Genomic DNA, 92,271 nt, shown 5'->3' with positions numbered 1-92,271 from the left:
TCCGCAACAGACGGTCAAGAGACTGTCTGGCGGAAAAGCGAGTGCAAAGGTACAACAAATATCAGTACAAACCAAACAATCAGGGATTTTTTTCTAATATTTTTTTACTTTCACACTCAAAAACGACTTTTGCAAAGTATTAAAAAAGGCCATACAAACACCAAAAATATTAAACAAAGGAAGTTCCCGACAACCTTTTTACGGTAATTCTAAGATTAATTCATACTTTTGCAACAAACAGAAAAAACAATCAAAAATGACACATCAGAAAACCATTTCCTTCATAGGCTCACACGAATGTACCGTTTTCCACCTCCCATCTGCCCCTAAGGAAGAGGCCGGGCAACCGTTTTCCGTACTCATTCAGCCCGTAGACAGTCACGATTTAGGAGAATTAGACAAAGAGATAGCTTTCATAGAGCAACATTATGGGAATAATTTCCTGTTCGCTGCCTTTAAGATACAGAAATGGAACGAGGAACTGACTCCATGGGAGGCCCCACCCGCCTTTGGGAAAATTCCTTTTGGGAACAAAGCACCTTCCACCTTATTATATATAGAGCACGAACTCATCCCTGCTATCCGTCGTCTGTACGGATTGGAACAAAGCCAAACACGGTACTATCTCGGCGGCTACTCGCTTGCCGGACTCTTCGCCCTTTGGGCATCCTACCAGTCCACATCATTTCACGGCATAGCATCAGCTTCTCCCTCCGTCTGGTTCAAAAACTGGCTCGACTACGCTGCCCAACGCTCTCCCACTCTCCAACTGGCCTACCTTAGCCTTGGCGACCGCGAGGAGCACACGAAAACGGAAATCATGTCGCACGTAGGAGAATGTATCAGGCGGCAATATGAGCTATACCGCAAAGCCGGACACACTGCACCCTTGAGTGGAACAAGGGCAACCACTTCCAAGACAACGGCGAACGGACAGCCAAAGGATTCGTCTGGCTATTGACCAACAGCCACGGAAGAAGCTGACAAATAAACGAAAAGGCCATTTCGCGTACAGCCGGCAAGCAGACCGACAAGCAACACATACAAAGAACATAAATAATATAAGAACTGTTGAAAATGAAAACCAAAAGCATCTTACTGGGACTATGCGCCTTGGCTGCAACATGCGTGCAGGCTGGCAATCCCCTAAAAATGGCAGTAGGAACCTATACCGACACCAACAGCCGGGGCATCTACTCCTTCGATTTCGACCAAAAGACGGGCAAGGCGACCAGCCTCGGTGTTCTCGACCTGAAGAATCCTTCCTATCTCACCTTTTCCAAGGACGGAAAATATATTTATGCCGTCAGCGAGACCAACGACAAGAAGGCGTCAATCAACTGCATCTCCTTCAATCAGAAGGACGGAAAAATGAAACTGCTCAACACGCAACCCACAAACGGGGAAGCCCCCTGCTATGTCGAGGCAGACGAAAGAATGGCCATAACAGCCAACTATAGCGGAGGCAGCATGAGCATCTTCCCCATCCTGCCCGACGGAACACTCGACAAATGCCAGAGACTATTCGGCGGACACACAGGCGGACCTGACCAGACACGGCAAAACCGCCCGCACATCCACTGCGTGAAGCTGACCCCTGACGGCTATATCTTCGCTACCGACTTCAGTGCAGACCAAATCCTGCGCTTCAAATATTCCAAAGAGTCTGGCTACATCTATATAGACGAGGCTCCGATAGCAGCCAAAATCGGCAAGGACTCAGGGCCGCGGCATCTCACCTTCTCCCCTGAGGGCAAGCATGCCTACCTGATGAACGAGCTTTCTGGACGGGTAACGGTATTCGACCATGCCGACGGAAGACTGACCGAGATTCAGTCTGTCCCGACAAACAATGCCAAGTCGCGCGGCGGTGCCGACATACACGTCAGTCCCGACGGAAAGTTCCTCTATGCCAGCAACTGCCTGAAAGCCGACGGAATCGCCATCTTCAAGATAGACAAAGAGACCGGCAAGCTGACAAAGACCGGCTACCAGACGACCGGCACCCACCCACGCAACTTTGCCATCACCCCTAACGGCAAGTTCCTTCTGGTAGCCTGCCGCGACTCCAACAAGATACAGGTATTCAGCCGCAATCCCGAGACAGGACTGCTCAGCGACACCCATCAGGACATCAAGCTGAGCAAGCCCGCCTGCATACAATTCGGATAAGCCCGAAGGCAGTCGCCGGAAAAGAGTCCTGCACGGTTTCCGTGCAGGACTCCTGCGTTTTGCACAAGAACCTGACCTCCCCCGACTATCTCCAAGAAATAGCCTGAACCGTCAGCTTGGGCCATAGAACAAGCCTCTTTACCATACACCCCTTGCCGGTATGGACGCAACGGAAGAACGGCAAAAGGATTTATCCGGCTGCTCTCTACGAATGTTCAGGCAACATAGGCAAAACATCAAAGGCATCACTATCCTTTCGTCCTCCCCACGCTCGCAACAGGAATGGGGCGACGCCCTGAAAGCACCGCCCCGATTGGTAGTAAAAAGGAACAAAATACCTGAAACTCTTAGTGGCAAATCAAAAGCCGGACTACAATATAATCTTTTGCGTGTAGGTGTGTCCGCCTGCCATAACCCTCACCAGATAGGTACCGCTTGGCAATGAAGAAGCATCTAACAGGCTGACACCGCCCGTCTTCTTGCAAAGAACACCTGCCACATCATATATTTCAACATTATCGGGAGACAAGCCGGACACTACGATATTCTTATTGTCGTCTACTCCGATTTGCACCTTGCCTGCGGCGAGACCAGAAATGCCCGTATTGGTTTTCTTTACAACCTTGAAACTGTCGAACACGCTTTCCTTTCCGTTCCCGTCCACGGTGTAGGTAACGATGTCTATGGCGTCGTTGGTTACAGCAACTGAACTGAAAGTAGGCTCGCCCGTCTGTCCGAACTTACCCGAGAACAGCCCCCAGTAGTCTTGCACGAGGTGGACAGGCTCCTCCGCCTTCATTTCCTCCTCATCGCGAGGTTCATACTTTTTCCTGCCGGCAGAGTTGTTCAGGAAATACAACGTTCCGTTTGCCACGTTGTACACTCCTCCCTGCTTGCCCGTCATGTTCTCGCGGACGCCGCCCGTCATGTCTATCTGCTCCTCAATAGCGTCGCCTACAAGCGTCTTGCTTGTGTTCACGACCGGGCCGATAACCTCATAGACATGGTCGTGCCCTTGCAGCGCGAGGTCTATCTTCAGCTCGTCGAACACAGGCAGCATCGCTTCTCTCAACGCCACTTGGTCTTTATCGCTCTGATGCGACCTGCTGCCCGTGAACATACATTTATGATAAGTGGCAATGCGCCATCTTGTACCGGGATGCTTTTCGACCTCCTTGCGCATCCATTCTGCCAAGGAGCTGAAATAGCCCTCCTTCTTCCAGTCTTCATAATTGACGACCAAGAACAGCGCATCGCCATAGACAAAGGAGTAAACCGTGCCGTCCATTGCCGTGGGCACAACTCCCGGCATGTCGTTATAGGTGGTGTCGGTATTGAAATGCAGGCTGAAATTGTTGTTCGGACTCGTATCGTGATTTCCCTGAACAGGCACAATAGGCATGGTAAGCCAGCAGTCCTGCATGGTGGAGAACCACTGTTCCCACTCCCATTCCGAGTTTTCCTTGCCTGAACTTTCCACGAAGTCGCCGTTGCAGAGAAGGAAACTCGCACCGGGTACGGTATTCAATGCCCTGTGCACCGTCTTCTGCGAGATATCGAACATCTCGGCTGTGTTTGCCTGCGTGTCGGTAATATAGACAAAGGAGAAATCGTTCTTGCCTTCTTTTGCAGTGGTAAAGGTACCTATCTCGCTCCATCCGCCGTCGCTGCCCACCCGGAAGCTGTAGGTAGTAGCAGGCTTCAGCCCCGTGGCAACAGCCTTATGGGCCGTATAGTCCTTCTTGTCGCCAATCTGAATCCCCGTTTTTCCGATTTCCTCACCGTTCTTCTTGCTGTAATAGTTCAACCGGGCATCCGTCACGTCTGCCTTGAACACCATCGTGCCGGCATTGCTGAAGTCTTCTGCGGCAGCGTCGGCCTTCTCGACGATTCGGACCTCTCCCCTTACGTCCGTGAGATTGGTGAACCAGCTGAATCCCATGCGGGTAGCCGGATCGCCGTTGTACACCATGTTGATGCTGTATGGCTGCCGGGCCGACTGCAACTTGTTGTAGGCCGCTTTCAGGCTGACCCACGACGGAATGGTGTAATCGCTCTCCCTGAGGGCAGTGATGTCCTGTGCACTCAAGCCGTTAGCCGATGCACCGATGATAAAGACAGACAGGACGAGCCTTTTGAATAGATTTTTACGATTCATTTTCTTAACATTAAATTTCATAACTTCTATACAGTCCTTGGCCTAAAGACACTGCAAAATTAATCTATCCATGTTGCATCTTCATTGCGAAAACATGAACAGAATACAAAATTATCGTTTCCTTATTCTTACAATCTCACGGAATGTAAGCTACCATATTATATGTAGACATCCGGCAAAGCGTCTGGCCCGACGACGTTCTTGCTGACAAAGAACGGAATAGGCATCAGGCATCTGCCGCCCATTCTCTCATACTTCGCAGCGTTCTGAAAAACAACAAGTTATATATAGGATACGCCAACAAGCCTATTTCGCTCCACGAAAACGGCACTTTCACGTCGTCAAAACGGCACTTTCGTTCCATGAAAGTGCCGTTTTCGTTCCACCGACCTGCCATCACTGCCTGCTTGCCCCAGACTTCCGCCCACGCTGCCCATGCCACACAGGGGGAATGACGGGCAGAGGGCGGCCTTCGCCGGCAAAGCGGACGACACCCCGGCAGGACAGACGCCCAGACCCATCAGGCGTGCAGGCAAGCCACAAGGAGGGGAAAAATGACGGAAAGAAAGAGAACCGGGAACAACACTCGGACAATGAAAGCTCCTTGAACCTTACCGCAGACAAGATGAAACCAAGTCTCGCCCTCACTCATAAAAAGGTCTTCAAAGCCACACAAAACCATTGTTTTGTGCACAAATTTCCACTATTTTCATGCTTTTCGGCAATAAATAGTAATTAAAATTAGGTTTTTTCAAAACAAATCTATATATTTGCGAAAGAGTAACATGCTTTGTAAACTATTCCTTAATTATTAATTAAAACAATCTAACATGACTAAAAGGCTCACTTACCTAATGGCAGGACTTGTCGCGGCTGCGACAGCATTGCCTGCATCGGCCCAGACGACGCCGATGAACAAAGTTCCTTTCAAGCTGACGAAGACTCTGCCCGGGCAGAAAAGTACGCAGCAACAGGTTGATCCCAAAAAGGCCTTCCCTACATTGAGGGGAATGTCGGCCATGAGCAACATCAGCCCACTCTTCAGCCGCCCAATCGTGACAGTGAGGCAGGCCCCAAGCAACAACATGCTGACGGTCAATCCAGACCTGACCATGTGGGGCAACATGACCTCCGAAAACGCGATGGGCATGTGTTCGTTCCATCCTACCCCGGCCGTCAACTTTGAACTGCTGGCCAACTACACCGACGGATTCTTCAATGGTGGCAGTGGCCTTATAGACGACCAACTTCACGGCATCTACTTCAACACACAGTATGCAAGTTTCGGTTTCATCCTCGTCTATCACTACGCCTTCGACACCAACACATGGGAACTGGCAGCCACTCCGCAGAGTACCAGCGACTACAGCCTCATCGCTACGGAGACAGCCATCGACCCCAAGACTGAGGAGGTGTTCGGACAATTCTATACGGCCGACCTGCAAAATCAGGAGTGGGGCGTAATTGATTACAGCACGCTCACCCGCACCGCCATCGCGCCATCCTCCCACTTCTACATTGCGCTGGGTATTGCGAACGACGGCTATGCCTACGGTGTTGACATCGAAGGCAGTCTCTATCAGATTGACCGCAAAACCGGCGTGGAGACCCTCAAAGGCTCAACGGGAGTCGAAGTAAAGAACTCCGAAGGAGGATACTACTACCAGAGCGGTGAGATTGACCCGGTTACCAATGACTTCTACTGGGCTTCAAAGGACAAGGACGGAAACTCCCAGCTCTACACCGTTGACCTTTCCGACGGCCACGTAACCCCGGTCGGGACGTTTGCACCAGACCAGACGCTGACGGCCTTCACCATTCCCGCACCCAAGACGGAGAGTGGCGCACCGGCAGCAGCCACCAACCTTGCAGCCAACTTTGCAGGCGCAGCCACCAGCGGCACGTTCCAGTTCACCGCCCCCAACAAGAAGTTTGACGGAAGCGACCTCACGGGCAGCCTCAAGTACTCCGTCCTGATTAACGGCGAAGAGGCAGCAAGCGGCAATGCAGAGGCCGGCAAGCAGGTAACGACCAACGTCAACGTAGACGAAGGCGTTGTCAAGTTCTCCGTTGTTACCACCAACGAGGCGGGAAGCAGCCCCAAGGCCAAACTGACCACATACGCCGGATACGACGTACCTGCAACGGTCAGCAACCTGAAGTTCAAGGTCGAAGGCGACAACAAGGTAACCCTGACATGGGATGCCCCGACGGCAGGCCTGCACAATGGCTATCTCGGCAACCTCACCTACGACGTTTACCGCAACACCGGCGGCAAGACCGAGCAGGTAGCTGACGGCATCTCGGGCACGACCTTCACAGAGACGCTCCCGAATGCAACACTGGCAAACTACTCCTACTCCGTATGCGCTGTCAATACGACCCGGAAGAGTGCACTGATAACAAGCGAGGGGCAGATTATCGGAAACGCCTTCGAGGTTCCGTTCTTCGACGACTTCGCCACCGAAGCCGATTCCAAGATTTACACCATCATCGACAAGAACACCGACGGCAGCACGTGGGAATGGATGAACCACAAGAGCAAGAACACCGTGTTCCGCTACAGGTACAATCAGGAAAAGGCTGCCGACGACTGGCTCATTTCTCCTCCTATCAACCTGAAGAAGGGCAAGGTCTATAACGTCTCCTTCAAGGCATGCGCAGGCTCGGCAAGCCAGACAGAGCGCATGGAAGTAAAGTGGGGCGCAGACAACACCGCCGAGGCAATGACGGGCAACGTTCTGCCTCCGACCGACCTCACCACGACCAAGTATCAGGTCTTCGAGCAGGAGATTACCCCGACGGCCGACGGCACCTACTACTTAGGTTTCCATGCCATTTCCGACCGCGACAAGCTGTACCTCTTCCTCGATTCCATCTCCATTGAGAGCACCATAGACGAAAATGCACCCGACGCGGTGCAGAACCTCAAGGTTACGCCCGCCCCGGCAGGCGAGCTGAAGGCTAACATCAGCTTCAAGGCACCGACCAGAACCATCAAGGGCGCAACTCTGGCAAACATCACCAAACTTGAGGTGAAGAACGGCACGCGCCTCGTGAAGAGCTTCGAGAACCCGGCTCCGGGCGCAGAGCTTAGCCTCACAGACGAAGAGCCGGCCAACGGCTTCAACACCTACACCGTCATCGCATACAACGAGTACAACAACGGCAGGAAGGCTACAGAGAAGGTCTACGTCGGAGTGGACGTCCCGGTAATGGGACCCGTCAATGCTGCCGACCTCGACACGTCGGCCAAGCTCTACTGGGACGAGGTGAAGGGAGCAAACAATGCCTTCATCGACCCGGCCAAGGTAACCTACAGCATCTACGATGTTACCGACGACGGCAACATAGGCGACCTGCTCGATGAGTTCACGGGCGTAAACGAATATACCGTTACCGGCCTGAACAACAGCGAAGGCGAACAGGCCTACAAGCAGTGGGTGCTCAACGCAAACAACACTGGCGGCTCAAGCGACTGGGCCATAGCCGCCCTCGTAGTGGGCAAGCCGTACACCCTGCCGTTCCACAACAGCTTCAAGGGCGGCTCACTCGAGAACCAGTTCATCGGCCTTGAGTACTCTTCCCGAAACGCCTCATGGAACATCAGCAAGGAAGTGGCTTCCGACGGAGACGGCGGCTCGCTCATCTTCCAGCCCAAAGAGGCAGGCAACTCCACCATCCTCACGGGCAAGATAAGCCTCAAGGGCGCGACGGCTCCCAAGCTCCTCTTCGACTATAGGGGCGACGGTGCAGACCAGAGCAAGATAGACTTGGCCTTCCAGAAGAAGGACGGTTCCTTCACCGCACCCGTATGGGCAAACAACACGGCCGAAGCAAGCTCCGAATGGACGAGCATCAGCGTGGACCTGCCGAAGGAACTGGCGAACGAAGACTACGTCATCCTGCGCATAAACGGAAGTGCCGAGACAGCGGCCATCAATCCTGTATTCGTAGACAACATCAAGATTGCAGACCCTGTCCAGAAGGATGCAGCCATCGAACTGACCGCTCCCGAAACCGCCAAGAAGGGACAGACCGTCAGCCTCAGCGTGAAGGTTACCAACCAAGGCATCGAGAAACTTGAGAACGCCAAGGTTACCGTAACCGTCAACGACAAGGTTGTTAAGGAAGAGACCATCGCCAAGAGTCTGGAAATGCTTCAGGAGGCCAAGATTCCCGTAACCTACAAGACGACCACACTCGACCCGGCAGACCAGCTCGACGTGAAGGCCACCGTTACCGTGGAGAACGACCTCGAGGCCGACAACAACGTCGCCAGCGCAACCGTCTCCCTCAGCAAGGCGGACGTGCCTGCACCGAAGAACCTCAAGGCTACCCCCGAGGGCCAAGCAGCGGTAGGACTGACATGGGAGGCACCGGCAACGACATTTGCCGAGACCACGGACGACTTTGAAAGCTACGAAGCATGGAGCCTCGACTTAGGCGACTGGACTACCGTCGACAACGACCACGGAAAGTCGGCCGGACTCAGCGAGAGCATAAGCTACGGGCACCAAGACGAGGAATATGCCTTCATGAACTGGCAGCCGGGCGACTTCTTCCAGCCGGGCGCACTTGACCCGCACTCCGGAACCAAGGCGGCCGTCGCCATCTATCAGCTCGACGAGACGGGACAGAACTTCGTCGCTGCCGACAACTGGCTCATCAGCCCGCACCTCTCCGGCCACGCACAGACCGTCAGCTTCTGGGTGAACAACGTCAACGCGAGCGACAACAGCTACGGCGCAGAGCAATTCGACGTGCTCGCATCCCAGACCGACAAGGAGACTGCCAGCTTTACCAAGATTGGCGAGACCCGCACGCAGAACTCCGGCGAATGGACGCAGGTCAGCATAGACCTCCCCGAAGGCACGCAGTACTTCGCCATCCACCACATCACCTCGGCCGACCAAGCCTTCATCTTCATGATCGACGATGCCAAGTTTGAGTCCGGCTCAGGACCTGTAGGATACAATATCTACCGCGACGGCGAACTGGTTGCCAACACCGGCAGCCTCAGCTACACCGACCAGCCAGCTGCTCCCGGCAAGTACGAGTACAGCGTAACGGCAGTCTACTCCGACGACTCGGAGTCTGAGCCTGCAAAGGCAGAGGTTGTTACCGCCATCCAGAGCCTCAACGCCGACGGCGAGACCGTCTACAACGTCTATACCACAGACGGCAAGCAGATACTCAAGGAAGCCAAGAGCCTCCGCAGCCTCGGCAAGGGCGTCTACATCGTCAACGGCAAGAAGGTCATCATCAAGTAGAATCCCCCCATGCCCCGGCCTGCACCGGCAGGCCAAGGCAGCAGACACGGCAGAGCCGCAATCCTCACCGAGGGTTGCGGCTCGTTCGTTTCCCGTCCGTCCCGGCTCCGCACGCCCCGGAGCCGCCCCTGCAAGGCATATCCCAAAAGCCGTACCGCCCAAGGAATGTCAGTCCGGGCACCCATCCGGCAATGCCCGTACCGGGATATTCACAACCGTCTCACAATAGTGAGACAATCGTCTCATAACAGTGAGACAACCGTCTCATAACAGTGAGACATATATCTTTCCTCTGCAACGACCTTACCGGATAAAGGCCTACGTCCATTCCGCTCCGGGCGGAACAGGGTTAAAGTACGCTAAAATATACTCCCCCAAGCTGCATATACAATAAAAAGTAGCTAACTTCGCTAACAGACATACATTCATAACCATCAAGACACCATGCACTCCATCAGACGATTGTCCACAAGTCTGCTATTCGCACTAAGCTTCGCCTTGTCCGTCTCAGCAGCACCGAGAACGAAAGCCGCCATCAAGGCCGCGGCAGCACAGGTGCTCGGCCAAGTGGCCGGCCAACGGAAAACACCTGCACCAAGGGGAACTCTCAAGCCCCTGCAGGCCAACAGAGCCTACACCATCGTAGGCTACGAGCAGGGAGGGTTCGCCATCATAGCCAACGACGACCTCGTCCCGGCCGTCGTCGGCTACTCCGGCTCGGCCTTCAGCAAGACCACGGAAAACGAAAACTTCAGGTGGTATCTCGCAGCTGCCGAGGCTGCCATCAACGACATAGTGGAAAAGGGCGTGCCGCACAAGACGCCGAAGCCCGACCCGGGCAAGTATGCCCCGCAGGTTCCGGCACTGATAACCTCGCACTGGGGGCAGGAGAAGCCCTACAACGACCTCTGCCCGGAGGGCACCGAGTCAGGCATCGGCGGCTGGCAGGGCTACGGCAGTACGGGCAAGACCGTAACGGGATGCGTCGCCACGGCCATGGCGCAGATTATGCGCTACAACGGCTACCCGCGGCAGGGAACGGGCACACACTCCGTCTACGTAAAGCAGGCCGACAGAAGCTACAAGACCGTAACGGTAGACTACGCCGAAAGCATATACGACTGGGACAACATGATAGACGACTACAACGGCGACTACACCCCCGAACAGGCCGCTGCCGTCGCGAGGCTGATGCTCGACTGCGGTGTGGCGGCCGACATGCAGTATGCCACCGACGGATCGGGAACCTATACCGAGAACGCCTGCGAGGGACTCAAGAGGAATCTGGGATACCCCGAGACCACGCGCATGCTCGAACGCGACGCATACGGAGAGGCCGAATGGATGGACATTATATACAACGAGCTGAACGAGCAACGGGCCATCTTCTATACGGGCGTAACGCCGGGAAACGAAGGGCACGCCTTCGTGCTCTGCGGATACGATGCCGAGGGGAAGGTCTGGATAAACTGGGGATGGGAAGGAGACTCCGACGGATTCTACGACATTGCCCTCCTGAACCCACGCTCCTATAGCTTTTCCAACTATCAGGACATGATTGTCGGGTTCGGCAGCGTCAATCAAGAGCTGCTCACAGATACCGTTGACATTGACGTGCCGGGCACGCTGGCAGACCTCATCCCCGACTCGGTCCGCAACAGAATATCGGAACTGAAGGTAAGCGGCAAAATCAACTCGACCGACCTGCGGCTTATCCGCCGGATAGCCGGCCGCGACGCCGAAGGCAAGAACCTGCCCAGCGCGCTGAGCCACCTCGACTTGGAGGATGCCGAAATAGTAGAAGGCGGAGAACCTTACCTCACCGACGGCACCAAAAGGCTGACCACGGCCTACCACGAGATACCTGAACGCGCCTTCTACGGCTGCCGCACCATCCGCACCCTCTGCCTCCCCAAGACCACGACCGCCATTGCCGACGGCTCATTCGGGCGGATGCCCAGACTCGACTCCCTCGCCATCCCAACGGGCGAAGACAAGAGCTACGTACTGGACGGCACGATGATTCTGACAAAAGACTCGTCCGAAATCATCGCCGTGCTCCCCTACGCCACCGGGACGCTCAGCATTAGGAACGGCATCCGAAAGATACACGACTACGGACTGGCAGGATGCAACCGACTGACCACGGTCGTGCTGCCCGGCACCATCACCCGGATAGGCGACGAGGCCTTTGCAGGAAACGGCATGCTGGCCGCGATACGCCTGCATGCCAAGCAGGTGCCCGGACTGGGACGCAGCGTATTCGCCGACCTCGACAAGGCAACCGTAAGGCTCTACGTCCCTGCCGGCACAAAAGACCTCTACAAGCGCAGCGGCCAGTGGAAGGACTTCGCCTCCAAGGCAGACAACATCATTGAGTTCGGAACCATACTCAAGGCGCGAAGTGCCATCAGGGCGTATGGGGAACAGAATCCCGACTTCGGATGGCAGCTGAAGGGCGACTATGTCAGCGGTACGCCGCAACTCAGCTGCGAAGCCACGCCCTCGTCGCCCGTCGGACAATACGCCATCCACATCGCACGCGGCTCCGTAACGGAAGAGCAGGTAGAGTTTGTCGACGGTGTTCTCCACGTAAAGAAGGCAACCGCCAACCTCCGTGCAGACAGCCAGACCATCGGGGCAGGAGAGACGCCGGCCTTCACCTACACCGTGGACAGCCTGCAGAACAACGAACAGACCGTCCTCCTGACCGAAGCTCCTGCGTTCACCGTCAAGGACGGAACGGGCGCAACGGTAACCTCGTTCGACACTCCGGGACAATACACGATATACGTCAGCGGAGGCCTTGCAGACAATTACCAGTTTGATTACTTCCCCGGCCGTCTCACCATCAAGCCTGCCGCCGACGGCATAGCGGACGTCCGCCAAGATGCGCCGGACGGCATCGCCTACGTCTACAGACCCGACGGCACCCGCGCAGGCAAGGGAAAGGCAAGCCTCAGCAGCCTGCCGAAGGGCGTCTACATCGTCAACGGGAAGAAGATTGTCGTCAGATAGCGACAGGACGGCCATACGACAAAACCGCCTCCGACCCGTCCCATCAGGACGCAGTCGGAGGCGGTTTCGCCTGCAGGTTTCGCAGCAGCATTATCTCTTCATCCTCATGTTCAATTGAAGAACCGACGGTATCAGTATGCACAAGGAGAAGAACAATCCCCCATACATCAGCCTGTCGCTGCCATGAAACAGGTCTATCAGCTTTCCGTCGTTCATGTCCGGCAGCAGATGGAACATAATGTAGGCAACGCTGTTGTTTATCCAGTGGAACAGGACACAGGGAACGATGCTCTCCGTGCGGTAATACATCCATCCGAGCAGCAGCCCGATGAAGAACGCATGCACTCCCTGCGCCAGATTCAGGTGGATAAGGCCAAATACGGCAGCCGACAGCACAATGGGAATCCAGTGCCATCGCCTGTCGGACATGTTGAGCAGACAACGGAGAACAGCCCCGCGAAAGACCATTTCCTCGCTGACGGGGACAAGCAGGCCCAAGGCCACATATCCCCATGGAGACTTCATGATGTTCTCAAAGAGCTGCTGATAGCCCTCGGGCATCATCAGCTGCGCCTTCTCTGACAGAAATTCCGAAGGTAATATCGAACCCAAGGCCAACAGGACGACCCATGCCAGTACCGTCCACGGCTTGGAACGGAGATAGGAACGGGAAACGGGCGTCCACCCGGTCTTCCAGAACACAGCTATGACGACAAGGCTGAAGAACACGGATATGACTGCGTACAGCCCGCCATTCTCCGCCCCTTGCAGGCTGCCCAACACCGCACTGAACGACTGGGATGTCGCCACTGCCACCAACCCGGCCGCCGTCAATGCCACAACGTTTTGCAATAAGACGAATACTGCAACAAACAGTACGACGAATAACAAATTTCTTACAACGCTACCTTTCATTTATAATTGCTTTGAGATTTAATTTCCACATTCATGCTTTCAGGCCATTGAGGCTCAGTATCTCTGCCTTGTCGGCCTCCAGCTGAGCCTTCAATGCGTCAAGGCTGGCGAACTTTCTCTCCCCTCTGATACGTTTCACGAAGCTGACGGAGACTTTCTGTCCATAGAGGTCGCCCGTGTAGTCGAAGATATGAACCTCAAGCGAAAGTTCATTGCCGCCAAGCGTCGGCCTTATGCCAATATTCATCATCCCCATACGAAGTCTATTGTCGCAGGGGAGCTTCACCTCTACTGCATAGACACCATTTCCGGGAATCAGCTTTCCTTCCGGGACAGCCGAGAGATTGGCCGTGGGAAAACCGAGCCTGTGCCCGTTCCTGTAGCCGGCAACAACGATTCCTTCCAGCGTATAGCGGTAGCCCAACCCCTCACAGGCAGCCTCTACATCACCTTCCCCGATATATTCCCTGACAACCGATGAACTGATGTAGCTTTCCCCCACCCTATAGGCAGCACTCTGCATGACTTCCATGCCCAGCTCTTTGCCAAACTCTACATAGTCGGCAAACGACTCCGCCCGGTTATGCCCGAAGCGGTTGTCATATCCTATCAGCAGCAGGCGGACATTCAGCCGTTCGGCAAGCACCTTCGACATAAAGTCCCGGGCAGAAAAGGAAGCCATGCGGGTATCGAAAGGAAGCACGACCATGACGTCAACGCCTGTACGCGACAACAAACCACGCTTCTCGTCAAGGGTAGACAACAGCCTTGGCTGATAGTCAGGATGAAGCACCTGCCGCGGATGACGGTCAAATGTAATTACCGCCGGCCTCATCCCCTTCTGCCGTGCAAGCGCAACCACCTGCTCTATCAGGAAAAGATGCCCACGGTGTACGCCGTCAAAGAAACCGATGGTAGCTACCATCGGCACCTGTTCTTTATATTCCTCCTTATCCAAATATATAGTTTTCATTTCCCTGCCATCTTCATAGCCAAGGGCAGACTAAGACTCTCTGCCCGGCTATATAGTTCCATAAAACGCCTGCAAAGGTACGCCAAATCAGTCGGATACATCGTCTACAACCATTCAAAATGTGTTAAAACCATAAAAAACTATTCGCTCATTTCTCCTTTTTCCACAGAAATGATTACCTTTGCAGCCGAATCGCAAAAGATTCCCGGACTTGTAGCTCAGTTGGTTAGAGCAACAGACTCATAATCTGGAGGTCCCAGGTTCAAGCCCTGGCTGGTCCACACTGAAAATCAAGGAGTTACATCAAAAATGTAGCTCCTTTTTCTTTGTTTTGCGAACAATTTGCGAACAAAATTGCATTTCGCGAACACCAATATAATCTTTCTGCAATAATTGATTCTCTCATTTTGTTCGCAAATCTCATTATTTTTGTTCGCAAACCATTTTCGGCATGTTATTCAGTAATATCAGTAATACGAGTAAGCTTTCTGATGAAACGCTCAATTATCCTTTTACAGCAACCCAGCGTCTACCCTTGTCAGGCCCATCGTGACGGATAAAGCCTTTGGTATGCAAAACGCTTAGCCGCGGCAGATAGTCCTTGCATCAACTTTGAAATGCCATGCAAGTGAAGCTGATGTTTCTAGGACATTTTCTAGGACACTATCTAGGACATTCATTTGTTCTGTCTCTATCAGCCGATTAAAATAATCTTCTGCCTTTCATTGAGTTGGGCTGCATTTCAACCTCCGACATAATCTCCGACATCACCTCCGACATTTGCCATCTGCCAAACTTCGTCCGCTCTATAGTCACCTGTATTGCTGCTTTCTTCAAATATACGTTGTAGTTCTTCCTTCGGAGTCAGCACCTTTGCCAAATCGCCAATTGCGATTGGCGATTTAGGTTCTATGACATTCCATGCCCCATAGAACAAGCGCGTATTTTTGAGATTTGTCTCGCTGAACCCCCTTAACCCAGGCAACTCTTGCCTTAACCGTTCACTTATACTCTTCAAAGCCCCAGACCCCCATTTTTGGTTACGGGTGTTCTCGGAGATATACCTTCCCACACCATAATACAGGGCCAGCTGTTCCTGATTGACCCCTTTGACAGCCCGTGCCTGACTCTGCAAGATAGCAGTTTTGATGGTTTGCACAGCGAATCTCAGCTCCGAGGATAATTGTATCTCTTTGTTACTCATATATATTATAACGTTTTGTTTTTGTCCTTATTGCCATATATCAAATATCATCTCTATTATAAACTTAGTGCTCCTTCCCAACTATTATATGATAGCATATTATCATGAGCCCATTGTACATTACACCAATTTTCAATTTGTGAAAAGGCAGAAACACTATATGTGTCCGTAGTAGGTCTTTCTTCTACACTCATATTGGCTGTTCGTAACCTATATCTACCATAAGTGTCTGGGGAGGACCACGAAAATATCGATTTCAATTTCTTACTCAGTCCATCATTGTCGTAAGGACCATATGCAGGGAATGCATAATTGAAATATCGTTTTAAATCTTTCTTTTCGTTCAATGGGAATAAAGGTCGCTGAACATAAGCCTTGTTTGACAAGTATCTAATACCCACATAAGACGTTTTAGTGTTTCTTTTGTTATGAATAAGAAGACACTGCATCAACATCTGTGGTATAACATATTCTTCCTTAAATGGGCCTTCAGGATGGTTCGTTCCCAAAGAGCAAACATACGCCAATGGGTATTTAAGTATTTTGTCTTTATCAAATGCCTTCATTATAGGAGCAACGTTGATGACAGAAACCATCTGCTCGTTCACAAACATTGATACGTTGCATGTGTCGAAGTTGGGATTTCCCAATTCTTCCCAACAGATATAAGTTGATTCACACAAATACAATGATGGTATCCCGTTAATACTATAGCGACCGTTAGTAATCAAATGTCTTTTATCAAATGGGATATGGAACATCTCTTCTTTACTGAACAGACCACTAACTTCAGTTTTCCTAATTCTATAGAGCCTACTTTGTGGTTCAAGTTCATATTTTTCTATATAATCTTCATTGCAGAAGATTTTTTCATAGAAAAAAAGTGTAGCTTCAGCCGAAAGTCCCTCTTGATGCAGATTGTAACAGTGTTTAATTACTGTCCAAAAGGACTCTAAACTCGCAAGGCTTTCCCTTGGAACATTTGGATATTCTATTGCAATAATATCGCGGTAGATTTTCTCTAAATTATCTACTCTGTCCAGAAAAGAAAGGCTACCAGTAGGTAAAATCGTTTCTTTCAACAGGGTCTTTGCTCTTTTAAGAGAGTTATTCCTTTTCATATTTTGATTGCCAAGTAACATTATTCATATCCATAATGCATTTCGCGATAATTGCTCAGACTGATGCTCTCTTCCTGCCTATCATAACAAGAGAAATGTTGGTCCGTCGCCAACTTTATCTTTTCACATGCCACGACAGGATCGGCACTACGTATCTCCATGTTATACAAGAAGATGCCGAAGCAGATATGCATATCTGCAGAAGTCAAGCTTTGTCTCGGACCAAGCACATAGCAAATCTGCTGGCAAGTCAGGAAAATATCGTATGCCACTTCCATCAATCCACCCCTGCAACAAGATAACATAAGGATGCTGTCTTCGTTCATGCACTTGCTTTTACATAGCAGCATGGCCAACTTCTGCCAACTCATGTTGACTTTTTCATCCTCGCTTGAAAAACCTTCAGAATTACCATGAGCACTCAAATAAATATAGTCGAAAAGTCCATGAGAATAGAGAAGGTCTTCTAAGTCCTCATTATTCTTAACGTACTTGCAGACAGACTCAATTCCGTATAATTGCGCCTGTTCACATATCCCGTTGCACTCATGTGGTTCATCGGAACCTCCGCATGCTTTTAAAATAAGGATTCTTTTTCTCATACTCAAGAATCATTTATAGTATTTGTTGACTATCTTTTGAAGATTATCAATTACAATGTCAACAGATGCTGGCCTTCTTTTTTTGGAATGATTCAACATCTGTTTTATTAAAGAGTAGAGAGAAGAGTTCCTGAGCAAGAAGTCAGATTCCTTAACGCATCCTATTGGGGCATTACCTTGTAATATATACCAAAAGACTTTTGCTAATTGGAACAAGTCTGACTGGTGATCGATATTACAATCAAAGTTTTTCCCCTCAACATTCTCTGATAAGTATTTATTCATAGCTTCTGGGGATAGCCAACCGCGTGGCCCGACTAATTCCCCTTTATTATCAAGACTTGGCTTGTTTCTCATTTGTATAAGCCCCAAATCTCCGACTTTCCAAGTACCATTAATCATAAATATATTATCGGGTTTTATGTCACGATGATAATATCCCAAATCATTAAGCTCTTTTATGCCCTGGGCAATTTGGAGGCATAACTCTACTCGTGATGCCTCGTCGTATTCCTCGTTTTCTTCTTCTAAATAGCTTTTCAAATCATATTCCGCATATTCCATAACATAGAAAGGAAAAGACACCTCGAATTCTCCATCTTCGGAAGTCCTACATATTAAATTACCGTCGAAAGCAATATCTATCACATTTCCTACATCCCGTTGTTTACAATCATATAACGCCTCAATCTCCTGTCTAAATCTTTTATTTATATTTTTTTGCCTTATTTTATTCCTTATATAGTTATAGGGCTCAGGATACTTTGATATCTTTATAACTCTTTCTGGCATCGCATCTTCATTATATGTTTGAGCGACATACAGCGCAAAGACAAAAGAATTTCCTCCTTTATTTGACTTGAACTCAGAATTTAGAAACGAAACAAAATATTCAACATCATCCAATCTCAAATAATTCTCTGTACGAATTTCTGAAATTTGAAGAAATGGCTTGTGAAAAAGAAAATCACATTTAATATCCATAGTACCTATTCAAATTGTTTCTTGTCAAGTACTTTATAACCTTCTATATCCAAGAATGAGACATCATCTAAATCATATTCTTCCTCCAAAAACTCGCAAACATCTGATAAACGAGGAGACCTCTCCTTCACATTCTTCACGATAAGTAATTCTTCCAGAATTGACAGCCTCGTTAATCTTGCCGTTTTGGAATTTGACTGCGTTACGCAATGATAAGCATACTCTTTGAAAGTCTCACAATCATCATTCGTAGGTCTGATGTATTCATGTTCATCAACAAATACCAAAAAACTATATTGTTCAGAAAGAACATGCACAGATAATTCTTTATGTTTAGCGATAAAACAGAACAATGTATAGAAATCATTTCTTTGCTTAAACCTTGTCTCTCTTATTGGTTTAATCACATTCAACTGGCAAAGGATCTCCAATGTTGACTTGAACTCCTCACGAACTTGTTCTACTTTAGCAGTTTCAAGTGCGGATTCCAACAACTCTTCAACAGCCTTTCTCTTATCTGTTACATTCCCTTTGAACAAATAAGCAACAAGTTCCTCTATCAAACTTCTGTCATTCATCCTTTGGACAGTCTTTGTAGAGAAAATGTCTAAATCTGAGAGTCCTTGTAAATCCATTAATTCATTAACTAATACCATAAAGGGAGCATCATGGTATTGTGCCTTATTGACCTCTGCAGGATTCAAATGGACACCACGTTTGTTTACAAGACTATAGAAATCTTCAAGAGATTCGCCATTTGATGTGTCAATGTCATATACCTCCGTTACATTGAGTATATATGACATGAATTTTTCCTGATCAACATCCCGATAATAGTGTTTATCAGAATCTGCGAAATCTCCTTTAACGTATTTACTAATAGTTGTAGCACGCTGTTGACCATCAACCATGTCATAGCTGCCATCTTTCCTCTTGTAAATAAAGAAATTGGGCAAAGGATACCCCTTCATGATAGAATCAATCAATAGTTTCTGGTCTTTAGACGACCAAATGAAATTTCTTTGATAAGGTGGATGAAGATTAATTTTATCTTTTTTTATCCAGTCTATCAACTGCAAAATGGTGATTTCTTTAATTGAATATTTCATATCAATCTATATTTTAATCTAACTATTCGTACACATCATCAAGATCTTCTGTCTCTTCCTTTTTGTTTGGGAATTCAAGGAATGCTCTCAAAAAAGCCGTCTCTTTGAAGAAGTAATTTAGATGATTTTCCAACATCTCTTGAAAATAATCAAAAACAAAGTTGGCACATTCCTCCTACATAAAAGTATGTCTCTAAGGTTATCGAAGTCGTTGATAAAAGAGCATATACTATGATATATGTCTGCTGGGGTCCTGCCTTTCTTGAACCCAATCTTGTACGCTTTGACCTTCCGCCTATTTTGCAAGTCTTCTATGTTAATTGGTTGCGCCATATACTTATTACGTTTTTGTTTTTTGACATTATTATCACTTTTTCTTGCCAAATCTCCGGGTATTATCAACTGCCTATCCAGCCTTTTCATTCCTTTCGTAAAATGTATTTGCCATCGATTCGTTCTATATCAGGTATCGTCTTGACAATTTCTTCCACATCATCTTCCTTGATAACCGACCTCCAAGCCGTTCTGCTGATGGCTCTGGCTATATCTCTGATACTGGCCGGCACTTTGAAATAATCCATTGCACGGAGAACGGCTTGCCTTCTTACGGCATATAGTGGGCTCTTCTTGATTTCAGATGTTTCTCGGTTCAATCTCGTACGATTGTCCGTCTCGGTGTCCTTCTTTGAAGTATCTGTGATCGAATTGCCATTATAGGTATACCAGACACCTCTGAATTTTAATTTACAATCCTCAAAAACAGGACTGTCCACAATATCCTCCACCGCATCACAATAATCGGTGGCATTTATAATTAACTGGTATAGTTCAGTTTGAGGATATGCAACGATTTTCTTTGTCCCTTTTATCCAAACGGAGCCATTGAAAGACATTCCCTTCAATGTGAAGCATTCACGTTTTAGATTCAGCCGATACAGTTTGTTACGCAAATACTTCAACTTGCCATCAGTTATAAACATTGGCTTACCGTCTTGGTCCAAAATAGTGGCTCTGTCAGATAAGTTCTTGATGACGAAATCACTTTCGTCTGTTTGTCTGTTTGCACCTTGGAATGCCTGAGCCGGAACATCATTCTCCTGCCCATAAGTATAATCTATGAGCCAAGCTTTGCAAGGCGTGATTTAATCGCGACCTCGGTACGGCCAATGAGAGACGCAATTGTGATGAAGTCCTTACCTTGTTGGTAATACAGTCTTATTAAGTTTTCTTCATCTTCTGTCCAAGTCTTACCCCTTCGGCTTTCCGTTCCATTATCTTGCTCAGGAGCGACCTCTGTTGCAGTCTCGATGCCCTTCTCACGCTCATCTAAATAGACATGCTCAACTTTCAAATCATCAAAAGAAGTATCCGCAATTTCGGCAGGAGCTATTTCTGGCAGATTCTCTTCTTTGTCCTGAGAATTGTTGCCGTGCAAGATTTCTATCGCTTCTCCTATCTTGTCAATAAGTTCTACAGAGCCATCTTCACTTAAAAGTGCCACTTTTACGTCTAAAAGGAAGTTCTCATAAACAAATGCAAATGATGGTGCTATTTCCCCCAGCTTTATAGGATTGTTGACAATTTTGTCGAACAAATCATATACAGTTGGGCACAATTCCTTGAACATCCCCCTCTCATTATGATGTTTCTTCAGAAATGTGAAATACACAATATTTAGTGCAAACTGAACATCCTCATTCAAATACTGGAATTGGCTTATGAGTTCATCATCTGTTCTTGTCGACACCACACTCTTTTCGACTTCCTTCTTTGATAGAATCTTTTCATATTCAGAGAGAGCTGAAACTGAGTAGTCAATCGCATTATCTTGACTTTCAGCCAACCTTTCAATCTGTTTATTAGTAAGAGTCGTATAGGTTTCCAGCAAAGCTCTTTTTAGAGAAGAACGTCCAGACGGTAAAGTCATCAGAAAATACAAATCTTCATCGAGTTCCGCATATTTCACGGAATCGATAAGTTTTGCCTCTGAAGGTTTGATGTTGGTGTCGCGCATTAAGGAAAGAATATCTTCCTTCCCTCTGATGGGGACTATATGCCAGAAATTGTCATTCTGCAAATACCAAAATGGCAAATAGGCATCTGGATGGAACAATGGTTCGTTTGGCAAAACCATGTTCCACATGTTCAAAAACGCAGACTTTAAAGTCTCGTCATAACGAATTTCGTTGTCCATCAAGACGTTCTTTTCATACAGTTCGATAACTGTAAGCATAAGAACAGCCTTATGGGGAGATTTTCTTCCCCATTTATTATTCGTTTTTAGATTTTTGACGGCTTCTATGTAGTCCATGTAATAATTGTGTTACAATTCTTCTAGTTCTTCGTCTTCTGTTGAAATTTTAGATTGCTTGTTAGTAAGTTGCAGGAAGATGTCAAGGAACGATCTGTGGAGAAAAAATAACTTGGATCCGCTTTCAATTTCTCTTCCATCACTGAGAATCCGTAATTTGCATATTCTTCCATTGTTTCAATCAGATTAGTCACGACTGTGCTGACCTTTATGTCACCCTTATCTAGGGCAATCCAATCAATTTCTGTCTTTGCCACCAAAGCGATGAAAATATAAGAACGAAGGCCAGAATAAGCGTGTCTGAATTTCTTTGAATCAAGATTTCCCCATTTGTCAATGGGCTGGCCCAGGACTTTTAAGTCTTCACTTGACTCGGAAAGTTGCAACTTCCTATTAGAGTACAGGCCAATGAAGAACGCCATGATGTAGGCTCATAGCCTGCGCCGAGAACTTTACCTTTGGCACCAGTATTCTCAGAAGCGCCTATACCATAGTCTGAAATGACTCGTAATACGCTTTGCTCGTACTTCTTCTCGAATCGGGGATTCCTGCGTCCCCAAATATCTATCAGCTTCTCGTCTTTACCAACGAGTTCTTCTATATTATTCAGTTCTGACATACCTACTTGATTTTTGAGATTACTGTTTGAATGGTACCAAGTTTCTTATCGTCGAAAGGCTTTTTCTTCTCGATGCGGAATACACTACCGTTCACTTCTTCTACTTTGGTTTGGTCAAGAACGGCATCACCATTCTTTTCCTTCAGGAAACTCTTTGTGACTATGATGACCTGTTTGTTCAGCTTACTTATTACATTGAAAAACTCACTCTCTTTGGCATCTGTAAATGATGACGTTGGTGCGTCAAACAACAATGGGAACTCTGTCTTGTCCTTCTCACTTGACAGCTTACCAATAGCGAAGAGTACGGACATCAGGTAAGTAGTGCGGAGTGCTGTGTTAGGTGTGAAGATTCTCGTGTTGTCATTATTCATCAGCACGGCCTCGCCCTGTCCGTTGGCTTTCTCTATAATCCGAATCGTACCCTTGAAGTCATTGGAGTTAAGCTTCTCTAAGAACTCGTTTGACTCATCCTCGATGGCATGGAGTAACCTTTTTTTATTGGTTTCCTTAGCAGACTTAAATGCTTCTGAAATTTGGCGAATAATCTGTGCTGTTTTGGCATAGATAGCAGCAGAAGTACCCTCTGCTAATTTACTGAGAGCATCCTGAGCCTCGTCTAAAGCTGCACGGTGCTGAGCCTCTGCCTCTTCAAGAAGTCAATCCGATTTTCGGCTTTGTTCTTTTGCTCAACCCAGTTAGAGATATTTTCATAATTGGCAAGCAACTGTTCTTCAGTAAGGCCGTCTGTCTGGGCAAGTATTCGTTTTTTCTGCTCAAATTCCACATTCAGGTTCGCGTCAATCTTCTTAACCTCATCATGCATTCGGTTGTTGAAGGCAATTGCTTCTTGAATTTTATGCCGGAGGCGGGTAATCTCTGAAAGATTGTCATTGAGTGTCGTGTCACGCTTTTGGAGTTCGACAATATAATTGTTCATATAGAATGGTGCTATCTCCTCGTCTTCCGGAACCTTTAAGGATTCCATGTATTCTTCAAGGCGATGAAGCATAAACTCCCATGCTTCAGAATGCTTTTTGGCAGGGCGACCACAGATTTTACATACTTCCTCATCCAACATTTCCTGCATGACCTTCTGACCAGGAATATGGACTGGTAGCGGAACAAAGTCCGTCTGCATCTTCTTAATTGCCTTTTCTTGCCCTGCCGTAAAGAGATAATTCTGCTCCAACTTCCTTCGCTTCTTATCTACCTCACTGACTTTACTGGAATACTCTTCTGCAATATCGGCAAACCCCATTAGGATCCACATATCATCTAGGAGGTTGATAGTATAGTTCTCGTCAATACGTCCCTGTATCTGAGAACGTTTCTGTGATAGAGTCTCTATCCTGCGATTAACAGCAACGAGCAGTTTTGATGCCTCTTTGCTTTGTTCAATGCTCTTCAAAAGACTGTCAAAGTTCACAGCTTCATTTTCCTTATTCTTTATCTCTCGTTCAATATCGGAAAGAGTACCTGTTTCAAATTCAATGGTTCTGTTAAGCTGCTTAATCCTGTCCGTATTCTTCTTATCTAATTTCTGGGCATTGTCACGAGCTTGGTCGGCCTTCTTTGTAGCATACTCCATGAAAGCAAAGTACGCTTCGAAATCTTTCACGTCACTAAAGGTTTCGACGAGCATCTTCAATGCATTGGAGTTTTGAAACACGTCAAGGTCACTCTCTCCTTTGAACATTGTGTATTTCCGGATCTCAGAAGGAAGGTCATAGTCGAAGCGTATACCGTCTTTTACGACACGCTCCACTCCGACATTTTCAATGAGAGAGAAAGAATAATTGGATGTGCTAACTTCCCCGTCAAACGATTTGGTGAAGTGAAACATCTTCTCAAGAATTTTTATCTTACCCTTGTGCTCATATGTCATGGCAACCCTCACGTCATCAGACTCATTGGCAAAAAGTTCCTCTATGCGCTTTTTGGAAATGAACTTGGTATCCATTTTGTTAGTACCATCAGTGCGGAATAGCCATTCAAGGGCCTCGTAGAACGTGGTCTTACCATCGCCATTAGATCCGATGATAAGATTGAGCCCGTTTGTCAGTTCGAAAGCATTCTGTTTATAATAGCTTCGAAAATTCTCTATTTCAATCTTTTGTATAATCATAGGATATAGTTCTCGTTGATGTAGTTAAACACAGTCATGTATACTTTCTTCTGATCGCTCTCGTCAGTCGAGCCATCTAGGTATTTGATGATTCTGGCGACAGCAGCCACAATGACATTTTCCGAGTTTAGAGCTTGGTACAAGTCCTCATACTCTGACTTGTCATAATCATAAAGTTCTTGTAACTTAGGGTCATCAAGAACCATGTGCAACATTCTTTCCTTATTACTCATAAATGATTGTTGTTATAAAGATTCAAACCGTAATGATTCATCACATCTCTCAGCTCCATCTCCGAGAACGATGGGTTCTCTGAAAGAAGTGCGAAATTATTTACTCGCATCAGCTCGCCACGAAGAAGAGACTGCTCCATCCTGAAACTGGTGCTATTCGGGTTAAGTTCAGGCACGACTACAAGGTCATGCAACTCTGCCATCTTCTTATCTGGATGTGCTCTTAACACTCGGCCACGACGTTGAATGAATTGGCGGGGATTACCTGTACTAGAACAGAAAATAGCCAGTTCACTGCGTGGTACATCGACACCCTCATCAAGACATTTCATAGATGTGAGCACTTGTAATTTCCCGTCAGCAAAATCAGACAGGATTTCTTCTCTGTCCTTCTGGCCAGAAACGAATTTTCTTACCGTCACATGGTCATCTACTTCCGTAACCACTTGGGTATATTGGTTAATCAGGTGCTCTGCATCGTTGTCATCACCAATGTCTTCCGACCTGTCAAAATCGTCATTGCTCCCAATATAGTCTGGCATATTGCCTTCTGGAACATAGACTAAGGTATATTTCAGATTTCCTTTTGTCTGATAGCGTTTTTCTATAATATTCTTGAAGACATCGAGTTTTCTCTCTGCCTTATGAACAATCCGCTTGCGAGCCAACAAAAGCATTTTCAATTTATCGTCGATATCATCAAAGCGTCCCTTGTCGAAATTGAAGTATTTGGCAATTCTATCGGTTAGTTCCACGTATGCATCCATCTCTTCCTGGGTTAGCTGAACCAAGTGAGGATAGTACATGTACTTACAAAGAATACCCTTATTGATGGCTTCCTCCATACTATACTCATAGGTATAACTCTCCTCGGAACCAAAGAACTTCCTTAATTTCTCGTTGCCTTCATCATCGAACTGACGTTCTGGGGTGGCAGACAGACCGATGCGCCTAAGATATGGAATATCTTTTAGTCGCTTGACCAGCGAACCGGAACCCATATTGTGGCACTCATCGGCTATCAACAGTAGACGTTTCTTGTCAAAGCCATTCAGGACGTTGAAAACCTTCTCCCTCGCATATGAGGCATAGGTGGAGATAATAATATATGAGACCTCTGGCTCTTTATCTGTCTTATATTTCCCGTTGAAGAGAATACGTTCTACTTCATCTCGCCATGTCAGGTTCTTAGAATAGACCTTAGTGATATTGGAGAAACGAAATTTTCTACATTCCTGCTCCCATTGATTGACAAGAGTGATAGTTGGAACGAGAATAATGGCCTTATAGTAGCCCTTACGCTGATAAATCTCGAAAAGGCAATTCAAAGAGGTAATAGTCTTACCTGTACCTGTAGCCATGGCAAACAACCCTTTTTGCTTGTTGTTCTTCCAATTCTCAAATGCAATCTTTTGGTATTCACGAGGACCTTGCGGGTATGGGAAAGAGGGGGCTATATCATGAACTTCACAGACAACATTTTTGCCCTGTTGTCTTTCACGGACAGCTCTCTCATGTTTAATCTTACGAAGTTTAGCCTCGACATCCAACAGTTCCTCAATGTCTTTATCACCATAGTTGGTCGTGATAGCAGAAACCAGTTTCTCTGGAGAGAGATATTCTACGTTTTTCTTCTTGCCATTCATTATGGTGTCAAATTCATCACGCTGGCTCATAATGCGTTTTTGCACCATCATGTCTATGGAATCACTACGGTCAATCTTTATTTCTTCGAGATTATTGAATAATCCGCTAATGGTAAAGTTGGCAGATCCAGTAAAGGAGGTTATGCTATCACCATCCCTGAATTGACCTGATTTTGTGTGACTGATTCCTTTCTTATTTCTTGGCTTGATGATACGTATGTCAATACGTTTGTTATAGATAAGGAAAGCCAAACACTCAAAGAACTGTTGTTGATATTCATCGAAGGTCTGGCGTAAACTCTCGAAATTAGTCAAATCAAAACAGTCAATAATACCTCCGTGCACTCCCTTACTGATGGCATCTTTATCCTCTTCTGATACTATATGGTTGATGACCAATCGCATTTTCCCGCCATTCGATATAAACGTGGCAAAGCCATCCGCAAGAACGCTGATGGTTGCGGAACTGAAATAACCAAGTTGCAGGTCAAACTCCTTGCTATTTTCCAAACAATCGTTGAAAAACTTTTCTGGAGAATTGAACTCTCCTGGTCTATATGTCCCATCTTCTGCCCAATCTACTTCGTATAGCATACACCTTAATTATATAAAACAGTTCGTACACATAATGTCATCGCCAAGGATTTCAGCAAGTGTTGTCCCCTTGTTATTGGCCTTACTTTCTTTTTGACGGCGAATTATATCGAGTTTAATTTGGCGAATGCGCTCTGGCTTGATGAGGTCTGCAAGACTCTCATTCTGATTCCACGTATAGCCGTCTTTCTCAAACTCCATCGCTTTCTTGAAGAGATCTGGATGCTGTTCATAGAGCCAAATCCATTCTATCTTCTGCTGGAAGAAACAGAAGTAGCAACCAGAACGGCTGCGGCAATAGGAACCTGTCTCGCCATCAACCTCGAAAGGAATCTCCTCATAGTAGGCTGGCACTCCAACTCCGCTTTCTCTCAGCAGGCGGAAAATGTCATCCTTCACTAATATATCCGTGTTGTCAAGTAGTGGGAAGTCATCAAGTTTACCCACTGGATAATCAGTCGTTTTCAGGAACTCGAACACGGCATGATTGAACAGTTTGATGTCGTAGTCCAGCAGGGCGTTCATCTTCTTCGAGTAGTAGAACTGCTTCGTGATAGGTTTCCTGACCGTTTCCAGAATCTCATCGCGAAGGAACCCCTCAGGACAAAGCCGTTCATAGATTTCCACTATCTGGTCCAAATTCTCATTATGCAAGAACTTGTTGATGACATCGATACTCCAGATGTTTTTGCGGAATGGGAAGATAGCTTGGATATTAGGCTTCGAAGATATATATCCATCTCTGTCCTCATCGCCGCGTATGCCAACGTATGATACAGCATAGTCATCGCCCACATATTCCTCGAACTTGTCAAGCTTCATCTTCTTGGTACACCAGCGAGCCTGTGGCGAAGGAAGGAAACCGCCCATCGCTTTCAGGAAGTGATGGAATGGTGTTGGCTCTGGACTGCCCTCAGCAGCCCTTAGTCGCTCTATCTTACCCAAATAGGCCTCCAAACGATTGATTAGCGTTTCCGTTTCAGCCAGTTCGCAACCTGTATCTGAATTATAGTACTCTATCTTTAGTGATGGGTACGTTTGCTTCAGATAGATGGCGAGTGCTGCGCTATCCTTTCCGCCTGATATGCCTAATATATGTCTTACTTTTATCATTTACTCATTTTCTTGTTAAGTATCGACAGCAGAGCGCAAACGTCGATATTGTTGTCACCAGAAAGCAGTTTGTTGATTTTCTGTTCCAGGTCATCCGCTTTAGATTTATCTTTCTCTGGCAGAACGTATGTCTGAGTTCTAACGCTGGTTCCCCTATTGGTTACCATATCGAATGAGTAGGCCTCATTCTTCTCGGAATCACCAATCTTCTGCGAGATGTCTGAATACTTCTCACACTCTCGGAACAGATAAACCAGGTCGTCAGCCAACTTGTCTTCCTGCTCATCTCTCAAAGCATCCAGTCGTTGCTCAAGAATTGTGTAGCAGATTGACTGGTACCACAGAGTACGATTGTCGTATTCTGTCATTACATGGTGATAGAACTCACGCTGTTTGTCTGTCAACAGATAGGTCTTTACATGGGCCAGTCGTTCGCGCACTTCAACGATATATTCAGAATAGTCATAGCTCTGCAATCCAAACTCTTCTACCAGACGTGCCTCAATGCGATCAATCAGCTGGGTGTAGCAAGAACGTAGTTCCTTGATGGCTCGCTGGATGATTCTGCCATACTCGTTGATAAACTCTTCCTGTTTCAATTTTTCTTGTGTGAAGCCAAGAGCCTCAGGTAAGTCCTCGAAGAATGCTTTCTCTGGGTCTTTTGCCTTCGCCAGCACGTCGCGGAACTTCATCGTTGACTCGTGATCGAACTTTCGGGTGTGCTTGGTGTATTCGTCCAGTCGCACATAGAAACTGAGGAAGGGTTTGATGGTCTCGATAAAACTAGCATTGGTGATGGTGAATTCATCGCCAAGGTTGATGAAGCGGCGATACTGGTTGAAGAAGCCCAACTTCACGCCATCAACAGCAAACTTCTTGATTTCAAAATCGCCAGGATGTTTCTGGAGCAAGTCGAAAAACTCCATATTCACGTTTGGCATGAATGCGCCTTTCGATGCATCATAGAGTGCAAAGTCCTGACGCTTGATGAAGAGATAAGTAGGAATCCAGAATTCCAGAAATCCTTGCTTAATCTTATAGGGTTGTGCAGACAGAATCTTTATCAGCTCTGAAATCTTCCTTGCTTTGTTCTCTGAGCTATTCAAGAACTCTTCACAGGCATCCCACAACGGCATAAATCCCTTGTTGGTTGGTGCATCTGCGAAATCTCCATTCTGATGTAGGCCTGTATTCAACAGCAGAGAGGAATAGATAGTTTTCTCTGGTGGGAACTTGTCTTCAGGGAAGCCCATTCCGCCTTCAGAGTAGTGCTCTGTCAAATAGGTGAGGTAACTCTTACGAGCAGCAGTTATCGTTCCGCTGAGTTTATGCTTGTTGAACAATTCATTATTCATCACAGGTGTCTTGCAATACACCTCATTGCATACTCTTGATAGCAACTGGTTGAAATCTCGATGCGATTGTACTTTTTGTTCTTTACCTGCAAATACCCAAACCACCCTGTTCTTGTATGAAAAGAGGTTGTCGCTGATTGCCTTGTTGAGCAAAGTTTCCTCATACTCCTTCAGCTTCTGGATTTCTGTCACAGCCACCCTGTCGTTCTTGTCAAGCACGCGCTCCAATAGGTACATGTACTTCTTGATGTTGTAGAGATGGTCAATGATGTCCTCCGTGTTGGTGAAATAGGCAAATATCAGGGCATGATCTCTCTCGGAACTGAATTTCTTAATCTCCTCCAAAGCTTTCTTGTGTGTAGAGAATATCAGTTCTATGTAGCCGTCCGTATCACCAGTAGGTACAATATCGATGGGCTCTTCACGAATCATGTAGTCAAAGAAGCGAGGTGTGCCTTTCTGATAGAAATGGGCTTTGACAGGAGAAATCCTACGATTGAAGAACATATTCAGCTCATCAACAAAGGTGACAGGACGTGAAACCATCATTCCAGCCTCACGTATTTCTGCTTCAAGGTCAACGTCAGTTCCCTCGAAAAGCATCAAGCGCTCTTTGTAGGCAGCAAAACGGATAATTTTCTTTGCCGACAGTTTTTGAATAATCTCTTTGGCATTGTCTATGGCCATCGCCTCACGCGCATAGTCCGTAAGGTTCCGTTCTGTTAGTTTAAAGCCGGCTGTTCCGAAAAGATTCAGCAGCCCAATGGCTTTTACGAGTTTTACGGCTTGCAGCATCTCCTCTTCGTTAGCCCAATCCTGGCCTTCAACGCGCTCTATAGAAACTTGGATGGTGCTCCAACTCATGGAGTCGGCATTGGCATCTTTCAGGTAAGAATAGAAGTTATAGAGAATGTAGTCGTAAACCTTTTGCAGATTGTATGTTTGATGATCTGTAGGTTCGAACTCGGAAATGGAATTAGTACCTTTTGCCGCCAAGAAGGTAAAGAGCGAACGCTCATTCTGACCGTATCGCTGAATAGCGGTAGTGATGGTATAAGCAGAGAAAACGTCTAACGGATATAGCTGTATTGCCGTTTCCAAGGGGAAATCTTTGGATACATATCTTGTCTCTTTCGCCAGCTCAAAAAGAGACTTGGCATTCTCTGCGTCAGATATCGTTCTTTCCTCTTGCAATTGTGCTGATGCCAAATAAAGCAACTGCTCCACAGGCTCCACAAAGGTGATTTCTTTGAAACGTCCTTTCACCTTGGTCCATTCGTTTGCTTGGGCTTCCGTCAAACCTTTGGCGTATGCACCAAAGTTCTGATGGAGCGTAGTCAGCAGCATCATATTTCGAGTAGGAACATTTACCAGTTCGGACAACTTCTGCAAGAAATACAGTTCCTTCTCTGGGTTGTTCTTGGCTGCGTGTTCCAGAACCTTTCCAAACTCATCTACCACGATTAGCAGGAACTTACCTTTCTTCTGGCATTGGGTATAGTAGTTTTTGAGACTGTCAAGGATGCTGGTAGTATTACCTTCCACATTCAAGGCTTTGCTCAGCAGAGTTGACATCTCAGCATAGTCGCCAACAATGTTCATAATCTCAAACGACTTGGCATCTGAGAGATTCTGGGCATCCAACAGATATTTCTGCTTACCAGTCTTTTGCAAATCCGATTCTAATGCTAACAGGAAACTTGACTTACCTGTTCCGTATGAGCCAATAATCGTAAAAGAATGGATGCCAGAACGGAAATCGTTCACAATGTTGTGAATGGCATTCTGCGCATTTGGCGTTACCAAGTATTGCATTCCTTCGGCAAAGCCGTTCTCTATGTTTGCTGATAAACTAAATGTCTTTGCCATAATAATTGTCTAATACTTGATATGCGTCCAAATCCTTTGTGAATTGAATCTGTTTGATGCCAGCAACATCGCTATAAGTGAAGTACTGGCTATACTCTCTTGACAACCGCTTCAACATCTCTATTGTCTCAAAGTCCTGCATACAGAACACGAGTCCAACATTCTCCTGTATGGTATCGAAGGCGATAGTGTTATCACCCTCCTGGGCTTTCAGTTTCAACAGGCCATAGAGGAAGATCTCTTTCGTAACCTTACGCTTGCCATCGACATTAAAGTAGTAGCCCTTTCCTTCTGAACTTTGGCGAATTAGATCAAGGTCAATCAGCAGCGAAGAGAAATCCTCATTGGATTGTGGCTTGCGAGGAAGGCAGTAATTCTGAAGCAGCACGCCAATGTCTTTCTTCACGGTATTGACATTGAATAAAGTCATCTTGCCTGCTTCCACCATCCTCAATTTCACGTAGGTTTGCACCTGCTCACGTTCAAAGTTTGTGCGTTCTTTCTGTACGCCACAAAAGAACATTTTATACAACGTCGCTTCCTCAGAGAATACCAAGTTGAAGTGAAGCAACCAAAGTGTTGCGATGTCTTCAAGATATTTATCCTTACCCTTACTTTCATCAAAAAGATAATCACCAAGTTCCGTTAAAACATCATTATCTGTTACGCCAAAAGCCCTGAGCCAATAACGGATTGATGCAACCATATTTTTGCCTACGCCAAGGGTTATTACAGCATCAGGACTATTGAAGTCGTTCTTATTGGCAACAAAGTCATAGCCCTTCTTAAGCCAAAGCGACTTACAAGGGAACGACTCATGTCCTGAGAAAGTGCATTTATTCTTCATCTTTGTCAAGTTCTTCAAATCTAACAAGGTCTTTAAGTTCCACGTCAAGAAGTCTCGTTATCTTCATCAGCGATTCCAACGGAGGTTGTGACGAGTTGGTACACCACTTAGACACAGTAGTTGGCGCACATCCCAACTGTTTGGACAGCCAGAGATTGGACTTCTTTTTTTCTGCCAGTATCACCTTCAGGCGATTGAGGTCTTTGTTACTTGCCATTGCAATATGTTTGTTATTCGCTCACAAAGGTACTCATTTTATCTCAGACCATAGGTCTGATAGCTATTAAAAGTTACTAAAACGAGTGCTTTTAGTGAATTTTGTTCACTTTATGGAGCGATTTGCATCGTTTTTTCTAGTCAAAAGCAGGATTAATTCAGTATTCTAACAACATGGTCGTATAACTCACGCAAGAGCGGCCTTTCACCTCCACCACTTTCTGGATACTCAGCTTAAGCGCCTCATCTGTATATTATTCACAGAAGGAAGAAAGTATTTTAAAGGTTTACGGTGCTCACGCTCCATGAACGCCAGCACTTCATTGTATCTTACTAGCCAACATTCTTCCTATTCCATGTTAGCTATGTTTAAAAGTCACATAATACTGGCCCTCTTTTTCTTCCACCTTACTGATATAATGTCCTTTCCCCTTCAGGTAGTCCAACAACGTGAAATTATGTTCATTTATATCAAAGCTAGCCCAGCCACGAGCATAGGTTAGTTTGTGATACTCACCTCCTAATCCATCTAAGAGTCTATTTTCACATTCAGTATTATACTCCCATGCGGCATTACATTTATTGATTAGAATTACCTTCTGTTCCCAGCTATCAGCTCCCTGGTAGATTGCCATTGCATCCACCACTAGCTCTTTATCTGCCCCATCAACTCCACATTGGTTATAATAGAAGCATACCAATTTAGCTAATTCCCATGCATCCTGGCCCTCTTTTGTTATAAACAAACATTCATTTAGGAATCTTTTCTTTTGCTCCAGAGTCAACTTGCTATTAAGGATACGAATACCCATACTATTCCTCATATAATTGTCCCACTCAATAGTTTCATCATCCATGAGTGTATCATAGTGAAGGATGAGATAATCGTCAGCAACTTGATAAGAGCAATTAAGGTTCAAATGCTTAAATATTTCGGGATCCGCATTTACTTTTTTCTGCCTTACAACTTCAGCGATTCTTTCATCATCATCTCCCCAAGTTCCTCCAGAGTGAAAGGCATGTCAAAACTACGCAACAACTTAACAAACTCATTCATCGATTGTTTATCTCCGGTAAATAATTGTTGATGCACCAACGCCACTAGGTTCTCATCTCCCACACACCTTTCTTTTGACAGAACAGCAGCATGTCTTGTCAGATATTCGTTCAGAGTATTATCCAGTGTCCCTAATACTTGATATGCGTCAAGAACGCTATGCCATTTAACTGCCAGTTTATCCGCAGACAGAATCAATTCCACGGACTTTTTGTCAAGGTTGCTCACATCGTCAAAATTATATAATTGCTGGCTAAGATATTGTGCTAACCATTCATCTTCGCCAACCGCCTCCTTTATCATATACAACAGTGCCGCTCTACTCTCTTCGTTACAACTCGTTTCAAACCATGTAGCGATGGTCTTTTGATTATTTATCAGGTATTTCTTCAACTTGTCATTTGACAGTTCAAGAATTGCTGTCATTGGTTTCTTTATCATGCTATCACCCAAAATAACACCCAGATTCTTCTTACTAATCACGAAACGTTTATTCGTTAAGCAATAATCATACAAATCCTGAGATTCCTTGTTGGGTTTTACAAGTGTTTCAAAACACAGATTGTACTTATTTATGAACTTCTTGAGTTTGGCTAGCTTATAGAATGTAATACTAGAATGCAAGAACTCATATTTGCCCTCAAGGTATTTTATCTCGTCATCACTCAGTTTTATAGTAATAGGCGCCTCTCTAAATAAGAGTTTCAACAACACATCACTATTCTCAGTCTTTTCTTGTCCTTTGATGACGTTAACACAAGAATCCCAACCATCAAATACACGTGTGAAGAACTGGTCGTTTACTTTTTCCGACATCTGGAAATAACTCACGATAAACTCTGGATTCTTTCGAGCGGTTTGAATGAAACTCGTCAGGAAATGTTCTTCCTTATTATCAAGCAAGTAGTTCAGAATATCATAGTTAAGGATACTATTATTCTTAAAATCCTCAACCCTAAACTTGCGAATTACACTTTTGACATTATTTAGTTTCTGATCAAACGGTCGCTCTGTACCTTGCAACACTGCATTGGTAAACTGATAATCGCTCTCAGAAGTTGCCCCTTCGTAGAACTTAGAAATATAGAGATAGTAATCTTCAGTGATATACCCGCCATAAATCATGGTTAATAGAGTATCTACCATTTCATCATTCACAGATTGAGGCTCATTTTCTTTGGCCGGATACTCTTTGACATATATCTTATTGAAAACCGCACGGGCCTTTTCTCCACCTATTTTTCTTAAGACTTCCCGCAAAGCAGTATTCTCAATTACTTTTATCTCCTTTTCGAGTTTTAGCCTTTCATCGTTGCTCCTATTATATGCTTGCGAAAGCTCATCAATGGCCTCATAATAGCCCATGTCCTCCGTAACCTTCTTCTCTATCTCATCAAACTCGAAATTATAGGTCATACTGCCTGTTTCCTCACGGTTATGGTCGGTATAAGTATATCTATCAAACTCATTGTTAATAAACAGACCGAAAAGATTATCCCTACTTGCCACCTGTCCCAAGGTATAATCATACCCATCTTTTATTAGACTCGTCACTTCAACCTCATCGTTTAGTTTTTCAAGGTATTGTTTTCTAATATTGATTATCTTCTCTCGTGCCTCATTCATACTATGAATTGAGGCATTCGCTTTCTCCCTTAATTCCTTTGTCTCGTCTTCACTGAATAATGATTTGTTCTTGAAAATCTTATAAAACAATCCCTTCTTTAAATATGCCCTAGCAAAATCTTGAGGGAATAGATTTTTATAAACAATAACCGCAAGCAGTTTTTGTTCATAGTTTTCGTCATCGCCACTCAAATGCGTCTTTAGGCTCTTCTGGAAAAGCGTATATTCATTAACTATGTTCTTCAACTCACGCAGTCCCGACACCCTGTTCAACAACTGTTCCAACACAGGCGTCTCTACTGTTTTGAACAGACCTTTACTCTTATATTGTTTAATCAGATAGTCGGTCACATTGTAATAATCCACAACAGGGACAACAGCTACAATATAGTCGAAACATTTTGTGCGCAACTCTCTCGTAAACACATCATCCCTGATGGCGTATATGAATCTGACAACTCTCTTCTGGGACTTGAATGTTTCCGACTCATTAATCAGCATGTTCAGTTCCCTGATTTTTAGGAAAAGCCTGTCTGAGTTGTCCAATCGATCCAAATCCTCAAATAGAATATAGTCATATTTGTTTGACTGGATGATATAGACTATCTCATCCAGATACCTGTTGAAGACAGAAACTTCAGCATCCTTAGATGCCTCTAGCTTGACACCTTTTGCTTCGACCTTAACACTCCTTATCTGATGTAGTTTAGAGGCCAGCATCTTCCCTACTTCCCACAGATATCGAATCAAATAAGCGACAGCCACCGCATCTGCTATCAGATTTATCCACCAACCAACTTCCTTACCAAACAATTTGTGATAAGCATCATAGAAACTGTCTATCTGGAAAATCGTTGGTTCAAAGGCTATGATATAACATACGAATGCAATGAGGGTATATGTAACGTATGAACTGAAATTGACTTCTTTTGGCAGGCGTATCCGTTTAAATCCGGAATGAGGTATCTTTGCCTTGTCACATTTATAGAGAAGATGCTGGACTATCTTGTATTCGATATCATCCGAATACAGATTATCTCCAACGGGTTTAGTATCAACTGGCAAAGAGAAGGTTGACATGGAGATACGAAGCACTTTATCGCCAATCCCCATCTCGTTGATGCAAGTATTGGCGACAGAGCTCTTTCCTGAACCATAGTGCCCCGTCACAGCAATGTTTCTGGAGTCGCTTTGCTCTAAAGCGAACTTCAGGTCATCCACGGCAAGGTGAGATGTGTCACCCGCAGGTATGTTACAAGGGGACAGAAGAGTTCGATATTCCTTAGGAATCTCTTCGACCTGAACCTTATCCACTTCTGTTTTTTTAGTTTCTTGTACCTTCATTCCTTAATCTATGACCTTTAATTAGGTATAAAGTATCGAAAAACAACATATTCTCAAAATTACAATTAGCAATAATAGAGATTCTTTACAAACTTTCGCCAATTAGTCACACCTTCATCAACCACTTCCACACTGGCACCACGGGTATTCCCTCTTCCGTGCCCTCCTCGTCGTAAGTAATCAGAAGACACTTCCAGTCATTATGCGCCTTGGCATACTTCGCCAGTGGTGGCACCTCCCTGTTGTAAGTGGTCTCATCCTTGATGCTGTAGGACACCTGTATGGCCAACTTCTCGTCAGGCACAATGAAGTCTATCTCCTTCTCCGCGTTCAGGAAAAACACATTCTTTTTGCCAAACCGCCTGCAGAGTTCCACAGCCACCATGTTCTCTAGCAGCGAAGTTTCTGAGTTCATCAGGAACAGATTCAGCAACCCGTTGTCTATGAAGTAGTATTTCTTCTGGGTTTCCTTCTCCGTCAGCTTACCCACCTCGTTCTCCATGGGTAGTATCAGCCAACTGTCAGCGGCATAACCCGCATAGTCTATCGTAGTAGGCACACTGATGGGCGACCCCGTTGACACAATCACATTCTTCAGCCTGTTATACGACAGCGGTTGCTTCACGCTCTCTGCCATCTTCTTGATTAGGATGTTCAGCACCCTGTCGTTCTTAATGTTGTTTCGCGCACAGATGTCACCCAGGTAGATCTTCTGGTAAAGACTTGAAAGCATAGCCCTTTTGTTTTTAAACGACTGAATTTCTGGCAGACCGCCGTAATAGAAGTATTCATTCAGATGTCGTTTCACCTCACTTCTCTGGATAGTGTCATACTCCCAATGTTCCTTTAACTCGACATGCTGCGCTGCCAGATACTCTTTGAATGAATATGGGTACGCATCATAGATAAAGAATCGTCCGCCCAGCGTGGTTGCCACCTCCTTGCTCAGCATCTTCGCATTGCTGCCCGTCACATAAACACGGTATTTCGCATCAGCTAGTCGGCGCACAAACTTATCCCAGTGCGGAATGTTTTGTACCTCGTCCAGAAACACCACCGGCTTCTTACCATACAGTTCCAGATGGGCCTCCAGCAGGCTGTTGAAGTCTTCTATCTGGAATTCCGCCAAACGTTCATCCTCAAAGTCCACAAACAGAATCTCGTCCCATCTCATTCCGGCAGCCTGCAACTGACGCACACGCTGATACAGCAGGTACGACTTGCCCGCATGTCTCACGCCAACTATCACATAGTTGCCGTTCTCTTCGAATTCAACGGGACGATTCACTATCACCGCCTCATCCACCTCACGTTGCTTACTGATTAGGCATTGTTTGATGACATCTTTACTGATACTCATATAAATTATATTTTATAAGAATTATGTGATTTTATTAAGTTTGGATTACAAAATTAAGCATTTTCTATAAAACAGAATTAATAAAGCTTGATTTTTTGCTATATTTTCACCTTTTTTATCACAAAACCATTATTTCCCCTGACTATTCTTGGACTAGGGAGTGTTTATTATATTTGGTGTTGCCCTAAACACTTCTATCAGATACGACACGATCCTTCTACCTCGTTGCCACTTTGAACTCTTGGATGTCATGAACTTCTTTTCCTCACGATAGATGAAGATGTCAACCCTTTGGACAAGAGCATACTTATAATCCTTTCCAACATAATCGTAGATAATACGGATGTAAACGACAAAGAGTCATATTGTGTCTTACTTGTCTTGTTATGACTCACGAATCTCCCAGATTCAAAATGTTGGTTCTAATTGCCCTCCTCGTTAGAACCAATTTTGAAATGTGAGGGCAAAAATGGCTGGTTTTTGATGCGTTTTTCTTCTTGGAGCTTGCAGCACTCTAATTTTGCATTCGATTTCGTGGCGGTGCCTCAGATTACAGGATTGTCGGACGCGACACTTCATTAAATCTGAAATGCAAAAGGATCCGTGCATAAGACATCGAGCGAATGAGAGATAACAAACAAAACTTTCACTTCAAAAAAAACGTGATTATGCAATCTGATAATAGGATCTTAGGCAACCAACTGGTTGTAATGTCGAGGGAAGACCTTGACGCTTTGGTGAACGAGATGGCCCAAAACATCGTGGCAGCTCAAACAAAGAATGCACAGAATGACTTGGAGACATGGATGAATGTCCCAGAAGGTGAGCGTTTCATCACTCGTGAAGAAGCAGCTCACATCTTGCATGTGAACTTCACCACCCTTTGGCGATGGGATAAGCAGGGGCATCTCCATTCCAGAAAGATTGGTGGCCGTCGTGTGATGTACAAATACAGCGATGTTCTGGCATTGCTAAATGGTGAAATAAACAAGTCCAAAGATGAGTGAGCAAGTCATGCCATTTGTGGGAGGACAGCCCGACTTCCTCTCTATGGTTAATGCCGAGGTGGAGAAGGTGGAGCCTACGAGTAAAGTTCTGCCTACTCCGCCATATGAGCAACCGCCATCCCTTGTGCCTCCTGAGTCATTGCCCATTCCTACCGAAAGGCCAAAAGAGGTACAACACCTAAAAGCTTCGAATTTCACAGAACCAACGCTACCAATTGACTGGCTGTCACAATCTGTGCAGGAATATATTCGGACGGTTGCCGAGTCATACGGTTGCCCACAGGACTTTGTCGTTGCCATCTGTCTGACAACGGCTGGTATTGCGGCAGGAAAGAAAGTGCTGCTTGCCACCAACCCATACACCAATTATCCTTGTGACTTCATCTGTATGGTTGGTAAGCCGAGTCGTAACAAGACAGGACCGTTGAAGGAAGTCACCAGTCCTCTACGGGAACATGACAAAGCTAACTTTGCCAAGTATTCGGAGGCGAAGACAGTTTATGACCAAAGCAAACGAGAGGATAGGAACTATAGCGGTGAACAACTGATATTCCACCAACGAGTGGCTGGCGATAGTTCCCCAGAGTCTCGTAATGCATTGCTGGCGCAAGGTGACATGATTGTCATTGTTGCCGATGAACTGAAGTCCTTCATTGATTCTTTCGGGCGATATTCCAAAGGTGGTAACGGTTCAGGAACAGAAGTGTCTCAACTGCTGTCCACTTGGTCGAATGTCAGCTTTACCATCAACCGAAAGTCGGAAGATACCAAGTTGGTTGATAATCCAGCCATGAGTATCATTGGTGGTATTCAACCAGGACCACTCGGCAAGACTTTTGGCACTGATGCCTTGATGGATTCGGGCTTCACCCAGCGTTTCCTTTTCGTCTATCCTGACAAAGCAGAGTTTATCAAAAGACAGGATCGCAGACGGATGACACAGGAAATGCGTGACAACTGGAGTGACATCATAGGAAGGCTGTTCTGTATGGAATCTTTACCGCTCTTGCTGTCCCATGAGGCTGAAAGATTCTACGCAGACTATGCAGATGCCAACGACATGAAGGCTGATGCGGAAGAGGATGACTACATCGGTGGTGTGAGGCAGAAGATGAACATTCATGTGCTGCGTCTGGCTATCATGGCACATCTGCTGTCTGAGCATTGGAATGAACCTGTTGTCACAGGTGAATGCATGGAATATGCCATTCGCATTGCCGATTACTTTACCCAGATTCATGTTGAACGCATATATCCTTTGTTGCGAGGCTCGGCAACCACACAGCGTCCGATGACCAACGGCGACCTGCTTCGGGCTGTCAGTCGGCAGTTCAAAATCAAGTCGCAGAACGCTCTTGCCGAAGTCCTCGGTGTGTCACAGCAGTATGTCAACAAAACCCTAAAGGAAGAATAATGGTTGTAGTTGTAGATGTCAGTAATAGCCTGTGGATAAAGGGCATAAGCATACAACCACCCTACAACCAAGGTGCTCTTATCTCCATCATGGAATCTCATCTATATGGTTGTACCCTTGTTGTAGCATTAAGCCCCGTATTTACAAGACTTTAAGCCAAGCTACAACTACAACAACAAACTTAAATTTTGAATAACGATGAAAAGTTTATTTGATACGAAGATTAGCTATTATAGAAACGTGGAAGACAATGTCGGCACGGAAATTTCCCTGCGCGACTTCCTCTTCAACGACCAGCACAAGGAACAGATTGAGTATATTCGTTCCATATCAGATGAAGATAAACAAAAGCGCTTGAAGTTGCAACTGCCCGTGGCAACCATCTCAGGCACATTTGCTCCTACATGTAAAGCGGAAAACCTCGTGGCCCACTCGACCCTACTCTGTATCGACATCGACAAGAAAGACAACATGGACGTTGACTGGTTCGATGACCTGAAGCATGAGTGGCATAACATCCCCCAAATACTCTATGCGGGTCGCAGCATCCGTGGCAAAGGTTGGTTTGCCATCTTCCGCATTGCCTATCCTGATAAGCACGAGGATCAGTTCGAAGCCCTGAAACATGACTTCGCCAACAGCGGACTAATCATTGACAAAGCATGCAAGAACGTGAACAGGATGCGCTTCATCTCCTACGACCCGGAGCCGTATGTGAATGAGGATGCTACATTATATACTAAGGTGTGGGTGGAACCCAAACCGGCATACCACAGTTCCAGTGCATATAGTGGTGACGACATGGAACAGGTCGAGAAGTGCTGCCATATAATTGAAGACCGTAGCATCGACATTACCGCCACCTACGATGAATGGTTCCATGTGGGTGCAGCCTTGGCATCACTTGGTGAATGTGGACGTAGTCTGTTCCATATAGTCAGTTCGCAAAATGCGAAGTACAAAGCATCTGAGACAGACAAGAAGTTCGACAATCTTCTGCGCAATGTCAGCAATATCAAGATCGGTACGTTCTTCCATATCTGTTCGCAGTATGGAATCAACTGGAAGGAGGATAGCCTATGAAAACGGAGATTACGAGTTTCAGCAGTTCATTCTTTGAATACCTCTGCGGTTTCGTCTGGTTTGACCAAGATAAGTTAGAGGCTCTGATGAAACGCTATCCAATTGGTGCTACAGAGGAAGGCGAATCAATATTCTGGCACATCAATGCAGAGAACAAGATTACTAATGGTCACATCATCACAATGGATAACGAAATAGGCAAGGTCTATGATGACAGTTGGTACTATCAAGATGGGCGACCGACTTGTATGTTTGGTGAGCACTTACTTGGTGCCTTCCCCAGCCAGACGGTTGCACTGGTGACGGATGAACTGACTGCTGCCGTTATGAGTTGTTTCCCAACGCCATACGTTTGGCTTGCAACTGGAAAAGAACAAACGACTCCTACCGATTTGTTCCCTCTTGTCGGAAAAACCGTGGTAGTATTCCCCAACAAAGGTGAGTATAACAAATGGCAAGAAATGCTGCAAGCAGTTCCCAATCTCCAGTTTCATCTCTCAGATGTGATGGAGAATGTACAAGGCGATTGCCACACCATTGCCCAGATGGTTCTCAGCCAGCAACACCTACGCCCAACCGAAGAGGAAGCAGCATTGATGAGAATGGAGGATGCCAATCCCAACATCGCATTGCTCGTCAAGGCACTTAATCTGGAGGTGGTAGGTGTTTCTTCCATTGACGAAGATGCGATGAAACCAATATCCAAATCTGAGGTAAAATCAGAACCACCTCCACAAATAGAGGATGACGAAGCCATGAAATCATTCCTGATGGCACAGGAAAAACGATGGCACGGCAGGAATCCAGAATGCCACAAATGCTCTCGTTCCCATGAGGGAATCAATGGGACATATTGTGATGAACTCCATCAATATGTCGAATATGGTAAGGGCGATTGTGGCAGATGAACTTGTTCATCAAAGGAGCCAAAATCGAATAGAGGGAAGAGAGTGATTCTACGAATCGCATAGCCTAATATGCGTTAACTTCCATTAACGCGAGTAGGTGAGAACATAATTGTTATCCCATTCGGGGAGCAAGCTCAGATAATAATACCAATAACAAACAATTTAAAGGAAAACATTATGAACAAAAAACAGGTAATGGACATACGTCCAAACTCTGATGGCATCAGCCAGGCAGAGAGTAACGAACAGCAACGAAACTGGAGTGAAGACTTCCTCCGGAAGAAATCAAATGACCCGATGGCGAACTATGACCCGACACGAACTCACTTGAATTTTGAGGTGGCTCGTAGTGGCATCGTCCAACCAATCGACAAGTCGAAGTCCATCATGCAGAAGATGGCAGACAATCTTGCAGCACGTGGAATAAAAGACCCTAATGCCCGAGAGAATGTCCGCCGTCGGCAGAACACTCTGGCCCAATTTATCTTTGGTGGGAGCCGAGAACGTATGAACGAACTCGCTTTCGGAAACCAGACATTGAGCCTTGACAAGGGTGCCGATAACTCCCACTTGACAAGGAACAATGACATCGAGGAATGGGCAAAAGATGTGTATGCCTTTGTTGCCCACCGCTTCGGCGAAGAGAACATCGTTAGCTTCTACGTCCATCTTGACGAGACCAATGTTCACGCACATTGTACGCTTATTCCATTAGACCGGGAGAAGAACCGCATTTCGTGGCGTTCTGTATTTGGGCAAAACAGGTATGAGATGGGGCAGCTGTTTTCCCAACTGCACGATGAGTTCTCAAAAGAGGTTAGTATGAAGTGGGGACTGGAACGAGGTGACAGTATCAGAGAAACTGGTGCCCGTCACCGATCCACCTACGAATACAAGCGGGAACTTGTGAATGACGTGAACCGGCTTGAAAGCCGGAAGATAGGTTTAGCTGCCGAAATCAAACAAAAGGAACGTAAACTGAAAAGCCTGACAACAATGATGGCCAATCTTCAGGAGCGTCGTGCATCCATCCAAAGAGGGATAGAGGAAATCGCCCGTAGTTTAGGTGAGGAAGGCACGGACAACATTGTTCTGACAGCTCGTATTAAGAGCCTTCGTCAAGAGATGGAAAACATTGACAGTAAGATTGCTGAGCGTTCCAAGATGCTAGAAGAAACGAGTGTCAGCCTTAAGAATATTCGAGAAAAACTCTTTGATTTGAAACGAGAGCATCAAAGAGCCTTGGAAAGAGAAGGTGATGATATTGATAGGGAGGCAGCACGCATCCGTATGGGAATCACCAGTACTTACAATATGATGCTGGCTAAGACTATGCAGAAAATCATTCCGACTCTAAACGATAGGCAACGTGACATCTTACGAGAAAAGGGTTATTATGACCTTACCGAAAACGTTCAAAATATAGCCAACTGTGCCATGTTGCTGGCTGTCAACTATGTCAAGCTGGCCACCTCTTACGCAGAATCATGTGGTGGCGGTGGCGTGTCGAACTTGTCTGGATGGGAACAGAAGAAGGATGAGGATGATGAGCGATGGTGGGTACGCTGTATCGCTACAGCTTCTGCAATGGTTAAACCAAGAGGGAAAAAACGCTCTGCTGGAGTAGGAAGATAAAAAGTTACGCCCAAATGGATCTCTTATTGTTGGAATCATTTGGTCACGCAGACTTTTTTATACACAAGTGTATAAGCAATAATGCCTCTTAAAATAATTCCCTGAAATTTTGGTCAGTTATACGAAAAAGTGTACCTTTGCAGCCAATTTTACGAAAATCCATAAAAATAGCAGTAATGCAGAGACAGAAATTTAACACATTAGGCGGATTGAACATTCAGAGCACATGGTGCCTTGAATGCGATTCCTATATGCATACGTCAAGCATTGCTGCACCACGCTATTCAGATAGGAAGACTTTCCATATTGCACGAGGAGGGGGTGGATTACTCCTGACATAATTGTACGTGCAAACACGAGATTAACGAAGTGGTTGGAAAGTCAGCAATGCTTTCCAACCATTTTTCGTTTGTGCCTATCACAACCATGAACACTGTCGACTTACCACCGACAAGACTTCTCCTCATCGGCCTGCCTACGGCACAATATGTAGTCAATCAATTATTAACCGCGCAGCGATGCGCAAAAACAAGAAGGAACAAAGAAATGTTAGAATTCAAAAAGTACAGCTCCATCGAGAATTCCTTCAACAGAGAGTTCATGGAGCGCATCGTGCAGAGATGCCAACCGATTTGGAATATGTGGTACAGGAAAAGGTACATGGTGCCAATACCAGTTTCCTCTGCGACGGAGAGAACGTAAGGTTTGCAAAGCGTACCTCCATGCTGGAAGCTGAGGAGATGTTCTACGACTATCCCGAACTGCTTGAGCGGTACAAGGATAAAGTCATGGCCCTTACCAAGGATGTCCTCAGCAGATATGAGGACGTGAGGAGCGTTAATGTCTTCGGTGAGATGTTTGGTGGAACCTATCCTCACAAGGATGTGCAGCCAAACCGCAAGTTGTCTCTCATCCAAAAGGGTGTATGCTACACTCCTGAGCATGAGTTCTATGGTTTTGACATCTATGTCATCAACGAGGATGGCGGTAGGTATCTGCCTGTAGATGAAGTAAACGAGTTTTTCGACAAACACGGATTCTTCTATGCCAGGACTCTGTTTAAGGGTACTCTCGGCGAATGCCTCAAATACCCTAATGCTTTCCAGAGCAAGATTGCCGAATGGCTTGGCTTCCCTGCTATCGAGGACAATATCTGCGAGGGTATCGTGATACGACCTGTTGTTCCCATGTACCTGAGAAATGGAAGTAGGGTGCTCATCAAGAGCAAGAACGAGCGTTTTGCCGAAAAGAAGAGCGTGAAGAAACGCAACAAGCTCTTTGCCGAACCTGTTCCTTACAGCGAAGCCTTGAAGGCACTCATCCCTGAGGTGGAGGCATACGTTACCGAGCAGCGTTTGGCAAATGTGGTGAGCCACATCGGTGAAGTACATGTGCCTAAAGACTTCGGAAAGATTATGGGTCTGTTCTCTAAGGATGTACTCGAGGATTTCCTGAAGGAACATGGCGGTGAGTATGGTTGTCTCGAAAAGAGCGAACAGAAATTGCTCAACAAAGAGATGAACAAGCTTTCCACCGAGTTGGTAAAGAAGGTCTATATGAGCCAGGCATACATACTCGATTAATTAACAAACTCTCTCCGTGCTCCAGATGGGGCATGGAGAGAATAATACAAAGAAGGAAATGAATTTCAAGTTTAATGCAGAACATACGTTCTTTACATCAGATACGCACTTCAATCATGCGAACATTATTAGGTTCTGCAATCGTCCGTTCAAGGACGTAGAGCAGATGAACGAAGTAATGATAGCAAATTGGAACAACGTGATAGGTAAAGATGATACCGTTTTCCACTTGGGCGATTTCTGCCTGGGCGGCGCAGCAGAATGGACAAAGATACTCGACCGTCTGAATGGCAAAATTTATCTAATCATGGGTAACCACGATTTGAAGAATATTCGACAAGGATTCATCAGTCGCTTTGAGCATGTAGCCATGCAGATGCACATCGAAGTCGGCAAGCAGAGAATATACCTCTGTCACTATCCTTTCCTTTGTTTTGAAGGCAGTTACAAGGATGTCTGGCAGTTGTTCGGTCATGTCCATACACGAAAGAACAACACAGGAATAGATGCCGGAAGGTTACAGTATCTCTATCCAACACAATACGACGTAGGAGTGGACAATAACAACTTTACCCCAGTATCGTTTGGGCAAGTAAAGAGAATCATTGACAAGCAAGTTGAACAAAGTAAAGAAAAGTAACAATGAAGATACAATACATGAGTGACCTGCATATGGAGTTCGCAGAGAACAGCAGGTATCTGAAACATAATGAGTTTCCTGTTACGGGTGATGTGCTGGTTCTGGCCGGTGACATCTTCTATCTGAGAAGCGATGCGGCCCCACTGGGCAAGTTCTGGAAATGGGCATCGACAAACTATCGCCAGGTACTTATTGTTCCAGGCAACCACGACTATTATGGTCATTATGACATAATGACTCGTGGTATGCAATGGGAATGGATGTTCAAGGAGAATGTCGGCTATTACCAGAATCAGGTAGTCAGAATCGATAATGTCGATTTCATCTTCAGCACCCTTTGGTCGCATATTCCGCCAGGTGATGAATATATCGTGTCCCATGGATTGAATGATTTCTACCAGACGCTGTATGAAGACCATCGCCTAACAGTAGATGATTACAACCGGATGCATCAGTTCTGTCTTGACTTTATCAAACGGGGCGTAGCCGAAAGCACGGCAGAAAAGATTGTTGTAGTGACCCACCACCTGCCTACGCAACAGGTGGTGGCACCGCAGCATCTTGGTTCAGACCTAAATTCAGCATTTGCTACGGAACTTGGAAACTTCATTGTTGACAGCCCGATCAATGTCTGGATTTACGGTCATTCACACACGAACATCGACACAACGATAGGACATACTAAAATTGTGTGTAATCAGATGGGATATGTGTTTGCGAATGAGTATCTGACAAACGGATTTGACTTCGGCAAAATGATAGAGATTTAATGAATGACAAAAATACAAAGAAAAAGTATACAATTATGAGTGGAGGTACATTTGATTATTCACAACGGACTATAGAACTTATAGCCGATGATATAGAACATACCATCTTGGAAGCAGGGAGAAAGATTCCAGATGTATTATTGGAAGAACAGCAACATCGTTACTCACGGGAGATACCATTAGAGGAACAATACTATAGTTCCTACAATCGGAAGACAATGGATATCATGAAACGGGCAGTTTATATCCTTAGAATGGCATACATATATGCTCAACGAATAGACTGGATGTTGTCTGGTGATGACGGTGAAGATGATCTCGTTAGACGCTTAGACAAAGAACTGCATGAGCTTAAAATGAAGTATCCTAATGGAAAGTTCACGTTTAAGAAGAAAAGCGTTCGATATGATGCTGACTACGGTGGCTTTCGTGAAATGTCAGATGAGTAAATGAATTATAAAAACAAATAAAGATGAATAGAAATAACAAACAAAGTGATAGAGAAATCTTAGAAGAAATACTTATGATTCTAAGAAATCTGAAAGCATCTCCTGTAGTTGTCCAGCCCTCTATGAAGGTTTACAATAACAAAGAGGTTATGGAATTACTGGGAGTGAAGGATAAATATCTCAAAAAACTAAGGGATAATGGATATCTTGGTTTTTCAAGAGAAGGCGATAAGTATTGGTATACGCAGAAAGATGTAGATTGTTTTCTGCACAGTTTTCATTATGAACCATTTAATAGCAATATAAACAAATTATGGACTCTTTAAATTATAAATACATTCATGCCAGTAAACAAAAACGCATTATTGCGTTACAAGATAATAGACAGATGCCTACGCAACAGATACAGAAGATGGACGATAGAGGACCTGGTTGATGAAATATCTGAAGCGCTGTATGATATGGAGGGTATCCGCAAAGGCATCTCTTTGAGAACTGTTCAGAACGATATTCAGATTATGCGTTCTGACAAGCTCGGATACAATGCGCCCATTGAGGTATATGATCAGAAGTACTACAAGTACGCTGATCCGAACTATTCTATTACAGAGTTGCCCCTGACAGCTGAGGACTTCAATCTTATTACTAAAGCTGTGAAAATGTTGGAAACGACAGAGGACAAACCAGAGTTTCAGCAAATGGGTAGAATACTCACACGGGTTAAGAAAAGACTGACAGCTATTCTTAACTATGGATGATGGAAAGACTCCAGTTCCTTTTGCCAGGAGCTGGAGTCTTAAGTTGTTGAGTGAGGAATCGGATTCGAACCGATGAATGACGGTTTTGCAGACCGCCCCCTTAACCTACTCGGGCATCCTCACGTAATAGGGAGTTTGACAGGTTTCGAACCTGCGACCACCAGAGCCACAACCTGGCGCTCTACCTACTGAGCTACAAACTCCATGTAGTTGCGGGAGCAGGATTCGAACCTGCGTCCGGTTTTTGACCGGCCCAGCTTATGAGACTGGTGAGTTGGGCCACTACTCTATCCCGCGATTTTGCAGAAGCAGAAGGGTTCGAACCTCCGACCTTCGGTTTTGGAGACCGATATTCTACCAACTGAACTATGCTCCCATCGTTGAGGTGGAGGGACTCGAACCCACGAAGCCGAATGGCGGCAGATTTACAGTCTGCTCTCGTTGCCGCTGGAGAACACCTCAATATATTTGTGGAACCTCGTGGAGTCGAACCACGTTCTCAGGATTTTCAGTCCTGCGCATACACCAAGTCTGCCAAAGTTCCATCAGAGGAGGCAGAAGGATTCGAACCTTCGGAGCCTTGCAGCTCGGCACGTTAGCAGTGTGTTGGTTTCGACCGCTCACCCATACTTCCATTGGATTTCGGGTGCAAAGGTACAATGCCACTCTACAGCCTTTCTGCGTAACAAGAAAAAAGTTACAAAAAAAGATTATTATTCGCTAATGATTATTGACAAATTAGCTTTTCCCATAAGTACAAAGCATAAATGCCCACATGAATTACTGATAACAAGTAATCATTCGGGCATTCTTATGTGAATCTTAGAAAAGTGTACAAAAAGAGGCAAAAACACCTTGGAAAAGTGTAATCGCATCATTTAAATCCCAACGTCGCACGTCGATAGTTGTACGAAAGCCAGTAGCTTCGTTTCAGGGATTCGGACAGGAAAGAATGGTCAATCATATCTTTTGCCAGAGGATGTTCTGCTGCAAAGAAATCCATTTCTCGTTTTATCAATCGCTCAGACAGACCTATACGGCGACCAAACTCCTCGAAGTCCTTACGGCCAACAGTTCTGGTATCGGATAGTTGCATGCCTTCTTTGAACAATCCTTTATCAAGAGCGAAGATGCGTGGCATGCTCAAATGTAGGCTGGTATTGATGAGGTCGTAGGCAGGGGTGAGGTGGTATTCTCCGTCACCTCGGTTGATTAGTGAGAAATTTTTCAGATGCGCATCATCATTGAGAGTGAGATAGTTGAAGACAACGATGCGGAAGTACTTCAGGATTTCGACGGGAGCAGCCTTGACGTATTTGCGGATGATGTCAGCACATTCCTCATAACTCAGATTACTATATTTGAAATCGCTGCCACCATTGGCATCGGTCAGTCCTGCAAGAGAGGCAAAGTCTTCTTGGCTATACTTTTGCCCATTAGGGCCGACATCGAAACGTCGACAAAGATAGGCAGCTTCACCATCTTGGAAGAAACAAATGCCATTTGCTGCCGTTTCTATATGATAGACCTGCGAAGCCAACTGCATGGTTAGATGTTCATTGGCAGGGCAATACTTACGGTCAAGCAAGGCGTATGATGTTGGAGCAGGTTTCAAAATGTATGTTCCACGTTCACCTTCAGCTGGTTTTACCAAATGTCCTTCACTCAACACCAAGCTCGCCTTAGGTTGAACGCCAGAGAGCGAGATGCGCCCCACATTCTTCAGATAAGCTTCATTGTCACCACTATCGTTATTGGGACTGTCAAAATTAAGAATATGGGAAACTTCTTTTTCATCAAACAGTTGTTTCCGAGCTACAGGGGAATAGGTGGTAAAGCCTTCCTGCAATGTAGAAGGGCATACGTTTATTTCTACCATATTCATAAGGGCTTAACGGTTACGGCTCCAATGGTATCGTGCTGAGCTGTTGCCAGCATAATGCCGAAGTCATCGTTTTCATCGATATGATGCAACATAGATTGTACTTGGCGGTTGGAACCTTCAGACAACATATTAAAGAAATAGGGAAAAAGGTGGATAGAGTGATATGCCTCTTTCCTGACAGGCATTGCCAAGCAAACTGGCTCGCCGTGGTAGTCCTCACCATAAGTGAACACATATTCCCTAGCATCCGTCTCTTGCAATATGCCTGCCTCCATATCGTGAACATAAACTTTACACTGTCTCATAATCAAGATGCTTGATGTTAATGTCTATTTGCAAACCCAAAGTATCGAGTATCGTGAGCAAGGTGGCGAGCTGAGGATTACCCTCGCCTCGTTCAATCGCTACAACGGTATTAACAGCTACACTTGCCAGGTCAGCCAATGTTTGTTGGTTGATACCCAATTTTTTCCTTCTTTCCTTGATGGCATTCCCTATTTCCTGTTGTATCATAATCTCAATATATTGCGATTTCGGTGCAAAGATAAGCAATTCTTTTCAAATAATGACACGAATTCTCAATAAAATGCGATTTTGGACATAATTTACTATGAATGGCCATAATAATACGTAAAAATCACAACGCATTGCGATTTTTATTGTTGTCCCATTATCTTCTTCAAAAGTTCTTTCATCTGTTCAGGAGTAAGGCTATCTATGTCGATAGGTCCTTCTCCCTTTTCGATGTTAAGCAACTTACTATTGTTACGGAATCGGATTTCAAGAGGATACATGTCCTGATAGCCGCTGGTGACATCGTTACCTTGCGAGTGACCCATACTTTCAGAAATGTATAGTTCCTCTACGCCCGCCAACTTCAGATTTGTAGCAAAAGAATGACGCGCCCATGTTCCAGACACCACCTTGTCCCACCCAAGTACTTCTTTGCATATACGGTTCATGCGGTCTTTGATGTTGGAGTTTTCCTGTACCGTCAACTTTCGACGCAGGGTCTCATCTGTGGCTCCATTGAAGATTTGTGGAAAAACGTAAGAGTCCTTCTCTGGCTTGGCTCCAATCTCATCAAGGATCACTTTGAGTGGTTCAATGATAGGAACGATAACCACCGACATGCTGTTGCTTCGTGCCGATGTTTTCTTTCGCATAAACTCAAAAGCACGACCACCTTCTGCAAAGTAAGTACGGTTGTAGGTCAAACGTCCGGCATCGGCAAGATTGAATCCATTGCACAAATATTGTGCTAGGAATAAGCCCAAAGAATCGTGTGCACGTTTCTTATAAGCAGGATCCCAACTTTCGGGATAGCGTTTCTCAACGAAGACTTTGTATAGTTCCGTCATTTCATCAACGCTAAGGTATGATTGCTGGCGACGTTTCCCTCGCGGAATAGAGATGAGTGTATTGTCCTTGTTTGAGAAGGGGTATTTGTCTTCGGTCAGAAAACCTTGGCGAATACATTCATTCCAAACAACACGGCAGGTCCGAAGATACATACCACGGGTGGCATCAGCAATCTTTCCGACGACCTTGCCGTTTTCAACCACGCCATTTTTCATTACATCATTCCATTTGTCAATTACGTTTTTGCCGACCATGAAGCCCTTCACATCACCAACGTATTTAAGGAAGGAGTTAAGTGCCCATTGATAGTTCTCTGCGGTTCCAACCCTGTCTTCTGCTTTCATCCTGGCAATTATGCTTTCCCAAACGCCAACAAACGAGGTGGCCTTATCGTACTCGATTTCAGCACCCGTCAAATATGTACGGATAAGGTCGAGTGTTAAAGTCTGCTTCTTGCTCAGTTTCTCCAGTTTTTCCCTGTAGCTTTCTAGCATCTTTTGCCATTCGACATGAATTGGCATGAGTGAACTTTTTGCCCCTTTCACGCTACATACGTCATTGAAGTACTTCTCGCTCTGATAGTCCATATCCTTCAGCTTGTAGTAATACCGTTTAGCTGCTATCTGAAAACAGATGGCCAAAGGGTATACATCCGTACTCTTATTGGTACGTTTGTCTAGAACTAAAGTAAGTGAACAGTTGTCCACTTTTCCGCACTTGATAGATGTCTTTTCAGCCTTCATAACTATAGTCTGTTGCTTCATTCATGGGAATCTTGCGAACAATTTGCGAACAAAAATGCGAACAAAAATCGCCCATTAATTGAGGTTTATTAAAATTTCACTTTTGCGCTGCAAAGTTACAAAATAATTGTGAGACAACAACTTACAAAGCTAAGAAAAATTTTATGAAACCCTAAAAAATTTTATTTTAACAGACTCATAATCTGGATGTCCCTGGTTCAAGCCCAGGCTGGTCCACACTGAAAATCAAGAGCTTTGCACATTGCTGCAAGGCTCTTTTTTATTAGTAATCAAGTAGTTACATCTGTAAATTATGATGATTGCAACGGTTCATTTGTGGTAAAATGCCTTTATCTTCTCCTTGATTAAGATTGCACATATTATGCTGTTTTGAGCAAAATTTCAGCTAATTTATCCATTTGTTGACCTCCTGTTGACAGATAGTTGACAGAAAAAAGAGTTATTATGCTGACAATTAAAGCAGAAATTCAGAAAGGTTGGGCACGCCAAGATGGTAGCTACAATGTCCGTATCAGGTTTACGAAAGACCGCAAGGTAAAGCGACTATCCACAAGTCTGTTTGTTACAAAAGCTGATTTAACCGACAAGTTTACTATCAAGGAAGGTTCTCTTATCAAGCAGGAAGCAGACAGACTTATCCTGCATTACCGCACGATGTTTAATGAAATGCACTTGGAAACAGAGACACTTGATGTAAATGAGATTGTAGCCCGACTGACCAGTAGAGAGGAAAGCAACAAACCAGTAGATTTTATCCAGTTCGCTAAGGAATGGATTGCCAACTCCACGTTAAAGGGAGCTACCAATTATACTTCTGCGCTTAACAGCCTCATCCGATTCAACAAGAGTGAGAAGCTGTACACGCATCAAATTACGAGTGATTTCCTGCAAGACTTTATGAACTTCTTACTAAATGAAAGCAAGGAACGAGCAGAAATGTTGAAGAAGAAAGGCAAGCGTGTACCCTCTACCCGCTGCACTTCCCTTTACCTGATGAGCATACGCAAGCTGTTTAATGAAGCTGTAAAACAGTACAATAAGCCTGACCAAGGGCTAATCCGCATCAAGAACACGCCATTTACTTACTTCCATATCCCTAAACAGGAAGCTACAAGGAAGCGAGCCATCACAGCAGAACAGATCCGAAAGATGGCGCAGCTACCCTATCAGACGGTTTATAAAGGCATACATCATACTAATCGTTTCAACCTTGCCAAAGATTGTTTTATTCTCTCATTCTGCATGATGGGGATAAATTCTGTTGACCTGTTTAACGCCACAGAATATGATGGTACTATACTTACCTACTATCGTACCAAGACAAAAGGCAGGAGAATGGATAAGGCAAAGATGGTGGTTGATGTTCCCAAAATTCTTTACCCCCTATTTGAGAAATACAAGGATAGGACAGGTAAACGGATATTCAACTTCTATCAGAGTTATGTCAATGAGAAAGCCTTTAATAAAGCCATCAACAAGGGATTGAAAGAAATTGGGGATATACTGAAAATTGACGATTTGGAATATTATGCCGCACGACATTCATGGGCTACCATTGCCCTTAATAAAGTTGGTATCAGCAAGTACGTGGTACACGAAGCCCTTAATCATATTGACGAATCCATGCGAGTTACTGACATTTACATCGAGCGTGATTTCTCGAATGAGAATAAGGCAAATGCGAAAGTCGTAAAATACGTGTTCGGAAAGCTGTAATGACAAAATCTTATAAAAAATAGTTTTATAGCCCCAATCAGAAAAATGTCACGTAACGAAAACTCCATCAGCAGAAATGCAGGTGGAGTTTTTTTATTACCTTTGTAGAAAAAAGATAAGGCTAATGACATTAGATTTCTCCATTGTAGATTTAAAATGGATATACTCTGGTTTGCAAGAGTGTTATGGTTTTGATTATAGTGAACTTAGCGAAGAGTTTTCTTCGATACTCCAACAACATTATCCCTTTAAGCACGAAGCAGATATACTTGCTAAAGCAACTACCGAAGATGGTAAAGTAGATATACAGAAATTTGCTTTAGAAACTAACGATTGCGTTGCCATTCCCATAACAACAGAATTTGCAAAGCAAGTGAAAGAATTTTATTCCATTTTCTCATCTATTTTCATTCCTGAGTTAGACGGTAGTGCTATTCATTGTGAAGCGCTGTGTCTAATGGCTGCAATCTATTATAGGGACAAACATCATCTGTTCTCTGAAATACACGAGGATATTATGAATGACGATTTTGTTTATTCACGTAAGATTCGCCCAGACCAATTAAAGCTATTTATTGAGCTGAGTAAAGGGCGTAAAAGGACGTGGGATAATATTAAAATATCTGTTGGCAATAATAGCCCTGTAATTTTGGGCAATTATGAATGGTGGCTCTCCCAAAAATTATTTGAATTATTGCGGAAAGATTTAGGAGATATTACCGTAGAGGAGGCAGAAAAAGAGTTAAAGGAGTTATACTCTGATGAACGTGGGCGAAAGAGTGCTGATCCTCACCTCAATTATTTCATGCTGGGTTCTTATCTATATATCCGCAAGTTCTTAATTCAAGATAACGGCAAAGTAACAACATCACAATGTGATTTTTTGCTGAGATACTTAACAGTCTTTGGGATTCTTGATAGACAAGACAAGAACTTCCAAGTTAACAACCTACAAGCAACTATCAAAAGTTTGCTAAGCAGCAAAGTTAATCCCATTCAAAAGCATATAAAGGAAAGAGAGTACAGGAGTAACTTTGGTGTTATAGAATAGCATACTCTTTTCAAAGGAAATGACGAATAAAAATGTCATTTCCTTTTTTTGTGTCAGCACTTTCTTCAAGGAATTTATCTGTTTGTTTTCCCAATTTCATCTTTATCTACAAGGGCAAAGAATATGACAGTAAAATTCTCTTATTCCTTTGATACTTGTTGGTTTTAATGTTGCAGATATATGGGCGAATTAAAACCTATCGCTGTAAAGGTTAAGTGATATTATAATTATGACAAAAAATACAGAAAACGCAGAAGTAATCAACGCAGAGACATCTGCAAGTACAGAAACAAAAACCAAAGAAAATATGAAAAAGGGAACATTTACGTTGCCGATTTTACAGGAGGCACAAGGCCAGTACGACAACATCGGAGCTTACAACCAGCTTCAAGCGATGATGAAAGCAGGGCAGAAGTTATCTGTCAAGTTCTATACAAGTAAAGACAATAAGCCTTGTGCTTGGATTGAGAGTAAACAAGTGAAAGGTTTTCGATATGAATTAAAAGATGTAAGCTTCACAGGTCTAATAAACTACCTGATGTCAGGTGAGATTGCAGACTTTGATGCATCACCAATGGAAACCCAGCCATTGGAGGAGGAAACAAATTATGCCCTCTTAGTGCTGATGCTGATGCTGGAAGAACACTGGAGCATCCAGTTCACGCCTCTTTTTAGAGAGAGGTCTAACTACATTACTGGGCAAAAAGTGTTGAGGAAAGGAACCATATATTTCCGAATCCCAAGAACTGATGAAAATATAGAGCTTCTAAGAGATTACAATGTAGCCATCTAAATAAGAACAGGAGGAGGGCTTAAACTCCCTCCTCCATAATAAATAAACTATGAAGAAGAAAATTGAAATCTCAGTGAGTAACGGTAAGGTACAACATCTGTCAGAAGTCCTGCCAGTGATTCCAACAAACACTATCCTATGTAAGACCCTTACAGGCATTGGGGCAACTTATGGGGAACTTCGGGCTGCGCGAAACTCTATCATCATTGAGCCGAACAGACCTGTTATATATGGAAAGTGTCGTGACCCAAAACATAAAAATGACAATCTGTTTGGAGTTTACGAGGGCATCTATACCCAAGATGTTGTTAACTACATCATCAAATCCCAAGACAGGAACAAGAAGATAAAGATACTGACCACTCCCGAGAGCTTCTACAAGGTGAGATCAGCATTTGAACAGATGGGGACAGATATTCGGACTGATGGCTATTTTCTATTGTTCGATGAGTGCCAGAAGATTGTCAAGGATTGTGGTTACCGCAAGAACATATCTCTGCCCATGGATTACTTTTTTGAGTGCAACGACAAGGCTATGGTCTCCGCCACACCTCCATCAGAGTTTGCAGACCCTCGATTTGAGAATTTTGATGTTATCACCATCTGCCCCAACTTCAACTACAAGAAATCCATAACGGTCTGTGTCACCAATAATGTACTGGAAAGGACACGACAGTTACTGCCACAGCTGGATGAGCGACCTGTTTTCTTTTTTGTGAACTCTACAGACATAATCTTTGCAATGATGGAACAGTTGAGAATTACGGAAGATTCGGCAGTGTTCTGTTCAGCTGACAGTGTGGATAAGTTAAAAAAGCAGAAGTTCTGCAACGCACATGAGAACTGGAATCAGAAGCACATGGCGAAATGCAACTGGATGACAAGCCGATTTTACAATGCACTGGATATAGAGTTGGAATGTAAGCCAAATGTTGTGATGATTACCGATTGCTTAACCGCTGATTATACAATGATTGACCCTTATATGGATGCCGTGCAGATAATAGGCAGATTCCGCAATGGGACAAGTAACATATACCACATAAGTAACCTTGATGAAAGAATCCCTGTACGAGGTAAAAGTGATATTATTACACGGTATCAGTGTGATAAAGAAATATATGAGAAGTTTGAGACTTTCAAGAACAGCGAAACAGGCATCAATCGTAGAGCGGCTTTCAGTGATGCCATGGAAGTTCTTCCTTACAACAGATTTCTTGACGATTACGGCAAAGAGGATGCTTTCAAGATAGACAACTATATCCATGAGGAACTGCTTAAAGTGATGTACCACGATTCTACTCGCTTATATGGAGGATATGAAGGATGTGGATATTATGATGTAGCCACCTCAAACATCACTTATAGATATGGTGATTTTGAACGGTTGAAAATCAGAAGTACCTCAATTCCTATTAAGGAGAAGCGAAAGCAGCTTGTAGAGCAGTTGGAAACTCTTAAAGGTGATGAGACGGAAATGGCTATGCAATTCCGAAATGACCTCCACAATGCCGATCCTCTGATTGTAGAAGCGTGGGAAGTGCTGGGAAAGCAGATAATAGAGAAACTGAATTACAACCCTAAATCCATTAGGGAGAAGATGATACTTGCCTGGCATGAAAAGAAAGCCAAATCTTCGGATGTCATAAGAATGGTCAATAATTCGTTTTCAGCAGGACGATGGTACACATCTCACTTTATAAAACAAGAATTAAAACGAATACATGAGTCGTTGGGAGTGCCTAAATGTAAGGCTACCACCGCCAAGGATATTCTCCAATACTTTGAAGCAGTAGAGAAACGGAAGAATGAGGCAAAAGGTTATTATCTTATCAGTCCAAAATATGTAACAGAGAGGCAATTCTCATAAATTATTATTAATCCCTCAATGGTAGATTGTCATATCATAAGGAACTTAAATCAAAAGAAAAATGTTGAATAAAGAAACAGGCAACATGTACAGGTTCGTCACCCACACATGGAATCCTATTAAGGGCGTTTGCTATCACGGATGTAAATACTGTTATATGCACCCAACTTGGGAAAAATACAGAATGGATAAGCCAACCCTCATCCAAAAAGAGTTCACAACCGATTTGAACGAGGGACAACGGATATTTGTTGGCAGTTCTACAGATATGTTTGCAGAGGACATAAAAGATAAATGGATTAAACGAGTGTTGGATTGTTGTGCAGCTTATAATGAGGACAAACCACAAGGCAAGCACATTATCTATTTCTTCCAATCGAAGAATCCTCAACGAATCCTACAATTCATTGATCACCCTGTTTTCAAACACGCAGTAGTCCTTACCACACTGGAGAGTAACCGCAATTATCCTGACATAATGTGTAATGCCCCACGCATAGAGGATAGAGTTAAGGCAATGGAGATAATTGCACAAAAAGGGATTGTAACGATGGTTACAGTAGAGCCTATTATGGATTTTGATACTGACGAGTTTGCGGAACTTATCAGACGATGCAAACCACGATGGGTGAATATTGGCAAAGACGAAAAAAAGTTCGTTCAACTCCCAGAGCCGACCATAGAAAAAACAAAAGAGCTGATAAAGTGTCTAGAAGCGTGCACGGAGATTGGTAAAGTCAATATCAAGGAAAATGCACAGAGGTGGTTCAATAAGGCGTAAGTAACCCACAAATGAGCGGACATAGGTCAAAGCCTAACAAGACACTTGTCATCTTGCAAGGCATGACCGTTTTAAAGGAATTATATAGCAACTACCGAAAAACCGCCTTTCCCCCTGCTTAAAAATACAGATGCAGCAACAAAACGAAAATACAGTAGTACACCCCTTTCTGAAATATGCCCCCTTTATCGTTATCCCCACCCCTGCCATTAAAACACAAGGCATTATCACCCAAACCACACTTAGGGGAAATATACGCACAAGGGTACACCTGCCTTGCATCCCCTCCCACACAGAGCAGGAGTAAATGAAAAATAGTAGAGGTCTTTACCTTGAAAAATAGGCTTATCATAACTCCTAAATGCTTTTAGGGATTTATATGTGTAACAGGCTGGAAGCTGGAGCAATCCGCTTTCGGTCTGTTTTCATTTATGCCCTGTTTTTCAATCAATATTCACTTAATTCATTTACAAGTTATGAACAACGTAGTTTTAATGCCTGCTGTTGTGGCACAGAACAACAGAGCCTATGATTTCAGCGATGCAGAGGAAGCCGTTATCATTGAGGACACCCCAACGGAGGGTAGCAGCGTTTCTTTCCTCGAAGCCAACACCAACGCTATCTCACTTGAAGAGCTTGCCAGTACGTGCGTAGTCCCTACTTGGGGCAATCAAGAGCTTACTATCTCACATCAGGATTTCATCAGTTGCGTTCACGATGCAGCCAAAGATTTCTATCATGGTGAACAGGTAAACAATCCTGCCATTCGTGTGTCGCATATCGTTAGAGGCAGGACACCCGATGCGCTGGGCAAGAAAGCATCAGAGCTGTTGGAATGTGAAAAGACACAGTTCTATCAGCGTATGGCATTTGCGTTCACCATCCCTACCATCTACGAAACCTTGAACGGTCAGCGATTGGAGCTTTGTGTGGGTGGCGTGCGTAATTACAACGACCTCAATCTGTACAGAGCCAGCCGTGGTGTGGAGAAGTTCTCCATATTCGTAGGCTGGAGAGTACAGATTTGCAGTAATCAAGTGCTTACTGGTGACGGTGTAAGGCTTTCGATGGAGGTAATGAATGTGCAGGACATCTACAAGGCTGTCATGGATTTGCTTTACAGCTTCAACCCTGCAAGGGAGATACACCTGATGCAGACACTCTCAAACACTTCTCTCACAGAAACGCAGTTTGCGCAGATTGTGGGAAGAATGAGAATGTACCAAGCCTTGCCGCAGAACTACACCAAGCAGATACCTAAGCTACTCATTACAGACAGTCAGGTAAACAATGTGTGCCGTGGCTATTATAGCAATCCTGATTTCGGTGCCAAGGACGACCAGCTTTCCCTGTGGGACTTCCACAACCTGCTTACGGAATCCAACAAGGGGAGTTACATAGATACCTACTTGCAGAGAGCGGTCAACGCTACGGAGGTTGCGGTGGGCATCAACAACGCCTTGCACGGTGATGAGAAATACAGATGGTTCATAGGATAAAGTGAACTGTTGATTGAGAGCGGGGAGACAGCCAAACATGGTGTGTCTCCCTTTTTATACTTTACCAACATTTTAATACATTACAACTATGGATATGGATTTCAAGGTAGCGGAGGTTACGCTGCAATACAAGCCCTTGCGTGAGAAACAGGGCAAAGTAATAAGCTCACAGGAAGCATACAACATCTTGCTTCCAACATTCAGGGAGGGAACAATAGAGTACAGGGAATATGCCAAGGTACTCTACCTTAACCAGCAATGCGAACTTGTAGCCTATAACACGGTTTCAGAGGGTGGAATATCGGAAACACCTGTTGATGTGAGAACGATTATGCAGGGAGCATTACTGACCAATGCCACACAGATAATCTTCGCACACAACCACCCCAGCGGAAACCTCAACCCAAGCATACAGGACGACCATCTGACAGAACGGTTAAGGAAAGCGTGTGAGATAATGAGGATAAACTTAGTTGACCATCTAATTATGACTAACAACGGTTATTACAGCTACAAGGACATGGGGAGGATATGACGATGGAAACGAATTACATTGCAATACTTGACTTCTGTACGGCAACGGTTATCAAGATACGCTTAACGGCAGAACAGATTGAGGAATCCTACAAATACGCTGATTTTGAGGATTTTCTTTCCACACTTGAAGAACAATACCACTTCCAAGTAAAAAACTGCTGCTGGATGGCGTGCGAGACACTGAATGAGGAAAGTTACCTCTGATTATATTCACTAATAGTGAAAGTGAATGTTGTGCTGATAATCAACCACTTAGTAAAATGGCTATCAGAACAATGTTCACTTTCCTTATAAACCCAACATAAACGAATGTTATTATGAGTTTGAAATACAGCAGCACAACGGCTGACTACCTCGAATGGTCAGAAGCCATGAACTTAATACGCAAACTGGCAAGAAACGGAAACTACAAGATGTCGCTTCTTGTGGCAATTGGCTGTTTTACAGGTTTCAGAATATCAGATATTCTTGCCTTACGGTGGAAGCAGATACTCGATGTTACGGAGTTTACCATAACGGAACGCAAGACAGGCAAACGTAGGACGGTGCGTATCAACCATGAGCTGCAACTCCACATATGGGACTGTTACGAGCATATCAAGCCTGTCAGTATGGAGAACCATATCTTGATAAGTCAGAAAGGAACGGTTTTCACTGTGCAACGGATAAACATCATTCTCAAAGAGATTAAAGTCAAATACCGTCTGCACATCAGACATTTTAGCTGCCATTCCCTGCGCAAGACATTTGGCAGACAGGTTTACAACATGAACAGCGACAACGCAGAACTGGCACTTGTCAAGCTCATGGAACTTTTCAACCACTCGTCAGTTGCCATTACGAAACGCTATCTTGGCTTACGTCAGGAGGAAATCTTGGAGACATACGACTGTCTTACTTTCTGAACAGTGACATTTTTCTGGGAATAATCATTTTATATACCCCTTTCAAAAAATGTCACTACTTCCTGATTTATAAAGAATAACGCTCTTTAAGATGGAAAAATCACCTTGCAAAATAAAGTTTTTGTAGGAATAAAACATTTAATAAGGAATTTTATCTATCTTTGCAGTTGAATCTCCAGTGCATCTGTGTGCAGGTGTGCGTTATAAAGAGTTCAACTTTAGAAAAAGAGCGTTTGACATATTGTCTTTTATCTGAAATCTGCAAAATTTCAACTACCAAAGACAATAGGCAGTACGCTCACGCTTGGGATTATTGTACCCTTACCAAAGGGCATGATATACCTCACGGCGTGGGCTATTGTTTGTTGTTTGGTAGTGGGTATTGCAGAACCTCAGATAAGACAGCATTCAATAGTTCCCACGCTTTTTCCATTTAATAACCGCTTACTTCTGGGAAACAGTTGGCTAAAAGATAAACAAAGTGAACTGGCTAATTGTTATTATTGTTGTTGCCATTATTGCAGGTATTATTGGTGCTTTGAGTTCTGAAAACGGAGAAAAGGGAGAAGGGTTCTTTTCTGGAGCACTGGCAGGAGGTATGGGCTGTGGCTATGTTATTTTCCAAATACTCTTAGTAGTTGGGGGCTTATTGCTTCTCTTTAAAATTTTCAGTTTCTTGTTTGGATAAGCAATTTCAGTAAAATTTAAATAATGGGAAAAAGATGTTTTCACTTACTATCTATGAGCATATTGTTATTTGCTAACCAAGGATATGCCCAATATATAAATTCCAATCTAATCGTAAATAAAGATTTACAAGATTGTGTCCATTCAGTTTTAGAGGAAAACATCAGACAGATAGACGCAATCAACGGACAAGTAATCATAATGGATTGCAAGTCTGGAGAGATTAAGGCGATGGTAAATTTGGTAAATGATAAGTCTGGAATAAAGCCAAAGACAAGCCAGTTATCACAGCCAACAGGCTTAATGCGCCCTATCTCATTGCTGGCAGTTTTGGAACAAGGCAAGGTAAACCTGAATGACAGTGTTGATACCAAAGAGGGAATGATTGATATAAGCGGCTATTTACTGGAAGATTACAACTGGCGTAATGGTGGTAATGGAAAAACTACCATACGTCAAGGTTTCCTGTCTTCTTCCAATATAGCTACATACTTAACAGCCAAACAAGCATTTGACAAGGATTATGGCAAGTTCTATAAGACTATCACCAATATGGGCTATAGCTTACCACAAGATAGCATCGAAGCTACTTTACCAATTCCCAACGATGATATTGCCCTTGCCAAGTTCGCAACTGGAAAGAACCAGCAGGTTCCCCCTTTACAGATACTCACATTTTATAATGCCATAACAAATAACGGCAAAATGGTAAAGCCTACATTCCATAAAAGCGATACTATTGTTATAAAAGAACAGATAGCAAGCAAGGAGAATATTTCCACAATCCAGCAATTACTTATACAGAAAGAACTTACTTCCAAAGCATTCTCTAATAAAGTACGCATTGCAAGAGAGCAAGGAGTAGCCGTTGTAAAGGGAGATGGAGACAATACCATTTATTGCATACAATTCTGTGGTTACTATCCTACGGAGAACCCACAATACAGCATTATCGTTTCTTTGAATAAAAGGCTTACCTGTTAGTGGAGGTAGGGCTGGAGAAATAGCTAAACAGATAATAGAAATTAAATATTAACTTAAACTTAAAATTATGGGATTTACAGAAGCAATTAAGACGTGCTACACCAAGTCATTTACCTGTACAGGGAGGGCTTCAAGGAGTGAGTTTTGGTATTTTTATCTATTTCAGATTTGCCTCATAATAGTATGGCTTGTATCTGCAGGCATTGCAAGTAGTATTGGTCCACAAAACTTAGCTGATAATGGCGCACCTGTATGGTTTATTATGGTATATACTATATACGGCATAGCTTTTTTGACAACGATACCTGCCTCGTTTTGTTCAACAATAAGAAGACTTCATGATGTGAACAAATCGGGATGGTTTTACTTACTGTCCTTTATACCATTTGGAGGATTTGTTCTCCTCTATTTTATTTGTTTACCAAGCACATGGAATAACAAATACGGTAATGCACCATTAGAAAGTGGATTTTATGGAAATAGAAATTTTTCAGGTGTTAGACAAGCAGCGAAACAGGTTCCTCAACAAGTTTCTCCAGCTATCCCAACATCAGTACCACCAACCATTCCTACTGCATCATATTTTGTGGTTATCAATGGACAACAAGTAGGACCACTACATCTTCAAAATATAAAAAAGATGCTACAAGATGGTCAAATCAATCACCAGACTTTGATATGGAAGCAAGGTATGAGCGATTGGGATTGTGTGGGAAATATAGAAGAACTATAACCGATATTCAATTACCAGCTATGGAAGATACTATCCTTTTTCTAATTTTTGCAGTAGCATTCCTGTCTTTCATGATATATAAGGCACAAAGTTACAGGAAAAAGAACTACACACGTACTTGCCCAAACTGTGGTTATCCAACTTGCAGGCCTCACACAACAGGTTATAAAGTAAATGGAGAGCCACAATATAATTATAAATGCCCAAAATGTGGACATAAATTTAGTAGATTTGAACATTTGTTTTAACTTACATTTCATGAAGACTTTTGCTTCTTTTATAATTGTGTTATGCTTGTTCTGTAGTTGTAATAATAGTAATTCTGGAACTTATAATACAACAGGCAACATACAAGCTGAATACACAAGTAATGACAGTATTGTTAATAATGATACTGTTTATGATATTTATGGCACTGCCCAAAGCGAAAACATTTCCTCAAATGCAAATGAAATTGTTGGTAACTGGACAGAATACAGAGCAGACGATGATGCCTATCTTTTAGGTCATTATTTATTCAATGCAGATGGTACCGGTTCATGGGTATTAACAGGAGGATTAGAAAACGACACAGACGTTCGTAATTCTTTCAATTTTCAATGGTATCTAAACGAAGTAGGCGACATTGTTACAGAGGATGAAAAAGGGGAAACTACAGTACTTTCTTATCAAAATGGACTTATCATAAGCACATCTACAACTGGTAATGAGATATACAAGAAAGATGATGTGAAATAAGTTACTCAATATGCTCTTTATAGAATAAAGTAAAGAACAATAATGAGTATATTACTAAATTTGAAACAATATGGCAATTACTATAACAAAAACATTTCATAATATTAGTCCACCAATAAATTTTACAATGCGACTACAACTAATAGGACATCTTGCTGCATATGCCAAAGCTCTTGGAGACGAAAATTTATTTAATCAAGCTAAAAACGCTTATATGGAATTAAGCAATGGTTGGGATTTGAAAATGGAAGCAGAGGCAAAGCAAAAAAGTCATATTGACTGGTTGGGGCGAGGAGATTACTATACTGTATCTAAGTCAAATCAGTGGGACAGGGACTTTAATGATGAGTATGAAGAGATTAAAAATGCAGATCCAAATCTTTTAAGGAAAGGCATTTTTAACACATTAGCCTTATTGAAAAATGGGTCCTTCTTGTAATTTTTCTATGCACCATTTGAGCAATCATGTGGTGCTTTTATCCTCTTGCAAATTATGAGAAGAAGCGAAAATTGTTTTCGTCCATAACTATAACACTATATTGCATATGAATAATGATAATATAATTGACGAGATAAATGCGTGGCTTAATGAAGGCAAACATAACAAGCCTATATGTGTCCAGGTAGATATATGGGGCAAGAATGTCTCTGGCATCGAGAAACATCTTCCTTTTTGCATCATAGATATTAAAGGAGATACGGATAGAATTCATGTAAGGTTTTATAAAGATGATTCATCTGCTCCAAGAGAATATGATGCAGACTTATACTACCTAAATCATTTCTACGAACTGCTAAACAAAGAGGGCATCTATATCATCAATGACAAATGGGTATCTACCCATACCGAATAACCTCTTTAAGCACCATTATGAGCAATCATTTGATACTTTTATTGTAATTACTTGCAATTATTAAAAAAATAGAATACATTTGCAATGTAAACGAATTGTTATATAACCGTACCTATGTCTATAAGTGCGGTTGGGGCAAATTATGGGACAAAAAATAAATTAGGACATGGCCAAGCAAAGAGTTTCTATAACAAATAATAGTATCAAAAGTGGAGTTACTAATGATGCAAAGAAAGCTATATGTGAATTCATATGGAATGGATTTGATGCGCAAGCTGTTCATGTTAATATAGAATATCAGGCGACTGAATTAGGATCAATAACACATCTTCAAATAAAGGATGATGGTGTAGGAATAAATCGCAGCCAATTGAATGAAACGTTTGGAAAGTATCAAGATTCTGTAAAAAACCAATCTTTCCAGTGGAGTTCACAGGTGAAGGGGCATAAAGGTAAAGGAAGATATGCTTTCAATTGTTTTGCAACTCGTGCTGATTGGACTAGCATCTATTCAGATGGGGAACATTTGTTAAAGCATTCAATATCAATCAATGCAGATAATAATAATTATTTTAATGACCATAGTGACTCTAATTGTAACCAGATTGTTCATGGTGAAAAAACAGGTACAACTGTATCTTTCATCAATGTTGTTTTAGACCAATCTTTCTTTGAGTCTAAAGAGTTTATTGACTATTTGAAAAGGGAGTATGCAGTATTCCTTGAATTAAATAAAAATAAGGGGAAATCCATATCCATAAATGGTAAAAAACTAGATTATAGTACGATTATTGCAGATACAGATAATAAGAGAATACAAATTAAGGATGAAACAGATAATAAAAGCTATAATTTTGAATTAACTTTTATACGATGGCAAGAAAAAATAAAAGAAAATTATAGTTATTATTTTCTAGACAATGCCCAAATTGAGCACTTTGAAAAAACGACTTCTTTTAATAGAAAAGACATAGGCTTTCATCATAGTGTTTATATTATCTCATCATATTTTGATGAATTTCTTCCGACTTCGAGAAAGAGCCAAAATATAAACGAGAAAGACTCACAACAGGAAATTATCTTTGATGAAACAAAATCATCTAAGTCAGAAAAAGATAAAGTGTTCAAGAAGCTAATCACGTTGGCAGCTGATTGGCTAATCGACAAACAGAAAAAATATATATCAGAAGTCGCAGGTGAAGAGCTATGGCAAAAATTTGAAAAAAATGGGATTGTTAGCTATCCCAAAAATGAATATGAACTTCCTCTTTATTTAGAATTGAAGAATACGGTAACAGGAATTTATTCTGTGCAACCAAAAATATTTGAAAATATTAGAGAGAAACCAGCTAAAACATTGGTAGGTTGTTTAAAACTATTATTACAGACTGATAAACGCGAAGATTTGATATCTATAATAGAGAGTGTTGTAAACATGTCCGATGATGAGCGACATAAGTTAGCTGGTATTCTCAAAGTAACAGAGTTATCACATATTACTAGTACAATTGGACTTCTAGAAAATCGATTAAAAACAGTGTCTGCATTAAAAGCTATGCTTTTTGACAAAACACTGAAGGCTTACGAAATTGAAGATATTCAAAAGATAGTTTCGAGTGCCTTCTGGTTATTCGGCGAACAATACAATATAGTTACTGAAGCAGAGCCTGATTTTCAGCAGGCTTTAGAGGCATACTTAAAAGCATTACACAATACTAAAACAGGAGTTGGAAAAAGTAAAGTTAGTGTAGACAAGATGCGTAGTCCAGATGTAAATAAAGAAATGGATATATTTGCTTTCCGCCAAACAAAAAACAGTAATACGGTAGAGAATATCATTATAGAATTGAAGAGACCATCTGTAAAACTAGGGGAGCTCGAATTGAGCCAAATAAAAACTTATATGAGGACTATATGTCAAGAGCCACAGTTCTGTTCTGCAAGTGCAAAATGGACTTTTATTCTCGTAGGAAATGAATTAGATAATAGCGGAAGCATTGAAACAGAATACGATTCTAACAAGACATGGGGGAAGAGGGATTTAGTTTTACATGTTGATAAAAACTCCCAAAGATATGAGATTTTTGTCAAAACATGGAGTACAATTTTCGATGACTTTGAAATAAGACATGATTTTCTATTAAGGAGGTTAAATTTTCGACGTCAGGAACTGTCTGCACAATATTCTAATAAAGAAGATTTGCACAACATCGTAGATTCTGCCAGGGAGAAATAAAAAGATAACATCATATGAGTAAAATCACATGGTGCTTTTTTCATCCCATGACATTTCTACTCTCAAAATTATTATATACCCCCAAATGTGAAAATGTCACTCCAACCAAGAAATTCAGACTTCAGATGCACTTTTACCAGATTTTTCAGAAAAGTGCGAAGTGACTTGGATTTGCGGAATAATGTGCCTATATTTGTTTCAGATATTCGGGAAATCCCACTGATATAAAGGAAATGCGGAGGTGCAGCAATGTGCCTCTTTATTTTTTGCTTGAGGTGTCGAATCGCTAATTTATGAGCCGTTATGAGTAAAAACAGACTATAGACACTCTTAAAGTGGGGAAAAGACATTGCCAGTAAGAGCCGTATGGGAATTGCCAGTGCGAGCAATAGATACTACTAATCAGAAAAAACTATTACCCATACAGCTCAAATCTTTCAGATTTTCGCTTGATTAAACTGATTTTATCACATTATACATGATTATAAGAATAACAACAGGTGAACGATTTAGAACCCGAAAAGAAGCCAAAGAGCATGTCGGAGGCAAATGGGCATTTGAGAGATTGGTAAAAAACGGAGAGATAATATTTGTAAAGGACAGTAATAGCATAGCAAGCGATGGATTACACAACCCTAAGCAAGGAAATCGGAACTTATCTTAATCCGCTGCAAGCATATATCTACTTGGGATTATGCCTACATACAGATTTTAAGAATGATATTTCAAATGTCAACCAAGATACACTGGCAGATTTTTTGAAATGTGATGTCAGTACGGTACAAAGAGCCTTACAGGTGTTCCGAGAAAAGCAGTTGCTTGCTATTCATCGAGACAAATATGGTTGGAGAGAGAAGAACAGATATAGGCTAAGCAGAAGCAACTGGTTTGGCGTTTACAGGAAGATATTAGAGGAAGATATAACAAGAGAGCAGATGGGCTTTCTGTTACTGTTGAAAAGCCTTTGCTACAGTCATTGCAACTATACCGATTATTATGGTCGAGATTTGCAGCGTAAGATGGTTCTCAAACAGAGCATGATTGACAATTATTTAAGGGCGTTGGAAACCAAGCATTATGTTAAGAGAGATAGGAAGAAGAAACGGATAACGATACTTCGGAATGACTTGTTTCTGAAAACGGAAGAATCCGATAAAGAAAAGATAATGAAAATATGCCCAGAAGCAATGGGTGATGATGATTATATTGATGAGAATGGACGATACAACTTTGTAGGCTAAAATCGAATATGCCCTGCACCACATTTACAAGGCAGGAGACAGGGTAACGAATAAGAATTTGAAAGCTACCTTGCAAAAGATTTACACGAGACTTGGCAGCAAGAGAAAGGCAAAAGGAACACAGATTACAGAATATGGATTTACAACGCAAAGATGCAAAATACCGACAGATAAAGGAAGAAAAGACGGAATGATATTGTTTACTATCTAACTCACATACCATGATTACAAAAGAATATTTATAGACACTCGTCAATGAAGCCAAAAGCCTTGTTGATATATTGAAGATACTGAATAAGAAACAGAGCAAAGCCAATATTGAAGAACTGACAGCTTTATTGGATAAATACGGCATAGACCATCACGCTCTCCCAATTAAGCTGATACGTGACAAAATGCCCTTAAAGGATATACTTGTAGAAAACAGCACTTATCAATCTGCCAAACTAAAGAAGCGGTTGGTTGATGAGGGTATCAAGCAAGACCGCTGCGAGATATGCAGACAGGGTAACACTTGGAATGGAAAATTACTTGTCCTGCAATTAGACCATATTAACGGCATACACACCGACAACCGTTTGGAAAACCTGCGTATAGTATGCCCTAACTGCCATACCCAAACAGATACGTTCTGCACACGAAAGCTGAAACATCACAACTACTGTAAAGACTGCGGAAAGGAGATTGCCCCCAAATCAACTTGGTGTCCTGAATGTGCGCTGAAGCATAACCGTGTACATAAGGTTTCGCCCTCTGACAAGCCCTCCAAGGATGAGTTGTTACAGTTGATAAGGGAGAAGCCTTTTACAGAAATCGGGAGAATGTACGGAGTAACAGATAATGCCATCCGTAAATGGTGTAAGCACATGGGATTACCCTCTACGAAAAGAGAGCTAAACGCATTATATCAGAAAAACACAGATACAGAATAACAGGCAATACCACACATACCTAAACGTGAGATTATTTTCAAGCAACAGACTATAATCTGTTAGTCAACTGTTGCTTGATCCGAGATGTTTTTGTAACTTTGTAGTGCGATGGAGTGTTGACCTATAGTTGACCTCCAATCCGCACAGAGTTCATTAACAAGCTGATAATTAAGCTCATATATAGCTTGTGTGGCGAGCCTCATAATCTGGAGGTCCCTGGTTCAAGCCCAGGCTGGTCCACAATGAAAATCAAGCACTTACAAAGATTTTGTAGGTGCTTTTTATTTTTAGCGTAACCTTCAAGTGCCCTTTTTGAAGGTTGTGTAATTTCAACTATATAAAGGATTAGAGCCTTGACACAATTGAAATGACACAACCACGATAGGAAGAATCCTCCTATTCGTTCTCCTTGAAATTCTCTACCTGCTCCATCACTTCACGGAATACTTCCGGAGTGTATTGTGGAGGATAGCCATCCTTGACAAGGCAAATCTTGATGTCCAGCTTCAACTGGTCGCGAACCCGCTGGTTGTTGAGCCAATCGGCAAACGACGATTTAGCATCGATGATATTCCTAATCTTGCACGCAAGACTCTTACACTTATTGTTCACAACAACACCATCCACCACCTTGTCCTCGCCATATTCAAAGTTATTCTTATCTCTCAGATGAATCAGAATATCATAAAAGGCCTTCTCTTCAAAGGTAAGTCCCAACTTGCGAAAACTCTCTCGGTCGACCTGCATACCTCTAAGAATGTTCAGTGCCTGCTCGGTGGCACTCTTGATGATGCTTTCTGCCGTTGCTTCCTGGGTTGCTCCCGCCTCTTGCTCGGACAGAAATTTACGCCTGTCGTGATACTCTTGAATGGTGGTTTCCAGCATTTCATGGAATTTCTTCGATGCCACCTGATTCACCTTGCCGTACTCGGTGATTTGCCTGCGAAGCAGCTTGACCAGCGTTTCCAGCTTCGAGGCAGGCATCTTAATGTCGTCCAGCCGTTCGGTAAACTCCGGCCCGAAGATGTCCATTTCTTCTCCCTCTTCAAGAATACTCTCCACATTATTATATTTCAATGCCTCTTCTACCATTTTTGCCACCCGCCTGTTCATGGTGTCGGCATCCGGCGCGTCGGTACCATTCATTTTATATATCATACCTGCTATGGCCATGAAACATTGTGCCAGTGCCGACTCTTCTTCACCCAGCTCTCCCGAAGGCTGGCAGAGGTCGTAAGCCTTGCGCATTCTCTTCACATTTTGCAGGAAATAGGTCTTGAAGGAAATCATCTTGGTTTTCTTCCCATCTTTTCCGACAGAGTTGAAACTCTCATTTGACGAGAAGACAAACTCCGCTGCTTTGGCCAGCAACGTATATCGTGCTGCAGGGTCAGTCCCGGTATTCAGGAATGGCGATAAATCATAGTTGCGGAACAAAGCCTTCAGTATCTCCATATACTCACGGAAAATAGTCGTAGCCTGCTCTATGTCGTCTTTGGTCAACGCCACCGAATTGTCGCCACCATACATCTTTCTGGCCTCCAACATCTGATCGCGAATGCCGATATAGTCAACTATCAGACCATATTCCTTACCCGGATATTTTCGGTTGGCACGGCTGATGGTCTGTATCAACGAATGTTTCTGCAACGGCTTGTCATTATACATATAGGTGAGACATCCCACATCAAAGCCCGTTATCCACATATCCACGACGATGACGACACGGAAATTGGAATGTTCCTGCTTGAAGGCGGCATCCAGCTCCTCCGACCTCTGGCTATTCTTCACTCCTCCCAGATAGTTATACATGTCGGCTGCGTCATTGCTTCCCACGCTGGCCACCATGGCCATAGTGGGCATGTCCTTCAGCTTTTTCAGCTCTTCGGGCGAGAGAGCAACTCCCTCGGGTGCCTTCCGCTCCTCAAACCATTCTGGATAACGAATCTTGAAGTTCATCAACAAGTCGTAGGCTATTTTTCTGTTGGAACACACTATCATAGCTTTCTGCACCTGTCGGGGTCGTTGGCTACGGACGCTACATAGTGGTCATGGATATCAACGGCCAGTTTTTCCAAACGGTCCTTTTCGCCCAAAATAATCTCTAGCGAACTCATGGCTTTCTTGCTCTTCATAATATCCTCGCTCGTAGAGCCTTCGTCGGCGCATCGGGCATAGTAAGCCTCTATCTCTTTGGCTTTCTCCTGATTCAGCAACACTTTAGCTATACGTGGATGATACCTGATAGGCACCGTTATATTGTCTGCCACAGCCTGATCCATCGTATAGCGGTCTATCTCGTCGCCAAAGGTCTGATAGGTTTCGGCAATGGGTGTTCCCGTAAAGCTACAAAAGTAGCATTTGGCAAAGCTTCACGCAGCACTTTAGCATAGGGCTTGGATATCATGGCTCGCATGTTCGCGTCGGCATCCTCACTGAACAGTATGCGCTTCGAGCCTTCAATCTGCGTGCGATGTGCTTCATCGCTGAAACAGATAATGTTGCCGCGCCCATTGATGAGCCCTATAGGGTCGTCCTTCCGGTCACAGAATTTCTGGATGGTGCAGATGAAGAAACCGCCACTGTTACGCACACCAAGCTCATCGCGCAGTTTCTTTCGGCTTGGCACAACCGAAACCTCACCCAATCCCAAAAACTCGGTGCTCTTAGTAAACAGCCTTGCGCCTTGTTTCTGCAGGTCTTCGCGGTCAACAATCATCAGGATAGTTGGTGAACCAATTTCAGCTGCGCAGCGCAGCGAGAGCTGGCGGGCAAGGAAAGCCATTGTATAGGTCTTTCCGCAACCAGTGGCCCCAAAGTAGGTTCCTCCCTTACCACTTTTTGTCTTTACCGATTTGATGACACTATCCTTTAGCAGCCGCGTGGCGAAAAACTGCGGATAACGACATATTATCTCCTTTTCGTCACTGTCGAAGTTATCATCCTGAAAATACACATAATCCCTGAATACCTCCAAAAACCTTTCCGGGCGATAAACGCCCTTCACCATAGTCTCCAATTCGTCGAAAGGCATGGTGCCCACCTTGTCGCCATTCTCCACTCTGCGCCATGCGTAGAAGTGTTCGTAGGGGGTACGTACAGTTCCCAAACGTGTCTTCACGCCATCGCTAATACACGCCATCGGGCAATAGTGCAGCAGTCCGGGAATATCCCGCCAATAGCGGCTGTAAATTTGCTCCCATGCATCTGCAATCGTGGCATTGGCATCTGCCGGGTTCTTCAGCTCCATCACACAGACGGGCAGTCCGTTCACATAGAGCAGAACATCAGGACGGCGGTCCTTTACAACGCCATTGTTGACATATTCCACCATAAACTGGTTAACTACTCTGAAGATATTTCTATTCTCCTTCTGTGAACCGTCCAAGCATCCGAAGTCTATCAAGCTGACTGTTGTCGGCAGTCCGTCTTTATCAACGGCAGGCACACCATTTATCATCCAATTATAGACTTTATGCAATGTAGCAAAATCTGTGTCTGCACCAACCAATCTCACGTTATCCGCAATTCTTTGTAACTCTTCGACCTTCACATTTTTGTGATTGTCTTTCAAGAACTGAAACAGGTCGTCCATATAGAGCACTTCTCTTCCACTGGCTCTTGACACAGCCTTACCAAACAGATACTGCCACCCTTCTCGTTCAAGGAAGGATATGAGTGCGTTCTCATAATCGCTTTCTACGAAGCGTCCGTTGATATTCTTTAGTTTTGCCATAGCTTTTTTGTTTTAATCTTGCAGAGAGCCCCGAATCAGCACAGGACATATATCTTTCAGTTGCGCTTTGAGTGCCTCGGCTATGCGCTGCCGCTCAATATAACACTTATGGATGTTTACTATCTCTCGCTGAACCGTGATGTCCGGAATGGGAATCTCCACATCGTTCATATCTTCCATGGTAAATACCTCCCGTGCACTGCCCCAAGAATTGAAACGGGCATAACGGTCGAACTCGGGACGGTCGAAAAACATAAATAGGTATTCAGGCAATAGTCTTGAAGTGTCTTTACTCTTGAATGTAGTATATATTGAAGATACCAACAAAGGCTCTTCGCCACGATTTAAGGCAATGGCCATCTTGTCTCCTCTTCTTGATGTGTCGGGAACATATACAAAAGTGTCTGTTTCTACAACTTTGTAAGATGTAAGACTTACCCCATTCATATTTGCCTTGGTATCTATAAAGGACTTCTCTGTCGATATTCCTTTAACGCTATTCAGTTGTAATTGATTATCCGTATTCCGTTTATCGTATTGTTCAATAAACTCTCCTATTTTTCTTTTTCCATTTTCAGCTTTCAGTTTATCCAAGTACCCATCGCACACCAGTTTCAACTCGTCCGCTTTGCTTTGATAGGCGACCAGATTGTTCTGTAGTGCCAAATAAACATTAACGTATTTGCGCTGCCGGGAAAGCGAGGGAAGAGTAATGTCTATGTCACAGAAGCGTTCCCAGTCCAAGTTGGAACGAATGCTTCCATCGCTACAGAAAGCTCCAAAACGGTCTTTCTCTTTTGATAAAAAGAGCATAAAGAAATATTCAGGGAGAACGATGTTTTCTTTTGATATTTCAAAAGTTGTATATGTAGGAGAAACAATTATAGGCTCTTCTCCATCATACATACTTATTCGAATACATTTGTCTCTCCCTGTCTGCATTCCACTAAATACAAAACGTTTCTTCCGAACCACTTTATATTTTGATTCATCAAGACCTTCTGTATCAGCCCATGTAGGCATAAATTCCTTAGTGATATTCAACCCATAAAAGTTGGTATAACCATAAGAATTACGCTCGTCGGTTAATTCAATCAGTTCTCCGAGTTTATATTTCTTCAATCCCATACCCAATACATTTAAACGCTTCTTCGAGCATGCGTTGTGAATCCTTCTCCCGCTGCATCAGCGTGCGCATTTCCTGCTGTATGCGAGTCATTTCCTTGGGATAGTCAATTGCTAAATCGTGGTCGATGAACTCTATGTATTTGCTGGGCACGAGCGTCCAATGGTTCTGCTCAATCTCGTCGATGCCCACACTGCGATAGAGTTCGGGCACGGCAAAGTGCTTGCCGTCGGTGCCCACCGTCTGCCACTGGTGGTAGATGTTGGCCACGCGCTGTATCTGCTCGGCAATGAGACGCTTCTTCTTTTTCTGCTCGCCCTTCACGGCGTTCTCCGTCCATTGGCGCAAGTCTATAAAGAGTATTTCGTGCTCGCGGTTGCGGAGCTTACGGTCATGGTACCGGCCGCCTCTCTTGTTCTGATTGAGAACCCATAGGGTAACGCTGATATCGGTCGTGATAAAGAGTTCTCTGGGCAGGATGATGATGGCTTCAACCTTGTCGTTCTCTATCAGCTTCTTGCGGATTTCAAAAGCATCGGCGTCGCCCAAGGCTCCATTGGCCAACAGGAATCCGGCTACTCCCGAAAGAGGCCTCAGGTGCGACAGCATGTGAAGAATCCAAGCATAGTTGGCATTGCTCTCGGGCGGGATGGCATAGTCGGCCCAACGAGCGTCGTTCTGCAGATTGTCATTATACCAGCCCTTCAGATTGAATGGCGGATTGGCCATGATATAGTCGAAGTAAAGCCCTTTGTGGAGGTCGTTGGTGAAGGTGGAGTCGCTCTCCGAACCCAGATTATGGCTGATGCCGCGCAAGGCAAGATTCATCTTGGCCAAGCGATAGGTGGCAGCCTCCTTCTCCTGTCCGTATACATTGATGCGGCTGATGTCGCCTTGCTTAGCCTTTACCAAGTCGGTGCTCTGAATGAACATGCCGCCCGAACCGCAGCAAGGGTCATAAAGCGTGCCGTCGAAAGGCTCAATGACCGTGGCAATGAGCTGTACCACGTCGTGCGGCGTGTAGAACTCGCCCTCTTCCTTGGTGGCATTGACGGCAAACTCTTTCAGAAAGTACTCATACACGCGGCCTATGAGGTCTTTTTCCTCGCCAAAGGTCTTGTGGCTTATCTTGTTTACTTCGTCCACAATCTTCTTCATGTCGTTGGCCCCCAGATTGCGCTGGGTGAACGTTCCCTCAACAAAGCATCCCTTCAGCGTGGGATTGCTCCCAGCAATTCGGTGCAGTGCCGTGTCGAGGGCTACATTCAGCTGTGGTGCCGAAGTGTTGATGATGGTAGTCCACCGGGCCTCTACAGGCAAGTCGAACGTGCCGTCGGTAAAGGTGGCATCGTCGAAGAAAGCCTTCACGATGGCTTCATCATCAGGGTCGAGTCCCTCGGCTATGAGCTGTTGGCGCAACCGCTCCACACCGTCTTCATACTTTTCGCCTATGAAGCGCAGGAACACGAGGGTGAGCATCATGTCGCGCTTCTCGAAGAACGACCCCGAGTTCTTGGCCTGCCTTAATATATCTCTGCACTTGAACAGTATCGCTTCAAGGTTGAGTGTATCTTCTTTTTTACTTGCTTTCTTTGCCATGCTGTTGCTTTGTCTTTGTTTTCCGCCTACAAAGATACAATTTTTCCGCTCACCGCGACCATGCGGCGCGACAAAAGAATACGCCACTGGTACGTCTCGCAGGTCATCAATCAGAAGTTTGGCAATAACTTCAAGGCCTTTCTCAACGGCTACCGCATCAAGGAGGCCTGCCGCCGTCTCAATAATGTCGAACTGAGCCGGAACTATACCATTGAGACGATTGCCGAAGGACTGGGCTTCAAGAGCCGCTCCTACTTCATAACGCTGTTCAAGAAATCTGTCGGCATTACCCCATCCAACTATCAGCGGATAGCCTTGGAGCGGGCCGGCAAGGGAAACGGAGCATGAGAAGCCGAGCCTGCCTCCCCATTTTGAAAGTGGCTTTTCCTGCCCGGCTTCGCCGAGGATGGGCTGATGGGTGTTTTTGTTTCTTCACCTCTTCAGCTTCGTTTCCTGCATCCTGTAGAAGCTCTTCTGGTCAGCATCGCTGACGGGCTGCACCTCGGCAAGGCTGGCGATGAGGTTCTGCATCTCCCACGTGATGGCATAGCTGCCTGCTTTCGTGCAGCGACACACTTGTCCAACTCGTACCGGGCACGCGCCTTGTCTGTTCCGAAGAGCAGCCCTGCGAGCGTGAACCGCATCCGCTGTCGGTACTTCTCCTCCCGTTGGGTGGTGATGGCACGGCAGAGCAGGGCAATCTTCGTGTCGCGGTCGTCGACGAGTTCAGCCAGTTCGTGGTAGAGATACGACTGGCGGTGGTGCTGTATCAGGTGCCAGTAGATGTTGACGGCCTTGTCGCGCTTGCCCATAATCCTGTAAATCATCGCCTTGTAGCGTTGGTTGTTCATGTTGTAGGGGCTGTGCTTCAGAGCCTCTGCAAGTATCGGGGCGGCCCGCAGGGCCATCTCGGTGGTGGGATGGGCCTCCACTTCCTTGAACACCTTGCCCACTATGCGCATGGCGGTCGACTGAACGGGATGGCCGTTGGCCTGCCCCATCGTCCAGTCTTCGTCGGTGAGGCGCGTGATGCCCCACTCCTCGATGAACTTGAGCATGGAGAACGAGGGGTTGTGGTCGAAGACGAGGAGAGCCGCGCGCATCATGGCCGACTGCCCCTTGCAGTCACCGTCGTCCATCGTCGGGTAGAGACGCATGAGGCTGAGGAATATCTTGTAGGCGTCTTCGAGCCTGCGCTGCTGATAGCGGAGCCTCATCATGTCTACCGCCACCCAGAACATGGCAAGCGTGGTATAGCGTCCCTTGTGCGCGGCGTACATGGGGCGGATGGCCTCATACGCCTCCTCGGTGCGTCCCTGCCTGCGCAGTGCGAATATGTCTTTTACTTCCATAGCATGCCGAATGATTGTCCTTTGCAAATCTACATAAAATTATCGGTAAATGCAAACAACTCGCCCGAAAGCACAGACAACATCCCCCTTGTGGCCGACGTGGTGTGTTAGCAACTCTTAAAAAGGTGCTGGATTCCGCTTTTTAGGCGTATCTTTGCACCTCCGGCAAAACCTTGGTGAAGCCATCTGCCTGCCCTCGGCACATGCCGGCCTTCCATTCACGATAAAAGAACCGCACCCCGTAGGTGCAAAACCGTCAGCAAATAATGAAATATCTATTGGTTTCCGACATTCATGGCAGCCTTCCGGCACTGGAGAAGGTGCTCGACTTCTACGACAGGGAGCGTTGCGGCATGCTCTGCATCCTTGGCGACATTCTCAATTACGGCCCGCGCAACTCCCTGCCCGGGGGACTTGACCCGAAAGCTATTGCAGAGCGGCTCAACCGCCGCGCGCAAGACATTGTCGCCATCCGCGGCAACTGCGATTCGGAGGTAGACCAGATGCTTCTCCGTTTTCCCATTCTCTCCGACTATCTCCTGCTCGTCGACGAGGGCAAACGGCTTTTCCTCACCCACGGACACATATATAACAAGGAGAAGATGCCGCAGGGACGATTCGATGCCATAGTCTACGGGCATACGCATCTTTGGGAAATGACACGGCAGGAGGGGACGCTTGTCTGCAACACAGGGTCTGTAACCTTCCCCAAGGGGGGCAACGTGCCGACGTTTATGACCTACGAGGCCGGGGTCTTTACGGCCTATAGTCTGGACGGTGAGGCGTTGAAGAGCGTGCGGCTGTAGATAATTCGTCAAACTCACGTTAAATTTTAAGAGAAGTTCCGGCCTGCCAAATGTCCATTACGCCAGATTATTGGGAAAAACATCATGCCGTCAAGGCATATTCTTCGTAGTGCCGAAGCATCCCTGATTTCCGGAAACCGTTCTGATTCCGTCCTGTAAGGCAGGGACAAATATCCTCCCTGCACTCCATCCTATTTCCATTTCGCTGCGCAGCAAAATTCCCGTCCATCCACCCACCAGTTGTCCCCGTCTATCGAAAACGGCGCTTTGACAACACGAAAACAGCACTTTGACCTTGTGAAAACGGCATGTTCGCATTGCGAAACGGGCTTGTTCGCACGATGAGCTTTTCCAGTTCTGCAAAGCATTGAAAGACAGGCAGATGTCAGGTCTTCCGTCATTTGAGATTCAGGTACCATTCTGCCGTCTCCTCACCATGACGCCGGTCTCTTCACCGATACCGAAGCCCTCGGGCATCGGCCACTCTGGAGAAATGTCAATGCCGGACATGGTATGCGCTTTGGGTTAAATATATTCAAGAGACTAAAAAAGGGAGAATAGACGATTCTATTCTCCCTTGTCATTATCTGTCGGGAAACATTCTGTTGTTTCCTTTACGTCTTGCTACTCAACAACAACTTTCTTTCCATTGACGATGTATATGCCCCTGCGCAAGCCATTGAAGTCGGTAGCATTGCTCTTCACCTTGACGCCTTGCAGGGAGTAGATGTCGAACTGCTTTCCTTCTTCCATCAGCTTCTCAATGCCGGTTCCGGCCTTGATGGTCATCTTTCCTTTGCGATAGACGAAAGAATAGTTATTGGAAGCTGCACCGGAAACCCTGAGTTCGTATTCGCCGGCCGGAGAGCCTGCTACTGCATCCGTCTCTACAACGGGCTTTTGGTCAAGAGAATTTTCATCTTCACCATTCTTGAAGCCTTCGTAGGATACCTTGAATACTGGATTTTCTTGATTCTCATAGCGTTCGCAGTCTTCGGCTGTTACCTTGAGCTTTGCCTTGCTAACGACAAGCGTGCCATTTTTCAGTTCCACTCCGTCTGGTTCGACTGTGCCATAATCAATCTTGATGGTATATTTTCCGGCAGGAGATTTTTCGTTGGCTTCACAGGTAATTACTGGAGTGCCAACAACTTCGTCGCCTTCAATGTCCCAGATGAAGGAAGGATTCTCGTCGCCATAGGAACGGGTAAGGTTGCGGGCCTTGATGGTGGTGCCGAACTCTATGATTCCCTTCTTGTTATAGTCGAGAAGGTCTTTCCACTGGTCAGCCTGACCGAATTTCTCGTACATGCCTTTGGGGACATAGAGCTTGAGCAGGGTGGAAGGAATGAATGAGAAACATTCTTGGCCGGCTGTAGGAACTTCCTTGGCAAAGGTCTTGATTTCTGCCACGCCCATTGAATGTGAAAATGCTTCCCTGCCGAGAGACATAACGGTGGACGGGAGGAATATCTTCCGTACTTCACTATTGCCTGCAAAGCTGTAGGGATGCAGTGCTTTCACGTTTTTGGCAACATGCAGCTCCTTGGCTACACCGGGCAATGCGAAGATGATTTCGCTCTTGTCGGCATTGTAGAGCAGGTGGTCCTCGATGGAGTAGTTCTCGGTCTTGTTGGAAGCGAAGGTAATGTCGCTCATGCGGCACTGCGAGAAAGCTCCGTCGCCTACGGCCTTCAAGGTCTTGGGCATCTTGATGGCTCTAAGGGTAGTGCACTTATGGAAAGCCAGCTCGGGGAAGGTGTTGTCCGCAGTAACGGTATAAGACTTTCCGCCTTTGGTCAGATAGGCTTCTCCGCCAGTGACAATCTCTGCGTCGGTGAGGTCAAGTGAAGCCAGATGTCCTTTGGTGCGTGCTTCGGAAACAGAGCGTCCTGCCATCTCGCGCAGCACCTTGAAATCGGAGGAGTTAATCTTTCCTGTAAGTTTAAGGGACTTGATGTTGAATCGTTCTGCCGTGGACAGCACTGTTCCCAACGTACCCGGAGCAGACAAGGTAATGGCCTTGTCGGTCAGTTCGATGTTTTCGCCAGACATACCGATGCACATATCCTGCAAACGTGCGAAAGCGAATCCTTTTACATTTAAAGTGGCAATGTCGTAGAACCCGTCTGAGTCGCCGTTCCATCCCCAGTTTACACGTACTTGGCCCTCGGCGTTGTAGCCGTCGAGAACAAAAGCGTGCCCGAAAGGTTGAAAGAGGTCAGCGGCAGTGTAGAGAATGGGGCGGTTTTCGCTCAACTCCTTATATATAAGATTCATCCATACGTCTTCTTGATGGATTTTGTCGCGGGATTCCATTCTCACCTTGTCGGAGGTGAAGTTCATGTTACGGATAAGACCTTTAACAACCTTTTCCGTCCAAGAGCCGGAGCCGTCGGTAGCGTAAGCCATGTCGCAGGCAACACCGCAGGCCACCATCAGGTTGGCCACTGCATAGGCCTGAGCTTCGGTGTACTGACCAGACTCGTAGTTGTCGCGCATATTATCATAGTCAAAAATGGCATTCTCGAAGTCATACATGAAGGAAGTCTTGAGTTTGCCGGGCTGATCGACATTGACCATCGAAGAACCGGAACCTGTCAAAGGATATTTGTGATAATACATTATCTGTGCCATAGCGGTGGCCACACAGCCTGTCAGCGTGCGCTCCGATTCGGTATAGCCCTGCCAGGCACCTGTTCCGCTGCTGGTTCCCAGCGGGCAAAGGTTGTTGAAAGGTTCCTGCTGTCCCCATTGGCAGCTTATCAGCCTGTCCACCTTGGAAGGATAAGGATCTTGGGGACGTGTTACCTTTGCAGGCTGGTTGGTTTGGATTCGTGCTTTCGTTACCTCTTCCACCATTTTGAGCCACCAGTTGAAGCCGGGGTTGTCGCTTGAAGTGTTGAATTGAGAGTCGCTGTAGCCCAACACGGCAGGCATTACATCGTCCGTGGAGACCACCACGAATCCGCCTTGGTCGTATCCATAGACGCGGATGGCCTCATTTTGCTTCATCATTTTGAGTGCTCCCTTGCGAGGGGCTTTCAGATAGGAGGAGTTTTTCTCCAGTATCTTTGAGATGGCAGCTTGAATCTGCGCTTCACTCCTCGGCTTAGCCTGTACGGAGATGTAGCAGACAGCCAACAGGATAAGAAGGAGTGTTTTTTTCCCGTAGTTCATATACTTGTTTTGTTTTATAATTCTAATAGGTTGTTTTGATTATCCCAATAGAGCGTTGTGATTGTTCTATTGAATGATTTTTTTACTAACAACACGTCCGTCTGCCATCTTTTCCTTGACAATGAGAAGGCCGTGGGCGTTTTCCGGGTTCAGCACCTTGACGCCATCGATGTTGTAGTATTCCTTAATGCCTGTGGAAACTCCAGAAGTATTGTCTACATGCTGTATGCCAGTGATGGCCGGGAATGTAATTCCTCCCACATTCTCAATGCGGCAGTTGGCAGGATCTTGTGGGTCATAGGCGTTGATGATGGCAATTACTTCCAAGTTGTCTTTTACCCATGACGGGTCTATAGTGAAGGAAACGTCATAATCAAAGTTCTTTTCTTTCCAATTGATGACGGCCCCCCATGTGCTGTTGTAGCCACGTACCACATGGTTGTGGATGAACTTGCCTTTGTAGATGTCGAAATAATCAGCTTGATCAGAGCCGTCAATACCGTTTTCAGTCAGATAGACGGTGAGCCTGACGGGATGTTCGCTGAACTCGCGGCTTTTCATGCCAGCAAGATGAATTGTCAGTTTGCGGCTGCCAGAGTTATATTGACCTTCCACCTTGGTGAAAGTAGCATAAGCGTCAGAAGCCATTTCTCCTTCGATGGCGTGTTTCACGTCATTTCCGTTCTGTGGCTGCCATACTGGCGACATTCCCCCTGTGTGCATGGTGAATGGTTGACGGTTGCACATCATCTTGGGTGCTCCATAGGTGCCGTTGTCGTTATAAAACCAGAGATATTCCTCATCGGCAGGAACAGTGAAACGGTCGGACGTGTAGCCTGAATGGTGGCAAACCACATAGGTATTCTGGCGGCACTTCTCGTCGCGCAGGGCGTCAGAGATGTTGTATACCAGTCCCGGACAATAACCGCAGCCTGTACCAGTGAACTCTTCGAGCAATACTTTCTTGGCGAAGGCGAAAGCTGCCTGACGCTTGTCGTTGGCTTTGTTCACGTCCTGACCATTTGCCACGGACACAAGGTTCAGGCTCAACGGTGTGTCAAGACCAGTTTTCAGGTCGGTGTAAGGCAGGTCGAAAGTAATCTCGGACAGCTTTCCCGAAGCAATCTCTTGGTCGAAATGTTTGGAGACTGTCTCCACGCCATCAGTACCATTTACTTCCAAGTCTAATCCCGTAATGTCTTTGGTGCCGGCATTGTAAATGGAAGTCTTCATGGACAGACCACTCTCGCTTCTCTTAACACTTGCATCAATGACAGCCGCATCGTAAGTGGGCAGCGAGTTGCCTGTTACCACTGCTTCAACACTTAATAATCCTTTTGTGTGCATGTCTTCCCACTCTGCATCTTTGCTGCGGCGGAAGAAAAAAGAGTTAGGCATGCCGTTACCAACAAAGGAAACAACCTCGGCATCTTTTCTCTGATAATAAGAGAAACCGATGTAGAGACCTTTCCCTTCTTCGATTTTGACAGGTGTGTTCAGGGTAATGTCGTTCCACTTCTTCTTTAATTGAGGAGTACTCTTGGTCGTAACTTCCCCACTTGCCATGTTATCGGCTTTCAGGTCGGTTCTTACCCATGCACGAAGCGTGTCTATCCCAATTCGATTTGTCAGCGCGGCACGGACCGCAGTAATCTCTGCTCCGGCATAGGCTTTCAGGTATTCGGCAGGCAGATAGATGGCTGCTTCTACCCACTGCTTGCCTTTCACGGTGATGGAAATATTTTCTGTGTTTTGTCCACCACAGTAACCCACATTCAGGCGATCCTGTCCGTATGAGAAAATGGAGCAGGATAACATGAGAATGGATAACAATTGTTTTTTCATAAAATGCGATTTTATCAAATGAAAATTATCGTTCTTTCAAAAGACCTCGCTGAAAATCTCATCGAGATCAGGTAGAGAAAAAGCACAAGAGTGCGCCTGTTATATCTTTTCAGGCACACTCTTGTTGGGTAAGAATTTACTTAATGATGATTCTTACGGTAGTTTCTTTGCCTTCAGAGGTAATGTGCAACAGATAGATGCCGTTGGCAATACCGCCTACATTCATCTCCGACGCGTTGGTTACCTGAGCAACCACAACGCCTGAAGTGGAAATGAGTTCAGCTCTGTCGCAAGTCTTTTGCAAATAGATGGTGCTACCCATCAGCTTGGCAGGAACGTCCAGAGTGCTGATAGTCTTGATGCCATCTGTTCCACCTTCCTTATATGCAAAGCGGATGAACGGCAAGAATTCGTAAGTACCTACGGCGTCCATGTCTATCTCGCCCTCGGTGGCACTTCTGTAGCACAATGTACGGTTAGGCTTTTCACCTCGGTTATCAGCGAACCACCATGAAGGATGATTGTCATCATTGGCTTTCACGTTACTTGGCAGCTTCTCGAACTTAACCATGAGGTTGTCTCCGGTATACTCAAACTCCTTCTCCTTGTTGAACATGAAATCAATGGTGTTTGCAGGTCCTACCTGATCCACATTGATGTCATCCTCAAAGACTTCAGTCCATCCAGTTGTTGCAAAGTCCTTGGTTGCCAGTTCGGTCAGTTTGCTGTTCATCAAGCCGATGCGGACAGGAATGTCAATCAGGTCTTCACCACCGGGCTTACCTACGTAGACAAGCTGTATACCAGTCAGTTTAATGTTCTTCTTGTTCTGGAGTTCTTTTGCCAGATAGAGAACCTGATTCTGGTTGTAGTTGAAATGCATAAAGAAAGGTACGGTCCAACCGTTGTTGTCTTTTCTGCTATAGAGAGAAATCCAGTCTGGAGAACCAGGCTTCTGCACGGTTACTTCGATGAATTTGTCCGTCTTGTTGTCGAGCGGATAAGCATCGCCTTCCAATACTACCTCAGCAGTGATATTGAACTTGCCTTGCTCGGTAGGAGTCCACAGGACGGGAATGAGTTCCGTCTGCTTGGGTTCGAGGGTGAGACCCGGCATTTCCTCAAGCACAGCCTGAGTTTCTTGGTTGATGATTTTCACGGTGTAGTCCTCCAATGTAGACTTTCCGCTGTTATATACGGTAACGTTTACAGTAGTCGGCTTGTCTTGGGTAACCAGTGTGTTGCCAGTTACGTCCTGTACCATTACATCCTTGTCGGTGTACTCGCGAATAGAGAAGTCGCGCATAGTAAGCCATCCCATTTCGGGGTCAGAAGTTACATGGAAGCCAACATATCCTTCACCGTCGAAGTCGGATGTGAAGAGACATTCGTCATCGCGGACGTACTGAATTGTATGGATGTCGTTTCTCTCTATTATCTTCTTGAAGTCCTTCGGATCCAAAGTCTTGCTTACGCCGACTTCCCAACGCTCCTTGGTGTCAATCCAAGAACAGGTTTGGTATTTGTATCTTACAAGGTAGGTCTTGCCCTTCTCAAGTATCAAAGGAGGAGACATCAAGTAGTCGTCGGCTTTGTAAGGACAGAAGCCACCATTGTAGACTGCCTTACCATCTTCTGGCTGCCAACGCCATGACCCACCTTCCTCGTCCTGATCTTTCTTAACATCAATAGAGGTCCAGAGGTTATAGTCGTCAACAGTACGAATATTATTGGTATAGGGGATTGCGAAGCCCTTTCCGAAAGGAACTACATTCGATACGGCAGGTTCGCTTTCGCCAGCATTGTTGAAAGCTGTAATTTCGTAAGAGTAGCTTTGACGCTCTTCGCGCTGCTCGGTAAAGGTAGTTTCGGTAGTTTCAGCAGCTACGGTAACATTGCCCGGCTGGCGTACTACACGGTATTTCAGGGAGGCCTTGTCTATCCATGCACCGTTCTTGCCCGTTTCAGGAGCTTTCCAAGTTACAGTGCCGGTTATGCCTCTGCCTTAAGCACAACGTCGGTTGGTTTTGCAGGAATATCAACACCGATGAAAGCCGTGATGCTGTCGGTCAAACCTTTCTCATTGTCTTTGCGATAGGTGGTTACATAATAGGTATTGTATCCGTTGGTCGGATTATTGTCTACCCAAGTCTGCGGTTTACCTACACCCGTAGCATCAAGGGTGGCAACGACATTGTCTCTTGTGCCGCGGCTAATCTTGATGGATTTCAGTTCGGTCAGGTTGTCACCTCTCCAGTTAAGAGTTGGGTTCATCCATTTTAAAGTAGCTTCCACCTTGCCATTCTCAGCAGGGGTGCAGGTCAGGTCGGTAACCTTGCTGGCAGCTTCACGGGAATCTGCCTTCTCGTATGGGATATTCAGGCCGACAACGATATCGTATGGGAAAGACCTTTTATCTTCACATGTCTTTGTCTTCACATTGATTTTCATCAATCTCTGTAAAGCGTTTTCTGCACTATAAAGATAGTATAGGTCGCCGCTTGTGTGGTCAAATTCCATAGAGTGGAATGCGACGGGCTTAATGTCAGCTCCCCAGTAATTCAAGGTCGTTACCGTGATTGGTTTGTATGCGTTGCCAGCATCCAATTTCACCAACTCCAGCTTGTAGTAATTGCCCTGTGCATCGGGTACACCCTTGGTGGCATAGAGATTGCTTCATAGTCGCTGGCCAAGGCCCATGCGTAGAAGTCAAGGTTAGCCACCTTGGTCAGATTACCCGTGGTGATGTCTACGGTGTAAAGAGCAGAGAAAGCCTTCTTGTCATCGGTTACATGACGTCCGATACCATAGGTCTTCTTGTGTGTGGGGTCGTAGGTCATGTCATAAATCCACTCCCAATCAGTAGATATTTCCGGATAAGTTTTTATCGTTTCTACCTTCTGAGTTTGGAAGTTCACTTTTACAAAAGCGTCTGGATGTTCCTCAAACGTGTAAATCCTTGTTTGGTAGCCATAATAATACCCGTCATCACACATAGCTCCGGCACGAATGCCGCGGATGTTGTAGTTTTCAGAATAGTTAGGGTCTACATTCCACAATCGGTTGAGGTCCCCATAAGTGTCCTCGCTGTAGAAACTGACATAGTTTCTTGCGTTGCTGAAGTCCACTAAGGTTACGCCATACATAAACACGCCTTTCGGATTCACAGTCTTCGGAACCGGCTGATGGGCCGGAACTCCTTCCCCTGCCGATTTCGATACTTGATTGGTACTTTTCGCTCCCGCTATTGCGACCATTCCGGAGAACAGTGAGAGCATGAAAAGTTTCAGGTAATTTTGTCTCATACTTGAATAATTTAAAAATAGATAGTTTTAAATGTGTTATTTAATTATATTTGCGGTGTCAAAGTTAAATATGTTTTTCTAATTGGCAAAATAAAAAAGACTTTTTTAGTAAAAAAAGCGCATAGACAACCCCAAAATGCAAGATTAATACGTTTTCGGAGAAGGATAGACCGGCGGGAGGAAACCTGCCTGCCGGTGCGTGTGGTGATTGCCTTCATGGTATGAGGGCAATCGTTTTCATGTCATGATTTAGAATTTTTGCGGGCCTAATCTGTAGAGACAGACTCTGTTTCTGTCCGCGTAAGAAAAAGGTTTTGCGGACAGACGCAGGGCTGTCCCTACATGGCAGGGGAAGGCTTAGGCGTCGTCCGTGCCCTTCAGCAGCTCCCGGCAGCTCTCCAGTATGGCAATCAGCTCCTCCACCTTGGTGGCTCTCAGCATGGCAATACGTGTCTGCCTGAAGTCGGGGACGCCCTTGAAGATGGGCGAGGCCGCCAGATGGCGGCGCGTATGGAGGATGCCCCGGTACTCGTCTATCCGCTCCACGTTGATGCGCAGCATCTCTTCCAGCACGTCTATCTTGTCGTCGAGGGTGAGCCGGACAGCATCGGAGGCTGTTGCATCCGTACCATCCGCGGAGGCTTTCTCCCCGAATATCCACGGGCGGCCGAAGGTGGCGCGGCCTATCATCACGGCATCCACTCCGTAGCGGTCGAACTTTTCGCGTGCCACCTCTGCACTCGTAACGTCTCCGTTACCGATAATCGGGATGTGGATGCGCGGATTCCGTTTCACCTCTCCTATCAGCGTCCAGTCCGCCTCGCCCGTGTACATCTGCGCGCGCGTCCGTCCGTGTATGGTCAGAGCCTGTATGCCGCAGTCTTGCAGCTGCTCCGCAAGCTCGCCGATAATCAGGTTTCCGCTGTCCCATCCGAGCCGCGTCTTCGCCGTTACGGGCGTATTGACAGCCTTCACCACCTCGCGCGTTATCTCCAGCATCAGCGGAATGTTCTTCAGCATGCCCGACCCGGCACCCTTTCCTGCCACTTTCTTGACAGGGCAGCCGAAGTTCAGGTCTATCACGTCGGGCCCGACCTGCTCTACAATCCGCGCTGCCTCTACCATCGACTCAACGTCGCGGCCGTATATCTGTATTCCTACGGGGCGTTCGTCGTCGTCGATGGCAATCTTGTTCAGCGTCGACTTGATGCTTCTGATGACCGCGTCGGCCGATACGAACTCCGTATAGACCATTGCTGCACCGAAACGCTTGCACATCTTCCTGAACCCTATGTCGGTAACATCCTCCATCGGTGCCAGAAACAACGGGCGTTCCCCAAAATCAGTTGTTCCTATCTTCATGGGTGCAAAGGTAAGAAAAAAGGTTCATCCGATGCGTGCGTTGACGGCTAAATGTTGCATTTTCGGATTGCCCGTCCTTCTGTTCACTCGTATAGTACCGGCTCTGCATGTTTGTCGGTTCGTCCGTCTTTCCCAGTCTGGGCTTCAGGACAGGAAAGCAGGCGTTGTCCTGTCTTTTCATTTGCCGGACGCTCCCGTTTTCCCACAAAGGCTTGTTCTCATGGCGAAAGTGCCGCTTTCGTGCATCGAAACCAATACTTTCAGCATGCGGAAACGGCACTTTCGCAATCCGATTCCGTCTTTCCGGCACATCCGTCTGTAAGATACTGACAGACAACCCTTTAACTCCAAGCGTACTACGGTGCCGATAAGGAAGGACGGCAACGGGCAATGTAGATATTTTTCTGATTTCTTTATAAGACTCTCATCATTATTTACGCGAATCCGGGATAAGAATACCACAACATCAGACGACATTTCAACAAGGTTTTCTCAGGCCTTGCCAAATACACAATTTCATCATGAACCTCTGTGCAGCACTTACGCCATGTTGTTTCTTCGACAATAAGCCGGAGGCACTGCCCCGTGCATGTGGAGAATGAGAGACAACTGGAGTTTTTGCCATGCTAAATCAATTGAACTTTCGGGGGGATTGCGCAAGCTGTTTGAGAAAAAACGGAAGAATTATTTTCCTTTATCATTTTCTTTTATTAATTTTACGCCCTGAACATAAACTCCTCTATTGACAATCAGGAAAATTTCATAATGGACAGGGTGAGATTCTACAATAAGAAAAAATTAGTCCATGCTACAACTGGAAATTAGAGAGAACTCAGAACAAATCATAAAATCATTTGAAAACTTATGAAGAAACTTTATCTTCTTTTAGTAGCTGCCTTGCTGACTACGCTCGGCATCAACGCTCAAAGCGAGCGTAACGTCAACGTGCCCACTGCCGGCACACTGGAGAATTATATTTCGGAAAATGACAAGTATTCCATCACGAAGCTCGCCATCACGGGAAACCTGAACGGAAAGGACATGGTGCTGCTGCGCGACATGGCAGGGGCGAAAGACATCAACACCCCTACAGGAGGAAAGCTCTCTGAGCTTGACCTTTCAGGAGCACATATTGTCGCAAGCGATGATGCCTACTATGCCTACGGCAGCCAGTCCTTTACGTCCAAGGATAATATTCTGGGAAGCTACATGTTCGTCTACTGCGGCCGTCTCGCCAAGCTCGCCCTCCCTGCCGACCTCAAAGAGATTGAGACGATGGCATTGAGCAGCACTTCCCTGCGTGAGATTGAGATTCCGCAGACTGTTACGACCATTGGCGACGGTGTGTTCGTCGGCTGCAACGACATGAGGAAAATTGTCGTCCCGAATACGGTGAAGACACTCGGAACCGGTACTTTTCAGCGGATGGAAGGACTTGAAGAGATTGTTCTCGGAAACGGGATTACCGGCCTTGAAGCCTCAACCTTTATGGGCGACACCCGTCTCAAGTCCATTTCCGTAGGAACGGGCATGATGAGCCTCGACATCATTCTCTTCAACGGCCTGACTGCTCTGGAGAACGTACACGTGGCAGAGGGCAGCCCATATCTTGCTTCCGCGGACGGAGTGCTGTTCTCTTCCGACAAGACGGAATTGCTGTATTATCCGTGCAATAAGCCGGCCGATACCTACGCTATCCCCGACGGGGTGAAGAAGGTAAAGACCAGTGCCTTCAGCGGAACAACCAACCTGACTGCCATAAGCATACCCCGGACCGTAACCGCCATTGAGGGCGGAGCTTTCGGAAGTGCCATGGCACTCACGAATATCGCCGTAGACAAGGAGAACACCAAATACACGGCAACAGACAACATACTCTACACCAAAGACCTCTCCACGCTGGTATGTATTCCCACGGCCTTAAAACTGGAAGACTATACGACTCCGGCAGAAGTGGAGACCATCGAAGAGCTTGCCATCGCCGGCAACGCCTTCGTGCGGAAAATATGCCTGACGGACAATGTAAAAAACATAGGAACGTATGCCTTCGGATTCTGCACAGGACTTGAAAAGCTACTCTTGGGCAAGAACATATCAAGCATAGGCGAAGGCGCGTGTGCCGGAGCGTCCGGCCTGACGGAAGTCTACTGCTATGCCGACGAACTGGGCGACGAGAGCGTGAACATGTTAGCCTTTGCCGACGAGAACATCATGGAAAAGTGCATATTATACGTGCCCAAGGGGAGAGTTGACTTCTACGACTCGCAGCTATGGGTACACTACAAGGAAGATGGAGAAGACATGAAGTTCTTTGCCGACATAAGGGAGATGAGCGACGAGGCGGCAGGAATAGGAAAAACCGAGACCCATGCAGCCCGGCCCGTTTCCGTATATTCCGTTGACGGCCGGCGGCTGAACGCACGGCAGAAGGGCCTGAACCTTGTAAGGATGAGCGACGGCTCTGTCAGAAAACTGATGGTGAGATAAGAACGGGGCACTGCCTCCTTCAGGGAAAAGGCCCTGTAGACTCAAACAGCCCTTCAGGGCACAGAAGCAAAGGCTTGCACCGCTTGTCAAGGGCGACTGCAAGCCTTTGTTTTTTCATTCTGTTTTTCTTTATTTCCACATTGCAGCCACGATACGGCCTATAGTCCGGCAGATAGTAAGATAACAGGTAGAGCACATCCTTGGAACGTCAGCTTTCCACAAGCATCTATTTCTCCAAGGCACGGCTCACCTCTTTCTCAAACGAGCTTCCCTTTATATATCCTTTCTTCACTCTGTTAAAGGAAACTTCGCCGACTAATCCACGCTCTATAAGCGGCAGCAAATCGCTCTTTGCCGTAGTCGGAGAAACCATAAACTTCCCTTGTAAATCCTTTACGGTAAGAACGAGTTCCGGATTCTCATAATACATCTGCAATATCCGCGCTTGGCGTTCATTCATGTTGCCCAGCCTCAAGAATATATTGGCATTGTTCCTCTGTGCCTGTTTGCGCTTGATATAGTCCTGAAGCTGCCTGAAAGATTTGTCAAGCACGTTCAGGTTATAATTAACGAAATATCCAATATCCAGCCTGTCGGCTTCCGCATAAAGGAAGGACTTCTCGTAAGCCTTCTTCGATTTTGCTATTACGCGCGAGATAGACATATATTCTGCAAGCCAATAGCCCTGCCTAAGCATATACCAATAGAATACGGCACGGGCGGTACGTCCATTTCCGTCAACGAACGGATGAACGTAGGCTATCATAAAATGGATGATGATACCCCTGATAATAGGATGGATGAAGACCTTGGAGTCTGTTTCGTTGAAGAATCTGCACAGGCTGTCCATGAAAGAGGGAATCTCCGTATAGGCAGGCGGCACGTGTACCGTCTCGTGCGTAATTCCATTCTCTACGACCACATCGTCATTGCTTCTTAACCTGCCGGCATCATCGGGATTGTCAAGAGTATTGCTCGTCATCAGCCGATGAACCTTCAGCAGCTGTTCCAAAGTAAGGGACTCTCTCTTGTGTTCGACTATATAATTGATGGTCTGATAGTTGTTGACTATCATCTGCTGCGACTTATCGCGTGGACTTATCTTCTTGCGCAACATGTCCTTTGCAACCTTTCTCGTCGTAGCAGCACCTTCCATCTGACTGGAATAAATAGCCTCCTCCATCAGCGAACTCACCAGATACTGTTGGCGGCTTTCCGACGGAATCAGGGAGTCGTCGCCCCAGCTTCCACCAAAGCTCATGTCAAACTCATGGCACAGGCGTTGCATCCGATTCGTCAGGCCGAGCGTCAGAGATGGCTCTTGCCAGACCTCCAATGTGTGTGGAGCACGCGATGCCTTCACATACGTCCAAAGTTCCGCGGCCGTCATCCTCTTGGGCAGTTTCTTATACTTCACCGTATCCCAATACTCATAGCCGTCGTTAATCTTGTCCAATAAGGTCTGCAATTCCCTGTCCGGCCATCTGCCTTCAGCGAAAAGCACCTCTGCCAGTTGCTGGCTGGATATATAAGGAGGAGTTTCTATCATTTCTGCCTTGGATATTATAGTAGATGCAAAATTAACAAATTCTTTCCAATTCTTAAAACATTGGAAAGAATTGGAACGCTGTTTTAAGTTCATTTAATCATTTCCGGCAGGCGGCAGGCGAAAAACCCGGAAGAATACGGACGAGGAGGTCTGCGAACGCCCGCAGGCCCCCTTGTCTGATAGTCTTCATGCCGGAATAGGCATGCCCGGAACACCGTTCGGACGGGCCGGAAATTTATATACGGTTAGCGGAAAATTTATA

General features: G+C 45.0%; 71 protein-coding genes, 8 tRNA genes and 4 pseudogenes. 37 read left to right on the top strand and 46 right to left on the bottom strand.

What is annotated here, in order from left to right:
* Positions 1–256 precede the first annotated feature (256 nt).
* Both JCM15908_RS12990 and JCM15908_RS07525 read left to right on the top strand, forming a co-directional pair.
* Positions 257–961, top strand: a complete 705-nt coding sequence (locus JCM15908_RS12990; protein ID WP_234396411.1) for an alpha/beta hydrolase-fold protein — start codon at positions 257–259, stop codon at positions 959–961.
* A gap of 116 nt (positions 962–1,077) precedes the next feature.
* Entirely contained in the window at positions 1,078–2,172 is a 1,095-nt protein-coding gene (locus JCM15908_RS07525; protein ID WP_025002881.1) for a lactonase family protein, read from the top strand.
* Positions 2,173–2,542: 370 nt separating this feature from the next.
* Here the strand turns inward: JCM15908_RS07525 and JCM15908_RS07520 are convergent, their stop codons facing one another.
* Positions 2,543–4,330, bottom strand: coding sequence for a fibronectin type III domain-containing protein (locus JCM15908_RS07520; protein ID WP_036892954.1), 1,788 nt, complete (start codon positions 4,328–4,330; stop codon positions 2,543–2,545).
* A gap of 830 nt (positions 4,331–5,160) precedes the next feature.
* Here JCM15908_RS07520 and JCM15908_RS07510 point away from each other — a divergent pair.
* A complete protein-coding gene (locus tag JCM15908_RS07510; protein WP_025002878.1) occupies positions 5,161–9,603 on the top strand; it encodes a choice-of-anchor J domain-containing protein in 4,443 nt (1,480 codons plus the stop codon).
* Here JCM15908_RS07510 and JCM15908_RS14615 read toward each other — a convergent pair.
* Entirely contained in the window at positions 9,567–9,788 is a 222-nt protein-coding gene (locus JCM15908_RS14615; protein WP_148295550.1) for a hypothetical protein, read from the bottom strand. The genes JCM15908_RS07510 and JCM15908_RS14615 overlap by 37 nt on opposite strands.
* 259 nt (positions 9,789–10,047) lie before the next feature.
* Between JCM15908_RS14615 and JCM15908_RS07505 the strand changes: the two genes are divergently transcribed.
* Positions 10,048–12,621, top strand: coding sequence for a C10 family peptidase (locus JCM15908_RS07505; RefSeq protein WP_025002877.1), 2,574 nt, complete (start codon positions 10,048–10,050; stop codon positions 12,619–12,621).
* Positions 12,622–12,711: 90 nt separating this feature from the next.
* Here JCM15908_RS07505 and JCM15908_RS07500 read toward each other — a convergent pair whose 3' ends face one another.
* Together JCM15908_RS07500 and JCM15908_RS07495 are read right to left on the bottom strand one after the other, a co-directional pair.
* Positions 12,712–13,536: a CPBP family intramembrane glutamic endopeptidase gene (locus JCM15908_RS07500; protein WP_025002876.1), complete on the bottom strand. Its 825-nt coding sequence runs from the start codon at positions 13,534–13,536 to the stop codon at positions 12,712–12,714.
* Positions 13,537–13,567: 31 nt separating this feature from the next.
* On the bottom strand, positions 13,568–14,509 hold the full coding sequence (locus tag JCM15908_RS07495) for a bifunctional riboflavin kinase/FAD synthetase (RefSeq protein ID WP_025002875.1): 942 nt from the start codon (positions 14,507–14,509) through the stop codon (positions 13,568–13,570).
* 207 nt (positions 14,510–14,716) lie between these two features.
* Here JCM15908_RS07495 and JCM15908_RS07490 point away from each other — a divergent pair.
* A tRNA-Ile gene (locus tag JCM15908_RS07490) sits at positions 14,717–14,790 on the top strand.
* A gap of 461 nt (positions 14,791–15,251) precedes the next feature.
* On the opposite strand, the gene JCM15908_RS12985 is transcribed toward JCM15908_RS07490, so the two are convergent.
* The 19 genes from JCM15908_RS12985 to JCM15908_RS07385 form a co-directional block, all read right to left on the bottom strand.
* On the bottom strand, positions 15,252–15,713 hold the full coding sequence (locus JCM15908_RS12985) for a DUF1016 N-terminal domain-containing protein (protein ID WP_025002874.1): 462 nt from the start codon (positions 15,711–15,713) through the stop codon (positions 15,252–15,254).
* Positions 15,714–15,769: 56 nt separating this feature from the next.
* A complete protein-coding gene (locus JCM15908_RS07480; protein ID WP_148295549.1) occupies positions 15,770–16,834 on the bottom strand; it encodes a hypothetical protein in 1,065 nt (354 codons plus the stop codon).
* 20 nt (positions 16,835–16,854) lie between these two features.
* Positions 16,855–17,436 carry a hypothetical protein gene (locus tag JCM15908_RS07475; RefSeq protein ID WP_025002872.1) on the bottom strand — a complete coding sequence of 194 codons (582 nt, stop codon included), beginning with the start codon at positions 17,434–17,436 and terminating at the stop codon, positions 16,855–16,857.
* A 9-nt stretch (positions 17,437–17,445) separates the two neighbouring features.
* A complete protein-coding gene (locus JCM15908_RS07470; protein ID WP_025002871.1) occupies positions 17,446–18,420 on the bottom strand; it encodes a protein kinase domain-containing protein in 975 nt (324 codons plus the stop codon).
* 5 nt (positions 18,421–18,425) lie between these two features.
* Entirely contained in the window at positions 18,426–19,529 is a 1,104-nt protein-coding gene (locus JCM15908_RS07465; RefSeq protein WP_025002870.1) for a DUF262 domain-containing protein, read from the bottom strand.
* 419 nt (positions 19,530–19,948) lie between these two features.
* Positions 19,949–20,422, bottom strand: coding sequence for a hypothetical protein (locus tag JCM15908_RS07450; protein ID WP_148295548.1), 474 nt, complete (start codon positions 20,420–20,422; stop codon positions 19,949–19,951).
* Positions 20,423–20,643: 221 nt separating this feature from the next.
* Positions 20,644–21,840, bottom strand: coding sequence for an SANT/Myb-like DNA-binding domain-containing protein (locus JCM15908_RS07445; protein ID WP_025002867.1), 1,197 nt, complete (start codon positions 21,838–21,840; stop codon positions 20,644–20,646).
* Positions 21,841–21,863: 23 nt separating this feature from the next.
* The gene (locus JCM15908_RS12980) at positions 21,864–22,262 is read right to left on the bottom strand and encodes a hypothetical protein (protein ID WP_234396410.1); all 399 of its coding nucleotides are present in this window, start codon (positions 22,260–22,262) and stop codon (positions 21,864–21,866) included.
* Between the two features lie 199 nt (positions 22,263–22,461).
* Positions 22,462–22,833 (bottom strand): hypothetical protein, encoded by a 372-nt coding sequence (locus JCM15908_RS07435; RefSeq protein ID WP_148295547.1) that lies wholly within the window; start codon positions 22,831–22,833, stop codon positions 22,462–22,464.
* A 245-nt stretch (positions 22,834–23,078) separates the two neighbouring features.
* The gene (locus tag JCM15908_RS14140) at positions 23,079–24,587 is read right to left on the bottom strand and encodes an AAA family ATPase (protein WP_025002865.1); all 1,509 of its coding nucleotides are present in this window, start codon (positions 24,585–24,587) and stop codon (positions 23,079–23,081) included.
* Positions 24,584–24,820: a hypothetical protein gene (locus JCM15908_RS07425; RefSeq protein WP_025002864.1), complete on the bottom strand. Its 237-nt coding sequence runs from the start codon at positions 24,818–24,820 to the stop codon at positions 24,584–24,586. The genes JCM15908_RS14140 and JCM15908_RS07425 overlap by 4 nt, the downstream gene beginning before the upstream one ends.
* Positions 24,817–27,060 carry a DEAD/DEAH box helicase family protein gene (locus JCM15908_RS07420; RefSeq protein ID WP_025002863.1) on the bottom strand — a complete coding sequence of 748 codons (2,244 nt, stop codon included), beginning with the start codon at positions 27,058–27,060 and terminating at the stop codon, positions 24,817–24,819. Before JCM15908_RS07420 ends, JCM15908_RS07425 begins: the two co-directional genes overlap by 4 nt.
* 9 nt (positions 27,061–27,069) lie before the next feature.
* Positions 27,070–28,173 carry an adenine nucleotide alpha hydrolase family protein gene (locus JCM15908_RS07415; RefSeq protein WP_025002862.1) on the bottom strand — a complete coding sequence of 368 codons (1,104 nt, stop codon included), beginning with the start codon at positions 28,171–28,173 and terminating at the stop codon, positions 27,070–27,072.
* Positions 28,170–31,397 carry a hypothetical protein gene (locus JCM15908_RS07410; protein ID WP_025002861.1) on the bottom strand — a complete coding sequence of 1,076 codons (3,228 nt, stop codon included), beginning with the start codon at positions 31,395–31,397 and terminating at the stop codon, positions 28,170–28,172. The genes JCM15908_RS07415 and JCM15908_RS07410 overlap by 4 nt, the downstream gene beginning before the upstream one ends.
* The gene (locus JCM15908_RS07405; RefSeq protein WP_025002860.1) at positions 31,381–32,244 is read right to left on the bottom strand and encodes a DUF4007 family protein; all 864 of its coding nucleotides are present in this window, start codon (positions 32,242–32,244) and stop codon (positions 31,381–31,383) included. Before JCM15908_RS07405 ends, JCM15908_RS07410 begins: the two co-directional genes overlap by 17 nt.
* Positions 32,234–32,461 (bottom strand): helix-turn-helix transcriptional regulator, encoded by a 228-nt coding sequence (locus JCM15908_RS07400; RefSeq protein WP_025002859.1) that lies wholly within the window; start codon positions 32,459–32,461, stop codon positions 32,234–32,236. The genes JCM15908_RS07405 and JCM15908_RS07400 overlap by 11 nt, the downstream gene beginning before the upstream one ends.
* A gap of 358 nt (positions 32,462–32,819) precedes the next feature.
* On the bottom strand, positions 32,820–33,317 hold the full coding sequence (locus tag JCM15908_RS07395; RefSeq protein ID WP_148295546.1) for a hypothetical protein: 498 nt from the start codon (positions 33,315–33,317) through the stop codon (positions 32,820–32,822).
* 104 nt (positions 33,318–33,421) lie between these two features.
* Complete coding sequence (locus JCM15908_RS07390; RefSeq protein ID WP_025002857.1) at positions 33,422–36,487, bottom strand: YobI family P-loop NTPase; 3,066 nt, start codon at positions 36,485–36,487, stop codon at positions 33,422–33,424.
* A gap of 106 nt (positions 36,488–36,593) precedes the next feature.
* Positions 36,594–37,847, bottom strand: coding sequence for an ATP-binding protein (locus tag JCM15908_RS07385; protein ID WP_025002856.1), 1,254 nt, complete (start codon positions 37,845–37,847; stop codon positions 36,594–36,596).
* Between the two features lie 623 nt (positions 37,848–38,470).
* Here JCM15908_RS07385 and JCM15908_RS07380 point away from each other — a divergent pair.
* The 11 genes and pseudogenes from JCM15908_RS07380 to JCM15908_RS15715 all read left to right on the top strand — a co-directional run.
* Positions 38,471–38,854: a helix-turn-helix transcriptional regulator gene (locus JCM15908_RS07380; protein ID WP_025002855.1), complete on the top strand. Its 384-nt coding sequence runs from the start codon at positions 38,471–38,473 to the stop codon at positions 38,852–38,854.
* Positions 38,847–40,268: a DUF3987 domain-containing protein gene (locus tag JCM15908_RS07375; RefSeq protein ID WP_025002854.1), complete on the top strand. Its 1,422-nt coding sequence runs from the start codon at positions 38,847–38,849 to the stop codon at positions 40,266–40,268. The genes JCM15908_RS07380 and JCM15908_RS07375 overlap by 8 nt, the downstream gene beginning before the upstream one ends.
* Positions 40,269–40,466: 198 nt before the next feature.
* A complete protein-coding gene (locus tag JCM15908_RS07370; RefSeq protein ID WP_025002853.1) occupies positions 40,467–41,351 on the top strand; it encodes a PriCT-2 domain-containing protein in 885 nt (294 codons plus the stop codon).
* Positions 41,348–42,259 (top strand): DUF6371 domain-containing protein, encoded by a 912-nt coding sequence (locus tag JCM15908_RS07365; protein WP_025002852.1) that lies wholly within the window; start codon positions 41,348–41,350, stop codon positions 42,257–42,259. Before JCM15908_RS07370 ends, JCM15908_RS07365 begins: the two co-directional genes overlap by 4 nt.
* Positions 42,260–42,436: 177 nt before the next feature.
* Positions 42,437–43,894, top strand: coding sequence for a MobV family relaxase (gene mobV / locus JCM15908_RS07360; RefSeq protein ID WP_036892937.1), 1,458 nt, complete (start codon positions 42,437–42,439; stop codon positions 43,892–43,894).
* 518 nt (positions 43,895–44,412) lie between these two features.
* Entirely contained in the window at positions 44,413–45,477 is a 1,065-nt protein-coding gene (locus JCM15908_RS07355; RefSeq protein ID WP_084607835.1) for an RNA ligase, Rnl2 family, read from the top strand.
* A gap of 58 nt (positions 45,478–45,535) precedes the next feature.
* Positions 45,536–46,117, top strand: coding sequence for a metallophosphoesterase (locus tag JCM15908_RS07350; protein WP_025002849.1), 582 nt, complete (start codon positions 45,536–45,538; stop codon positions 46,115–46,117).
* Between the two features lie 2 nt (positions 46,118–46,119).
* Positions 46,120–46,887 carry a metallophosphoesterase gene (locus tag JCM15908_RS07345; RefSeq protein ID WP_025002848.1) on the top strand — a complete coding sequence of 256 codons (768 nt, stop codon included), beginning with the start codon at positions 46,120–46,122 and terminating at the stop codon, positions 46,885–46,887.
* Positions 46,887–47,336, top strand: a complete 450-nt coding sequence (locus tag JCM15908_RS07340; RefSeq protein ID WP_025002847.1) for a hypothetical protein — start codon at positions 46,887–46,889, stop codon at positions 47,334–47,336. Before JCM15908_RS07345 ends, JCM15908_RS07340 begins: the two co-directional genes overlap by 1 nt.
* 23 nt (positions 47,337–47,359) lie before the next feature.
* Positions 47,360–47,662, top strand: a complete 303-nt coding sequence (locus JCM15908_RS07335) for a helix-turn-helix domain-containing protein (protein WP_025002846.1) — start codon at positions 47,360–47,362, stop codon at positions 47,660–47,662.
* Positions 47,663–47,677: 15 nt separating this feature from the next.
* A pseudogene (locus tag JCM15908_RS15715) lies at positions 47,678–47,957 on the top strand (hypothetical protein); the annotation flags it as partial.
* Positions 47,958–48,143: 186 nt separating this feature from the next.
* Here JCM15908_RS15715 and JCM15908_RS07325 read toward each other — a convergent pair.
* From JCM15908_RS07325 to JCM15908_RS07275, 11 genes are all read right to left on the bottom strand, one after another.
* Positions 48,144–48,217 (bottom strand) — tRNA-Cys (locus JCM15908_RS07325).
* Between the two features lie 7 nt (positions 48,218–48,224).
* Positions 48,225–48,297 (bottom strand) — tRNA-His (locus tag JCM15908_RS07320).
* Positions 48,298–48,304: 7 nt separating this feature from the next.
* Positions 48,305–48,391 (bottom strand) — tRNA-Met (locus JCM15908_RS07315).
* 6 nt (positions 48,392–48,397) lie between these two features.
* Positions 48,398–48,470, bottom strand: a tRNA-Trp gene (locus tag JCM15908_RS07310).
* 4 nt (positions 48,471–48,474) lie between these two features.
* Positions 48,475–48,556, bottom strand: a tRNA-Tyr gene (locus JCM15908_RS07305).
* A gap of 9 nt (positions 48,557–48,565) precedes the next feature.
* Positions 48,566–48,638, bottom strand: a tRNA-Phe gene (locus JCM15908_RS07300).
* 5 nt (positions 48,639–48,643) lie between these two features.
* Positions 48,644–48,728: transfer RNA gene (locus tag JCM15908_RS07295), tRNA-Ser, on the bottom strand.
* 240 nt (positions 48,729–48,968) lie between these two features.
* Positions 48,969–49,973, bottom strand: coding sequence for a type II toxin-antitoxin system HipA family toxin (locus tag JCM15908_RS07290; RefSeq protein WP_025002844.1), 1,005 nt, complete (start codon positions 49,971–49,973; stop codon positions 48,969–48,971).
* Positions 49,974–49,975: 2 nt separating this feature from the next.
* Positions 49,976–50,284, bottom strand: coding sequence for a HipA N-terminal domain-containing protein (locus JCM15908_RS07285; protein ID WP_025002843.1), 309 nt, complete (start codon positions 50,282–50,284; stop codon positions 49,976–49,978).
* Positions 50,271–50,492: a helix-turn-helix domain-containing protein gene (locus JCM15908_RS07280; RefSeq protein ID WP_025002842.1), complete on the bottom strand. Its 222-nt coding sequence runs from the start codon at positions 50,490–50,492 to the stop codon at positions 50,271–50,273. Before JCM15908_RS07280 ends, JCM15908_RS07285 begins: the two co-directional genes overlap by 14 nt.
* A gap of 143 nt (positions 50,493–50,635) precedes the next feature.
* The gene (locus JCM15908_RS07275; protein WP_159101319.1) at positions 50,636–51,928 is read right to left on the bottom strand and encodes a tyrosine-type recombinase/integrase; all 1,293 of its coding nucleotides are present in this window, start codon (positions 51,926–51,928) and stop codon (positions 50,636–50,638) included.
* A 621-nt stretch (positions 51,929–52,549) separates the two neighbouring features.
* Here JCM15908_RS07275 and JCM15908_RS07270 point away from each other — a divergent pair.
* From JCM15908_RS07270 to JCM15908_RS14135, 17 genes are all read left to right on the top strand, one after another.
* On the top strand, positions 52,550–53,821 hold the full coding sequence (locus JCM15908_RS07270) for a phage integrase SAM-like domain-containing protein (RefSeq protein WP_025002840.1): 1,272 nt from the start codon (positions 52,550–52,552) through the stop codon (positions 53,819–53,821).
* A gap of 124 nt (positions 53,822–53,945) precedes the next feature.
* Positions 53,946–54,872, top strand: a complete 927-nt coding sequence (locus JCM15908_RS07265) for a hypothetical protein (protein ID WP_025002839.1) — start codon at positions 53,946–53,948, stop codon at positions 54,870–54,872.
* Between the two features lie 229 nt (positions 54,873–55,101).
* Positions 55,102–55,665, top strand: a complete 564-nt coding sequence (locus JCM15908_RS07255) for a hypothetical protein (RefSeq protein ID WP_025002838.1) — start codon at positions 55,102–55,104, stop codon at positions 55,663–55,665.
* A 49-nt stretch (positions 55,666–55,714) separates the two neighbouring features.
* Complete coding sequence (locus tag JCM15908_RS07250; RefSeq protein ID WP_025002837.1) at positions 55,715–57,535, top strand: DEAD/DEAH box helicase family protein; 1,821 nt, start codon at positions 55,715–55,717, stop codon at positions 57,533–57,535.
* A gap of 61 nt (positions 57,536–57,596) precedes the next feature.
* The gene (locus tag JCM15908_RS07245) at positions 57,597–58,316 is read left to right on the top strand and encodes a DUF5131 family protein (protein ID WP_025002836.1); all 720 of its coding nucleotides are present in this window, start codon (positions 57,597–57,599) and stop codon (positions 58,314–58,316) included.
* Positions 58,317–58,792: 476 nt separating this feature from the next.
* Positions 58,793–59,815: a DUF3871 family protein gene (locus tag JCM15908_RS07240; protein WP_025002835.1), complete on the top strand. Its 1,023-nt coding sequence runs from the start codon at positions 58,793–58,795 to the stop codon at positions 59,813–59,815.
* Between the two features lie 88 nt (positions 59,816–59,903).
* A complete protein-coding gene (locus JCM15908_RS07235; protein ID WP_025002834.1) occupies positions 59,904–60,350 on the top strand; it encodes a JAB domain-containing protein in 447 nt (148 codons plus the stop codon).
* Between the two features lie 2 nt (positions 60,351–60,352).
* A complete protein-coding gene (locus JCM15908_RS07230) occupies positions 60,353–60,556 on the top strand; it encodes a hypothetical protein (RefSeq protein ID WP_025002833.1) in 204 nt (67 codons plus the stop codon).
* 113 nt (positions 60,557–60,669) lie between these two features.
* Entirely contained in the window at positions 60,670–61,257 is a 588-nt protein-coding gene (locus tag JCM15908_RS07225; protein ID WP_025002832.1) for a tyrosine-type recombinase/integrase, read from the top strand.
* A 481-nt stretch (positions 61,258–61,738) separates the two neighbouring features.
* The gene (locus JCM15908_RS07220; protein ID WP_025002831.1) at positions 61,739–61,945 is read left to right on the top strand and encodes a hypothetical protein; all 207 of its coding nucleotides are present in this window, start codon (positions 61,739–61,741) and stop codon (positions 61,943–61,945) included.
* Positions 61,946–61,968: 23 nt separating this feature from the next.
* Positions 61,969–62,928, top strand: a complete 960-nt coding sequence (locus JCM15908_RS12970; protein WP_234396408.1) for a penicillin-binding transpeptidase domain-containing protein — start codon at positions 61,969–61,971, stop codon at positions 62,926–62,928.
* 67 nt (positions 62,929–62,995) lie between these two features.
* Complete coding sequence (locus tag JCM15908_RS14390) at positions 62,996–63,661, top strand: DUF805 domain-containing protein (RefSeq protein ID WP_084607834.1); 666 nt, start codon at positions 62,996–62,998, stop codon at positions 63,659–63,661.
* Between the two features lie 210 nt (positions 63,662–63,871).
* Entirely contained in the window at positions 63,872–64,399 is a 528-nt protein-coding gene (locus JCM15908_RS07210) for a hypothetical protein (protein ID WP_148295544.1), read from the top strand.
* A 70-nt stretch (positions 64,400–64,469) separates the two neighbouring features.
* Positions 64,470–64,838, top strand: a complete 369-nt coding sequence (locus JCM15908_RS07205; RefSeq protein WP_148295543.1) for a hypothetical protein — start codon at positions 64,470–64,472, stop codon at positions 64,836–64,838.
* 581 nt (positions 64,839–65,419) lie between these two features.
* A complete protein-coding gene (locus JCM15908_RS07195) occupies positions 65,420–67,489 on the top strand; it encodes an ATP-binding protein (protein ID WP_025002827.1) in 2,070 nt (689 codons plus the stop codon).
* Positions 67,490–68,109: 620 nt separating this feature from the next.
* Entirely contained in the window at positions 68,110–68,730 is a 621-nt protein-coding gene (locus JCM15908_RS07185; RefSeq protein ID WP_025002825.1) for a helix-turn-helix domain-containing protein, read from the top strand.
* Between the two features lie 281 nt (positions 68,731–69,011).
* Positions 69,012–69,662, top strand: coding sequence for an HNH endonuclease (locus JCM15908_RS14135; RefSeq protein ID WP_025002824.1), 651 nt, complete (start codon positions 69,012–69,014; stop codon positions 69,660–69,662).
* A 396-nt stretch (positions 69,663–70,058) separates the two neighbouring features.
* Here JCM15908_RS14135 and JCM15908_RS15160 read toward each other — a convergent pair whose 3' ends face one another.
* The 4 genes and pseudogenes from JCM15908_RS15160 to JCM15908_RS07165 form a co-directional block, all read right to left on the bottom strand.
* The gene (locus JCM15908_RS15160) at positions 70,059–71,663 is read right to left on the bottom strand and encodes a type I restriction enzyme endonuclease domain-containing protein (RefSeq protein ID WP_234396407.1); all 1,605 of its coding nucleotides are present in this window, start codon (positions 71,661–71,663) and stop codon (positions 70,059–70,061) included.
* Positions 71,660–73,398 (bottom strand): annotated as a pseudogene (locus JCM15908_RS15155) (type I restriction endonuclease subunit R). The gene JCM15908_RS15160 and the pseudogene JCM15908_RS15155 overlap by 4 nt, the downstream one beginning before the upstream one ends.
* Positions 73,399–73,410: 12 nt before the next feature.
* On the bottom strand, positions 73,411–74,526 hold the full coding sequence (locus JCM15908_RS12950) for a restriction endonuclease subunit S (RefSeq protein ID WP_036892932.1): 1,116 nt from the start codon (positions 74,524–74,526) through the stop codon (positions 73,411–73,413).
* Positions 74,507–76,123 (bottom strand): N-6 DNA methylase, encoded by a 1,617-nt coding sequence (locus JCM15908_RS07165; protein WP_025002823.1) that lies wholly within the window; start codon positions 76,121–76,123, stop codon positions 74,507–74,509. Before JCM15908_RS07165 ends, JCM15908_RS12950 begins: the two co-directional genes overlap by 20 nt.
* 60 nt (positions 76,124–76,183) lie before the next feature.
* Here JCM15908_RS07165 and JCM15908_RS07160 point away from each other — a divergent pair, with 60 nt between their 5' ends.
* Positions 76,184–76,471, top strand: coding sequence for a helix-turn-helix domain-containing protein (locus tag JCM15908_RS07160; protein ID WP_025002822.1), 288 nt, complete (start codon positions 76,184–76,186; stop codon positions 76,469–76,471).
* A gap of 84 nt (positions 76,472–76,555) precedes the next feature.
* Here JCM15908_RS07160 and JCM15908_RS12945 read toward each other — a convergent pair.
* Positions 76,556–77,475 (bottom strand): annotated as a pseudogene (locus tag JCM15908_RS12945) (DUF7017 domain-containing protein).
* Between the two features lie 266 nt (positions 77,476–77,741).
* Between JCM15908_RS12945 and yfcE the strand changes: the two are divergent.
* Positions 77,742–78,281 (top strand): phosphodiesterase, encoded by a 540-nt coding sequence (yfcE, locus tag JCM15908_RS07150; RefSeq protein WP_025002821.1) that lies wholly within the window; start codon positions 77,742–77,744, stop codon positions 78,279–78,281.
* 624 nt (positions 78,282–78,905) lie between these two features.
* Here yfcE and JCM15908_RS07140 read toward each other — a convergent pair.
* The 6 genes from JCM15908_RS07140 to dusB form a co-directional block, all read right to left on the bottom strand.
* Positions 78,906–81,461 carry a C10 family peptidase gene (locus JCM15908_RS07140; RefSeq protein WP_025002820.1) on the bottom strand — a complete coding sequence of 852 codons (2,556 nt, stop codon included), beginning with the start codon at positions 81,459–81,461 and terminating at the stop codon, positions 78,906–78,908.
* Between the two features lie 66 nt (positions 81,462–81,527).
* Positions 81,528–83,306, bottom strand: a complete 1,779-nt coding sequence (locus tag JCM15908_RS07135; RefSeq protein ID WP_025002819.1) for an Omp28-related outer membrane protein — start codon at positions 83,304–83,306, stop codon at positions 81,528–81,530.
* Between the two features lie 136 nt (positions 83,307–83,442).
* Complete coding sequence (locus JCM15908_RS07130) at positions 83,443–84,870, bottom strand: T9SS type A sorting domain-containing protein (RefSeq protein WP_159101318.1); 1,428 nt, start codon at positions 84,868–84,870, stop codon at positions 83,443–83,445.
* Positions 84,871–85,298: 428 nt separating this feature from the next.
* Complete coding sequence (locus JCM15908_RS07125; protein ID WP_148295542.1) at positions 85,299–85,919, bottom strand: hypothetical protein; 621 nt, start codon at positions 85,917–85,919, stop codon at positions 85,299–85,301.
* The gene (locus JCM15908_RS07120) at positions 85,916–86,611 is read right to left on the bottom strand and encodes a hypothetical protein (RefSeq protein ID WP_025002816.1); all 696 of its coding nucleotides are present in this window, start codon (positions 86,609–86,611) and stop codon (positions 85,916–85,918) included. The genes JCM15908_RS07125 and JCM15908_RS07120 overlap by 4 nt, the downstream gene beginning before the upstream one ends.
* Before the next feature lie 357 nt (positions 86,612–86,968).
* Positions 86,969–87,973 (bottom strand): tRNA dihydrouridine synthase DusB, encoded by a 1,005-nt coding sequence (gene dusB / locus JCM15908_RS07115; RefSeq protein ID WP_025002815.1) that lies wholly within the window; start codon positions 87,971–87,973, stop codon positions 86,969–86,971.
* Positions 87,974–88,479: 506 nt separating this feature from the next.
* On the opposite strand from dusB, the pseudogene JCM15908_RS15150 reads away from it, so the two are divergent.
* Both JCM15908_RS15150 and JCM15908_RS07105 read left to right on the top strand, forming a co-directional pair.
* Positions 88,480–88,603, top strand: a pseudogene (locus JCM15908_RS15150) (IS982 family transposase); the annotation flags it as partial.
* A 234-nt stretch (positions 88,604–88,837) separates the two neighbouring features.
* Complete coding sequence (locus tag JCM15908_RS07105) at positions 88,838–90,460, top strand: leucine-rich repeat domain-containing protein (protein ID WP_025002813.1); 1,623 nt, start codon at positions 88,838–88,840, stop codon at positions 90,458–90,460.
* A gap of 226 nt (positions 90,461–90,686) precedes the next feature.
* On the opposite strand, the gene JCM15908_RS07100 is transcribed toward JCM15908_RS07105, so the two are convergent.
* Entirely contained in the window at positions 90,687–92,009 is a 1,323-nt protein-coding gene (locus tag JCM15908_RS07100; RefSeq protein WP_025002812.1) for a Fic family protein, read from the bottom strand.
* Positions 92,010–92,271 lie beyond the last annotated feature (262 nt).

Source organism: Prevotella dentasini JCM 15908 (assembly GCF_000614065.1).
Lineage (GTDB): Bacteria > Bacteroidota > Bacteroidia > Bacteroidales > Bacteroidaceae > Prevotella > Prevotella dentasini.
Note: the sequence above shows the minus strand (reverse complement) of the source record. Positions and strands in the feature narration are given on the sequence as shown.

What these genes read in the sequence shown, in the direction of transcription:
- JCM15908_RS12990 (WP_234396411.1), top strand. Translation starts at nt 257, where the DNA reads ATGACACATCAGAAAACCATTTCCTTCATAGGCTCACACGAATGTACC.
- JCM15908_RS07525 (WP_025002881.1), top strand. Translation starts at nt 1,078, where the DNA reads ATGAAAACCAAAAGCATCTTACTGGGACTATGCGCCTTGGCTGCAACA.
- JCM15908_RS07520 (WP_036892954.1), bottom strand. Translation starts at nt 4,330, where the DNA reads ATGAATCGTAAAAATCTATTCAAAAGGCTCGTCCTGTCTGTCTTTATC.
- JCM15908_RS07510 (WP_025002878.1), top strand. Translation starts at nt 5,161, where the DNA reads ATGACTAAAAGGCTCACTTACCTAATGGCAGGACTTGTCGCGGCTGCG.
- JCM15908_RS14615 (WP_148295550.1), bottom strand. Translation starts at nt 9,788, where the DNA reads ATGGGTGCCCGGACTGACATTCCTTGGGCGGTACGGCTTTTGGGATAT.
- JCM15908_RS07505 (WP_025002877.1), top strand. Translation starts at nt 10,048, where the DNA reads ATGCACTCCATCAGACGATTGTCCACAAGTCTGCTATTCGCACTAAGC.
- JCM15908_RS07500 (WP_025002876.1), bottom strand. Translation starts at nt 13,536, where the DNA reads ATGAAAGGTAGCGTTGTAAGAAATTTGTTATTCGTCGTACTGTTTGTT.
- JCM15908_RS07495 (WP_025002875.1), bottom strand. Translation starts at nt 14,509, where the DNA reads ATGAAAACTATATATTTGGATAAGGAGGAATATAAAGAACAGGTGCCG.
- JCM15908_RS12985 (WP_025002874.1), bottom strand. Translation starts at nt 15,713, where the DNA reads ATGAGTAACAAAGAGATACAATTATCCTCGGAGCTGAGATTCGCTGTG.
- JCM15908_RS07480 (WP_148295549.1), bottom strand. Translation starts at nt 16,834, where the DNA reads ATGAAAAGGAATAACTCTCTTAAAAGAGCAAAGACCCTGTTGAAAGAA.
- JCM15908_RS07475 (WP_025002872.1), bottom strand. Translation starts at nt 17,436, where the DNA reads ATGAGAAAAAGAATCCTTATTTTAAAAGCATGCGGAGGTTCCGATGAA.
- JCM15908_RS07470 (WP_025002871.1), bottom strand. Translation starts at nt 18,420, where the DNA reads ATGGATATTAAATGTGATTTTCTTTTTCACAAGCCATTTCTTCAAATT.
- JCM15908_RS07465 (WP_025002870.1), bottom strand. Translation starts at nt 19,529, where the DNA reads ATGAAATATTCAATTAAAGAAATCACCATTTTGCAGTTGATAGACTGG.
- JCM15908_RS07450 (WP_148295548.1), bottom strand. Translation starts at nt 20,422, where the DNA reads ATGTCTTTCAATGGCTCCGTTTGGATAAAAGGGACAAAGAAAATCGTT.
- JCM15908_RS07445 (WP_025002867.1), bottom strand. Translation starts at nt 21,840, where the DNA reads ATGGACTACATAGAAGCCGTCAAAAATCTAAAAACGAATAATAAATGG.
- JCM15908_RS12980 (WP_234396410.1), bottom strand. Translation starts at nt 22,262, where the DNA reads ATGGCGTTCTTCATTGGCCTGTACTCTAATAGGAAGTTGCAACTTTCC.
- JCM15908_RS07435 (WP_148295547.1), bottom strand. Translation starts at nt 22,833, where the DNA reads ATGAATAATGACAACACGAGAATCTTCACACCTAACACAGCACTCCGC.
- JCM15908_RS14140 (WP_025002865.1), bottom strand. Translation starts at nt 24,587, where the DNA reads ATGATTATACAAAAGATTGAAATAGAGAATTTTCGAAGCTATTATAAA.
- JCM15908_RS07425 (WP_025002864.1), bottom strand. Translation starts at nt 24,820, where the DNA reads ATGAGTAATAAGGAAAGAATGTTGCACATGGTTCTTGATGACCCTAAG.
- JCM15908_RS07420 (WP_025002863.1), bottom strand. Translation starts at nt 27,060, where the DNA reads ATGCTATACGAAGTAGATTGGGCAGAAGATGGGACATATAGACCAGGA.
- JCM15908_RS07415 (WP_025002862.1), bottom strand. Translation starts at nt 28,173, where the DNA reads ATGATAAAAGTAAGACATATATTAGGCATATCAGGCGGAAAGGATAGC.
- JCM15908_RS07410 (WP_025002861.1), bottom strand. Translation starts at nt 31,397, where the DNA reads ATGGCAAAGACATTTAGTTTATCAGCAAACATAGAGAACGGCTTTGCC.
- JCM15908_RS07405 (WP_025002860.1), bottom strand. Translation starts at nt 32,244, where the DNA reads ATGAAGAATAAATGCACTTTCTCAGGACATGAGTCGTTCCCTTGTAAG.
- JCM15908_RS07400 (WP_025002859.1), bottom strand. Translation starts at nt 32,461, where the DNA reads ATGGCAAGTAACAAAGACCTCAATCGCCTGAAGGTGATACTGGCAGAA.
- JCM15908_RS07395 (WP_148295546.1), bottom strand. Translation starts at nt 33,317, where the DNA reads ATGGATGATGAAACTATTGAGTGGGACAATTATATGAGGAATAGTATG.
- JCM15908_RS07390 (WP_025002857.1), bottom strand. Translation starts at nt 36,487, where the DNA reads ATGAAGGTACAAGAAACTAAAAAAACAGAAGTGGATAAGGTTCAGGTC.
- JCM15908_RS07385 (WP_025002856.1), bottom strand. Translation starts at nt 37,847, where the DNA reads ATGAGTATCAGTAAAGATGTCATCAAACAATGCCTAATCAGTAAGCAA.
- JCM15908_RS07380 (WP_025002855.1), top strand. Translation starts at nt 38,471, where the DNA reads ATGAGAGATAACAAACAAAACTTTCACTTCAAAAAAAACGTGATTATG.
- JCM15908_RS07375 (WP_025002854.1), top strand. Translation starts at nt 38,847, where the DNA reads ATGAGTGAGCAAGTCATGCCATTTGTGGGAGGACAGCCCGACTTCCTC.
- JCM15908_RS07370 (WP_025002853.1), top strand. Translation starts at nt 40,467, where the DNA reads ATGAAAAGTTTATTTGATACGAAGATTAGCTATTATAGAAACGTGGAA.
- JCM15908_RS07365 (WP_025002852.1), top strand. Translation starts at nt 41,348, where the DNA reads ATGAAAACGGAGATTACGAGTTTCAGCAGTTCATTCTTTGAATACCTC.
- mobV (WP_036892937.1), top strand. Translation starts at nt 42,437, where the DNA reads ATGAACAAAAAACAGGTAATGGACATACGTCCAAACTCTGATGGCATC.
- JCM15908_RS07355 (WP_084607835.1), top strand. Translation starts at nt 44,413, where the DNA reads ATGCGCAAAAACAAGAAGGAACAAAGAAATGTTAGAATTCAAAAAGTA.
- JCM15908_RS07350 (WP_025002849.1), top strand. Translation starts at nt 45,536, where the DNA reads ATGAATTTCAAGTTTAATGCAGAACATACGTTCTTTACATCAGATACG.
- JCM15908_RS07345 (WP_025002848.1), top strand. Translation starts at nt 46,120, where the DNA reads ATGAAGATACAATACATGAGTGACCTGCATATGGAGTTCGCAGAGAAC.
- JCM15908_RS07340 (WP_025002847.1), top strand. Translation starts at nt 46,887, where the DNA reads ATGAATGACAAAAATACAAAGAAAAAGTATACAATTATGAGTGGAGGT.
- JCM15908_RS07335 (WP_025002846.1), top strand. Translation starts at nt 47,360, where the DNA reads ATGAATAGAAATAACAAACAAAGTGATAGAGAAATCTTAGAAGAAATA.
- JCM15908_RS07290 (WP_025002844.1), bottom strand. Translation starts at nt 49,973, where the DNA reads ATGGTAGAAATAAACGTATGCCCTTCTACATTGCAGGAAGGCTTTACC.
- JCM15908_RS07285 (WP_025002843.1), bottom strand. Translation starts at nt 50,284, where the DNA reads ATGAGACAGTGTAAAGTTTATGTTCACGATATGGAGGCAGGCATATTG.
- JCM15908_RS07280 (WP_025002842.1), bottom strand. Translation starts at nt 50,492, where the DNA reads ATGATACAACAGGAAATAGGGAATGCCATCAAGGAAAGAAGGAAAAAA.
- JCM15908_RS07275 (WP_159101319.1), bottom strand. Translation starts at nt 51,928, where the DNA reads ATGGACTATCAGAGCGAGAAGTACTTCAATGACGTATGTAGCGTGAAA.
- JCM15908_RS07270 (WP_025002840.1), top strand. Translation starts at nt 52,550, where the DNA reads ATGCTGACAATTAAAGCAGAAATTCAGAAAGGTTGGGCACGCCAAGAT.
- JCM15908_RS07265 (WP_025002839.1), top strand. Translation starts at nt 53,946, where the DNA reads ATGACATTAGATTTCTCCATTGTAGATTTAAAATGGATATACTCTGGT.
- JCM15908_RS07255 (WP_025002838.1), top strand. Translation starts at nt 55,102, where the DNA reads ATGACAAAAAATACAGAAAACGCAGAAGTAATCAACGCAGAGACATCT.
- JCM15908_RS07250 (WP_025002837.1), top strand. Translation starts at nt 55,715, where the DNA reads ATGAAGAAGAAAATTGAAATCTCAGTGAGTAACGGTAAGGTACAACAT.
- JCM15908_RS07245 (WP_025002836.1), top strand. Translation starts at nt 57,597, where the DNA reads ATGTTGAATAAAGAAACAGGCAACATGTACAGGTTCGTCACCCACACA.
- JCM15908_RS07240 (WP_025002835.1), top strand. Translation starts at nt 58,793, where the DNA reads ATGAACAACGTAGTTTTAATGCCTGCTGTTGTGGCACAGAACAACAGA.
- JCM15908_RS07235 (WP_025002834.1), top strand. Translation starts at nt 59,904, where the DNA reads ATGGATATGGATTTCAAGGTAGCGGAGGTTACGCTGCAATACAAGCCC.
- JCM15908_RS07230 (WP_025002833.1), top strand. Translation starts at nt 60,353, where the DNA reads ATGGAAACGAATTACATTGCAATACTTGACTTCTGTACGGCAACGGTT.
- JCM15908_RS07225 (WP_025002832.1), top strand. Translation starts at nt 60,670, where the DNA reads ATGAGTTTGAAATACAGCAGCACAACGGCTGACTACCTCGAATGGTCA.
- JCM15908_RS12970 (WP_234396408.1), top strand. Translation starts at nt 61,969, where the DNA reads ATGGGAAAAAGATGTTTTCACTTACTATCTATGAGCATATTGTTATTT.
- JCM15908_RS14390 (WP_084607834.1), top strand. Translation starts at nt 62,996, where the DNA reads ATGGGATTTACAGAAGCAATTAAGACGTGCTACACCAAGTCATTTACC.
- JCM15908_RS07205 (WP_148295543.1), top strand. Translation starts at nt 64,470, where the DNA reads ATGGCAATTACTATAACAAAAACATTTCATAATATTAGTCCACCAATA.
- JCM15908_RS07195 (WP_025002827.1), top strand. Translation starts at nt 65,420, where the DNA reads ATGGCCAAGCAAAGAGTTTCTATAACAAATAATAGTATCAAAAGTGGA.
- JCM15908_RS07185 (WP_025002825.1), top strand. Translation starts at nt 68,110, where the DNA reads ATGGATTACACAACCCTAAGCAAGGAAATCGGAACTTATCTTAATCCG.
- JCM15908_RS15160 (WP_234396407.1), bottom strand. Translation starts at nt 71,663, where the DNA reads ATGATAGTGTGTTCCAACAGAAAAATAGCCTACGACTTGTTGATGAAC.
- JCM15908_RS12950 (WP_036892932.1), bottom strand. Translation starts at nt 74,526, where the DNA reads ATGGGATTGAAGAAATATAAACTCGGAGAACTGATTGAATTAACCGAC.
- JCM15908_RS07165 (WP_025002823.1), bottom strand. Translation starts at nt 76,123, where the DNA reads ATGGCAAAGAAAGCAAGTAAAAAAGAAGATACACTCAACCTTGAAGCG.
- JCM15908_RS07160 (WP_025002822.1), top strand. Translation starts at nt 76,184, where the DNA reads ATGCGGCGCGACAAAAGAATACGCCACTGGTACGTCTCGCAGGTCATC.
- yfcE (WP_025002821.1), top strand. Translation starts at nt 77,742, where the DNA reads ATGAAATATCTATTGGTTTCCGACATTCATGGCAGCCTTCCGGCACTG.
- JCM15908_RS07140 (WP_025002820.1), bottom strand. Translation starts at nt 81,461, where the DNA reads ATGAACTACGGGAAAAAAACACTCCTTCTTATCCTGTTGGCTGTCTGC.
- JCM15908_RS07135 (WP_025002819.1), bottom strand. Translation starts at nt 83,306, where the DNA reads ATGAAAAAACAATTGTTATCCATTCTCATGTTATCCTGCTCCATTTTC.
- JCM15908_RS07120 (WP_025002816.1), bottom strand. Translation starts at nt 86,611, where the DNA reads ATGAGACAAAATTACCTGAAACTTTTCATGCTCTCACTGTTCTCCGGA.
- dusB (WP_025002815.1), bottom strand. Translation starts at nt 87,973, where the DNA reads ATGAAGATAGGAACAACTGATTTTGGGGAACGCCCGTTGTTTCTGGCA.
- JCM15908_RS07105 (WP_025002813.1), top strand. Translation starts at nt 88,838, where the DNA reads ATGAAGAAACTTTATCTTCTTTTAGTAGCTGCCTTGCTGACTACGCTC.
- JCM15908_RS07100 (WP_025002812.1), bottom strand. Translation starts at nt 92,009, where the DNA reads ATGATAGAAACTCCTCCTTATATATCCAGCCAGCAACTGGCAGAGGTG.